The following is a 114087-nucleotide window of genomic DNA, read 5'->3' as shown; positions in this document are numbered from 1 at the left end:
GCCGGGGAGTTCGGAGAGCCGGAAGCAGCCGCGAAGCAGCAGACCGCCCTCCTGCCCGCGGCGGGAGAGCTGCGGAGCGTCGGCGAGTCCGACGAGGGCGCCGGCCGGGTCCCCGACGGTGAGCCGGCCGAAGAGGAGACCGACGCCGCCGACCTGCTGGTCGTCACCGAGCTCGACGACGAGGTGGTCGTCGTCGACGAGCACCCCCGCTACCACCTCACCGAGTGCGACTGGCTGGCCGACCGCGACATCATCCCGATCGCCGTGTCCGAGGCCAGGGAGCTCGGCTTCACCCCGTGTGCCCGCTGCGGCCCCGACGCCACGTTGGCCGCCGCGCACCGCCGCAAGGGCAAGTCCCGCGCCGACCGCTAGGCCACGAAGCACCGACCAGTGGCCCTGGGCTCCGGGGCGGGTGCGTTACGCGGTGGACGGGCGGGTTAACCTGATAGGCACAGGCGTCGATCCGGCCATCACCGGGGAGCCTCCGGAAGAACGGGACCCGGGGTCCTCAGTAGAACCGGACGGGACGGCCCGTCACAGCCGACCAACGAGAGGCCCGCGCCGCCGGCGCGGGCAAACGGGGTGGTACCGCGGAACGCTCGCCGGGCGGTGGGCGTGTCGTCCCCGTGTGGCCAGCCGGACCAGTGCCGGCGAACCGGACGAGAGACGACCCGCGAGGAGCGCACCGGATGTACCCCAAGGCCTCGGTCGGTGACCTTCCCCCCGCCCAGGTGCCCGCCCAGCCGTCCTTCCCGGAGCTGGAGGAGGCGGTGCTGGCGTACTGGGAGGCCGACCGCACCTTCACCGCGAGCGTGGAGGCGCGCGAGCCGGGGACCAACGGGGCCAACGAGTACGTCTTCTACGACGGCCCCCCGTTCGCCAACGGGCTGCCGCACTACGGCCACCTGCTCACCGGGTACGTCAAGGACGTCGTGCCGCGCTACCAGACCATGCGCGGTCGCCGGGTGGAGCGCCGGTTCGGCTGGGACACCCACGGCCTGCCCGCCGAGCTCGAGGCCATGCGCCAGCTCGGCATCACCGAGAAGGCCGAGATCGACGAGATGGGCGTGGCCACGTTCAACGCGGCCTGCCGCGAGTCGGTGCTGCGGTACACCAAGGAGTGGCAGGACTACGTCACCCGCCAGGCCCGCTGGGTGGACTTCGACAACGACTACAAGACGCTCGACGCCACCTACATGGAGTCGGTGATCTGGGCGTTCAAGCAGCTCTGGGACAAGGGTCTGGTCTACGAGGGCTACCGGGTGCTGCCGTACTGCTGGCGGGACGAGACGCCGCTGTCCAACCACGAGCTGCGGATGGACGACGACGTCTACCAGAGCCGGCAGGACCCGGCGGTGACCATCGGGTACCGCGTCGAGGGCAACGGCGGTGCCCTCGCCGAACTCGACGGCGCCTACCTGCTGATCTGGACCACGACGCCGTGGACGGTGCCGGCCAACCTCGCCGCCGCCGTCCACCCCGACGTCGACTACGTCATGGTGGAGGGGCCCGAGGGGCGCCGGTTCCTGCTCGCCGAGGCGCGGGTCGCCGCCTACGCCAGGGAGCTGGGCGAGAACCCGCGGGTACTGGCCCGCTACCAGGGCGCCGACCTGCTCGGCACCCGCTACGCCCCACCGTTCCCGTACTTCGCCGGGCACGACAACGCCCACCGCGTGCTGGCCGCCGACTACGTCACCACCGAGGACGGCACCGGCATCGTCCACATCGCACCGGCCTATGGCGAGGAGGACAAGGTGGTGACCGACGCCGCCGGCATCGAGCCGGTGACGCCGGTGGACTCGAAGGGCTGCTTCGACGCGCAGGTGCCCGACTACGCGGGCCAGCAGGTGTTCGAGGCCAACCCCAACATCATCCGCGACCTGAAGAACGGCACCGGGTCCGCGGCGAGCCAGGGCGCGGTGCTGCTCCGGCACGAGACCTACGAGCACCCCTACCCGCACTGCTGGCGTTGTCGCAGCCCGCTCATCTACCGGGCGGTGTCATCGTGGTTCGTCGCGGTCAGCCGGTTCAAGGACCGGATGGTCGAGCTGAACCAGCAGATCACCTGGTACCCGGAGCACGTGAAGGACGGCCAGTTCGGCAAGTGGCTGGAGAACGCCCGCGACTGGTCGATCTCCCGCAATCGGTACTGGGGCACGCCGATCCCGGTGTGGGTGTCGGACGACCCGGCGCACCCGCGGGTCGACGTGTACGGCTCGCTGGACGAGCTGGAGCGCGACTTCGGGGTGCGGCCGACCGACCTGCACCGGCCCTTCATCGACGAGCTGACCCGGCCGAACCCGGACGACCCGACCGGCCGGTCGACCATGCGTCGGGTGCCGGAGGTGCTCGACGTCTGGTTCGACTCCGGGTCGATGCCCTATGCCCAGGTGCACTACCCGTTCTCCAACGCCGACTGGTTCGAGCACCACTACCCCGGTGACTTCATCGTCGAGTACATCGGGCAGACCCGCGGCTGGTTCTACACACTGCACGTGCTGGCCACCGCGCTGTTCGACCGGCCGGCGTTCCGCACCTGCGTGTCGCACGGCATCGTGCTCGGCTCGGACGGGCAGAAGATGTCGAAGTCGCTGCGCAACTATCCGGACGTCAACGAGGTGTTCGCCCGGGACGGCTCCGACGCGATGCGCTGGTACCTGATGTCCAGCCCCATCCTGCGCGGCGGCAACCTGATCGTCACCGACAAGGGCATCCGGGACGCGGTGCGCCAGGCCGTGCTGCCGCTATGGAACTCGTACTACTTCCTCGCGCTCTACGCCAACGCCGAGGGGATCCAGGGGCGGTGGCGCACCGACTCGCGCCACGTGCTGGACCGGTACGTGCTGGCCAAGACGCACGAGCTGGTGACCGACGTGCGACACGCGCTGGACACCTACGACGTGGCCGCAAGCTGCGCGCTCGTCCGGGACTTTCTCGAGGTGCTCACCAACTGGTACGTGCGCCGGTCGCGGGACCGGTTCTGGGCCGGCGAACAGGACGCGATCGACACCCTGCACACCGTGCTGGAGGTGACCTGCCGGGTGCTGGCGCCGCTGCTGCCGCTGACCACGGAGGTGGTGTGGCGCGGGCTGACCGGTGGCCGCTCGGTGCACCTCACCGACTGGCCGGTGGCCGAGCGGCTGCCGGCCGACGCGGCGCTGGTCACCGCGATGGACCGGGTGCGGCAGGTGTGCTCCTCGGCGCTGTCCCTGCGCAAGGCGAACAAGCTGCGGGTGCGGCTGCCGCTGCCCCGACTCGTGGTCGCCGCCGGCGACGTGGACGTGCTGCGGGACTTCACCGACATCGTGCGCGACGAGGTGAACGTCAAGAGCGTCGAGCTGACCACCGACGTCGCCGCGCACGGCCGGTTCGAGGTCGGGGTGAACGCCCGCGTGGCCGGTCCCCGACTGGGCAAGGACGTGCAGCGGGTGATCAGGGCGGTGAAGGCGGGGGAGTGGTCCACCACCCCGGGGGGCGCCGTGGTCGCGGCCGGAATCGAGCTGGCCGAGGGCGAGTACGAGCGGCGGCTGGTGGCCGAGGACTCCGGGGCGGCGGCGGAGCTGCCCGGCGGGTCCGGGCTGGTGCTGCTGGACACCGAGGTGACCCCGGAGCTGGCCGAGGAGGGCGTGGCCAGGGACCTGGTGCGGGTGGTGCAGCAGGCCCGCAGGGAGGCCGACCTGGACGTGGCCGACCGGATCACGCTCACCGTCGACGCGCCGGACGGGGTGGTCACGGCGGCGCGGGCGCACGAGGAGTTCCTGGCCGCGGAGACCCTCGCCCGCTCCGTGCGGTACGACGAGCTGACCGACGGGTTCGCCGGCACCGTGGGTGACGGGGTGCCGGTGACCGTCGCGGTGGCCAGGGCCTGACCGGTGGGGCCGAGATGAAGGAATCTTCATCGTCGGCTCATCCCGCTTTCGCCGGCGCGGACGAGGCTGGGGGCATGGGTCGCGCTCCCCGGATCGCCGCGCTGGTCGCCGTGCTCGCGCTGCCGGTGTGCGCCGCGCTGGCGGCGGTGTTCCTGGTCGGCGACCCGGCGCCCCCGGCGGTGCCGGCCGTCGTACGGATCGGGGAGTCGCCCCCGGCGCCGCTGCCCACCACGTCGGGTCCGGCGCCGACCACGTCACCGAGCACCGCGACCAGCACGTCCGAGCCGACCCGGTTGCCGCCGCCGCCCCCGGTGGACGACGACGACGTGGACGACGGGCCGGACGATGACGACTGACCGGGAGCCTGGCCAGCGGGACACGGCCGCGCGACGACCGTCGAGCATCGACCGTGTCTCGGCGAGGGAGGAGTGCGGTCCAGCGGGCACGGCCGCGCGACGGCCGCCGAGCGTGGAGCGCCCTCCGGGGTGGGAGGAGTGCGGCCCAGACGACACCCTTTCGCTGCCGCGGCCGGGCCGGGGGCCGAGGGTGCCGGCGCGGGTGCAGATCATGGGCTGGCTCGTGCTGGTGATGGCCGCCGGGCTGGCGGCGGTGGTGCTGCTGGTGGCCCGGTTCGAGTACACCGCCCTCACCGACCGGGTGAACCGGGGGTTGGAGCAGGACGCCGCGGAGTTCCACCAGTTCGCCGCGGCGGGGGTCGACCCGGCGACGGGCGGTCGGATCACCGATCCGGACGCGCTGTTCCGCCGGCACCTCGCCGCCCAGTACACCGACCGGGCGGAGCTGCTGGTCGGTGTGGTCGACCACGGCGGCCGGCTGGGCACCGTGCGGCAGGTGGACGCGTCGGTGCAGGACTTCCCGCTGGACGACGCTATGCTCGGGGAGATCGTGCGGGCCCCGGCCAGCGAGGGGGTGCTGGCGACGCCGGCAGGGCAGCTGCGCTGGGTGCGGGTGGCGGTCGACTCCCAGCCGCGGTCGTGGTTCGTCGCCGGATTCGTCACCGGCCCGGTGCTGGCCGACGCCGACGCGACGGTGCGGACGCTGGTGCTGGTCGGCGCCGTGGCACTGCTGCTGGCCGCGGCCGTGTCGTGGGTGGTGGCCGGGCAGATCCTGGCGCCGGTGCGCACCGTGCGGCTGGCGGCCGCGTCGCTGACCGAGGCCGACCTCACCCGGCGGATCCCGGTGCGCGGGCGGGACGACATCGCGGCGCTGGCCGAGCAGTTCAACGCGATGCTGGACCGGTTGGCGAAGGCGTTCCGCACGCGGCGGGACTTCCTGGACGACGCGGGGCACGAGCTGCGCACGCCGATCACGATCGTCCGCGGGCACCTGGAGCTGCTGGGTGACGATCCGGCCGAGCGGGCCGAGGTGGTCCGGCTGTGCACCGACGAGCTGGACCGGATGGCGCGGATCGTCGACGACCTGCTGCTGCTGGCCAAGGCCGAGCAGCCGGACTTCGTCCGTCCGCAGTGGACGTCCATTCCGGAGTTGACCAGCGACATCGACGCGAAGGTGCGGGCGCTGGCGCCGCGGGCGTGGACGATGGAGGCGCTCGGTGAGGGCGAGGCGGAGGTGGACCCGCAGCGGGTGACGCAGGCGGTGCTGCAGTTGGCGCAGAACGCGGTGCAGCACACCGCGGAGGGCGACCTCGTGCGGATCGGTTCCGCGCTGACCGGCGGGATGGTGTCGTTCTGGGTGACCGACACCGGCCCCGGGGTCGACCCCGCGGAGGCACCGCGGATCTTCGAGCGGTTCGCCAGGGGCGCGGCCGGTGCCGGGCGCCGGGGCGGCGCCGGGCTGGGGTTGGCGATCGTGAAGGCGATCGCCGAGGCGCACGGTGGCCGGACGGTGGTGCTGTCGCGGCCGGGAGAGGGCGCGACGTTCGGGATCGAGTTGCCGGTGGGTGGCGCGGTCACGAGTCGGGGAGGTACCGAATGAGCCGGATTCTCATCGCCGAGGACGAGGATCGGATCGCCGCGTTCGTGGAGAAGGGGCTGCGCGCCAACGGTTTCGGTACCGAGGTGGTGGCCGACGGGGAGGCCGCGCTGGCGGCGGCGGTCACCGGGGACTTCGACCTCGTGGTGCTGGACCTGGGGTTGCCGCGCCGGGACGGGTTCGCCGTGCTGCGGGCGATGCGCGCGGCACGGGTGACGACGCCGGTGATCATCCTGACCGCGCGGGACTCGGTGCACGACACCGTGGCGGGGTTGGAGGGTGGCGCCGACGACTACATGACCAAGCCGTTCCGGTTCGAGGAGCTGCTGGCCAGGGTGCGGCTGCGGTTGCGACCGGCCGACCGGGCACCCGAGGTGACCGTCCTGCGGCACGACGGGTTGTCCCTGGACCTGCGCACCCGCAGGGCGAGCGTCGGTGAGGAGACGGTGGACCTGACCGCGCGGGAGTTCGCCTTGCTGGAGCTGTTCCTGCGGCACCCGGGGCAGGTGCTGTCGCGGGCGCAGATCCTCTCGCACGTCTGGGGGTACGACTTCGACCCGGGGTCCAATGTGGTCGATGTCTACGTGCGGACGCTGCGGCGGAAGCTGGGCGCCGACCGGATCGAGACGGTGCGCGGGATGGGCTACCGGCTGGGTTGACCTCGGCCCGAAGCGGCACTCGGAACCGGCGGGGCTCATCGCACCGCCGCGATCGAACGTGTCGCGCGACCGGTGCGCTACGGCTTCGCCCGGCGCCCGGATGAAGAGCCTCTCATCCGGCTTTCACGAACGGTTCAGCGGCGAGCGCGACGCTGTTCGATATGAGCGCGGTGGGGAACACGGTCGTGGAGCCGGTGGCGGAGCCTCGCCCCGATCGAGGCGGGGCGGGGCGGGGTGCGGCCGTGACGCGCCAACACGCGTCGCACGAGCACGTGTCGTACCGGCACACTCCGACCGGGCGCTCCACGCGCCGGGACCCGGCGGGCGACGTGCCCACCGTGCCGCTGCCGGTCGGCGCCGCTGCGCCCACTCGGAGGACCGCCCGCTGGGGATGGTGGCTCGCCGGGGCCGGTGTCGCCGCGGGGCTGCTCGCGGCGCTCGCCGTCGCGCTGCCAGGGCCGGACCAGGGTCTTCCGGCCGAAGGGCGCGTCGCGCTGGTGGTGTTCGCCGCCGCCGTGCTCGCCTGGACCCTCTCCCGGCTCGACGACACCTTCGTCGGGCTCGCCGCGGTCCTCGTGCTCGTCGCCGCGGGCGTGCTGGCCCCGGACACCCTCTTCTCCGCACTGGGCGGGGACATCGTCTGGCTGCTCATCGCCGCCTTCGTCCTCGCCGCCGGGCTCACCGCCACCGGACTGCCCGTCCGCCTCGCCGTGCTGCTCTGCGCCCGCGCTCGCTCGGTGCGCCAGCTCGCCCACCTGGTCACCGCCGCGCTCGTGCTCACCGCGCTCGCCGTGCCGTCCACCTCCGGCCGCGCGGCGGTGGCCCTGCCCGTCTTCCTGGCCCTGGCCGAGGCCCTGCGCGATCGGACCGCGGTGGTCCGCGCCCTCGCCCTGCTCTTCCCGACGGTGATCCTGCTGTCCGCGATCGCGACGCTGATCGGCGCCGGCGCCCACATGATCACCGTGCGACTGCTCACCGACATGACCGGCGCTGGCATCTCCTACGGCCACTGGCTCCTGCTGGGACTGCCGTTCGCGGTGCTGACCGCGCACCTGGCCACGGAGCTGGTGCTGCTGCTGATGACCCGCCGCCGCGACCGGGCCGGAACGCTCCGGCTCAGCGCCGACCGGCTGGCCGCGCACGCCGGCGTCCCCGTGCGCGGCCCGCTCGACGCCGCCCAGTGGCGGGCGCTCGCGATCATCGCGGTCGTGGTCACGCTGTGGAGCACCGAGCCGCTGCACGGCGCGCCGCCCGCGCTGGTCGCCCTGCTCGGCGCGGTGCTGATCACCGCGCCCGGGCTCGGCACCACCCGCATGGCGCCGGCGCTGGCCGGCGTGCCGTGGTCGCTGCTGCTGTTCATGGTGAGCACCGCCGTCCTCGGTGGCGCGCTCGCGACGTCCGGCGCGGCGAGCTGGCTCGGCACCGCGCTGCTGGGCGTGCCGGCCGGCCACGGCGTCGGGTTCCTGGTGCTGGTCGTCGGGATCAGCCTGACCGCGCACCTGGTGCTGCAGTCCCGGTCGGCCCGGTCGTCGGTGCTGGTGCCGCTGGTGATCCCGCTGGCCGCGGGGTTGGGGCTGAACCCCGCGGCGGTGGCGTTCGCGTCCACCGCGGCCGCCGGCTTCTGCCACACGCTGCCCGCGTCCGCCAAGCCGGTGGCGCTGTTCGGGGCGGTCACCGAGGCGCCCACCTACCGCCGGTCCGACCTGCTGCGGCTGGCGGTGCTGCTCGGCCCCCTGGTCGGGGCGATGGTCGTGGGGTTCGCGCTGGTCGGCTGGCCGGCACTGGGCCTGCCCCTGCGGTGAGCCGGAGAGGTCGCGGAGCCAGGCGGCCCGCAGAACACCGAGGAGGAACGGATGCGCGTCGTGGTGGCCCCGAGCGGGTTCAAGGAGTCCCTGCCGGCCGAGGCGGTCGCCGGCGCGATCGCCGCCGGCCTGCGGCGGGTGGTGCCGGGCGCGGCGGTGGACACCGTGCCGCTGGTGGACGGCGGGGAGGGCTCGGCGCGCACGCTCGCGGAGCTCACCGGCGGCCACCTCGTGCCGGTGACCGTCACCGGGCCGGTCGGGCGGCCCGTCGCGGCGCACGTCGCGGTCCTCGGCGGCGCCGGACCGCGGACCGCCGTGGTCGAGATGGCGGCCGCGGCCGGGTTGCGCCTGGTGCCGCCGGACGCCCGTGATCCCGGCCGCACGGTCACCGACGGGGTGGGGGAGCTGATCCGGGCGGCGGTGGACGCGGGATGCCGGCGGATCATCGTCGGCTGCGGCGACTCCGGCACCTGTGACGGCGGTGCCGGTGCGCTACGGGCCCTCGGGGCGCGGATCCTGGACGGGGCCGGAACCCCGCTGGACTCCGGTGGGTACACCCTGACCGAGGCCGCGCGGCTCGATCTGTCCTGTGTGGACGTTCGTCTGTCCGAAGTGGAGATGATCGTCGCGGGCAACCCGTGCAACGTGCTGACCGGCGAGCGCGGCGTGGCGGCGGTGTTCGGGCCGCAGAAGGGCGCGACACCGGAGCAGGTGGCCTCGCTGTCCGCGGCGATGGAGCAGTGGGCGAAGGTGCTGGAGCACGCCGGCGGTGGTGACCTCCGCCTGATGCCGGGCGGTGGGGCGTCGGGCGGGCTCGGTGCCGGGCTGGCCGGCGCGCTCGGGGCGCGGCTGGTGCCGCGGTTCGACGTGTTCCTCGAGTACGTGGAGCTGGACGCCCGGCTCGCCGCGGCTGACCTGGTGATCACCGCGGAGGGTGCGATCGACGGGCAGACACCGCACGGGAAGGTGCCCGCGGAGGTGGCTCGGCGGGCGAAGCGGTACGGCAAGCCGGTGGTCGCGCTCGCCGGGACCATCGGCGCCGGCGCCGCGGCGGTGCACGACGCCGGAATCGACGCCGTCACCGGGATCCTCACCGCGCCGATGGCCAGGGTCGAGGCGTTCGACCGGGCCGCCGAGCTGGTCGCCGACGCGACGGAGCGGGCCCTCCGGCTCGTGCTCGTCGGCCGCGACCTCGCCATGGCCGGAACCTCGGATCTCGGCCCGGCGGCGTAGGCCCGCCCGCGACGTTCCGGGGGGCCGGTCAGGCGGCCGCGGCCACCCGGGACAGCAGGGCGCGGCCGGCCCCGGTGAGGACCGCGGGGACCCGCTGCCCGACCAGCCCCGGCCGGGCGGGCCGGATGAGACCGTCGTGGGTGAGCGCGTGCGCGGCGAACTGGTCGCAGCACGGCACGCCGTCGACGAACAGGTCCGGCTCGCTGCTGTGGGACACCTGCCCGCGCCCCGCGGCGACGGCGCGGAGCATGGCCAGTGTCCGGTGGCTCGCGGTGTCCATGTCGGGCTCCTTCGGTTGGGCTCTGGAGGCTCTGCACCTACGTCGAACACCGCGGCCGGTTCTCGACACGCTCGGCCGACACGTGTCCGCCCGCGTCTCGCTGTCACGTTCCGGCGGGCTGTCCCGTCCACCCCTCGGAAGGCCGAGCGGGATCCGAAAGGTGGAGATCATGACGGCAGGACGGGAGTTCGTCACGGCGACGACCGGGGTGCTGGGGGCGGCGACGTTCGGCACGGGCGCATGGGCACTGTCCGCGCCCACCTCGTTCGCGGAGTTCGCGGGCTTCGACGTGCACGTGCACTTCCTGCGCGACGCCGGTGCCTTCCAGCTCGGCCTCGGCGCGGGGCTGCTGCTGGCGCTGCTGTGGGCCGACGCGCTCGCCACGGTGCTCGCCGGGTTCCTGCTGGCCACCACCGTGCACACGGTCAACCACGCCGTCGACCTCGATGTGGGCGGATCACCGTGGCAGGCGTGGTCGCTGGGCGCGGCGTCGGTGCTGGTCGCGGCCGCGCTCGCGGTGCGGCTGCGGGCGCTCGGCTTCGTCGTCGGCGCGGTGCCGGCCGCGACCGTGCCGGAGCTGGCACCGTTCGCGCGGCAGAAGACGGTCGCGCTCACCACCTACCGCCGCGACGGCACCCCGGGCCGCACCCCGGTCAGCATCGCCGTCGACGGCGACCGCGCCTACGTGCGCAGCTTCGAGCGGTCGCTCAAGACCAGGCGGCTGCGCCGCGACCCGAAGGCCGAGATCGCGCCGTGCACCGGGCGCGGCGGGCCGCTCCCCGGCCCCGCGGTGCCCGCCGGGGCGCGCCTCCTGGCGGGGGCGGAGGACCGGAACGCCGCGCGGATGCTGCGGCGGAAGTACCCGGTGCTGCACGGGGTGGTCGTTCCGCTGGGGCACCGCGTGCTGCGCTCGCGCACCGGTCGGACCGTCCACTTCGAACTCACCGTCACCGGCGGGCGGTGAGCTGGTCAGCGAGGCCCGGCGTGGCGAGGGGAGGGCTGGAGGTACCCGGGCGGCCAACGCGCCACCGGGTACCTCCAGTGAGCGACGAAGGTCACGACACGCGCACGCGGCGCCCGTTAACGGGGACCCCCGAGCCAGCGATGGTCAGACTGACGGGCACGCATAGTGAACCGGCTGTCGCCATCCGCGGACGGCCGCGTCCGAGCCAGGGGGTGTCGTGCGGGAGCGAACGCGGCGGTGGGTGCTGGCGACGGGCGCCGTCGCGGTCGTCGGGATCGTCACCGCCGCCGTGGTGACGTTGACCGCCGAGGGCGGCACGAGCACCCCGGCGAAGGACGCGCCGTCGGCCGCCGACACCGCCCGCCAGTTCCTCCTCGCCTTCGCCGGCGGCGACGCCGCCGCGGCCGCGGCGCACACCGACGACCCGGCCGCGGCGCGGCGCGTGCTCGCCGACGCCCACTCCGCGCTGCGCCCCGAGCGGCTCACCGCCCGGCTGACCACCGCCCCGACCGGCGACACCCCCGGCACGGCCACGCTGACCTGGACGTTCGGCCCGGACACGGCGTGGACCTACGACACCCGTCTCGAGCTCGCCGAGGGCGAGCGGGGCTGGCGGGTCCACTGGAGCCCCGCGCTGGTGCACCCGAGCCTGGGCGCCGGCCAGCGGCTCGCGCTGCGCACCGGCGGTGGTGGCCCCGCCGTGGTCGACCGCGCGGGCACCCCGCTGCTGACCTGGCAGGGCACCCGCGCCGTCCCGGCCGGCGGGGTGAGCGCGCCGGTGCTGCTGCCGGCCATGGCCAGGGTCGCCGGGGAGCGGGCCGCCACCAGCTGGTCGGTCGACCTCGTCGACACCGCCGGCACCGTCGTCGAGACCCTGCGCGGCCCGCCGCCGGAGGACGGCGCACCGCTCACCGCCACGATCGGCCTGCCGGTCCAGCGGGCCGCCCAGTCCGCGGTCGACGGCGCCGGCCGGCCCGCGCTGCTCGTCGCGCTCCAGCCCTCCACCGGCGACCTCCTCGCCGTCGCGCAGAGCCCCGAGGTCGGCGCCGATCCGAGGGCGCTGTCCGGGCTGTACCCGCCGGGCTCCACCTTCAAGATCGCCACCGCGACCGCGGTGCTGGCGCGCGGCGCCGCCACCGCCGACACCGTCCTCCCGTGCCCGAGCACGACCACCGTCGGCACCCGCACCATCCCCAACGACGACCGGTTCGACCTCGGCCCGGTCCCGCTGCACCGCGCCTTCGCCGCCTCCTGCAACACCACCTTCGGCCGGCTCGCCAGCGAGCTGCCCGCCGACGCGCTCGCCGGCGCCGCCGACCAGCTCGGCCTCAACGCCGACTTCGCCATCCCCGGCATCGACACCGAGGCCGGCACCGTGCGCCCGACCGGTGACCCGGTGCAGCGCCTCGAGGACGGGATCGGCCAGGGTGACGTCGTCGCCAGCCCGTTCGGCCTCGCGCTGATGGCCGCGACCGTCGCCGCCGGGGAGGCGGTGACCCCGCGGCTCTGGCGCGAGCTGGACACCACCGTGAACGAGGGCTACTCGGCGCCGCCGCAGCGGGTGCTGCGCCCGCTGCGCGGCATGATGCGCGAGGTGGTCACCGGCGGCACCGCGACCGAGCTGAGGAACCTCGGTCAGGTGTCCGGCAAGACCGGCACCGCCCAGTACGACACCGGCGTCCACGCGCACGGCTGGTTCGCCGGCTTCCGCGGCGACCTCGCGTTCGCCGTGCTGGTGCCGAACGCGAACACCTCCGACCCCGCCGTCGCCGTCACCGCGCGGTTCCTGCGCGACCTGCCGCGGTGACTCACCCCACCCGCTCGGCCGCCTCCCTCGCCCGCCGCAGGGCCTCCCCGTGCAGGGCGTCGCCGGCGGCGAGCAGCCGCGGCAGCGACTCCCGCTCGGTGGTCAGCGCGCGGAACACCAGCTCGACGGTCACGTCGTGGTCGGGCTGGTGCACGATCCGCACCGGGTCGCCCGCGGCGATCTCGCCGGGCACGATCACCCGCAGGTAGGCACCGGTGCGGCCACGCTCGGTGAACCGCCGTACCCAGCCCCGCTCGCCCAGGTGCCCGGCGAAGGTGCGGCACGGGGTGCGCGGCGCGGTCACCTCCAGCACCACCCGCTCACCCACCCGCCAGCGCTGCCCGATCGGCGTGCCGTTCAGGTCGAGCCCGGACGTGGTCAGGTTCTCCCCGAAGCACCCGTGCGGCAGCGGCCGGCCCAACTCGGCCGCCCAGCTGTCGAGGTCCTCCACCGCGTAGGCGTACACCGCCTGGTCGTCGCCGCCGTGGTGCCGGCGGTCGCCGATCTCATCGCCGACCAGCCCGCTGCCACCGGTGCCCTTCGCCCCGGGCGCGCGGACCGTGACCGGACCGGCCATCGGCCGCTTCCCGATCGCGGTCACCCCGGTGCTCGCGTGCTCGCTCGGCTCGGCCTTGCCGACGCTCACCGACAGGATGATCCCCATGCCGGAACGGTAGCGGTGCACCGCCCCGCGGGTCACCGGAATACCAAGGAGACCGAGGGTAGCGAGCCCGCGCCGAGCCCTTGACCTGCGGGGATCGGCCACGTCCGGGCGGATTGGTGTCCACCGGCGCGGTAGCGTGGCCGGCGTGGCAGGTGCGCTCCGGTTCGCGGTCCCGGTTTCGCGGTCCCGGTCAGGCCGGGCGCCCGGCGGGAGGCCGTCGGCGGCACGGGGGACGGCGCGCTCGGTCGCGCGCTGCTGGTGGCGGTGCGCGCCCGCGGTGGACGGCGGGGCCACCGCGGCGGTGCGGGCGGCGCTCGCCGCCGCGCTCGGCGTGCGCGCCGGGGGCGTCGAGGTGGTTCGGGGAGCGCGGGCGGGACGAGCTGGTCGAGGTGACCGATCCCCCACCGGGCACGGCCGAGCGGCTCGACGCTCTATTCTGGAACCGGTGACGGTCGCGCAGGGGGAGGGAAGATGGAGCAGCTTCCCACCCTGCTCGGTGTCGGCGCGGCCGTGCTGCTCGCCGCGGTGCTGGCCGTCCGGGTATCCATCCGGTTAGGACTGCCGTCGCTGCTGCTCTACCTGGGTATCGGTGTGCTGCTCGGGGAAAGCGGCCTCGGTATCGAGTGGGACGACGCCGTCCTGACCCAGTCGCTCGGCCTCGCCGCGCTCGTGCTGATCCTCACCGAGGGTGGGCTGACCACCCGGTGGACCAACGTCCGGCCCGCGCTCGGACCCGGGGTCGCACTGTCCACTGTGGCCGTCGGGATCAGCATCGCGGTGACCGGCACGGCGCTGCACTTCCTGCTCGGCCTCGACTGGCGGACCGCGCTGCTGTGGGGCGCGGTGCTCGCCTCCACCGACGCCGCGGCGGTGTTCTCGGTGCTGCGCGGCGTCGGGGTGAGCAAGCGGCTCGCCGGCGCGGTCGAGCTGGAGTCCGGGCTCAACGACGCCCCCGCCTACATCGCGGTGGTGGTGCTCGCCACCGGCGTCACCGTCGACTGGACCCTGCCCCTGTTGGTGGTCTACCAGCTGCTCGCCGGCCTCGCCGTCGGCCTGGCGTTCGGCTGGCTCGGCGCGTGGACCCTGCGCAGGGCCGCGCTGCCGGCCACCGGGCTGTACCCGCTGGCGACGGTCGCCGTGTGCGTGGTCGCCTACTCCTCCGGCCAGCTGCTCCAGGCCTCGGGCCTGCTCGCCACCTACGCCGCCGGCCTCGTGCTCGGCAACGCCCGGTTGCCGCACCGGTCGGACACCCTGTCGTTCGCCGAGGGGTTGGGCTGGCTCGCGCAGATCGGGCTGTTCGTCCTGCTCGGCCTGTTCGCCTCGCCCGGCCGGCTGCTCCACGCCGTGGTGCCCGGCCTCGTCGCCGGCGCGGTCGTGCTGCTGCTCGCCCGCCCGCTGTCGGTGCTGCTGGCCACCCTGCCGTTCCGCGTGCCGTGGCGGGAACAGGCGTTTCTGTCCTGGGCCGGCCTGCGCGGCGCGGTGCCGATCGTGCTCGCCATCATCCCGCTCAGCGAGGGCGTGCCGGGCGCGGGCCGGCTGGTGGACGCGGTGTTCGTGCTGGTCATCGTGCTCACCCTGCTGCAGGGCGCCACGCTCAGCCCGCTCGCCCGGCTGCTCGGCCTCGCCGCGCGCGCCGAGCCGAGGGAGATTCAGGTCGACTCGGCGCCGCTGGACGAGCTCGCCGCCGTGCTGCTCCAGGTGCGGATCCGGCCGGGCTCCCGGCTGCACGGCGTGTACCTGCCCGAGCTCCGGTTGCCCCGTGGCGCGTCGGTGAGCCTGGTGGTGCGCGAGGGCCGCGGCTTCACCCCGGACAACTCCACCCGGCTGCAGGAGGGCGACCAGATCCTCGTGGTGGCCACCGAGGAGTCGCGCGCGGCGGCCGAGCGCCGGCTGCGCGCGGTGGACCGGGCCGGCCGGCTGGCCCGCTGGCGCGGCGAGTCCGGCCGCTGACCTGGCCGGTTCGGGGCTCCTCCCACGTGGTGGACGCGGCTCGCCGTGGCCGCGCCGGGCCGCTACCGTTCTGCCGAGGTCATGAGTGCCAGCGCCAAGCCCCGGCTCGCTGGCCGGCAACCCTCCTTCCGCGGTGGGGTGCCCCGGGTGAGGACCTGGACCGGCACGCGGTGTGCCGGTCAAGCGCGGACCCCTCGCGGGTCCGACCGGACCACGTGGAGGATGCCCGATGACACTCGCGCTCGACACGGTCGACGCCGCCGTCCCCGCCCCGACCCCATCGCCCGCGCCGGCCGTTCCCGCCGTGGTCGGCGCGGATCTTCCGGTGCCGCTGGTCACCGGCGGCCGGATCGGCTACGCCAACCTCGATCACGCGGCCAGCGCGCCGTGCCTTGCCGCCGCGCGCGCCGCGGTCGACGAGTTCCTGCCCTGGTACGCCAGCGTCCACCGCGGCGCCGGGTTCGCCTCGCGGGTGAGTACCGCCGCGCACACCGAGGCGCGAGACGCCGTGCACCGGTTCGTCGGCGCCCGCCGCGGCGACACCGTGGTGTTCACCCGCAACACCACCGACGCGCTGAACCTGCTGGCCCGCGCGGTGCCCCGGCACACCGCGGTGGTGCTGTTCGACACCGACCACCACGCCGCGCTGCTGCCCTGGCGCGGCCCGCACGTCCACCGCGTCCCGACCCCGACCGACCCGCTCGCCGCGGTGGCCGCCGCGGACGCGGCGCTCGCCGCCTGCCCGACCGGGCCGCGACTGCTGGTGGTCACCGGAGCGTCCAACGTGACCGGTGAGCTGTTCCCGGTCGCCGCGCTCGCCGCGGTGGCCCGCCGGCACGGCGCCCGGGTCGCGCTGGACGCCGCCCAGCTCGCCCCACACCGCCCGGTCTCGCTGCGCGAGCTGGACGTCGACTACGTCGCGCTGTCCGGGCACAAGCTCTACGCCCCGTTCGGCGCGGGCGCGCTGGTCGGCAGGGCGGACTGGCTGCGCGCCGCGCCGCCCTACCTGGTCGGGGGCGGGGCGAGCGCGCTGGTCGAGCGCCGCGGGGACGGCCTCGGCGTGGCCTGGCACGCCGGCCCGGAGCGGCACGAGGCCGGCTCGCCGAACACCGTCGGAGTCCACGCGCTGGGCGTGGCCTGCGCCGAGCTGGCCGCGCACTGGCCGGCGGTCATCGCGCACGAGCGCCGGCTGCTGGACCGGTTGCGTCGCGGCCTCGCCGCGGTGCCCGGCCTCACCCAGCTGAGCCTGTTCGAGGGGAGCCAGGTCGACCGGGTGGGCACGGTGAGCTTCGTGCTCGACGGCGTGGACCCGGGATGGCTGGCCGCCGTGCTGTCGGCCGAGTACGGGATCGGGGTGCGCGACGGCGCGTTCTGCGCGCACGTCGCCACCCGGCGGCTGGTGGCCCGCGCCGGCCAGCCGGCGGGACCGGCCGTCCGGGCGAGCCTCGGCCTCGGCACCACCGCCGAGCACGTCGACCGGCTGGTGCGCGCGCTGCGGCGGGTCGTCGCGCGCGGCGCCGCGTGGACCTACGCCCGCGAGGACGGGCGCTGGGTGCCCAGCCCCGACCCGCGGCCGCTTCCGCCGTTCCTCGGTGACGGGCCGGGCCGGCCGGGCTGACCGGGCGGGGTGCGGCCGGTGCCCGGCGCCCGTGGAGAATGGCCCGGTGAGCAGCGAACACCCGGGCCGGCCCGAGGACACGGCTCGACCGGCGACACCGGCCCAGCCGGACGCGACCGCCCAACCGGAGCCCCCGGCCCGACCCGGATCCGACCAGCCCGCCGGTCCCGACCAGCCGGACTCCGCCGGCGGTGTCGATGACACCGACCGGCCGCCGCGTCGGATCGCGTTGATCGGGCTGGTGGCGCTGGTGGTGCTCGCCCTCGACGTCGCCACCAAGGTCCTCGCCACCGCGACCCTCGAGGGCCGCGCGCCGGTCGAGGTGCTCGGCGGCCTGGTCTACCTGCAACTGGTCCGCAACCCGGGTGCCGCGTTCTCGATGGCCACCGGGATGACCTGGCTGCTGACGATCGTCGCGATGGCCGTGGTGGTCGCGATCGTCTGGCTGGCCCGCCGGCTGCGCTCCACCGGCTGGGCGATCGGCCTCGGGTTGGTGCTCGCCGGCGCGCTGGGCAACCTCGTGGACCGGATCTTCCGCGCGCCCGGCCCGCTGCGCGGCCACGTGGTCGACTTCGTCTCGGTGTTCGCGCCCAACGGGGACGTGTGGCCGGTGTTCAACGTCGCCGACTCGGCGATCGTCGTCGGTGCCGCGCTGATCGTGCTGCTGTCCCTGCTCGGCCGGGACTACGACGGAACCTCCAGCCGGCGCCGCGCGCGCGGGAGTGGGCGGTGACCGGCCGGATGCTGCCCGTGCCGGACGGGTTGGACGGGATGCGGGTGGACGCCGGGTTGGCGAAGCTGCTCGGGCTGTCCCGCACCGCGGTCGCCGACCTGGCCGAGTCCGGCGACGTGCTGCTCGACGGCAGGCCGGCGGGCAAGTCCGACCGGCTCACCGCCGGCGGGTTGCTGGAGGTGACCCTGCCGGAGCCGGAGCGGCCGGTGGAGGTGGTGGCCGAGCCGGTGGAGGGGCTGCGGATCCTGCACTCCGACGACGACATCGTCGTGGTCGACAAGCCGGTCGGGGTGGCGGTGCACCCCAGCCCCGGCTGGACCGGGCCGACCGTCGTCGGCGGGCTGGCCGCCGCGGGGCTGCGGATCTCCACCTCCGGCGCCGCCGAGCGGCAGGGCGTGGTGCACCGGCTCGACGCCGGCACCACCGGGGTGATGGTGGTGGCCAAGAGCGAGCACGCCTACACGGTGCTCAAGCGGGCGTTCAAGGAACGCACCGTGGACAAGGGGTACGACGCGCTGGTGCAGGGGCACCCGGATCCGACCAGGGGCACCATCGACGCCCCCATCGACCGGCACCCCCGACACGACTACAAGTTCGCCGTGGTGGCCGGCGGCCGGCCGAGCGTGACCCACTACGAGGTGGTGGAGGCGTTCCGGGCCGCGTCGCTGGTGCGGATCAAGCTGGAGACCGGACGCACCCACCAGATCCGGGTGCACTTCGCCGCGCTGCGCCACCCGTGCGTCGGCGACCTGACCTACGGCGCCGACCCGGTGCTCGCCCGCCGGCTCGGCCTCACCCGGCAGTGGCTGCACGCCCGGGGCCTCGGGTTCGCCCACCCCGCCGACGGCCGCTGGGTGGAGTTCACCAGCGACTACCCGCCGGACCTGGCGCGCGCGCTCGACACCCTGCGCGCGGAGAGCTGAGCGCTACTCCCGCAGGTAGCTCACGGTGAGCAGCGTGATGGTGCGCGCGCTGATCGCCGCGGCGCCCACGTCCGGAAGCTCCGTGAGGGTGCGCTCGCCCGGCGCGCGGTAGCCGATCGGCGCCCGCAGGGTGATCTCCCGGTCGGCGACGTCCTCTCGCATCCGGCTGAAGGACAGCAGCGTGCCGGTCACGTAGGAGCCGTCGTCGAGCACCACGCCCACCAGTACCGTCGCGCCGGGGTGCTCGGTGAACAGCATCGTCCATGCCGAGATGTGTGCCTCGTGCTCGCGGTGGCCCACCATCCGGCGCACCCAGGGCAGCCGCGCGGCCACCCGGCGGGGCCACCGCGAGCAGGGTGGCCACGGCGAGCAGCCCGACACCGACCGAGCCGCCGCCCCGGACGGGACCGGGGAGCCGCCGTCGCCGTACTCACCACCCATGCCGCAGTCACCGGCGGGTGGTCAGTTCCGCGCCGGGTGTCGCCCGCACCGGGGCCGCGGTACGGGGGAGCGTGGCCTCCGGTGGTGCCGCCCGACGCCGGGTACGCGCGGCAGCCAGGGGGCGGCGGACAGGTCCGGACCGTCGCGGAGCCGCCGCCGACGCGGGACGGCGGCGGGCCGTGGTACCACGCGGACGGCCACGGTTCCGCCCACCAGCCTTACGGTCCGTACCACTCCCCGCCGGTCCGGCTCGAGTCGGAGGACGAGCCGTTGCCCTCCCCGGTGCGGTTCCACCGGGCGGCCCTGGCCCGGCGCGCACCGTTCCCCTGGTGAGTCCGGCTCAGTCGACGGACCAGGTCAGGGACCGGTGGTCGGGCTCGGGGCGGGGGCTCCAGCGCACCGCCACCACACGGGTGGCCTCGGGCAGCACGTACACGGTGTGCCCGCCGGCGGTCTCGCCCGGCCGCACGCCGATCTTGTGCGGCGGACGGGAGGTCAGCGACACCGGCGCCTTGGTGACCGTGCCGCCGTCGGCGGTGACCAGCTCCAGGTAGTTGTCCGGCAGCGAGACGAACGGGATCCCACCGCGGTTGCTGATCTCGGTGTGCACCACCACGGCCCGCTCGCCCTCGTCCAGCCGGTAGCCGGCCGCGCCGAACAGGTAGTCGGCCGGGTCCTGCACCTCCAGCAGCTGCACGGTGAGCCGCTCGCCCTCCAGCCCCTGCGTCTCCAACACGTCACCGATCCGGCCGGTGCGACTCGTCGGCGCCGCGGTGGCCGTGCCGGCGCCGGGAGCGTCGCCGCGGGCCCAGGACGCCGTCTGCGGCGGCCCCCACGTGCTCATCACCGGGTCCGGCGGTGGGGCGGGCGGGCGGTGCTCGGCCGGCGGGTAGGGACCGGACGGGGTGCCGGGCACCGCGTGCCCGGCGCTCGGACTGGGGTACGCCCCCGGGGCGGCAGCCGTCGGGTAGGCGCCGGACGGCGCGCCCTGCGCCGGGTACGTCCCCGACGGCGTGCCCTGCGCCGCGTACGGTCCGGACGGTGTGCCGTGCACGGGGTAGGGCCCGGACGGCACGCCCCGTGCCGCCGGCGCGCCGGGGCCGGTGGCCGGACCGGGACCGGCCGACCCGGAACCAACCGATCCGGGGCCGGGCGCCGCCGGGTAGGGCCCGGAGGGCGGGCTGGCCGGGGGAGCGGACCCGGCCAGTGCGGCCCACAGCCCCCGCGGGTCGCTCTCCACCCCGACCAGCAGGGGCAACCCGCTCCCGGAGAGCCCGACCAGCCGGTACGCCACCTCGCGCGGGTCCATCCCGACCTTCGCCGCCAGCTCGTGCACGGCGGTCTTGCCCACCTCGGCCAGCGCCGCGAGCAGGCGGGCGTCGACGGGATCGGTCACAGCCACGAGCCCAACATAGCCTGCGGTCCCGTTCGCCCCGCGGCCCCACACGACGGCGCCGGGGCCCCACCCCCGCCGAGTCCAAGACCAGGGAGACCGAGGGCAAGCGGACTGGTGCACCGTTCTGACCTGCCCGAACAGCGTGCTTTCGGTCGGATTGGTAGCTACCGGCACGGTAAGCTCGCGACGGTACCGCCGCCGACGACTGGGGACCCCGCATGACCGACGTAGTCTCGTTCGCCGACGAACTGGTCGAGCTGATGTTCGACGCCCAGCCGTTGTCGCCGGCCCTGCTGGGCCTGGAGTCCGACCGGACCGGCCTGGCCGACCTGTCCGAGGAGGCCGAGCGGACCCATCGCGGTCGCGTGCTCGACCTGCTCCGCCGGCTCGCCGACGTCGACCGCGCGGCGCTGCCCGAGGGGGACCGGGTCACCGCCAACGTCGTGCTCCACCAGGGACGGGCGCAGATCGACGTGATCGACACCAGGTCCGTCGAGTTCACCGTCAGCGACCTCTTCCACGCGCCCGCCGCCGGCCTGCTCACCCTGCTGCCGATGGTGCCGGTGGCCGGCGACCGGCAGGCGCGGGCCCAACTCGACCGGCTGGCCGCGATTCCCCGCTACCTGGAGCAGGCGCTGGACCGGCACCGGGCCGGTGCCGCGGCTGGGCGGGTGCCGGTGGCCCACCTGGTGCACGCGGCCGTCGCGCACCTCGACCGCTATCTCGCTGCGCCGGAGCGGGACCCGCTGCGGCGCCAGCCCGCGCCGAACGCCGAGTTCGACCGCGAGCGGGAGCGGCTGCTCGCCGACGTGGTCCGGCCCGCGTTCGCCGCCTACCGCGACGGCCTCGCCACCGACATCGCCCCGCACGGCCGACCCGCCGACCGCCCCGGCGTGTGCTGGCTGCCCGGCGGCGAGCGGATCTACGCCAGCCTGGCCAGGGTCCACACCACCGTCACCCACCGCACGCCCGACGAGCTGCACGAGACCGGGTTGGCGGTGATCGAGGGCCTCGCCGCGGAGTACCGGGAGATCGGGTCGCGGGTGTTCGGCAGCACCGACCTCGGGGAGATCTTCACCCGGCTGCGCACGGACCCGGCGCTGCGCTGGCGGGACGCCGACGAGCTGCTGGACACCGCGCGGGCGGCGATCACCAGGGCCGAGGCGGCGGCCCCGAACTGGTTCGGCCGTGTCCCGCCGCAGCCGTGCGTGGTCGAGCCGGTGCCCGCGGCCGAGGCGCCCGGCGCGCCGGCCGCCTACTACCTGCTGCCGGCGGCGGACGGCTCCCGGCCGGGCACCTACTTCGCCAACACCCACGAGGTCACCGAGCGGTTCCGGCACACCGCCGAGGCGACCGCGTTCCACGAGGCGGTGCCGGGACACCACTTCCAGCTGTCCACCGCGCTCGGCCTCGCCGAGCTGCCGCTGCTGCGCCGGATCGGCGACTTCACCGCCTATGTGGAGGGTTGGGGGCTGTACTCCGAGCGGCTGGCACACGAGATGGGGCTGTACTCCGGCGACGTCGCGCTGCTCGGGATGCTGAGCATGGACTCGCTGCGCGCCGGCCGGCTGGTCGTCGACACCGGTCTGCACGCCAAGGGCTGGAGCCGGGAGCGGGCCGTGGCGTTCCTGCGCGAGCACACCCCGATGCCCCCGGTCGAGATCGAGTCCGAAGTGGACCGCTACATCACGTATCCGGGGCAGGCGCTGGCGTACATGGTGGGCCGGCTGGAGCTGCAGGAGATGCGGGCGACCGCGGAGAAGGCACTGGGCGACCGGTTCGACATCCGCCGGTTCCACGACCTCGTGCTGGGCGGGGGCGCGCTCCCGCTTCCGGTGCTGCACACCGTGGTGACGAGCTGGGCGGAGGGGAACCGATGAGCGAGACGGTGAGCACGGCCGATCGGTTGGCCGACGAGTGCCTGGACCTGCTGTTCCGGGTGGACCCGCTGTGGCCGTCCCTGCTCGGCGTGCCGGGCGAGCACGACCGGCTGCTGCCCGACCACGCCGCCGCCACCGCCGCGCGGAACCGGGCCGCCTTCGCCGACCTCGCCGCGCGGGCCGAGGCGCTGGACGCCGAGACGCTGTCCGAGCGGGACGTGGTCACCCGGGACGTGGTGATCCAGCAGGCGCGGGTGGCCATCGACCTCGTCGACAGCCGGGGCGTGGAGATCGCGGTGAGCGACACGTTGGACGCGCCCGTGCAGCGCCTGGTGTCCGTGCTGCCGATGATCTCGCTCACCGACACGGCCAAGGCCGAAGGCTACCTGAACCGCCTGGCGGCAGTTGGGTCCTATGTGGACACCACGATCGAGCGGCAGCGGGTTGGCGCCGCGGACGGCCTGCTGCCGCCGGGATTCCTGGTGGAGGCCGGGATCGCGTGGGCCGACCGCTACCTGGCCGACCTCGCGGCGGACCCGTTGCGGCTCGCCGCCGAGGTCGACGTTCCCGGCTTCGCCGCCGAGCGTGACCGGCTGCTCACCGACGTGGTGCGGCCGGCGGTGCGCCGGTACCGCGAGTTCCTCGCCGGTGAGCTGCGGCCGAGGGCGTTGCCCGCCGACCGGCCGGGGCTGTGCTGGCTGCCCGGCGGCGAGGAAGCCTACGCGGCGTTGCTGCGGGTGCACACCAGCACCGACCGGGGCGCGCGGGAGTTGCACGACATCGGCCTGCGGCTGGTCGAGGAGCTGGCCGCGGAGTACCGGGAGGTCGGCTCGCGGGTGTTCGGCAGCACCGACCTCGGGGAGATCTTCACCCGACTGCGCACGGACCCGGCGCTGCGCTGGCGGGACGCCGACGAGCTGCTGGACGCGGCCAGGTCGGCCATCGCCAGGGCTGAAGCGGTGGCCTCGAAGTGGTTCGGTCGAATCCCGCCGCAGCGCTGCGCGGTGCTGCCGGTGCCGGAGTCCGAGGCCGAGGACGGCACGATCGCCTACTACGTCGAGCCCGCGCTCGACGGGTCGCGGCCCGGCCGGTACTACGCCAACACGCACCGCGCCGCCGAGCGCAGCCGACACACCAGCGAGGCGATCGCGTTCCACGAGGCGGTGCCGGGGCACCACTTCCAGCTGTCCACCGCGCTCGGGCTGACCGAGCTGCCGCTGCTGCGCCGGGTCGCCGACGTCAACGCCTACACCGAGGGCTGGGGGCTGTACTCGGAACGGCTCGCCGACGAGATGGGCCTCTACAGCGACGACGTGGCCCGGCTCGGGATGCTCACCCAGGACTCGATGCGGGCCGCCCGGTTGGTGGTGGACACCGGGCTGCACGCCCTCGGCTGGAGTCGGGAGCGGGCGGTGGAGTACTTCCGGGAGAACGTGCCGATGCCGCCGCTGGAGATCGAGGCGGAGATCGACCGCTACGCCGGCCTGCCAGCGCAGGCGGTGTCCTATATGGTCGGCCGGCTGGAGATCGAGCGGCTGCGCGGCATGGCGGAGCGCGAGCTCGGCCCGGTGTTCGACATCCGCCGGTTCCACGACGTCGTGCTGGGCGGCGGCAACCTGCCGCTGTCGGTGCTGGACACCGTGGTGCGGGACTGGGTGGCCAGCCAGCGCGGTTGACGTGTCGTCCCTTATGACGAACGCGCGATGACAGCGACTCTCACACTACTGGGCGCACTGGGCCGGCGAACTCCCGGCAGAGCAGGCCGACGACACCTTCCTGCTGACCACGGATCCCGAGGTCCTGGAGCGGGCTGCGGCTCGCGCATCATCCGCTGAACCGCGCGGCTGGGTGCGGGTCTGACCGGGAGAACAGGATTCGGGCCGCCGCGGAACGGGCATTCGAGGCGGCACCGTGTCAGTCGGCTACCGACCCAGCCGTCAGGTTCACGGCCGCGGCCGTCGGGCCGTCAGCGGTCGCCTGGTAGACAGCGGCACGCCCCGCCTCCGCGACCGAGGGCACCCGGCCGAGCATCGTGTCTGCCTCGACCGTCGCGAGGACCTCCTCCGCCGCGGCGTCCCCGGACCAGCTCGACCCGTAGTCCCGGTGACCCAGGATCGACTCGCGGAACCCGGCCGTCCTGAGCCAGCACACGCGGACCCCTGCCGGACCCAGGTCGACGGCCCACTGGCGCAGCATCGCCTCGACCAGCCCCCACTGGACCGTCGTCGTTCCCATGCCCGCGTACGGCGAACCGTGCCCGGTCACCGTCAGGATCACGCCGCTTTGTTGGGCCGCCATACGGCGAGCCGCGGCTTGGGTGACGGCGTACTGTGTCGCCACCGTCGTCCCGACCGCCCTGGCGAACGTCTGGTAGCTCATGTCCACCAGCGACTCGCCCTGCACATCCCCTATGTTACGGCGTTGAACACGATGTCGACCCGGCCGGCGATGGCGTGGATCCCGTCGACGTGCCGCGCGACCGCGTCCGGATCGGCCGCGTCCACGCGGTTCCAGCTGACCCGTCCGATCGCGTCGATGCCGTCCGCCAGAGTGGCCAGGCTGTCGCTCGTCCGGCCCGCGAGGAAGAGCCGGGCCCGGCATCGGCGAACGCGTGGCTCACTGCCTTCCCGACGGAGCCCGCCGCTCCACGGTCATGCCTCTCCCTCGGTCTCCGGATGCCACCCCAGGGAAACCTGTACGACTGTGATGGAACATCTGTACGGCAAGTGCCGGCAAGGGGAAGACCGGAGCGGAATCCCGGAGGCGCGGCGCCTATCTGCTCGATGCCGACGTCGATGTGGTCGCCGAGCACGGGATCGCCGCGTTGAGCATGCGCGCGGTGGCCATCGCGGCGGGTGTTTCGCTGGCCCAGGGTGCAGTACTAGTTCGTCACCAAGGAGCGGTTGAGTGGACGTGGATGCCGGGGTGACTCACACCCCGTGGGGGTCGATCAGGGTGGCCGAGGTCGGTGCGGTCGTCGGCGGCCAGTGGGGTGGCAGGGCGCGGGCGAGCACCCGAGCGGGGTGCAGGTCGAGGACGACGCACAGTCGGGTGAACTGGGTGAGTGTGGCGCCGCGGTGGCCGAGTTCGAAGCGGCTGAGCTGGCTGGGGTGCAGTCCGGCGGCGTTGGCCGCCGCGGCTTGGGCCTGTCCCCGGTCGCGGCGCAGGTCCGCGAATGCCTGGCCGATTCGCGCGACGGCCAGGTCGGCGTAGCGCCACTCGGGTGGTGGGTCGGGGTGGTCGGGTTTCATCGTGTCCAGGGGTGGGTTCACGGGTTTCGGGGGTGGGCGTTGCCGGTGTCGTCGTCGGTGTAGAGGTAGTGGCAGGTGATGCAGGTCGGCGGGGTGGGCATGCGCGCGTCGTGAGTGCCGGGCCAGATCAGCCAGCCGCATCCGGTGAGCAACGCGTCGCCTCGCCGTTCCACGATGACGTGTCGCATCTGCGCGGCAATGCGCCATCGTGGCTCGAGGTTCATCGCGGGCACGTGGCGCACACCGGGCAGGGGCGGCGGGCGGAGCGGGCGTCGTCGATCGAGGCGGTGTGCCCGATGCCGCACCAGGTGCGCAGCACCGCCCCGTCCCGGTTCTGGTGCGCCCACACCACCAGGTGCCGCCGCCCGCCGAACGCGTAGTACCCCACCCGCGCCGGCACCGCCCGGTCACCCACCTCCACCGACCGCTCCCGGTGATCAGGCAGCTCGAACTCGTTTCGACCGATCCAGCTCATGGCCCACAGAATCTGGCTCGCCGGTCCCGGAGAACAGGGCTTCGCAGCAGCCCTTCCGGGTCTCGAATACGCGGATCTAAGCCTGGGAGGCAGGGAAGCGGTGAGAAGGAGGGCGGACGGTAGCCTCAGTGTGTGGATCTCCTCCCGTTCGACGAGTACGTGCGCTCGCTCAACCGGAAGCGGATGTCGGCTGGTGTGCTGCTGCGGGACTCGGATGGCCGGGTGCTGCTGGTCGAGCCGTCGTACAAGCCGCACTGGGACATTCCCGGTGGTGCTGTGGACGCCAACGAGGCGCCGTGGGCAACTGCGGTACGGGAGGTGCGCGAGGAGTTGGGTATCGAGTGTCCGCTCGGTCGCCTCCTGGTGATCGACTACCTGTCCGCGGACGACCGGATGCCGGAAGGGCTCGCCTTCGTGTTCGACGGCGGACCGATCACCCAGCGCCGGGTCAGTGCCCTGAGCATCACCGATCCGGAGATCAACTCGGTTGGCTTGTTCGCCCTGAGGGAGGCCACAACGAAGGTGAAGCCGTCGCTTGCCACTCGCCTCACTGTGGCCCTGGAGATGGCTGAAACGGGGGAACTGGCACTCTGCGAGAACGGTAAACGCGTAGCGGGTTAGGCTGAGCACTCTGGGTAAACCCTCGGGGAGGGCCGGTGACCGCTGGAAACCACATCTCGGAGAATCTCGCACGCATCCGGAAAGCGCGAGACCTGTCGCAGGAGCAGCTCGCCGAGGCGGCATCCGTGGGTGTGGACACGGTTGCCCGTATCGAGCAGGGAATCCGAACCACCTGCCGACCAGCTACCTTGCGCCGGCTTGCCAGCGCTCTGGGCGTTACGGTTGACGCCCTCTTCGGACGCTCTCCGGTGGAATCGCTGGACGAACACAACGTGACAGGCCTCCGGGAGGCACTTACCGGGGGTGAGCACATCCCGGGTCTGGATGACTTCGCGGAGCCGTACGAGGTCATCACCCTGTCCCATCTCGCGTCGGCTGTCCGAGACTCCTGGCACGCTTACGTCGACGGTCGACACGCCGAGCTTCTGTGCGGCTTGCCGAGCTTCGTCGTCGACGCTCGGCGTCTGGTCCATGCTTCCATGGGAGATCAGCGCGCCGCCGCGCAGCGGATGTTGTCGACGGTATACCGACTAGGCGCGGGTCTGACCGGAAGGATAGGACTCGACGATCTTGCCTGGATCGCCGCCGAACGGGCGCTCGAAGCGGCACGACTTACGGATGCACCCGAGGTGGAGTCGGCCATATCCTTGCGTTTCCTGGCATGGACGCTGGTCCGTCAACAAAGGTTCGACGCGGCCGAGAGGATGGCCACCGAGGCTGCTGAACGTATCCAGCCGGCGATGCTCGACCGTGCGGCGGTCCGGACCGGCGTGTTCGGGAACCTGTTGTTCAACGCGGCCACGGCGGCGCTGTCCGCTGGGCGACTCGGGCGGGCCGAGGATCTGTTGACCGAGGCGCAATCGGCTGCCATCCGGGTGCGTGGAGACAGTGCCCGGGAACATGCGATCTTCGGGCCTCGCGTCGCCGCGATACAACGGGTGGAGTTCCTGGCTCGAGCCGGTGACCCAGGGCGGGCGCTCCACCTCGCGAAGTCTCTTCCACCACCGAGAGGTGACGTTCCCGCATTCTGGGAGGCGGGCCATCGGCTACGGCTCGCGGCAGCGTCATTACAGCTACGGCAGGAACGCGGGGTGCTCAGCCTTCTCGCCGAGGCCAAACACCGTGCTCCGGACTGGTCGCGAACCCAACCGCTCGGTCGATCAATCATGCGGCGTCTCGTCGAGCACGCTTCTCGACGCCGTGGCGCCGAGTTCGCCGACCTCGCCGCCCACTACGGCGTCGTGCCTGGCTAGCCGTTTCCTGCCTGGGTAACGGGTCAGCCACTGGTGCCGGTCAACCGAGCGCAGACCACCAGGTCGGGCTGGCCGGACGGGGTGGTGTCGTACACGGCGCCGCCGGTGAGCAGCCGCAGCTCGGGGGCGGCGACCGTGGCGTCGATAGCCGGGCCGGCGGAGGAGTCGGCGGCGTCGGTCCGCGGCCGCACCAAATACACGGTGAACTCGGCCGTCGTGCCGTCGGCGCGGGTGACGGCGATGGTGTCACCCGGCCGAATCCGGCCCAGCCCGTGGAGCGCGCCGCGCTCGTGCGCGAACTCGATGTGCCCCACGAGCACGGCCACCCCGCGCTCGCCGGGCGTGACGCTCTCGACGAACCACCCGACCGCCCGCGGCGCGGCGGGGATCTCCATCGCGCCGGCGGGGGTGCGGTTGAGCTCGACCAACCCGTCGACATGCAGGTCGAGCACGGGCATGGACAGGGCGACCGGTGCCGAGGCGGGCAGCGCGACCGCCGTGGCGACGACCTCGCTGGTGGCGGTCCGTTGCGTGGAGAGGGTCTGGCCGGCCGCACCGTCGTCACGGTGCGGTTCACCGGCTCCACGCGCGTCGGCCAGTACCAGGCCGGCCCCGGTGAGCGCCGCCGCGAGGGTGACCACGACCGCGGCCGCCACGGCCGCCAGCCGTCCGGCGTCACCCCGCCGCCCGTAGCCGGGCAGGTCGCTCACCTGGCGTCTCCGACGACCGTCGGAACCAGCCTCCACCGGACCATCAGGCGCCCCTCCTCGACGAGCCAGCACTGCACCGACGCGCTCCGCGCCACCGGACCCACCACGAGACCGCTGACCGTTCGGGACGTCGACGGCGTTGTCGGACGATTCGGACAAGTCTTCTGCTCAGTCATCGCCGAGGAGGGGACCGAGCGTTACCACGGGTTCTGCTATCTTGGGTAGGTTCACCCGTTTGGGTTATCGGAATGTTACCCGGTGGTGCGGTGTTCTCCTGGGTGCTCGGACCGCGCCAAGAAAGCGGGCCAGTCCTGGACAATGACGCGGTTCCCGGTTTGGAATCGCTTCGACGGGGAACTTTCCGGATCCGGCGAACAACGGTGCGAAAGGTGCGAGGAGCGTGCGGTCGGTGCAGGTGACGCGGGAACCGATGGTGGGGGTCCTGGACGTCGGCGCGTTCAGTGCCCGGCTCGTCGCCGTCCCGCACGGAGGGTCACCGCTGGAGCCCGCACTCACCCACAAGAGGCGCCTCCGGCTCGACCGGGCGCTCGACGCGGCGGGACGGCTCGGCGACGACGGCATCGCCGCCGTGGTGGCCGGCGTCCGCGCCGCCGACCGGATCGCCCGTGCCCACGGGGTCGACCCGATGTTCCCGCTGGCGACCTCGTCGATCCGGGACGCCACCAACGCCGCCGAGGTCGTCGCCACCGTGCGCGCGGCCACTGGTGTGCAGCTGTGCTTCCTCAGCGGCACCAGGGAGGCCGAGCTGTCCTACCTGGCCGCCCGCCGCTGGTACGGCGCCGCGGCGGGTCCGTTGCTGGTGCTCGACATCGGCGGCGGCACGGTCGAGCTCGCCGCCGGCACGGGGGAGCGGGCCGAGTTCGCCCGGTCACTGCCACTGGGCGCCAGGGAGATGACCAGGGCCTGGCTCGACGACGATCGGCCGTCGGAGCGGCGGATCGCGGCCCTGCGGCGGTACGCGCTCGACCGGGTACGGGAAGAGGTGGGCGAGGCCGACCTCCGCGACTTCGCCGGGTACCGGACGGTGGGCTCGTCGAAGGTGTTGCGGCAGCTCGCCCGGCTGGCCGGCGCCCGCCCGCAGCGGGAGGAGCCCGGCGTGCCCCGCGAGCTGCACCTGGCCGACCTGCGCACCGCGGTGGCGCTGCTGGCCCGGCTGCCGGCCGCCCGCAGGGCCGAGCTGCCCGGAATCTCCCGCTGCCGGGCCCGCCAGGCGCTGGCCGGCGCGGTGGTCGCCGAGGCGCTGCTCACCGTGTTCGCCGGGCCGGCCGCGATTTGCCCGTGGTCGACCACGCACGGCCTGCTGCTGACCCTGCTCGACGGTGCCCGCCCCGCCGACCTCGTGCGCGGCGCCGCCGCCTGACGGCGCGGCGGGTGTGAACGCCGCGGTGTGAGGTAGCCGGGGGTATGGACGACACCAAGCGGGATCCGTACTTCGAGGAGCCGCCCGACGAGGCCACGCCGCCGGTGCACGATGTCGGTGTGGACCGGGCCAGGGCCGACGATTCGGCGGAATCCGAGGAGGTGCTGCACCCCGGGGACCCGGACACCGACCCCAACCCCGAGCCACCCGACTAACCAACCGGCTCACCGGGTAGTAGGAGGGCATGACCGACGACGACTTCGCCGGCGTGCTGGTGTTCGCGCCCTCCCCACAGGTGACCGTGACCATCGAGGACCTCGGCGGCGAGCCGGACCTCCACGTGCACGCCGGTGGGCAGGGCGTCTGGCAGGCCAGGATGATCGCCTCGCTCGGAGTGCCGGTGGTGCTCTGCGCCGCGCTGGGCGGGGAGACCGGCGACGTGCTGCGGCACCTCATCGAGCGCGACGGGATCAGCCTGGTCGCCGTGCCGGTCTCCGCGCGCAACGGCGGCTACGTGCACGACCGGCGTGGGGACGGCAGGGTGCCGCTGGCCGAGGCCGCCGGTGACCCGCTGCCGCGGCACGATCTCGACTCGCTCTACGAGGCGGCGTTGCTGCACGGCCTGCGAGCCCGCACGGTGTTGCTCAGCGGGCCGTCGCTCGGCCGGACCGTGCCGACCGACGCCTACCGGCGGCTGGCGGCCGACCTGCGGGCCGACGGGCGTGCGGTGCTGGCCGACCTCGCCGGTGAGCGGCTGGACGCGGTGCTCGAGGCCGGGCTGGACTTCCTCAAGGTGAGTCACGAGGAGTTGCTCGCCGACGGCAGGGCGACCGCTGACGATCCGAAGTCGCTGGTGGCCGCCATGCGGGAGCTGGTAGCGCGGGGCGCGCGCTCCGTGCTGGTCTCCTGCGGCGGTGACCCCGCGCTGGCCCTGCTCGACGACGAGCTCTACGAGGTGCGGCCACCGGTGCTGCACCCGGTGGACACCCGCGGCGCGGGGGACTCCATGACCGCCGCGGTGGCCGCGACTCTCACCGAGGGCGGGTCACTGACCGACGCGGTGCGGCTGGGCGCCGCGGCCGGCGCGCTGAACGTCACCCGGCACGGCCTCGGCACCAGCGGGGGGCACGGCGCGAGGGAGCTCGCCTCGCGGGTGGAGCTGCGCCGGATCGACGCCGAATGACCACAGTGGACGAGACAGGACGGGCGAAAGGGGCGGCGATGGCACTGCGCGCGCTGATCACGAACGACGACGGCATCGCCTCCGACGGCCTCGCGGTGCTCGCGCACGCCGCCGTGGCCGCGGGGTTCGACACCGTGGTGGCCGCACCGCACGAGGAGTCCAGCGGTACCAGCGCCGGGCTGACCGTGCTCGCCGAGGAGGGCACCCCGGTGATCAGCAAGGTGGACCGGCCCGGACTGCCCGATGTGGACTGCTACTCGGTGGCGGCGCACCCGGCGTTCATCACCCTCGCCGCGACCGAGGGCGCCTTCGGTCCACCACCCGACGTCGTGCTGTCCGGGGTGAACCGTGGTGCCAACGTCGGCAGGGCTGTGGTGCACTCCGGCACCGTCGGCGCCGCGCTCACCGCGGTGGTCAACGAGCGGCGCGGGCTCGCCGTGTCGCTGCAGGTCGAGCAGGGTGGGCCGCCGCGGTGGGAGGCCGCCGCCGCGGTGCTGCGGGTGGCGCTGCCGATGTTGGAGCGGGTGCCGGCCGGAGTGGTGCTCAACGTCAACGTGCCGAACCTGCCACCGGAGCGGCTGGGCCCGCTGACCAGGGCTGGGCTGTCCAGCCGGGGTGTGGTGCAGACGCAGCTGGAGCACCGCGACCACACCTCGGACGTGGTCACCGCGGTGGTCGGTGGTGAGGACGGCGCGCGCCCGGGCACCGACGTCTACCTGCTGGAGCGGGGCGTGCCCACGATGACCGCGTTGCGCCCGGTGTCGGAGGCCGACGACGACCCGCTGCCCGAGGAGATCCCACTCTCCGCGCGCGGTTGACGGCTCGTCGGGCCGCCCGGCGGGTAGTCCCGCCGCAGAATGCACACTACACTGTGGACCCGGCACTGTGGACAGCGCGTCGCAACGAATTCATCGGTGCACAAAGACTTTGCCGCACCACTTCTGATTGTCGGTCCCCTCTAGGTAGCCCCCACCCGATCCCGGGGGCCGGCCCCGTTCCAGTCTACCCGGGGGTCGGTGGGGAGGAGTGGGTTCGCGCGAAGTTGTGGACAACTCGGGGGGTTTCGGGGGTGTGAACGGGTCGTTCATGTCCGAGTTCACTCGGATGGGCACCTTGTGTGGTCCTTGGTGGGAGCCGGTTGCGGCGGTCGACGGGGCCGACCGGCACAACCGGAGCACGGCAGGTGCGATCCGGGTCATCGCATCGCACTCGCCGCGGCTCGGCCATCGCGACCAGGACGTGGCCGATCCGGCTGTGGCGGTCCGAACGCGCGGCCCTGCTCGTGGCGGCCCCGGTCGTCGCAGCGCGGCCATGGCAGCCGGGCTACGGCGAACCGGCCGGCGGCGGCGTGGCCACGACATTCGGGCCAGCGGGGTGACGACGGCCGGCCAGCCGCGCACGGCAGCCGGCAGCCGCGCCACGACAGCCGGGCCAGCGGGGTGACGACAGCCGGCCAGCCGCACCACGACAGCCGGGCCAGCCGGGTGACGACAGCCAGCCGCGCACGACAGCCAGGCCAGCCGGGTGACGACAGCCGGGCCAAGACCTCCCGGTCACGACGACGGCCGGGTCAAGACCTCCCGGTCACGGGGCAGCCCGGCGACGGCGGCCGGGCCATGGGCGGTCGGGTCACCGCAACCCGCTCACAGGGCAGCCTGGCTGTGGCAGCCGGGGCAGGGCAGCCCGCTCACGCTGTCCGGACACGACGGCGCACCTCCATGGCACGCCGACGGGCGGGAGCCCGGCCTGGCGGCTGGGCGGGCCGCGGCAGCGCCGGCGGCGGGGGCACCGGCAGCGTCACCGGCTCGGCGCCGAGGGTGAACCGGCTGCCGTGGTGCGCGAGCTCCAGCGGCGGACCGGACAGCAGGGTGTAGCGGGCCTCGCCGGGCCGGACCTCCACCTCGAAGCTGGTGTCCCGGAAGCACATCCGGAACGCGATGCGGTCCAGTTCGGACGGTATCCGTGGCGCGAAGGTGAGCTTGCCGCCGTGGTCGCGCATCCCGCCGAACCCGGCGACCGTGGCGATCCAGGCCCCGGCCAACGACGCCATGTGCAGGCCGTTGCGCACGTTGCTGTGCAGGTCGTGCAGGTCGGTCAGCGCGGCCTCGGCGAGGTAGTCGTAGGCCAGGTCCAGATGGCCCACCTCGGCGGCCACCACGGCCTGCGTGCCCGCCGACAGCGACGAGTCCCGCACCGTCCTCGCCTCGTAGTAGGCGAAGTCGCGGGCCTTCTCCTCCGGGGTGAACGAGTCCCCGCACACGTGCAGCGCCAGCACCAGATCGGCCTGCTTGACCACCTGCCGCCGGTACAGATCGAAGTACGGGTAGTTCAGCAGCAGCGGGTAGTGGTGGGGCGGGGTGTTGGCGAAGTCCCACTCGGCGTGCCGGGTGAACGACTCCGCCTGCGGGTGCACCCGCAGCAGGGCGTCGTAGGGCACCGCCATCTTGTCGGCCGCCTCGCGCCAGCCGGCGATCTCGGTGTCGTCCACCCCGTACGCCTCGGCGACGTCCTGGTGCCGCTCGCACGCGTTGGCGGCCTCGCGCAGGTTCCGCCGGGCCATCAGGTTGGTGTAGACGTTGTTGTCCACCACCGCGCTGTACTCGTCCGGCCCGGTCACCCCGTCGATGCGGAATCCGCCGTGCTTGTCGTGGTGCCCGAGCGAGCACCACAGCCGCGCCGTCTCCAGCAGGATCTCGGTGCCGTAGCGCGCCTCGAACTCGGTGTCCCTCGTCGCGTTCACGTAGCGGACCACGGCGTCGGCGATCGCGGCGTTGACGTGGAACGCGGCCGTGCCCGCCGGCCAGTACGCCGAGCACTCCGCGCCGTTGATCGATCGCCAGGGGAACGCCGCGCCGCGCAGGCCGAGCTGCCGCGCCCTGTCCCGCGCCTTGTCCAGAGTGGAATGCCGCCAGCGGAGGGCGTCCCGCGCCGCCGGCGGCACCGTGTAGGTCAGCGGCGGCAACACGAACGCCTCGGTGTCCCAGAACGCGTGCCCGTCGTAGCCCGGCCCGGTGAGCCCCTTGCCGGGAATGGCCCTGCTCTCCCCGCGCACCCCGGCCTGCAGGACGTGGAACAGCGCGAACCGCACGGCCTGCTGCAGCTCCGGGTCGCCGTCGATCTCCACGTCCGCCGAGGCCCAGAACTGGTCGAGGAAGGCCCGCTGCTCGGCGAGCAGGCCGTGCCAGCCGGTCTGCTGGGCACCGGCGAGCGCGGCGTCGACCTGCGCCCGCAGCGCCGGCGCCGAGCGTTGCGCCGACCAGCCGTAGCCGAGGAACTTGGTGATGCACAACCGCTCGCCCAGTGGCACGTCCACGGCGACGGTGAGCCGGGCGAGGTCGTCCTCCGCGGTGATCCCGGTGCGCAGCCCGTCCGGCGCGACGATCTCGTGGTCCATGGCGGCGGCCATCCGCAGCCCGGACCTGGCCGTGTGGTGCACGAGCACCGCCCGCAGCTCCTCGGCCACCCCGTACTCGGCGACCAGCGGTGCCTCGAGCGCCGCGGCGACCCGCGGGTCACCGGTCTGGGTCTCGATCGGCTCGTTGGCCAGCAGGTCGGACTGCACCACCAGCTGGAGGTCGCCGTCGAGGGGCTCCACCTCGTAGCGGATCGCGGCGACGGCCCGCTGGGTGAACGACACCAGCCGCTCGGTGCGCACCCGGACCGTGCGCCCGGTGGGCGAGGTCCAGTCGGTGGTGCGGCGCAGGGTGCCGGCACGGAAGTCGAGCACCCGCTCGTGGTGGCCGGCCTCGCCGTAGCGCATGTCCAGCGGCTCGTCCTGGACCAGCAGCCGGATGATCTTGCCGTCGGTCACGTTCACGACGGTCTGCCCCGCCTCGGGATAGCCGTAGCCGGCCTCGGCGTAGGGCAGCCCGTGCGACTCGTAGAAGCCGTTGAGATAGGTGCCGGGAAGGCCACGGGGCTCCCCCTCCTCGAGCGTGCCGCGCATCCCGATGTGCCCGTTGGACAGGGCGAACGTCGACTCGGTGCGGTGCAGCTCCGACACGGCCAGCCCGCGCCAGCGCAGCTCCCACGGGGCGCACTCGTAGCCGCGCCTCCGGTTCTCCATCACCCCTCCTCCAGCAGCTCGGCCAGGTCGTTCACCACCACGTCGGCGCCACGGGCGCGCAGCGCCTCGGCCTGGTCGGCGCGGTTGACCCCGACGACGAATCCGAAGCCTCCCGCCCGGCCGGCCTCGACACCGGCCTGGGCGTCCTCGAACACCGCGGCGTGCTCCGGGGCGACGCCGAGGGCCCGCGCGCCCGCCAGGAACGAGTCCGGCGCCGGCTTGCCGCGCAACCCCTCGCGACGGATGACCAGCCCGTCGACGCGGGCCTGGACGAACCCGCTCAGCCCGGCGGCCTCGAGCACCGGTCCGCCGTTGGCCGACGACGTGACCACCCCGATGGCCAGCCCGGCGGCCCGTGCCGCCTCCAGGTACCGGACCGAGCCGGGGTAGGACTCGACCCCGCGCTCGGCGAGGATGCGTTGGACCAGGTCGTTCTTGCGGTTGCCGACACCGTTCACGGTGGCCGCGGTCGGCGGGTCGTCCGGCTCGCCCTCGGGCAGCGTGATGCCCCGGGAGAGGAGGAACTCGCGCACGCCGTCGGCGCGGGGCCGGCCGTCGACGTGCGCGGCGTAGTCGGCGTCGGTGAACGGGCGGAACCGAGGGTCCTCCCGGTCTGCCAGGAACGCGTCGAAGGTCTCCTTCCACGCCTCCCGGTGCAGCCTGGCCGTGGAGGTCAGGACGCCGTCCAGGTCGAACAGGCACGCGGAGATGTGGTCGGGCAAGCCGATCATGCGTGCAACCTAGCGGCGCGAGGGCGGTTTCGCCACGCGGTCCGCACGGTCGGTCAGTTCCCGGCCCTCGCCGCGACCACGAGGACGGCGACGTGTTCGGCCGCCCGGTGCAGCGGGTCGAGCGAGCGGCGGACCCTGGCCAGCAGCAGGGCACCCTCGAGGTTGGTGATGACGGCGACGGCGAGGTCGGTGGCCCGCTCCGGCGGGAAGCCGCGCTCCCGCAGCAGCGCCGCGGCCTGCTCCTGCCAGCTGGTGAAGGCGTGCTCGCACGCGGCGGTCAGCGCGGGTGAGGCGTGCGCCATCTCCAGCGCGATCGTGGCCAGCGGGCAGCCACTGCGGAAGTCGCCGACGGCGAGCACCTCGCCCGCCTTCCGGTACCACCAGCGCACGGCGTCGGCCGGGTCGTGGTGCCGCTCGAACGCCCTGCGCACGGTCCGGTTGACCAGCTGCGTGCCCAGCTCCACCGCGGCGACGCCGAGCTCCTCCTTGCCGCCGGGGAAGTGGTGGTACGCCGAGCCCCACGGGGTGCCCGCCTCCTCGACCAGCCGCCGCCAGGACGTGGCCGGGTAGCCCCGCTCCCGGAACAGGCGCAGCGCGGTGGAGACCATCCGGTCCCGGGTCGTGGGCTCGGTCACGCCGCGGATCGTACCCTTGACTAGGACGACCGTCCTAGCGATAGTGGCCCCACCAGGACGGCCGTCCTGGGGAAGGCGAGGTGCCGCATGACCACGGAACCCGCGGTGCGGACGAAGACGATCACCTGGCGCGAGCCGGTGCCCGAGAAGCTCGCGCGGATGTCCGGTCGCGAGTTCCTCGCCGCCATGGCGGAGGGCAGCGTGCCGCCCCCGCCCATCTCGGCGCACCTGGACATCAAGGCGGGGTCGCGGATGGCCTTCGCCGAGGGCGAGCTGCGCGGCCCCGACGGCACGCCGCTCGCCACCGCGTCGAGCACCCTGATCGTCCTCCGGCCGTGAGCGGCGACCTGCCCGCCGTGGCGCGGGAGCTGTGGGTGCTGCTGGAGCCGGTGCACGACGTCACCTACTTCACCCCGCAGGCGCGGGCCGCGCACGAGGTGGCTGGGCTGCGCGGGTTCTGGCGGGGCTACGTCGCGACCAGGGCGGCCCCGCTCGGACCGGTCGGGGTCGCGCCGGTGACCGCCGTGTTCCACAACTTCGCGCCGGCGTTCCTGGCCCGGTCGCTGCCCCAGGTGTGGGAGATGGCGAGCCCGGAGCGGGCGCTGGCGGCGCGGGCCGCGGGGGCGGAGGCGGCGCTGGACGCGCACCTGCCGGACGTGCTGGCGGAGCCGCGTTTGGCGGAGGCGACCGCGGTGCTGCGGCGAGCGGTCGAGGCGGTGGAGTGGGCGGGCCGGCCGCTCGGCGCGGCGAACGCGGTGCTGCCGTGGCCGGAGGAGCCGTTGCGGGCGCTCTGGCACGCCGCGACCGTGCTGCGCGAGCACCGCGGCGACGGGCACGTGGCGCTGCTCGTCGCCGAGGGGCTGGACGGGGTGGAGGCGCACGTGCTGCGCGACGCCGAGGACGCCAGCAGCACGGTCACCAAACCGAACCGCGGCTGGACCGACGAGGAATGGGCCGCCGCGGCGGAGCGGTTGGTCGGGCGCGGGTTGCTGGACCGGGCCGGTGGGCTGACCGAGCGCGGCCGGGCGTTGCGGGTGTCGTTGGAACGGCGGACCGACGAGCTGGCCGCCGCCCCGTACGCGGCCGCCACCCCGGGTGAGCTGGCGATGGTGGCGGAGTTCCTGCGCCCCATCGCGCGGCGGCTCATCCCCGGCGCGATCCCGTACCCGAACCCGGTGGGCGCGCCCCTGCCCTGACGCACTGCCCTGACGCGCTGCCCTGAGTCACTGCCCTGAGCCACCGGAACGGCCGCGGGTGCCCGGACGCGGCCGCTCCGGCCCCGCTGGGGCCGGGGCGGGGTGACGCGGATGGTCGGGCGCGGCTGTCACGCCCGGTCGACGGGAGTGTTGGCCCGCTGGCGGAGCCGAGCCTGACACAGCCACCCCGACAACCCCCGTTAGTCGGCGGCGGGACGGGGACCCGGGATGCGCAGCCCCTCGTCGGCCGAAAGGCCCAGCGCCTCGAGCAGCTCGGCGCACTCCTTGGCGTCCCGCGCGGCGGAGGCCGCCGCGCGGGCGGCGCGGTAGCGCTGCTCCGGGGTCGGCTCCTGGTCGGCCGGTGGCGCGACCGGGATGACGTGGTGGTCTCGGGTTCGCATCGCTTCCCTCCCCGGGGTCGTTGGGTGCCGAGCGTGGCCCGGTACTACCCCGAATCGCCGAGGGCTACACGGCCGTCCCCGAACCACGAGGGTGTGCGCGCCGCGCGGCACCAGCTCGCCGATCACCGGGGCGCCGGGTACCTCGCCGGTGAGCAGCAGCCCACCCGAGGTCTGCGTGTCGGCCAGCAACTCGGTTGCCATGGGCGAGCCGAGTGCTCATCGCCGCGGCCGCGGCACTGTCGGTGCTGCGCCGGCGTCGCCGCGCGCTGTCCGTGGCCGCCGGCGCGACCTGTGTGGCCGCCGGCGGCGCACCCGGTTCGGTGTCGACGCCACCGGGGGTGCGTTCCGCGCGGGACTCGAAGTACGTCGTGCACCCGCGGCGCGAGCGGCTGGCCGAGCGGGTCGCCGCCGGCGGGTAACGCGGTTTCCGTGCGCGCCGATTCGGGTACTCACCGTAGGAGCCGTGTGCTGGAACCGGAGAGGAGACCCCGGTGGACACCAACGCCTACGTGTCGTTCCTGATCATCGGCGCGCTGCTGGTGGTGATCGACGGCATGCTGATCTACCGCAGTGGCCGCAAGTACCTGGCCGAGTCCTACGGCGGCGACGACACCGCGAGCCAGTCCATGACCCGGCTGACCACCGTGCTGTTCCACCTGGTGGCGCTCGGCCTGCTGGCACTGCTCTCGCTCATCGACTTCGGCGAGGAGTCGCTGCGCGCCGTGATCGGCAAGCTCGGTGTGCTGTTGCTGGTGCTGGCCCTCGTGCACGGCGTGACGATCGCGGTGCTCACCCGGATGCGGGAGAGCCAGGTCGCCGAGACGGTCACCGCCCAGCGCCATTCGGCGGCGGGGGCCGCTCCGGGCGTGGCGCCCGCCGCGCTGCCCACCGACACCCAGTACCAGGAGCCGACGCGGCAGCAGATGGCCCACGGCCCGGTGGTGGCGCCGGTGCCCGGGCAGAAGGGTCGCGATCCGAAGGTGAGCCCCACCATCGAGAACCGCGAGATGTAGTCGCGACACCGGTCGCGGCACCCGAAGGCGACCACGAGGAACGCGTTCCTCGTGGTCGCCTTCGCGTGGCTCGGGGCCCGTTCAGGGCCGCTCAGCGCCGGTCGTCGGACTGCCAGTCCAGCGAGGCCAGCGCCCGTTCCACGGCGTCCACGACGTCGGGGTGGCCCATCGGCATCGGCGGCTCGACCCGGTCCCGGGTGCCGCCGGGGCTCTGCGCGACCGTCTCGACCACCACGCCCGCCCGGCGCAGTTCCTCGCGCCGCTCGGTGACCGGCGCGGGCTCGACGCCGCCGTCGGCGTTCGCGCCGGGGTCCACCAGCAGCAGCGCGCGGACGGCGCCGGGGTGGTGGCCGAGCAGATCGACCACCGCGGGCACGGCGGGTCCACTGGTCACCACGTCCACCGGCCGGCCGAGCACGTCGCGGTCGGCGAGCAGCCGTTCGGCCTGGGCCAGCGACCCGTCCGCGGGCAGCCGGCACCAGACCAGCCGCCGGCGCTCGGTCAACGGGCGCCACGTCGCGGGCACCTCCGCGTGCTTGGCCGCGCCGGAGGGGTCGAGTACCACCAGGCTCGGCGCGCCGGAGGGCCCCTCGACCACCATGACAGGGCCCTCCGCCCGCGCGGCGAGGTCGTCCGTACTCACGCCCTCGGCGGCGCTCGCGACGTCCTCGGCCCCCGCGACGGGGGCGAGCGGGTCACCGTGGGTCTGCTTCGCGGCGCCGAATCCGTCGGATGTCATGTCACTCCCTTCGCCGGCTACCGCGTACCCCTGGTCAGCGCGCACTACACCCGGGTGCCGCGATTGGTGCCGCCCCGCTCGGGGTAGCCCGGAAGTGGACTATCCGGAGGTGACTGATGACGCAGCAGGTGAGGACGACCTCGCCGGAGACGGGCGACCGTTCGGTCGCGGAGCTGGTCTCCGACCTGTCCGAGCAGATGAGCCGACTGGTCCGGGACGAGATGCGGCTGGCGACGGCGGAGCTGCAGCGCAAGGGCAAACGCGCCGGGCTGGGCGCGGGGCTGGCGGGCGCCGCCGGGGTCACCGCCTTCCTCGGCGGCGCGACGCTGGTCGCGTGCGTGGTCCTGGCGCTGGCGCTGGTGATGCCGGCCTGGCTGGCCGCGCTGATCGTCGGCGTCGCGCTGCTCGTGGTCGCCGGGCTGATGGCCGCGGTGGCCAGGGTGCAGCTCAAGCGCGCCACGCCGCCGTTGCCGCGCGAGGCGATGGACGGCGTCCAGCGGGACGTCCAGGTGATGAAGGAGAACGTGCGGTCATGACGAACCCGTCCGAGGACAGGAGCCGAACGGACTTCCCCCGCGACGAGGAGGAGGCCCGGCTGGATCTGGAGCTGACCCGGCAGGAGCTCGGTGAGACGGTCCAGGAGCTGGCGCACAAGGCGAACGTGCCGGCCCGCGCGCGGGAGCAGGCCGAGCACACCGTCACCGCGGTCAAGGAGAAGCTGCCGCCGCCGGTCGCGGAGAAGGCCGAGACCGTCGCCGGTGCCGCGCGGCGCAACCCGGTGCCCACGGTCGTCGGGGCGGTGGTGCTTCTGCTGCTGGTGCGCAGGCTGACCCGGCGCAGGAAGCGGTGAGGAGGCAGCGATGACCAAGGTGCTGTACAAGCCGTTGGGGCTGCTGGTCGGCGCGCTGGGCGGGATCCTCGCCACCGCGGCGTTCAAGCAGGTCTGGAAGCGGGCGACCGGGGAGGACGAGGCGCCGAGCCCCACCGACCGCAACTTCAACTGGCGGCAGGTGGTGATCGCGGCGGCCATCCAGGGCGCCATCTTCGGTGCGGTGAAGGCCGCCGTCGACCGCGCCGGCGCCGTCGGCTATCGCAAGGCCACCGGCGACTGGCCCGGAGACGAGTAACCCGACCCGCGCGCGGGACTCGATCCGCGTGCGCGGAACGCGATCACGCGTCCACACAACGCGGACACGGCGCCGCCCGGCGCCGTGTCCGCGTTCTGTGAGCGCGGGTCCGCGGTCCGGGGCCAGGTGTCCGCGTGGTGGCACCGTCGAATTCGGGCAGGGGCGCACCGACCTGCCCGTTCGCGCCACCGAGTTGTCCACATTTTCCCGCGCGCCCCGAAGTCCCCACTCGAAACCGATAGCCTGGACATCAGGGGGACCCCCTTGGCCGGGGACCCCTTTCCGTGGCGTTTCCGTGACGGGATTCCGGTGTGCCGTGTGCGCGGCGGTGCGGGGATGGGCTCAGCTGTCGGGCTCGGGGTCCATGCGGGCGAGCATGCGTGCCACCGCCCGTTCGAGTGTGGCGCGCATCCGCTCCGGCGCGTCCTGGCCGCCGGCGGCCACCTGCCCGCGGGCCCTGCGCACCGCCGGCGCGATCGTGATCCCCTCCTCCCACGCCCGCACCACCCGAGGATCCACATAGGACTTTCGGGCCACGGTGGGGGTGTTGCCCAACTCCTCGGCCACCTCGCGCATCACCGCCGTGACCGCCCTGGCCCTGCCGCGCTTGCTGGTGGGCCGCTCGGTCTCGGCGAACGCCGTGGCGGCCAGCACCGTCGCGTTCCAGGTGCGCAGGTCCTTGGCGGTGAACCGCTCGCCGGCCAGCTCCTTGAACCGCTCGTTGATGTCCTCGGCGTGCACCTCGTGCCACCGCCCGTTCTCCCGGTAGGCGAGCAGCCGGTCGGTCGGCGGCCGGGCCCTGCGCAGCGTGCTGATCACCGCCGCGAGGTCGGCGTCCCGGATCCGCACCGTGCGCTCGATCCCGCCCTTGGCGGTGTAGCAGAACACCAGCTCGTCACCCGACTTGCGGACGTGCTCCCGCAGCAGTGTGGCGGCCCCGTGCGTGCCGTTGTCCTCGGCGTACTCCTCGCCGCCGGTGCGGAACACCCCGACGTCGAGCATGCGCAGCGCCGCCGCCAGCACCCGGTTCCGCCCGGTGCCGCCGGCGTCGAGGTCGGCCTTCACCGCGGCGCGGAACCGGGGCAGCCGGCGAGCCAGGTCCAGCACCCGCTGGTGCTTCTCCACGTCCCGCTGCCGGCGCCACTGCTCGTGGTAGATGTACTGCCGCCGGCCGGCGTCGTCCACGCCGACCGCCTGGATGTGCCCGGCGGGGTGCGGGCAGATCCACACGTCCCGCCATGCCGGTGGGATCACCAGCCCGCGGATGCGCCGCAACAGCTCCGGGTCGGTCACCGGCGTGCCGTCGGCGGCGAGGTAGCGGAAGCCCCGGCCCCGGCGCTGCCGGCGGATGCCGGACGTGTTGGGATCACTGCGGCGCAGTCGCATGGCGGGGGAGTACCCCCTGGTGAGGCGGGTACTCCAGGGTGTGATGCGCGAACGGTTCCACGCCAGGTTGGGCGCGCTGGGCGCCCGGCTCGGGCGGATGTGTGCCATGGCCGGCCAGGAGCTCCGGCAGGCGACCGCCGGCCTGCTGGAGCAGGACCTGGCCGCGGCCGAGCGCGCCCTCTCGGCCGACGCGGAGCTCGACCGGGCCAGGGCGGAGTGCGAGCGGGCCGCCCAGTCACTGCTGGCGCTGCAGGCCCCGGTGGCTCGCGACCTGCGGACCGTGCTGGCCGCGGTGTACTGCGCAGACCGGATCGAGCGGATGGGCGACCTGGCCCGGCACCTGGCCGAGCTCGCCCGGCGGGAGCATCCGGCGCCGGTGGTACCGGCGGAGCTGGTGCCCGCGTGCGTCGAGCTCGGCGAGCTGACCGGAGCCATGGCGGAGGACCTGCGCCAGCTGCTCGCCGGCACGCCGGGAACGGCGTTCGCGCGGCTCAACGCCGCCGACGACCGCGTCGACCGATTGCACGAGGAGCTCCTCGGCGCGGTCACCGATCCCGGGTGGACACACGGGGTGCGGCCGGCGGTGAACGTGGCGCTGGCCGCGCGGTTCTACGAGAGGTTCGCCGACCAGGCCGTGTCCGTGGGCAAGCGGTGGGACTTCGTTCGCACCGGCGTGCTGCCCGCCGTTTCCGCGTCCGGCGCGGCGGGTAGCCGTCGGGCCGACCACCGGTGACACAGGAGGTGATGGCGTGGCTGAGGCACGTGTCGACGAGGAGTTGTGGGACGAGTTCCACCGCGTGGTGAACATGACCTCCCGGGAGCTCGCCGAATGGCTGCGCACCGACTCCGCCGAGCCGGACCAGGAGGAGCTGCCGGACCAGGCCGGCACGCCGACCGGGCAGCAGGTGCTGGCCATTCTCGGCAAGCGCAAGGTGGACCTGGACGACCAGGACGTGCGGGTGATGCGCAGGGTGGTCGACAGGGTGCAAGCCGAGCGGCGGGACGACCTGGAGCCCACGGCCGGGCAGGCGCACTGGCGGCACCGCCTGATGTCGCTGGGCCACGACCCGCTCAAGCCGGCCTGACCGGCACCACCATCGGACATCGCTGGACGCCACCAAGGCCCCATGGTGGCGCGCAACGCCCCCTACCGCGCGGCTTCGTCGTTGTCACGCAGCGGGGCCCACTGGGGGCCTTGGTGGCGCGCAACGTTTCCCTGGTACGCGGGCTTCGCCAGTAGCCCGCAGCGAGGGCCCCGGGTCCTTGGTGGCAGCCCCGGGTCCTTGGTGGCGGCGGGGGTCCACCGGGGTCCTTGGTGGCGATCGCCTGCTGCCCGGGTCAGCCGGCTCGCCAGTCGTTCGTGGACAGCGCCGAGCTGGCCTGCGGGCCCATCAGCAGCATCCCGCCGTCGACCACATAGGACGCGCCGGTGACGTAGCCGGCGGCCGGGGTGGCGAGGAAGGCCACCACCGCCGCGACCTCGCGGGCATGCCCCGGCCGCCCAAGGGGATAGCCGGGACGTTCCTGGGTTCGCGGGTTCACGTCGTCCTGGTCGGTCATCGGGGTCGAGATCTCGCCGGGCGCCACGGAGTTCACCGTGATCCGGTGCTCGGCCAGCTCCATCGCCAGCACCTTGGTCAGCGCGCCCACGCCCGCCTTGGCGGCGCAGTACGGCGCGGCCCCGACCCGCGGGGCGTGCTCGTGCACGCTGGTGATGTTGATGATCCGGCCGCCGCGGCCAGCGTCGATCATGTGCCGGGCCGCGCGCTGGGCGCAGGCGAAGGCGCCGTCCAGGTCGACCGTCAGCACGTGCCGCCACGTGTCGAAGTCCATGTCCATCACCCGCTGCGCGCTGCCGGTCCCGGCGCAGTTCACCAGCACGTCGACGCCGCCGAGCTCGTCGGCCAGCTCGTCGACCACCGCGGCCGAGGTGGGCAGGTCCCCCAGGTCCAGGTGTCGGACCGGGGCGCGCACACCGTGGTCGGTGGCCTCGGCGGCGGTCCGCCCGGCGCCGTCGGAGTCGGCGTGGTAGGTGATGCCCACGTCCAGCCCGCCGCCGGCCAGCGCCACGGCGGTCGCGCGGCCGATCCCGGAGTCGGAGCCGGTCACGATCGCGGTCCGGGGTCGGTCCATCTCCTGGGGAAGGGGCGCTGTCTCGGTCATGTCCGCCGGGTACCCCGGGCCGCGGGCGGCGACACGCGGCGTTTGCCCTGATCGACGTCGGGTATCCCGCGCGGGTGACCACGATGCAACCCGTGCGGGAGAAGGATCTGCTGCGCACCATCACGAGGGTGGTGAACACGCTGCGGCGGGCCGGTTTGCGGTTCGCCGTCGCCGGGGGCTGTGCGGCCTACGCGCGTGGTGGACCACCATCGGAGCACGACGTGGACGTGTTCCTCAAAAAGGACGACGTGCCGGCGGCGCGCGCCGCACTGGTGGCGGAGGGCATGACACCGGTCGACCCGCCGGAGGACTGGCTGACCAAGGTCTACGACGGCGACCTGTTGGTGGACCTGATCTTCTGCCCGCACGGGGAGCCGGTCACCGACGAGATGCTCGCTCGGACCGAGGAGATGCGGATCGGCGCGGCGACCGCGCCCGTGCTCACCGGCACCGACCTGATGGTGGACAAGCTGATGGTGCTCGGGCCGCACCGCTGCGACTTCACGCCGCTGTTGCGGATCGCCAGGGAGCTGCGGGAGCAGGTGAGCTGGTCCGAGGTCGCCGAGCGGACCAAGGAGTCGCCCTACGCCAAAGCGTTCCTGACCCTGGTGCGCGAGCTCGGCGTCGCCGAGCCGGGAGTCTGAGAGCACCGCGCGGGCACGGCACGGACCGAGAGTCCAAGGAGGACAGATGAACGACGAGGACGCGCCGCAGTACTCCGTCGCGCACGTCCGGCGAGCGCTGGCCGAGGACGAGCGGACCGCCGAGCTGGGCGTCCGGGTCAACATCCGGGGCAACGCCGTCCACCTCAGCGGCGAGGTGGCCACCGAGCAACGCAAGGCCGAGCTCGACCACGTGCTGGCCGAGGTGGCGCCCGAGCTGCGGGTGCACAACGACGTCCGCATCGTGGGCGCTGGCGAGCCGACCAGGAGGGAGGAGTTGCGGTGATCCGGATCGCGGCAGTGGGGGACGTGCACATGGGGGAGGACGCGCGCGGCCGGCTGCGCCCGGCGTTGGAGCACGTCGGCCAGCACGCGGACGTGCTGCTGCTCGCCGGCGACCTGACCCGGCACGGCACCATGGACGAGGCGGCGGTGGTGGCCGACGAGTTCGCCGGGCTGCCCGTGCCGGTGGTCGGGGTGCTGGGCAACCACGACCACCACAGCGACGCCGCGGACAAGATCACCGAGTTGCTCACCGCGCACGGCATCCGGATGCTCGAGGGCGACGGGGTGACGCTGGACGTCGGCGGGCGCCGGCTCGGCGTGGCCGGGGTGAAGGGCTTCGGCGGGGGGTTCGCCGGCAAGTGCGCGAGCGCCTTCGGCGAGCGGGAGATGAAGGAGTTCGTCGGGCACACCACCGAGGTGGCCGGGCAGCTGCACGCCACGCTCGACGCGCTGGACGCCGACGTGCGCGTGGCGCTCACCCACTACGCGCCGATCCCGGAGACCCTGCGCGGCGAGCCGCCGGAGATCTACCCGTTCCTGGGTTCCTATCTGCTGGGCGAGGCCATCGACGACGCGGAGGCCGACTTCGCCGTGCACGGGCACGCGCACTTCGGCACCGAGCAGGGCGTGACCCCCGGCGGGATCCGGGTGCGCAACGTGGCGCAGCCGATCATCCGTGCCGCCTACGCCGTCTACTGCCTGGAACCCGACCGGGTGTCCGCCTCGGCGTAGAGTCGTCCTGCCGCACGAGCGGCGACGCGGTCAGCGCGTCTCCGCCGCGATCCCAGTTCCGCTCGGGCGGCTGTTCACCGCGGGTTGGCGACGCAGCCGCTGCCCGTGGTCAGGCGGAGCTGGCGGCGGGTGGCGTCCAGGTATGCGCAGCCGTCTCGCTTGTTGGGCTCCACGAAACCGCCTTCGTGCCATTCGTTCCAGGCATACAGCATGACGAAATTGTCTACAACGGGCGGCCGGGACGACTCGGTGATGTCGGCCTTCACCGTGTCGAGCAGCCGTTCGTACTCAGCCAGGGTGGCGTCGTCGTACCAGCGGAAGCTGTCCCGCTGTTTCTGCTCGTCCGGCCCGGGGTCGGGAACGAGAATGCCGATTCGCGGCCGCTCGTCGAAGTTCGAGGTGGCGCACCGGATCAGCGGCATGGTGCCGTACCTCGCGAAGAAGTTTCGCTGAGTGTCGACGTAGGCCCGGTAGGAGCGGGACTCGTCGAACTGGCCGAGGCACTGACCGCCGTCGAAGCCGGCGCCGGCAGGCGGCCCGCCGTTCAGCACGATCATCACGTCTTCGCCCAGCTTCTGTCGGGCACGTTCCCGTACGGCATCGTTGAACCGCTTGGTCGCGGCCACGTCGATCGTCGTGTTCTCGCCCCCGATGCCCCGGGCGTCGCATACGCCGAGGATGGGCCGGCCGTCGTTGGCCCGCAGGTAGTTGGGCTGGGTCAGGTAGGTGTCGACGATGATGTTCGCCGCTCGGGTGATCTGCTCCTGTGGCAGCGAGAGGGACACGTCGCCGTCGCGCCACGGATGGAAGCACGGTAGCACGTTGAAATCGATGTCCATGCGGTTGTCGGCCTTCAGGAAGGACTTCAGACCCTCGATGTAGTTCTCCGACCCGCCGTTCGCGGGGTTCCAGTACCAGTAGAAGCTGAAGTACCGCAGCCCGGCGCCGGCCGCCTGGGTTATCTGCTTGCGCAGCGTCTCCGGGTCGGAATCGTCGTAGTAGCCGATTGCCGGCTGCAGATCGGAGAAGTCCTCGTTCGGCCAGTGCCAGGCATTGCGTTCCACCCCGGCGCCGGCGAAGTCGCGCAGCCCGCCCCACCAGTCGTTGCTCCGTCCGTACACTCGCTTGGTGCCGGCGATCAGCTGACGGTTGCCGCCGTCGTCGAAGGTCGCGAAGTAGATCGCGCCAGTGCGGTAGTAGGTGGGCCAGGCGTAGCCGAGCGGGCCATCGGTGCGGTAGCCGCGGCGCTCGAACTCGGCCTGGCGTGCCGCCGGGACGACGCGCCACTCCGCGCCGTTGGACATCCGATAGAGCATCTCGGTGCCGGGCAGCCGCTGCTCGGCGGCGTATCCCAGCACCCCCTCGTCGGCGAAGTCGCCGGAGTCGACCAGGGCGCGGCGCTCGGTCTCCGAGGCGGTGACCAGGTAGGTGCTCTTCTTCGTGGCTCGCAGCCGGTACACCGGATGGCTGTCGGTGAACTGCTGACGACGCAGGAACCCGAGGTTGCCGCGCAGCGGCGTCATGCCGTGCTCCTGCTGCGCCTTCGCCGCCTCGACCTGTGACAGCGTCCAGAACCAGCCGGTGTGGCCGGCCGTGCGTAGCTCCAGGAGCGGCACCGGGTCGGTGACCTTGGCCTCCGCGCTGGTGGCGACCGAGGTACCGGCCGCCGCGGGGCGAGCACCGGGCAGGCCGCCGAGCACTGCCGCAGCCACCGCGCCAGCCGCCGTGACGGCCAAGGACACGCGTAGCCCGCCGCGCATGGTAGAACGACATCCACGGCGCACCCGAGGCCACCTCCGCGCGGTTGACGATGCGATCGACGCGCGGTCGTGTCGATCAACCAGGGCAGCCTAACGACGTCGATCGCCCGGTCACAAGGCGAGGCTCCGGCCTCACTCGCTGAGCTTCTCGCGGAGGAACTGGAGGGTGCGGGACAGCAGCCGGGACACGTGCATCTGCGAGATGCCCACCCGCTCGGCGATCTGGGTCTGCGTGAGGTTGCCGAAGAACCGCAGCATCAGCACCGTCCGTTCCCGGTCGGGCAGCTCGCGCAGCAGCGGCTGCAGCGCCTCGTGGTTCTCCACGTTCTCCAGCTCGCCGTCGTAGTCCCCGATGGTGTCCACCAGCGACAGCCCGTCCTCCCGGTCGCCGGTCGCGCCGACCGTGCCGTCCATCGACACCGACTGGTAGGCGTTGCCGGCCAGCAGCCCGTCGGACACCTCCTCCGGGTCCAGGCCCAGCTCGGCGGCCAGCTCGCTCGGCGTGGGCGCCCGCCCGAGCCGCTGCGACAGCACCCCGCTGGCCTGACTGATCGCCAGGTGCAGCTCCTTCAGCCGGCGCGGCACCCGCACTGCCCAGCTCGAGTCCCGGAAGTAGCGGCGGACCTCGCCCATGATGGTCGGCACCGCGAACGAGATGAACTCCGTACCGCGCCCGACCTCGTACCGGTCGACGGCGTTGAGCAACCCCAACCGGGCCACCTGGACCAGGTCGTCCCTGGCCTCCCCGCGGCCACCGAACCGACGCGCGATGTGTTCGGCCAGCGGAAGACAGCGCCGCACGATCTGGTCGCGCAGCGCCTCACGGGCGGGGTCGTCCTCGGCGAGGCCGGTCATCTTCTCGAACAACGGCAGCACGTCGCTGTAGTCGGCCTGCTCCTCGCCGCCCTCCCGGTCGGTGCCCGTCACGCGCTCTTCCGTTTCGTGAACTCGATGGCGGTCGGGAAGCCTGCCCTCCCTCGTTCGGGCGGACCCTGCCGGGCGACTACCGAGTCGGTCAGCGAACGCAGCACATGCCAGCCGAAGTCACCCCGGCCCGGCACCCCCGGCACGCTGGCGACGCTGCTGACGCTGATGGTCAACACGTCGATGGAGAGGGTGAACCGGCAGGTGAGCATCCCGCCGAGCACCGACTTCGCCAGCAAGGCGCCGCACGCCTCGTCCACGGCCAGCTTGACGTCCGCCACCGCGTCGAGGTCGAAGTCGCTGCGCGCCGCGACCATCTCCGCGACGGCCCGCGGGATCACCAGCTGGTCCGCCTCGGCGCGCACGCTCAGCTCGACCACGCTGTCGAACAGGGTGCCGAGGTCCTCCGCCACGCCAACTCGGGTCACGGCCGCCTCCAGTCGGTTCGGATTGCCGGGAGCACGTAACGCCTCCCCGCTGGGAATACCCGGATCTCGCGGTGCCACACCGGTTGTGTGGCGCCCGTCATCCTTCGCCGGCGCTCGGCTCGGTCGATGCTCGACGGTCGTCGCACGGCGGTGTGGGGTTGGCCGTGCTCCTCCCGCTTCCGCTCCTCCCTCGCTGGTGCTCGGTCGATGCTCAGCGGTCGTCGCACGGCGGTGTGGGGTTGGCCGTGCTCCTCCCGCTTCCGCTCCTCCCTCGCAGGCGCTCGGTCGATGCTCAGCGGTCGTCGCACGGCGGTCACGGCCGCGCTCCCACGCCGGTGCGCAGCAGCTCGTGCAGCCGGCCTCCCTCGACCCGCGGCGCCAGCGGCGGCGTCGGCAGGCCGGCGCCCTCGCGCAGCCCGGCGAGGAACTCGGCCAGCGCGTCCCGCGCCGAGTGCCGCGGTGCCCAGCCCAGCTCGTCGCGCGCCCTGGCGCAGTCCATCACCGGGAGCCGGGGCACCGCGTCGAACAGCCCGGGCGCGGCGGGCACGGCGTGCACCTTCCAGGCCGCCGCCAGCGCCGCCCGCACCGGCGGCAGCGACACGGGCACCGCCCGCGCGTCCAGCAGCTCGGCCAGTACCTCGACGTCGACCACCGGCTCGGCGGCGAGGTTGACCGCCCCGCGCACGTCACCCAGCACGGCCCGGCGGAACCCGTCGGCCGCGTCGGACGTGTGCAGCGCCTGGAACCGCAGGCCGGGCAGGTCGGGCAGCAGCGGGACCAGCCACGGCCGGACCAGCATGCCGGGCAGCAGCGGCCCGGCGAACAGCCGCCGCTGCTCGGAGGCCGACTCCCGCTTGAACATGAACCCCGGCCGCATTCGCACCACCCGTACCTGGGGATGCGCGAGCTCGAACGCGTCGAGCACCCGCTCCAGGTACGCCTTCTCCCTGGTGTAGGCGGCCCCTGGCCAGCCGTGCGTCGGCCAGTCCTCGGCCACCGGCGGGTGCTTCGGCCCCGGAGAGTAGGCGCCCACCGAGGAGGCGTACACCAGCGCCGGCACCCCGGCCGCGGCGACCGCGTCGAACACCCGCAGGCTGCCGATGACGTTGTTCTCCCAGGTCGTGGCCGGGTCCCTGGTCGGCTGGAACAGCCACGCCAGGTGCACCACCACGTCGGCGCCGGCGAGCACCGGCTCCAGGTCGTCCCTCGAGACGTCCACAGTGGACAGCTCGACGCCGGGGTGGCCCCACTCCGCGCGCCGCCGGGCCAGCCCGACGACCGTTCCCACGCGCTCGTCGTCGGCGAGGGCGCTCACCAGGCTGGTGCCCACGTTGCCGGTGGCGCCGGTCACCACCACCCGAATCCCGGTCATGCCCTCCGAGATACCCCGCCGCGGGATCGGTTACACCGGTCGGGCGCGGGGTACCCGGCGATCGACGCCTGCTCCGCTCTGTCGTCCGCAGCAGGACGTGCCAGCACGAGGAGGGACGATGCCCGAGCCGACCGACCGACCCCCGCAGCCGCCGCAGCGCCAGGAGCCGCCCGGCGAGACCGACGAGATGCGGCCGGAGCCGCGCGACGAGATGGCCGACTACGTCGGTCGCGACCTGCTGGCCGGGCGGGTCGCGCTGATCACCGGTGGTGACTCCGGGATCGGCAGGGCGGTGGCGGTCGCGTTCGCCAAGGAGGGCGCCGACGTCGCGATCGCCTACCTGGAGGAGCACGAGGACGCCGAGCACACCGCGCGCCTGGTCCGCGACCAGGGCCGGCGCTGCGAGCTGCTGCCCGGCGACCTCGCCGATCGCGAGCGGTGCCGCACGGTGGTGGAGCGGACGGTCGAGGCGCTGGGCGGGCTGAACATCCTGGTCAACAACGTCGCGACGCAGTGGCCGGTGAAGTCGCCGGACGAGCTGACCGAGGACCAGTGGATGCGCACGTTCGACGTGAACATCCATTCCTACTTCCGGGTGACCGCCGCGGCGCTGCCGCACCTCGGCGAGGGCGACTGCATCATCAACACCGGCTCGGTCAACGGGCTGCGCGGCAACAAGACGCTGATCGACTACTCGGCCACGAAGGGCGCCGTGCACGCGTGGACCTACGCGATGGCGCAGGCGCTGACCGAGCGCGGCATCCGGGTGAACTGCGTGGCGCCGGGTCCGGTGTGGACTCCGCTGATCCCGTCGACCTTCCCGGAGAAGCGGGTGGAGCACTTCGGTGAGCAGGTGCCCTACCAGCGGCCGGCGGACCCGGACGAGATCGCCCCGTCGTACGTCTTCCTGGCCAGCAACCGGCTCTCGTCGTACTACACCGGCGAGGTCCTCGCCGCGCTCGGCGGCCAGACCGTGCCCGGTGGCTGAGCCCCGGCCGGCGCTCCCACCGCACGAGCGTGAACCCGGCGGCGTCCAGCGGCGCCGGGTCGAGCGGGTCGCCAGCGTTTACCACCGGCCGCGCCGCCCCAGTCGGGGCCGGGTGCCAGGTGGTCGCGGCCGATCCGCCGGTCGAGCCCACCGCGGGGCCACCTGGATGAGGTCGGCGCTGAAGCGCTCGCACGGCTCGGCGAGCTCGTGGGCCGAGGACGTCGTGCTCGCGAGGAACGCGTCACCGGCGTGCTTCGCCAGCTCCTCGCTGGCCGGGTCGGTGCGCAGCAAGGGGGCGCGTCGACGCCCGCGTACAGCGCGGCACCCCGCTCACCCGCGACCGGGTCGTCCGCGCCGACGACGATCCGGTCCGGGCGCGGGAAGTCCGCCACCGTGTGGCCCTCGCGGAGGAACTCGGGGTTGCTCACCACCCGCACGTCGGGCCGTGCCAGCCGCTCGGCCGCCCGCCGTGCGGCGCCCACCGGCGCGGTGGACTCGAGGGCGAGCACGCCGCCGGCGGCGACCGTGCCCGCCACGTCGGCCCGCACCTGGTCCAGGGTGGTTCCAGGGTGGTGAGGTCGGCCGCACCGTGCTCGCCCATGGGGGGCAGGCGCAGCAGCACCACGCCGCCGGGGGCCAGGTGGGCCAGCCGGGTGGCCAGCGCGGACCGTGGAGACCGTGGGTGTCGTCGGCGCCGGCTACGTGGGGGCGGCCAGCGCGGCGTGCCTCGCCCACCTCGGCCACCCGGTCGTGTGCGTGGACGTGGACACGGCGAAGGTGGCCGCGTTCTCGATCGCGGCGCGGTCCGGGGACGCGGTGCCGGTCCACGAGCCCGAGCTCGCCGAGCTGGTGGCGCGCGGGGTGGCCGCCCGCCCGCTGCGGTTCACCGTCATTCCCTTCCGTCCCTGCGGGCCAGCAGGCCCTCCTCGGCCAGCTGGCGCACGGCGGCGAGCACGTCGTCCTCGGTCAGCCGGAGCAGCCCGGGTGCCGGCGCGTCGGCGAACGGGTCCGCCGGCTCGCCCGCCCACAGCGCGACGTGCCGCCGCTCGCCCTCCGGCGGCCCCCACTGTCGGGGTGACACCGGGCCGAACAGCAGCACCGACGGCGTGCGCATCGCCGTGGCGAGGTGGCCGACCCCGGTGTCGGCGGCCACCAGCAGCGTCGCCCGCGCCAGCAGCGCGACCAGCTCGGCGAGCCCGAGCCGGCCGGCGAGCACCACGTCCTCGGGCAGGCCGGCCCGCCGCGCCACGTCCCGGGCCAGGTCGGCCTCGGCGGCGTTGCCGGTGACCACCACCCGGTGCCCTGCCGCGGCGAGCGCGCGGGCCACCCCGGCGAAGCGCTCGGCCGGCCAGCGCCGTGCCGGCTGTGCCGCGCCGGGGTGCACGACCACCGCGCCCGGCGCCGGGCTCGGCCCCGGTGGCGCCGGCAGGTGGAGGTCGGCCGGGTCGGCGGCGATGCCGAAGTGCTCCAGCAGCCGGCACCACCGCCGCACCTCGTGCTGGTCCTCGACCCACTCCGGGCCGGGCAGGTCGGGGAAGTCCGGATGCCGGTGGGTGAGCAGCGTGCCGGGGCGGGTGGCACGCAGGTCCCGGATGCTCTCCGGGCCGCGGCCGTGCAGGTTGACCGCGACCTCCGGCGGCTCGCCCGGCCAGTGCAGGGCGCCGAGGCCTGGCGTGGGCAGCAGCTCGTCCACCGCGTCGATCAGCTCGACCACCTCGGTGAGCTGGTGCGGCGCGGCCAGCACGGTCCGGGCGTCCGGGTGGGCTCGGCGGAGCCCGCGCAGCGCCGGCACCGCGACCAGCAGATCGCCCAGCCCCAGCGCGCGCAGCACCAGGACCGCGTCACTCACGGGTAGGAGCCCTCCTCCGACGCGCACACCACCAGCTCGCGCACCTCGCAGCCGGGCGGCTGGCGCAGCGCGAACAGCACGGTCCGCGCCACGTCCTCGGGGTGGTTCAGCTTCGCGTCGGCCGGCGGCTTGTACTGCTCGGGCCGGTCGTTGAAGAAGTTCGTGTGCATCCCGCCGGGGACCAGCAGCGTCACCCCGACCCGGCCGGCGGTCTCCGCGGCCAGCGCCTTGGTGAAGCCGACCACCCCGTACTTCGAGGCGCAGTAGGCCGTGGCGTCGCTCACCGCCTTGATCCCGAGGGTGGAGGCCACGGTGACCACCGTGCCGTGCGTTCGCTCCAGGTGCGGCAGCGCGGCCCGGACCACGGCGGCGGTGCCCAGCAGGTTGACGTGCACCACGCGTTCCCAGTCCTTCGCCGGCACCTCGGTCAGCGGGCCGCACGCGTCGATGCCGGCCGCGGTGAACACGCCGTCGAGCCGGCCGCCGGCGCGGTCGACCAGCTCGGTCACCGCGCGCTCGGTGGTGTCGGTGTCGGCGAGGTCGACCAGCACGTGCTCGACCCCCTCCGCCGGCGCGACCCGGTCGAGGACCAGTGGCCGGCCACCGGCCTCGCGCACCGCCGCCACGGTCGCCGCGCCCAGCCCGGACGCGCCACCGGTGATCAGGACATTGCCCAGTGGTTTCATCGCGCTCCTCACGTCTGCCGTTCGTCGGTCGGGTTCGAAGCTGACTCAGTGCCGCCCGTTGCTGGCCGCGGCGACCAGCCGGGTGGTGGAGTAGCCGTCCGTCAGCGGGACGAGCACCACCTCGCCGCCGTGCCGCCGGACCACGCGCGCCTCGGGCAGCTCGGTGCCGGCGTAGTCGCCGCCCTTGACCCACACGTCCGGGCGGAGCCGGTCCAGCACCGCCTTCGGCGAGGGCTCGTCGAACACCACGACGGCGTCCACGGACTCCAGCTCGGCGAGCAACCGGGCCCGGTCGGGCGCGGACACGATCGGCCGGGTCGGGCCCTTGAGCCGGCGCACCGAGGCGTCGGAGTTCAGGCACACCACCAGCGCGTCGCCGAGGGCGCGGGCCTGGCGCAGCAGGCTGACGTGGCCGGGGTGCAGCAGGTCGAAGCAACCGCCGGTGGCGACCAGCCGGCCACCGGACCGGCGCACCCGCGCCGCCAGCTCGAACGCGTCCGTCCCGGCCGGTGCGGGTCCGTCCGGGCGGGCCGGGGCGGTGCCGGGCGCGTCGCAGACGGACAGCGCCGCGGCGCCACCGGCGGCGACGAACCGGGCGGCGGCGTCCACCGCCTCGGCCACCGCGTCGGCCAGCCCGGCGCCGCCGAGCAGGGCCGCCGCGGCGGCGCTGGCGAACCGGTCGCCGGCGCCGCACGTGTCGGGCCTGCTCGGCCCGGTGACCGTCGCGGTGCCGGGCACCGGCACGGTGCGGGTCGGGCCGTCGCCGGCGAGCACGGCGCCGCGCGCACCGACGGTCACCGCGGTGCCCGTGCACTCCCACGCCTCGCGCAGCCGCTCGGCCAGCGCCGCGGCGTCACCGGGGGAGTCGCCGGCGAAGCCGGCGGCCTCGGCCTCGTTGGGCGTGGCCAGCCGGACTCCCGGTACGGGGGCCGGCCCGCGCGGGTGCGGATCCCACACCACCGGCACGGTCCTGGCCAGCTCGGCCAGCAGCCGCCGCAGGCCGCGGTGGGCGGCCAGCCCGCGCCCGTAGTCGGCGACCAGGATCGCCCCGGCGCCGCGCAGGACCCGCTCGGCCCGGCGGGGCAGCGGGTCGCCAGCGGCCCTTCCGTCGCCGGAATCCAGCCGCAGCAGCGACTGGCCGCCCGCACGCACCCGGGTCTTGCACACCGTGCCGCCGGCCAGTGGCAGCGGCACCACCTCGGCCTCCCTGCGGAGCAGGTCGCGCAGGGTGCGGCCGGGCCCGTCGTCGGCGAACGCGCTCACCAGCACGACCTCCGACGTGGACCGCGCGGCCAGCAGGGTGGCCAGCCCGGCGCCGCCGGGCCGCAGCCACTCCCGGCCGATGTCCACCACGGGCACCGGCGCCTCCGGACACAGCCGGTCGGCGCTGCCCTCGATGTCGATGTCGAGCAGCGCGTCACCGACCACCACCAGCGGCCTCATGCCGCGACACCCAGCGACTCGTCCAGCACCGCGCACAGCGCGTGCACCACGGCCAGGTGGACCTCCTGCACGGTGGCCACGGTCGGCGCGTCCACCGCGACGGCGTCGTCGCACAGTGCGGCCAGCCGGTTGGGGGCCGGCCCGGTGAGCGCCCAGGTGGTGAGGCCCAGTTCCTGGGCCGTCTTGGCGGCGGCCACGACGTTCTGGCTGCGCCCGCTGGTGGACAGGGCGACGAGGACGTCGCCGGGCCGGCCGTGCGCGCGCACCTGCCGGGCGAACAGCTCGTGCTCGCCGTAGTCGTTGAGGATGGCCGTGCCGGCGGAGGTGTCGGCGTGCAGCGCGATCGCCGACAGCGGCGCCCGCTCGTCCCGGAACCGGCCGACGAGCTCTCCGGTCAGGTGTTGGGCCTCGGCCGCGCTGCCGCCGTTGCCGCAGGCCAGCAGCCGCCCACCGGAGCCGAGCACCTCGGCGAGGTGGTGCCCCCACCGCTGGATCCGCGGGGCGGCCGCGCAGGCCCGGTCCAGGGCCGTGCGCAACGCGCTGAAGTGTTCTTCGATCACGACACACCTCCTGTTCGGCGGGCCCGCTGCCCGCCGGTCGTGAAGCGAGGGAGCGGAGCGGCCCCGCGTTGGTTGACGCGAGGGAGCGGAGCGGTCGCGCCGTGATTCAGCTCCGCGACGGCCGCCACCACCCGCTCGGGGGAGATCGACTCGAGGCAGGGGTGACCCGGCACCGGACATTCCCTGGCCCGGGTCCCGCGGCACGGAGCCGACTGGTCGCCGAGCAGCGCGACGGGAACGCCGTAGGGCGCCCACCGCGCGGCCGGCACCACCGGCGCGAACAGGGAGACCACCGGGGTGTCCACGGCCGCCGCGAGGTGCGCGGGCCCGGTGTTCGGGGCGACCACCACGGCGGCCCGCTCCAGCACGGCGGCCAGTCCGGGCAGGTCCGTGGCGCCCCCGAGGTCGGTCGCGGCGTCGCCGGCCACCTCGGCGGTCAACGCCCGCTCGGCCGGGCTCCCGGTGACCAGTACGCGGTGCCCGGCCTCGGCCAGTGCCCGTACGTGGGCCGCCCAGCGCCCGGCGGGCACCGTGCGCGCCGGCACCGAGGCGGCCGGGTGCACCACGACGTAGCCGGGGTCGCCGGTCAGCGCGGTCACGTCGGGCAGCGGCCGGCGCACCGCGAGCCGCCCGTCGTCCCCGGGCGGGAGGCGGAACCCGGCGGCCTCGGCCAGCGACAGCGCCCGCTCGGCCTCCGGCGGGTCGCCGTCCACCCGGTGTCGCAGGTCGAGCAGCGAGCCCGGGTAGTCCTCGCAGATCGCGCCGATCCACGGCACCCCCGCCATCCGCAGCACCAGCGCCAGTGGCAGCGGGGACTGGTGGAACGAGGTGACGATCAGCGCCGCGTCGGGCGCGACGTCGCGCACCTGCTTGACCAGCGCCTCCACGTCCTCGGCGGTCAGCTCCGGCGGCTCGGGGTCGATCCACGGCGCGCACCACTCGATCACGTCGGCGACGCCGGGCAGCAGCTCCGCCCCGGCCCGGCCGCGTGGCCCGGCCAACATGGTCACCTCGGCCGACGCCGCCACCGCTCGCACGCACGGCCCGGCGAGCAGCACGTCGCCGACGTTGTCCAGCCGGGCCACCAGCACTCGCCGGGTCATCGCACACCTGCCAGCGCGAGGTCGACCGCCGCGGGAAGGGTGTCGGCGACGGTGGCGGAGGCGCGGGCGTCGGCGACCTCGCCGGGCAGCGTGCGCCCGGTGGGCACCAGGACACCGCGGGCGCCGGCGGCGAGCGCGGCGGCGACGTCGGCGCCGGTGTCGCCGATCATCACGCAGCGGCGCACGTCCACCCCGAGCGCCGCGGCGGCCCGCAGCACCAGCCCTGGCGCCGGCTTGCGGCACGCGCAGCCGTCGGCCTCGCCGTGCACGCAGACCTGCCAGGTGTCGAACGGGCCGAGCAGCTCCTCCACCCTGGCGTTGACCGCGGCGAGTTGGTCGGGGCGGATCAGCCCGCGCGCCACCCCGGACTGGTTGCTGACCACGCCGAGCGGGATGCCCGCGGCGCGCAGCCGGCGCAGCGTGGTCACCGCGCCCGGCACCGGTCGCACCAGCGCGGGGTCGGCCAGGTAGGGCACGTCCACGATGAGCGTGTCGTCCCGGTCGAACAGCAGTGCGGCCGGCGCACCGGAGGTGTCCGGGCCGGCGGCCGCGCCGGTCCGGGCGCCCTCGACGTCCACTCCGTGCATCGGTACGCCAACCACCTCTCGGATCGTGCGTTCGGGCCGCCGGCGCGGCCCGTCCTCCTGTCGTAAGCGCTACCCAGCGAAACCACTACTAAACGGCTCGCCCGAAAAGCCCCAGGAAACGACTACTGTCCGAAACCACTTCTCGGCGAAACCCCTGCTCGGCGCCCACTGTGGACCGAGCGGGAAAGTTACGGTCCGAGGTCGGTGTTTCACGTCATGGCGGAAGGAGTCCGCTCCCTCGGGTGGCCGCTCGTGCGGTCGGTCGGGTCAGCCGAACGAGTCGCGCCACTCCACGGCGGCCGGCAGCCGGTCACCGAGTTCAGGAACTCGGTGCCGGCCTTCCGACGTGCGCGGCCGTTCATCGCCTGCGAGAGCTCGCGGGCTATCGGGTCGTGGTGAATGCGCTGCGGGGCGGTTCGTTCCGCCGTGTCCAGATGTCGGATCGCGTCCCAGCCGCGCGACCCACCTTCCTGCGTCAACGCCCGAGCCAGACCGAAGTGCCAGGCCGTCGTTCGGTTCGCCGAGTCGAAGACTTCCGGGTTGAGCGGGCGCCGGTGAGCACGGGTCAGCAACGCGGCGGTGGCCCCGGCGTGGGCGGGGCCACCGCGGAAAGGGGTCACCCTGGCGGGGGTTGCAGGTGGACCACCTTGGTGGTGGTGAGCTCGTCGAGCAGCTCCGGGCCGAAGCCGAACCCGTGGCCGCTGGCGCCGCGCGGCTCGGCCGCCCCGCCGGGTGCGCCGCCGAACACCGCGTTGACCTTCACGGTGCCCACCGGCAGCTCGCGCCAGGCCCGCTGGGCGTGCGCCATGGAACCGGTGAGCACGGTGGCGGCCAGGCCGTACCGGCCGGTGGCGGCCTCCGCCAGGCCCTCGGCGAAGTCGTGGACCACCCGGACCGGGGCGACCGGGCCGAACGTCTCCTCGGTCAGCACCCGCATGTCCTGGGCGCAGTCGGCCAGCACGGTCGCCGGGTAGTGCGCGCCCGGCCCCTCGGGGACCTCGCCACCGGCGAGCAGTCGCGCGCCGCGGTCGACGGCGTCGACCACGTGCGCGTGGACCTGCGACCGGTGCCGCTCGTCCACCAGCGGCGCCAGGACCGACTCCCGCGCGCGCCGCGCCAGCGCCGCGAGGAACGGCTCGGCGACCGCGCGGTGCACGTAGATCCGCTCCACGGAGACGCAGATCTGCCCCGAGTTGGCGAACGCGCCGATCGCGGCCTGCTCGGCCGCCCACTCCGGGTCGACATCGCCGTCGACCAGCAACGGGTCGTTGCCGCCGTTCTCCAGCAGCGTCTTCGCGCCGGTGCGGGCGGCCGCGGCGGCGATCGCCCTGCCGGTGGCGGTGCTGCCGACGTGCGCGAGCACCGCGACCCGGTCGTCGGCGGCCAGCCGCGCCCCGACCGTGCCGTCGCCGGTCACCGTCGACAGCACGTGCTCGGGATGCGCCGCGGCGACCAGCTCACCGAGTCGTGCCCCGGTGTGCGGGGCCCGCTCGCTGGGCTTGTGCACCACCGCGTTGCCGGTGACCAGCGCGGCGCCGAGCAGCCCGCAGGCCACGGCCACCGGGTCGTTCCACGGGGTCAGCGCGACCACCACGCCACGCGGCTCGGGCACCATGAGGTCGGTCGCGTCGTGCTCGCCGAGCAGGCTGCGGCCCCGGTGCACCGGCCCCAACTCGGCGTACTGCTCCAGGGTGCCCGCCCCGGCGAGCACGCCGTCGGCGGCCTCTGCGCGGGGCCGCCCGGTCTCCGCCTCGTTCAGCGCCGCCAGCTCGTCGGCGTGCTCCCGCACCGCCGCCGCGGCGGCGCGCAGCGCGGCGCCCCTGGCCGCTGGCGCGGTGCGGGCCCAGGCCACCTGGGCGGCGTGTGCCCTGCCGACCGCCGCGTCGACCTCCTCGGGCGTGGCCATCGGCACCGTGCCGACCAGCCGGCCGTCGGCAGGGTCGTGCACCTCGATCACCGGGGTCCGGGTCTCCAGCGTCGTCACCGGGCGACCCTCCCCACCCGGGTGGCCCCGGCGCCGACCTCGGTGTGCACCGCCCGGTCGTAGACCCGCAGCGTGTCCGCGGCGATGCGGTCCCAGGAGTAGCGAGACCGGGCGCGGTCGCAGCCGGCGATGCCGTAGGCGTCTCGCACCGCGCGATCGGTCAGCAGCCGGCGCAGCGCGGTCGCCAGCTCGTCCGGCTTGCGCGGCGGCACCAGCGTTCCGGTGACGCCGTCGACCACGGTGTCGGTCAGCCCGCCCACGGCGGAGGCCACCACCGGCACACCGCAGGCCATGGCCTCGAGTGGCACAATGCCGAACGGCTCGTACCAGGGCGCGCACACCACCGCGTCGGCCGACCGCAACAGCGCCGGCATGTCCTCGCGGGAGATCTGCCCCGGCATGTGCACCCGGTCCCGCACGCCCAGCCGCTCGGCGATGCCGAGCAGCCGTTGCGCCTCCGGGTCGGCGTCGAGCCGGCCCTGCTCGGGGCCGCCGGCGATGACCAGCTCGGTCTCCGGCAGCAGCCGCAGCGCCTCGATCACCGTGTCGAAGCCCTTGCGCGGCACCAGCCGACCGACGGTGACCAGGCGGTGCCGCTCGTACTTCGGCGCCCGCGGCCCGTCCGGCCGGAACCGTTCCAGGTCCACGCCGCACGGCACCACCGACATCCTCGTCCTCGGCAGCCCCATCCTGGCCAGCTCGAACACCTCGTCCGAGCAGGTCGCCGCGATCCGGGTGACGCTGCGCCCGATCAGCCGCTCCAGTCGCATCCGCTCCGGCGGGCTGGTGTCCTTCGAGCCCTGGTAGCGCCGCTTGACCACGCCGAGCGCGTGGAAGGTCTGCACCACCGGCAGGTCGAGGTCGCGGGCGGCGAGCACGGTCGCCAGTCCGGACATCCAGAAGTGCGCGTGCGCGATGTCCGGCCGGTCGGCCGCCCAGCGCGCGTGCAGGAACCGGGCGAACTCGCCCATGTGCGGCAGCAGCTCGTCCTTCGGCAGCATCCGGGGCGGCCCGGCGGGCACGTGCACCACGCGGTAGCCGGCCGGGGCGCGGACCTCGTCGGGGGTGTCCGGGTCGTCCCGACGGGTGAAGACGGTCACCTCGTGTCCCTGCCGGACCAGCGCTGCCGACAACTCGGCGACGTGCAGGTTCTGCCCGCCCGCGTCGACCCCGCCCAGCGCGGCGAGCGGGCTGGCGTGTTCGGAGACCATCGAGATACGCATGGGTTCCCTCCCGGAGCCGCTCTTCGGTGTTGTCGGTGTTGTCATCGCACGACCTCCGAGAGGAGGACGTCCCAGTGGCGCAGGAACGCGTCCAGCCCGAAGTGGGTGAGCGCGTACTCCCGCGCCGCCTTGCCGGTGACCGCGGCCAGGTCCGGCTCGTGCACGAACCGCCGCACCGCCGAGGTGAGCTCGGTGACGTCGGTGGACAGGACGCCGGCCTCGGCGGGCACGGCCGCGCCCGCCTCGGTGGCCGCCACCGCGACCACCGGCATCCCCAGGTGCATGGCCTCGAGCAGGGAGAGCCCCAGCGAGGTCCACCGCGCGGTGTGCACGTAGACCCGGCGCCGGGCCACCTCGTCGTGCAGGGTCCGCTGGTCGAGGTCGGCGATCCCGCGGACGGGATGGGCCGCCGGGGGCAGCTCGCCGGCCAGCCGGTCCACCCCGATGCCGTACACGTCGACCGGCGCGATCTCGGCGAACGACGGCAGCAAATCGGTGCCGGTGATCCGCCACCGGCGCACCGGCTCGTTGATCATCGCCACCACGTGCGGCAGCTCGCCCGTGTAGCGCGCGCCGGGGTCCACGATGCCGTGCGGGATCACCGTGGTGGGGCAACGGCCGCAGTCCCACATCAGATCGTTGAAGTGGGTCACGTGCGCGACCGGGATGGCGGTCTGCTCGGCGAGGGGGTGACGGCTGGTGGCCGCGTGACCCCGTGGGGTGTTGTGCTCGACGTACACCGCGGGCACGTCCCGCCCGGGGCGCCGGCCGAGCCAGCGCTCGGCCACGTCGATCTCCTCGGGGCGCTGCAGCACCACCACGTCGACGTCGAGGTCACCGAGCTGCTCGGCCGGCACCTCCCGGGCCCGGTCGGGCCACGGCCGGCCGGCGCGGCCGAGGCCCCACGGCCCGCCCTCCGGCAGGGTCGGCAGCAGGTAGTGGTGGCGGCCCCGCACGAACGCGGACGTCCACGACCCGTGGACGTGCCACACCAGCACCCGCAGCTGTCGGTTCGTCTCTGCCATGCAGGAGTAGTTGCCGCTGCGCGGATGGGTAAACCTCCGGTAGCGACTACTACTCGACGTGATCGCTACGTCGTTTCCGCTGGCCGTCGGGCTCGCCGTTCGGCGAGCAGGCCGATCACCAGTCCGAGCAGGGCGGTGATGGCGTGCAGCACGGTGTCGGCCCAGTTGACGTTGATCCCGTCACCCGGGCTGTTCGTGGCGGAGGCGAACAGCCCGTACACGGTGAGTCCGGTCAGCGCGACGAGCGAGAACCAGCCGAACAGCTGGGTGCGCGTGACCGAGGTGACCGCCGCGATGCCGAGCACGCCGACCGTGAGGTGGGTGAGGTTGAGCAGGATGCTCGTGCTGAAGATCCACACCGCGTTGCTCGGTTCGTTGCCCACGTGGGTCGGGTCCGCCAGCACGAAGCCGAGGATGCCCAGCGTCAGGTACACGAGCCCGACCAGCAGCGCGAGCACGCGGGCGACGCGGTGGCGGGCGGGGGTGGCCATGACGTCCTCCCGGGGAGAGAAGTCCGCGAGCAGATGATCGAGGGGTACCCCGACGCGGTCGGACAAACCGTGCGACCCGGCTGGACGGCACGTGGTGACGCGGTCGTCCCCGGCGCATAGGCCGCGCCGATCCTGGGTACTCCCGCTCCGCCTGGTGCGCCGAGCTGGAGGGAGCTGAGGAGTGGTCGACTCGATGCCGCAGCGGGACGCGCTGATCCGGCCGACGCCGATCCCGCACCGACCGGCCAGGCGGGGCAAGCGCGGATCGGTGTTCCTCGATCTGCTGCGCACCACCGACCACAAGACCATCGGGGTGCTCTACCTGGCCACGTCGTTCGGCTTCTTCCTCGCCGGCGGCGCCATGGCGCTGCTGATGCGCAGCGAGTTGGCCGTACCCGGGCTGCAGTTCCTGTCCAACGAGCAGTACAACCAGCTGTTCACCATGCACGGCACGATCATGATGTTGCTCTACGCGACGCCGAACGTGTTCGGCTTCGCCAACGTCCTGGTGCCGTTGCAGATCGGCTCGCCGGACGTCGCGTTCCCCCGGCTGAACGCGTTCTCGTACTGGCTGTTCCTGTTCGGCGGGCTGACCGTGATGGCCGGCTTCCTTACCCCGGGCGGCGCCGCCGACTTCGGCTGGTTCGCCTACACCCCGTTGTCCACCGCCACCTACTCACCCGGCATCGGCGGGGACCTGTGGATCACCGGGCTGCTCGTCAGCGGGCTCGGCACGATCCTCGGGGCGGTCAACATGATCACCACGATCCTCTGCCTGCGCGGCCCGGGCATGACGATGTGGCGGATGCCGATCTTCACCTGGAACATCCTGTTCACCAGCGTGCTCGTGCTGGCGGCGTTCCCGATCCTCACCGCCGCGCTGTTCGGGCTGCTGGCGGACCGGCACATCGGCGCGCACGTGTTCGACCCGGCCAGCGGCGGCGCGATCCTGTGGCAGCACCTGTTCTGGTTCTTCGGCCACCCCGAGGTCTACATCGTCGCGCTGCCCTACTTCGGCATCATCAGCGAGATCATCCCGGTCTTCAGCCGGAAGCCGCTGTTCGGTTACAAGCTGATGGTGTGGGCGACGGTCGGCATCACCGCCCTGTCGTTCTCGGTGTGGGCGCACCACATGTTCGCCACCGGCGCCGTGCTGCTGCCGTTCTTCTCGTTCCTGTCGTTCCTCATCGCGGTGCCCACCGGGATCAAGTTCTTCAACTGGATCGGCACGATGTGGAGGGGACAGCTGACCTTCGAGTCCCCGATGCTGTGGGCGATCGGGTTCATGGTCACCTTCCTGTTCGGCGGGCTGTCCGGGGTGATCCTGGCCGCGCCGGCGCTGGACTTCCACGTCACCGACACCTACTTCGTGGTGGGTCACTTCCACTACGTGCTGTTCGGCACGATCGTGTTCGCCACGTTCGCCGGGCTCTACTTCTGGTTCCCGAAGATCACCGGCCGGATGATGGACGAGTCGCTGGCGAAGCTGCACTTCTGGCTCACGTTCGTCGGTTTCCACACGACGTTCCTGGTGCACCACTGGCTGGGCAACGAGGGCATGCCCCGCCGCTACGCCGACTACCTGGCCAGCGACGGCTTCACGGTGTTGAACAGCATCTCGACGGTCGGGGCCTACGTCCTCGGCCTGTCGATGCTGCCGTTCCTGTGGAACGTGGTGAAGAGCTATCGCTACGGCGAGCCGGTGGACGTGGACGACCCGTGGGGCTACGGCAACTCCCTCGAGTGGGCCACCTCGTGCCCGCCGCCGCGGCACAACTTCACCGAGCTGCCCCGGGTCCGCTCGGAGCGGCCGGCGTTCGAACTGCACTACCCGCACATGGTGGAGCGGTTCCGCGCGGAGAGCTACGGCACCTCGGTCCGCGGGGAGCGCAAGCACGCCACGCCGTCGGAGGAGCTCGCGGACGCGGTCGAGCACCCGGAGCGGAACTGACGGCCTGGCACACCCGCCATGAAGGCCACCTTCATGTCATAAAGGCCACCTTCATGTCATAAAGGCCACCTTCATGGCCTTCATGGCGCTGAACGCTCCCCTACCGCGCGGGCTTCGCCCATTGCCCGCCCCTTGCCGGCGCGGCCGGGCCCCCACCGGTGGCCTTCATGGCGGTTCAGTCCCCGAGTGGTGGGATGCTCCGCCGGGAGGTGCCGCCGGGATCGGCGACGCCCGGCTCGCGCACCTCGGCCCGCTGCACCGGTCGGCGCACCTCGCCGCGCCACGCGCCGGTGGCGCGGCCGCGCTGCTCCACGAAGTCCTTGAACCGGGCCAGCTCGCCGCGGACCAGGTGACCCAGCGGTGCCAGCGCCACGGCCTTACCGGCCACGGTCTCCGGCTGGTAGTCGACGTGCAGCTCCAGCCGGGTGGTGGTGTCATCGAGGCAGAGGAACAGGGCGAGCCCGCGGTGCCGCGGACCCCGGACGCACTGCCACACCACCCGCTCGTCGGGGCGTTGCTCGACGATCTCCACGTCGAGCTCGACGCGGGCCCCCGCGGCGCGCAGCACCCAGTGGAGGTGCGTGTCGGTGCGTTGCTCCACCGCGTCCACGTGTTGCAGGAAGGACGGGAACGTCTCGAACTGGGTCCACTGGTCGTAGACCGTCGTGATCGGGGCGCGGATGTCGACGAACTCCTGGATCGTGCGCACTGCGGCTCCTCTCGGGCCAGGTCCGTACCGCGACGGTGCTCTCGGAGGTTCCCGAACGGGGTACCCCTGCATGGCGTGGTCAACCGGGCCGGCGGTTTCGCTGCTCCTCCTGCGTGGTACCCGCTGCGTCGTGTTGATGTTGCGACTTCCCGGGGTGTACCGGCCGCAGGCCGACACCTGGCTGCTCTCCAAGGCCGTGCGCGAGGCCGGGCTGCGGCCCGGTGCCCAGGTGCTCGACCTGTGCACCGGGACCGGCGCGGTGGCCTTCGCGGCGGCGCGGGCCGGCGCCGGGGCGATCACCGCGGTGGACACCGCCCGGCGCGCCGTGCTCGCGGCGTGGCTGAACACCCGGCTCCGCCGGCTGCCGGTGCGGGTCCGCAGGGCCGACGTGAGGCACCTGCCCCAGCTGCCGCGGTTCGACCTGGTGGTGGCGAACCCGCCGTACGTGCCGGGGGACCCGGCCCGCGGGCCGACGCGCCGGGCCGAGCGGGCGTGGGACGCGGGGCCGGACGGCCGCCGGTTCGTCGACCGGCTGTGCGCGGCGGCCCCGGAGCTGCTCGCCGAGGGCGGAGCGCTGCTGCTGGTCCACTCGTCGCTGTGCGGGGAGCAGGCCACGCTCGACCGGTTGCGGGCCGAGCGGTTGAAGGCGTCGGTGGTGGCCCGCCGGGTCGAGCCGTTCGGCCCGGTGCTGCGCGGGAGGGTCGGGTACCTGGAGCGCGCGGGCCTGATCGAGCCCGGCCAATGCCACGAGGAGCTGGTGGTCATCCGCGCCGACCGCCTCCCCCTCCCGCCGGAACACGAGCGTGGCTAGCGGAGGTGGGCGTGAGCGGCGCCGGGTGACGGTGGTGCCCGGCGGGCCGATCCTCGTCGAGGGGCCGGTGGAGCTGGTCACCCCGGACGGCGACACGGTTCACTCCGACCGGTTCGTGGTGGCCGTGTGCGCGTGCCGGCGCAGCAGGCGCTACCCGCTGTGCGACACCAGCCACCGCCGCCGCGTTCGCCAGTCCCCCTCGGACTCCCCGGGTACGGAGGGCCCCGCGGGCTCCTCGAACCCTCCGGACTCCTCGAGCCCGGAGGGTCCCGCCGGTGCCGCTGACTCCGCGGTGGGCTGACCCTACGACTCGGGCAGCGGGCGGCGCAGCGAGGTCCGGCCGGCCCGCCAGTGGCCCAGCAGGTGCTCAGCGAGGTGCTCCTCGAGCAGCTCGGTGGCCTGCACGCCGAACACCACGTCCGGGGCCAGCTCGGGCTCGGTGGCCAGCAACCCGCCGACGACGTCCCGGCGCAGCACCTGCTCGTGCACGGCGTCGGCCTCGATGTGCTCCGTGTAGAAGAACCGGCACGGCTCGGGCGCGCCGAGCCGCCGCAGTGCCTGGTCCAGCCGCTGGGCGCTGGGCGCGGTGGTGATCTCGGCGGCGGCGAAGTGGCCGACGAGCGCGCCGCGCAGCCGGCGGTGCAGGCCGAACAGCGACATCATGTTGACCACGGCGATCGAGCACGCCGGCACGTCGTCCTGGTAGTGGAGGTAGTCGGGGGAGAGGCCGGCCGCCGCGAGCAGGTCGGCGAACAGCCGCTGGTGCACCCGCTCGGCCCTGCCGCCGCCGAACTCGTCGAACTCCACGGCCACCAGCGCCGCCTTGGCTCGGTCGCGCAACCGGGGGATCACCCACGCGTGCGGGTCGGCCTCCTTCAGGTGGTAGATCGACCGGTGCGCGAACAGCTCGCGCAGCTGCCACCACTCACCCTCGTCCCGCAGGTGGTGGCTCACCCCGGTGCCGTCCACCGGCTCGACCAGCAGCGCGTCGAGAGTGCCGGTCACGTCGTCCCCGCCGGGCACCGCCGCCCGCAGCGCGGCGAGGAACACCCGTTCCAGCGCGGCACGCAGCCGCAGCAGCGCGGGGTCCCACTCCCAGTCCGGGTCCACCCCGGTGAAGCCCTGGTAGTGCAGCTCGTAGCAGACGTGCAGGGCCAGCTGGAGGTCGTCGCCGAACGGGTCGGCGTGCTCGACCTCGGTGCTGGTGGCCGGGTCGAGCACCGCGCCCCCGGCGTCCCGGGACAGCGCGTCGAGCACCGCCGCGGAGAGCGGCCCGCGCGGCGCGGGCAGTGTGGCGCCCGACGGGCGGGTGACGGTCGGCTGGTCGAGCATCGATCACCTCCGGAACGCGAGTGCTCCTCATCTACCCCCGAACACCCCTGGCTACGCCTGCGTGGCGCGGGCCAGCGCGTGGACGGCACGCACCCAGCCGGCACCAGCGGCCGCGCGCTGCCGTTCGGCGCCGGTGCCGTGCCGGCGCACCCGGTCGAGCAGTTCCGCCACCAGCGCCAGGTCCCCGGTTTCCGCCAGCGCCGGCCGGACGTGCTCGACCAGCGCGGCCACCAGCCGCTCCGCCGGCACCCGCCGGGCCCGCCGGCAGTCCACCCCCGGCCCGGCCAGCCCGTGCCGCGCGGCCGACCACACCGCGGCCGCCGCCACCTGCGGGTCGACGAAGGGCGCCGGCCGGTCATCGCCCAGCTCGGCCAGCGCGGCGCGTACCAACCCGCGGGCCAGCAGCGCGAACAGCACGGCCTCGTCCACCGTGGTGGCCGCGTCGGCCACCCGGAACTCGACGGTCGGCAACGTCGGGGACGGGCGGGCCAGCCAGAACGTCATCCGCTCGTCGACCAGCACGCCGCAGTCGACCATTCGCGCCACCGCGGCGTCGTGGCCGGCCCGGTCGCCCAGGGCGGGCGGCACCCCGGAGCCGGGGAACCGGGACTGCTGCACCATCCGCCAGCTGCCGTAGCCGGTGTCCCGGCCCCGGGCGAACGGTGAGTTCACCGACAGCGCCAGCAGGGTCGGCAGCCACGGCCGGAGCCGGTCCACCACCGCCACCGCGGTGTCCCGGTCGGGCACGCCGACGTGCACGTGGCAGCCGCACGCCTCGTAGTCGGCGACCATCCCCGCGTAGCGCTCGTCGATCTCGGCGAACCGTTCCAGCCGGTCGCCCCGCCGGGCCGGCCCGCCGAGCACCGGGGTTCCGGCCGACACCAGCAGCACGCCCTCGGCCTCGGCGGCCGCGGCCAGGTGCCGCCGCCCGGCGCGCAGCTGCGCCCGCAGCCCGCCGGCGTCCCCGCACACGCCGGTGGCGAACTCGACCTGGGTGGCGCGCAGCTCGGCGTGCGCGGCGGCGCCGGCGGGCAGCGGACCGGCCACCCGGCCGAGCACCTCCGGCGCGCTCGGCACGGTCGCCGCGGAGATCGGGTCCACCAGGAGGAACTCCTCCTCCACACCCATGGTCGTCCCGGGGGTCACGCCGACTCTGGTGCCCCGTGGGCGCCCCGGTGAAACCGGTAGGGCGTTTAGCGACCGCGAGGTGGGGGATCTTCACAGGGACACGGAATGTGAGGAGCGACAGGTGAGCCAGATCGACGTCTTCGTGGTGGGGCTCGACGAGCCGAATCTGCGGACGCTGCACGACGTGCCCGACGCCATCCAGTACCGGTTCCACGGGCTGCTGGACATCGACGAGGTGCAGCACGGCGAGATCGACGTGGCCGACCTGATCCGCAAGGCGGAACGGCGGCTCGACGAGTTCGATGGCGAGATCGGCGCCATTGTCGGCTACTGGGACTTCCCGGTCAGCACCATCGTGCCGATCCTGTGTCGCCGCTACGGCCTGCCCAGCGCCGACCTCGAGGCTGTGATCAGGTGCGAGCACAAGTACTGGAGCAGGCTCGAGCAGTCGAAGGTGATCGACGAGCACCCGAAGTTCGCGGTCGTGGACCCGGAACGGCCGGAGAAGCCCGCCGAGCTGAGCTACCCGATGTGGCTCAAGCCGGTGAAGTCCTTCTCCTCCGAGCTGGCCTTCCACGTGGGCGACGACGCCGAGCTCGCCGACGCGGTGCGGCAGATCGCCGACGGCATCGACAGGGTCGGCAATGCGTTCGACTACCTCGTGCGGCAGCTCGACCTGCCGCCGGAGATCGCCGAGGTGGGCGGGAAGGCCATCCTCGCCGAGGAGGCGATGTCCGGTCAGCAGGCGGCCAGCGAGGGCTACGTCCACGACGGCGAGGTCGTCGTGTACGGGGTGCTCGACTCGCTCAACTACCCGGGCACGTCGAGCTTCCTGCGCCACCAGTACCCCTCCCAGCTGCCGGAGCCGATGGTCGAGCGGATCCGGGAGGTGTCCCGCAGGGTCATCGAGCGGATCGGGCTGAACAACTGCACGTTCAGCATCGAGTTCTTCTGCCAGCCGGAATCGGGGGACATCGGCCTGCTGGAGGTCAACCCGCGGCACTCGCAGTCGCACGCCGAGCTGTTCGAGTACGTCGACGGGGTGCCCAACCACTACTTCATGCTCAGCCTGGGGCTCGGCCGGGACCCGAATGTGCCGCACCGGAAGGGCCCGTACGAGCTGGCCGCGAAGTGGTACCACCGCCGGTTCGGCGACGCGCTGGTCACCAGGGTCCCCACCGACGACGAGATCAAGGACATCCAGGAGGACGTGCCCGGGGTCGTGATCGACGTCAAGGCGCCCGAGGGCGAGCGGCTGTCCAGCATGACGGGCCAGGACAGCTACAGCTACGAGCTGTCGCACATCTACATCGGCGCCGACGACGAGGACGAGCTGAAGCGGAAGTACGAGCGCGTGGTGGACAGCCTGCGCTTCGAGTTCGTCGACGCGGAGGAGGCCCGGTAGATGCGGACGGTCAGCTCGCTGCCCTATCAGCTGAAGGAGGACGAACACGTCTGGGTGCCGATGTCCGACGGGACGCGGCTCGCCGCGCGGGTCTGGCGCCCGGTGCCCTCGGACGACGAGCCGGTGCCGGCGGTCCTGGAGTACATCCCGTACCGCAAGCATGACCTCACGGCGTGGCGGGACTCCATCCACCACCCCTACATCGCGGGGCACGGCTACGCGTGCGTGCGGGTGGACCTGCGCGGCAGCGGTGACTCCGAGGGAGTCCTCGTCGACGAGTACCTCGAGCAGGAGCAGCTCGACGCGGAGGACGTGCTGGACTGGATCGCCGAGCAGCCGTGGTGTGACGGGCGGGTCGGCATGATGGGCATCTCCTGGGGTGGCTTCAACTCGCTGCAGGTGGCCGCGCGCAAGCCGCCGCAGCTGCGGGCGATCGTCATCTGCTCGTTCACCGACGACCGCTACGGCGACGACATGCACTACATGGGCGGCTGCCTGCTGTCCGACAACCTCGCCGAGGCGGGCACGATGTTCGCGCACAGCACGTTGCCGCCCGATCCCGCCCTGGTCGGTGACCGGTGGCGGAAGATGTGGCGGGAGCGGCTGAGCGGCGTGGGGCCGTGGGTGGACGAGTGGCTGCGGCACCAGTACCGCGACGAGTACTGGCGGCACGCGTCGGTGTGCGAGTCCTATGCGGACGTCCAGGTGCCGGTGCTGGCGGTGAGCGGCTGGGCCGACGGGTACTCCAACGCCGTCACCCGGTTGCTGGGCAATCTGGACGTTCCCCGCAAAGGGCTGATCGGCCCGTGGTCGCACAAGTATCCGCACCTCGGAGAGCCGGGTCCGGCGATCGGCTTCCTGCAGGAGGTGGTCCGCTGGTGGGACCACTGGCTCAAGGACGAGGACAACGGCGTCATGGACGGCCCGATGCTGCGGACCTGGATGCAGGACAGCGTTCCGCCGTCGACGTCCTACGAGGAGCGTCCGGGGCGCTGGGTCGGCGAGCCGACCTGGCCGTCGCCGCACATCACGCCGATCGAGTACCCGCTGGCCCGCAACCGGATCGTCCGGCCGGACGAGGAGCGGGAACCGGCGACGGTGACCGTCGAGTCGCCGCTGTCGGTCGGGCAGTTCGCCGGGAAGTGGGCGTCCTACAACGCGCCGCCGGACCTGCCCTACGACCAGCGGGAGGAGGACGGCGGCTCGCTGGTGTTCGACAGCGAGGTGCTCACCGAGCCGTGCGAGATCCTCGGCGCGCCGACGGTCACCCTGGAGCTGTCGGTGGACCGGCCGGTGGCGATGGTCGCGGCCAGGTTGTCGGACGTGTTCCCGGACGGCAGGGCCACCCGGGTGACCTACGGGTTGCGGAACCTGACCCACCGGGACGGGCACGAGCGACCCGAGCCGCTGGAGCCGGGCCGCCGCTACCGGGTGAGCTTCTCGCTCAACGGGGTGGCGCAGAGCTTCTCGCCGGGGCACCGGATCCGCCTCTCGCTGTCCACATCGTACTGGCCGCTGGCGTGGCCGCCGCCGGAGCCGGTGCTGCTGTCGGTGCACACCGAGGGCAGCAGCCTCACCCTGCCGGTGCGGTCGGTGACCGAGTCGGACGAGGTGTCCCAGTGGCCGTTCGACGAGCCGGAGGGCGCCGAGCCGATCCCGATGACCCAGGTGCGGCCGTCGGACCACCGGTGGACGGTGTGCCGCGAGCTGACCGACTACTCGTCGGCGCTGGAGATCGTGAAGGACAACGGCACCGTCCGGTTCGACGACATCGACCTGAACGTCGCCAAGCGGGCCTACGAGAGGTACAGCTGGGTGGCCGACGACTTCACCTCGCCCCGCGGCGAGACGAACTGGTCGGTGACCTTCACCCGCGGCGACTGGACGGCGCGTACCGACACCCGCACGGTGTTGACCTGCACCGAGCGGGAGTTCATCGTGCACGCGCAGCTCGACGCCTACGAGGACACGCGGCGGGTGTACTCGCGGAACTGGACGTACACGATGCCCCGGCACCTGGTGTGAGGAGTCCGAGAGCGCCCCCTTGGCCGCACTGCTCCCTCGCTGGTGCTCGGCGGTCGCCGTGCGGCGAGTCCGGCGAGGTGGCCACGCCCTCACTAGGCTTGGCGGGCGTGGACGTGCGAAGCGCGCTGTACGAGCGGTGGCCGCGCCGGTGGCCGGTGCGGCCGTTGCCGGCCGAGCGGTGGGCCGCGCAGGAGCCGACCTACCGGGACGCGAGCCCGGCGCTGATCGAGGCGGCGACGAAGCGGGCGCAGGCGAGGCCGGCGGGTAACTGGTTCGTGTTCGCCGCCAGTCGGGAGGTGCGCGCCGATCGGCCGTTCGGGGCGCGGGTCGGTGGGATCGAGCTGGTGGCGTGGCGGGATCGGGACGGGCGGCTGTTGGTCGGGCCGGGCGCGTGCCCGCACCTCGGCGCCCCGCTGGCCCAGGCCAGGGTGGAGTGCGGGCGGTTGGTGTGCCGGTGGCACGGGTTGCCGCTCGGCGCGGAGGGGCGATTCGGCTGGTCGCCGCTGCCCAGTCACGACGACGGGGTGCTGGCGTGGGTGCGGCTGGACCGGCTGGGCGGCGAGCCGCCGCTGGACCGCCCGGTGGTGCCGCGCCGGCCGGCGGCCGCGACGGCCGTGGACGCCGTGGCGACGATGGTCGGCAGCTGCGAGCCGGTGGACGTGGTGGCCAACCGGCTCGACCCGTGGCACGGGGCGTGGTTCCACCCGTACTCGTTCTCCCGGCTGCGGGTGGTGTCGGCGCCGGGGGAGGGCGACGTGCCGGAGGAGGAGGACCGGTTCCTGGTCGACGTGACGTTCCGGGTCGGCCGGCGGCTCGGGGTGCCGGTGCGGGCGGAGTTCACCTGCCCGGAGCCGCGGACCGTGCTGATGCGGATCGTCGAGGGCGAGGGGGCCGGCAGCGTGGTGGAGACGCACGCGACGCCGCTCGGTCCCGGCCCGGACGGGCGCCCTCGCACCGCGGTCGTCGAGGCGACGGTGGCCAGCTCGCCGCGGCCCGGCTTCGCGGTGGCGCGGGCCGCGGCGCCGGCGCTGCGTCCGGTGATGCGCTGGGCCGCGGCCCGGCTCTGGAAGGACGACCTCGCCTACGCCGAGCGCCGCTACCACCTCCGCACCGCGCCCTGATCCCGCGGCGGAACGGGTCAGTCACCCGGTCGGCGGTCACGTGCGTCACCGGCAACGCCCACGATCGAACACGGTCGCAAGGGGGCGTCGGTGTCGGTCGAGGAGCTCGCGGGGCGGTCGACGGCGTGCTCGGCCTGGTGCGGCGCTGCCGCGTCGCGCTCCGCGAGGCCACCGGCGCGCTGGAGGAGATGGCGGAGATCCTCGCGGGGCTGGTGGCCGGCAGCGGTGACCCGGAGGCCGCTCGGCTCCCCGCCGCGACCGGGCAGGCCGCCGAGGAGCTCACCCGGCTCACCACGCTGCTCGAGCCCGTCGGGCGGGACCTCCGCGCCTACCTCGACAGCCTTGGTGCCATACGGCCGGCGCCAACCGCACCGCCGGCTCCACCGGCGCCGGACACTGGGTCGGTGCCGACCGCTGCGGCGGAGCTCCCGTCGGAGCTGGTACCACCGGGGGCTCGCTTGCGGGTCGTGCAGGGAGACGGAACGATTCGTGTGTACGAAGGAGGAGGCTCGCCAGGATGACCGACACCGCGACCTATCGGGCCGGCGTTCCGACCTGTCGCGATGGCATGTCCGGTGGTGAGAACTTCCCGGTGAGTACTCCGGAGGACGTGGACCGACTGGTGGAGCTGCTCGCGGAGCCCGAGGTCTACACCGCGTCCCTCCAAGCCGCCGAAGGCATGGCGGTGATGGATGCCCACGTGCAGGACGGCTACGGCTACCTGGAGTACTACGGCCTGGACCGCTCCGCCGTCAGCGTCGGTGATCCGGACTCGCCGGCCGTGGAGTCGGAGACCGAGTTCCCCGCCGGCGCCGGGGTGCCGCTGGAGCGGTTCCGGAAGGCCCTTGTCGAGTTCGTGACCACGGGTGGGGAGCTACCGACCGCCGTGGAGTGGCGGCTGGGTTGAGCCCGGCCGCCGTCTCGAGGTGGCCGAGCGGGTCAGCAGGCGGTGCAGGGGTTCCAGCAAACCGCGGGTCGGGACGGTGTGCAGGGTGTGGCCGGCCAGCCCCCAGCGGGCGAGCAGGCAGTTCGCCGCGTGCCAGCCGGTCGTGGCGGCACGCTCCATGAGCGCCACCGGCAGGTCGACGCGCACCCCGTCACCGGCGAGCACCACCCCGTCCACCGGCGTGCGCACCCGCGGTCGCCGGGCGAAGTCGCCGAGCCCGAACAGCGGGCAGTCCGCCCGCCACTCGCTCAGCTCCCCGACCACCCGCGCCCCGGCCGTCTCCGGGTACACCTCGTGGAGCCGCCGCAGCATCCCGCCGGCCACCTCCTCCGGCGACCCCTGCGCCGCATACGCGTGCAGCTCCACCACCGAGCCCCCGGTCCGCCGTGCCCACCGCGCCGCGGACGCCTCGAACCGGTCCAGCACGCTGACGTTGTCCAGCGGCGGCCGGCCACCGGTGCCGAGGAACGCCGGCCGCCCGGCCGCCACCGGGTCGGCCAGCCACAGCCGACGCACCAGGAACGGCGGCGCGGTCCGCAGGTCGGCCACCGCCGCGCGCCACTCGGGCGTCCCCAGGCCCGGCGAGCCGGCGACGATCCGGCGCAGCCCGGCCACGTCCGCCGCCAGCACCACGCCGTCCACATCGGACGACCCGGAGCGGGTGTGCAAGCGGAACCCGGCCGGCAGCGGCTCCACGCCGGTCACCGTGACCCCGGTGCGGATTCGCACCCCGCGCGCGTCCAGGTAACCGGCCAGCGGGTCCCACAGCGCCACCGGGAACGTGTCGGCCGGCACGTCGAACACCAGCCCCTCGGCCGAGCCCAGGAAGTACAGGTGGAACATCACCGCCAGCTCCGCCGCCGACATCTCCCGCGGCGGCGCGAAGAAGCTGCGGGAGAACACCTCGAACGCCAGGTGCCGCGCCGCCGGCGGGAAGTTGATCCGGCGCAGGAACGTCTCGGCGTCCACCTCGTCGAGCAACGCGTAGGTCTCCGGCACCCGCACCGCCGCCAGCGGCAGCGCCGCCCGCGCGTCCAGCCGCAGCAGGTCCCGCCAGCCGAACGTGGGGCTGCGCAGGGCGAACGCCAGCGCGTTCCACGGTGGCGTGCGCGGCAGCCCGCGGAACCCGTCCCACCGCCCCTCGGCGTCCACCAGCGGGTAGTCGTCCACCGGCACCAGCCGGCGCAGCTCCGGGTCGGTCCGCCGGAGCAGCATCCGCAGGTTGTAGTACTGCCGGAAGAACGCGTGGAACCCGCGGCTCATCGCCACCGCCGTCCCGTCCGGCAGCCACGCCGGCCAACCGGCCACTCGCCCGCCGAGCCGGTCGTCCCGCTCGACCAGCTCCACCGCCACGCCCCGCTCGGCCAGCCCGGTGGCCGCCGCCAGCCCGGCGATGCCGCCGCCCACCACCGTCACCCTGGGCCGCCGGCCGAGCGCCCCGGCGTCGGCGAGCCCCGGCGGCGCCGGGTGCCGGACCCGCCGCCGGTCCCTCACCGCCGCGCTCCCGGCGCCGTGGCCAGGAAGGTGTGCACCACGCCGCGCTGCCACCCGGTCATCGTCTCGGTGTGCACCCCGGTGAACCCGGCCCGCCGCAGCCGCTCCTCGAACGCCCGCACACCGTCGAAAGTGGACACGCTGCGCCACAGGTGTCGGTAGAGCGTGGCGTCCCCGGTGAGCAGCCGCCCCGCCGGGATGATCACGGCCCAGCACACCGCGTGCCACACCGCGCGGGTCGGCATCGAGTCGCGCACCGAGTACTCGTGCACGGCCAGCGACGCGCCCGGGGCGAGCAGCCCGCGCAGCGCCCGGAGCTGCCCGTCCGGATCGGCCAGGTTGCGCACCAGGTAGGCGGCGAGGACGCCGTCGAACGGCCCGCGCACCCCCGCCTCGGCGAGGTCCTCGACCCGGCTGTGCACGAACCGCACCGACTCCGGCCACGCCTTGCGCCGCGCCAGTGCGAGCATCTCCGCCGACGCGTCCACGGCGGTGATCCGCGCCCGCGGCGCCGCCGCGAGCAGCGCCGCGGTGGACGCCCCCGTGCCGCAGCCGGCGTCCAGCAGGTGCAGCCCTTCGCCGCCGCCGGGCAGCCGCAGCCGCCGGGCGGACAGCCGCAGGTGGGCGTGATAGCCGGGGTTGGCCCCGACCAGCTGGTCGTACGCCGCGGCCGCGGCGTCGAACGCGGCCGGAACCTCGCCGCGGGGCAACCCGGTCAACCTCATATGTGCTCCTTTCCCGACGGTCCCGAACCGGCCAGCCGGCGCCGACCACGGGCCACCACGGCCCGGGACAGCGCCGTCCCCGCCACGGCGAGCCGGCGGCCGGTGCCGACCGCGACCCGCCGGGCGAACACGTCGTGGTCCTGCGCCTCGATCCGCTCCAGGATGCCCCCGTAGAGGCGGAACGCGGTGGCCACGCACGGCCGGGACACCGGGTCGAGCATGGCGATCCCCGGCCAGGCCCGCCGGTAGATCGCGCGTGTGGTGGCGATCTGGTCGGCCAGCGCCCTGCGCACCCTCGGCTCGGCGCGCCCACGGTCCCGGCACCACCGCAGCAACGCGCGGTCCACCCCGAACGCCGCCAGCTCGTCGGCCGGCAGGTACACCCGGCCGCGATCGAGGTCCTCGGCCACATCGCGGAGGAAGTTGGTCAGCTGGAACGCCGTCCCCAGCGCCGCCGCGGGCCCGCGCGCCTCCGTGAGGCTGGTCACCGTGCCCAGCACCGGCAGCACCTGCAGCCCGATCACCTCGGCCGAGCCGTGCACGTACTCGGCGAGCGCCGCCCGGTCCGGGTAGTCGGTGGTGGTCAGATCCATCCGCATCGACCGGAGGAACGCGGTGAACAGCTCCGGCGCGATTCGGTAGCGGCGCGCGGTGTCCACCACCGCGGCGAGCACCGGGTCGTCGCTGTGCCCGCGGGCCAGCCCCGCGGCCAGCGCGACCGCGAGCTCGTCGAGCCGGGCGGCGACCGTCGCCGGTGCCGTGCCCGGTGTCGCCTCGTCCACCAGGTCGTCGGTCCACCGCGCGAACCCGTAGAGGGCGTGCACGGGCGGCCGTTGCGCCGGCGCCAGCAAGCGCGTCGCCAGGTAGTAGGTGCGGCCGTGCCGGGCGTTGAGCTCCCGGCAGCGCAGGTACGCCCGCCGCAGCCGGGGCTCCCGGATGCCGGCCGCGTCCAGCTCGCGTCCGGTCACCCCGCACTCCAGGTGTAGCCGGCGCCGACCGAGGTACCCCCAGTACACGAACGCGACGCGGGCGGGCCACTCCGGCCGCCCCGGAAGGAGGCACCGTGAGCACCATCACCGAGTCGGTGGATGTCGAGGTCCCGATCCCGACCGCCTACAACCAGTGGACGCAGTTCGAGTCCTTCCCGGAGTTCATGGAGGGTGTCGAGCAGGTCCGGCAGCTCGACGACACCCACACGCACTGGGTGACCGAGGTCGGCGGGGTGACCAGGGAGTTCGACGCCACGATCACCGAGCAGCACCCGGACGAGCGGGTGGCGTGGAAGTCCGACAGCGGTCCGCGTCATGCCGGTGTCATCACCTTCCATCGTCTGGACGACAACACGACCAGGGTGACCGCGCAACTCGAGATCGACCCCGAGGGCTTCGTGGAGAACGTCGCCGACAAGACCGGCACGCTGAAGCTGCGGGTCAAGGGTGACATGAAGCGGTTCAAGGAGTTCATCGAGCGGCGCGGCGCGGAGACCGGGGCCTGGCGCGGCGACGTGCCCCGCCCCGGCAGCTGACCCCGAGCGGCCGTCCCCGGTCCCGCACCGGGGACGGCCGTGTCGTATCGAAGGCGTACGGAAGCGGTACGGGAGTCGTCTGGGCACCAGCGGCACCAGCGGGCCGAGGCCCGTAGCGGTCCCGCCGGCCCGGCAGCGTGACGGCGCCGGCAGCGTGACGGCGCCGGATCCGGCCCCAGCCACTCGACCACGCCGAGCATTCGGGGCCGGCGCTTGATGATCCCGCCGGCGAGCGGCGGCAGGAACACCCGGCCGCCGCCCCGCGGCGTGTCGAGCACCGTCGCGGTACCCGGCACGTCAGCCGGCGGCTACCGCGGCTCTTTCCGCTCCTCGTCGAACGGCGGCACCTCGGGGTCGTCGTCGGCGGGCGGCTCGGGGTCCCGCCACTCCTCGGCCCTGGTCGGCCGGTTGCCCTGCAGCATGCCACTCAGCTCGGCCTTCAGGTCGTCGTCCTCGCGGGGGCTGTGTTGGTCGCTCTCGCGTCGCATCGCCACCTCCTCGGTCCGGCTCGGTCCGGTTCGGTCCCGAGCGCATACCCGGTCGCGTTCGGGGGAAAACGGGTTGTCACCCGCCCCGAACGGGTACCCGAAGCTCCATCCGACGGTGAAAGGGGCACGATGAAAGCGGTCACCTGGCACGGCAAGCGGGACGTCCGGGTCGAGACGGTCCCCGACCCCCGGCTGGTGGAACCCACCGACGCGATCATCCGCGTGACCTCCACCGCGATCTGCGGCTCCGACCTGCACCTGTACGAGGTGCTCGGGTCGTTCCTCGACGAGGGTGACGTCCTCGGCCACGAGCCGATGGGCGTGGTGGAGGAGGTCGGCGCCGCCGCCGGCGACCTGAAGCCCGGCGACCGGGTGGTCGTGCCGTTCAACATCGCCTGCGGGCGGTGCTTCATGTGCGAGCGCGGCCTGCAGTCGCAGTGCGAGACCACCCAGGTGCGGGACAAGGGCAAGGGCGGTGCGCTGTTCGGCTACACCAAGCTCTACGGCCAGGTGCCCGGCGGGCAGGCCGAGTACCTGCGCGTTCCGCAGGCGCACTACGGGCCGATCACGGTGCCCGAGGGGCCGCCGGACGAGCGGTTCGTGTACCTGTCCGACGTGGTGCCGACGGCGTGGCAGGCGGTCGAGTACGCCGACATCCCCGAGGGCGGCAGCGTCGCGGTGTTCGGGCTCGGCCCGATCGGCCAGATGTGCTGCCGGATCGCCCGGCACCGTGGCGCCGGCACGGTGATCGGCGTCGATTTGGTCACCGAGCGCCTCGCCATGGCCGGCCGGCACGGCGTGGACACCCTCGACGTCCGCGCGGAGCGCGACGTCGCCGGCGCCATCCGGGAGCGCACCGACGGCCGCGGGCCCGACTCGGTGATCGACGCGGTCGGGATGGAGGCGCACGGCGCACCACTGTCCAAACTGGCCCAGGAGATGGTGACCCTGCTGCCGGGGCCGATCGCCGCGAGGTTGACCGAGAAGGCCGGCATCGACCGGTTGAGCGTGCTGCACCTGGCGATCGACACCGTGCGCAGGGGCGGCACCATCTCGCTGAGCGGCGTCTACGGTGGCATGGTCGACCCGATGCCGATGATGGACCTGTTCGACAAGCAGATCCAGCTGCGGATGGGCCAAGCCAACGTGCGGAACTGGCTGGACGACGTGCTGCCGCTGGTGACCGACGAGGACGACCCGCTCGGCGTGGAGGACCTCACCACCCACCGGCTGCCGCTGGAGGAGGCGCCGTACGGCTACGAGATCTTCCAGCAGAAGCGGGACGGCGCGATCAAGGTCCTGCTACAGCCGACCGGCTGAGCGGTGTCACGGATTTGTTGGGATCTCGTAGGTTCACCTGAACGTCGACCACCGGCCGCGCTGGTCTGGTAGTCCTGACCACATGAGAAGAATGTCGGTGAAGGCCCTGCTCGCGGCGCTGGTGGCCGTGGTCGCGGCCACCCTCCCGTCCCCGGCGGCCGCGGACGACGGCAGCCGCCTCGTCGCGATCACGGACCAGCGCTACGACAACCACGCCGCGGCGCGGATTCGGCTGCTCGACCCCGACGTCGCCGACTGGGGTTCGGCGGCCGCGCAGAGGTGGACCTGGCATCCCACCTCGAACAACGGGTTCGGCGGGCTGACCGGGGCGTGGGGCCTGCCGACCGACGTCAAGCTGCGCAAGGACCGGGCCGGCGCCTACGTCGCGGTGGTCTCCGACTCGCGCGGGCTGGCGGCGCTGGTGACCTACCCGGGCGGCCGGCGCGTCTGGGGGGTGAACGCTGGCGCGCCGAGCAACCCGCACAGCGTGGAGTTGCTCCCGGACGGCAACGTCGCGGTGGCGGCCAGCCACGGCAACTTCGTCCGCGTCTACACCGCGTCCCAGGGCGCGAGCTCGGCCCGCTACACCCAGTACACGCTGGCCGACGCGCACGGTGTGCACTGGGACCCGGCTCGGCGGGTGCTGTGGGCGCTCGGCAAGACGGAGCTGGTGGCGCTGACGGTGGGCGGAACGGCCGCGGCACCGACCCTCACCCGGTCCCACGCCTGGGCGCTGCCCACCAGCGGCGGCCACGACCTCGCGCCCGCGCTGGAGGACGACGACGTGCTGTGGATCAGCACGTCGAGCCACGTGTACCGGTACAGCAAGTCGCGCGACGCCGCGGTCGCGACGTACCCGCTGGCGACCGTGAAGAGCGTCAGCAGCATGCCCAACGGCCAGCAGGTGCGCACCGCACCGAAGGCCGGCTGCCGGACGGGCTGGTGCACCGACACCGTGACGTTCCGTGGCCCGGACTTCACCCGCACCCGCCCCGGTGCGCAGATCTACAAGGCCAGGGTGTGGAGCTCGCGCTACCGCTGAGCTCGCACCGTTTCTGACCATCGACGCGCGATTCCCTACTTCCGGCCGGCGCTGGTCGGTGGTACCCGGCGGGAGCCGGCCGGCCTAACGTCGAGCCATGGATCTGGAGCTGCGGCACCTGAAGGTGGTCTGCGCGATCGCGGACACCGGCAGCGTGACGAAGGCCGCCGCACGGCTGGGGCTCGCCCAGCCGGCGCTGTCGGCACAGCTCCACCGGATCGAGCGGACGCTGGGCGGTGCCCTGTTCGAGCGGGACCGCCGCGGCGCCCGCCCGACCGCGCTCGGCGAGCTCGTGCTGGCCCGCGCCAGGGTGTTGCTGCCGGCGGTGCGCGGCCTGCAGGAGGACGCCACCCGGCTGGCCGGCGCCGCGGCGAACCCGCACCACTGCCGGATCGGTGCGATCAACACCCCGGTGCTGCGCGGGCTGGTGCACCGATTCGCCGCGGACTTCCCGCACGCCCACGTCGCCACGCACACCTCGTGGTCGGTGGGCGAGCTGGTCGGGATGCTGGTCGCCGGCCGGCTCGACTTCGCCCTGATCGGGCTGTGCGGCACCGCGTCGCCGCCGACCGAGCCGGGGCTGGTCTGGCGGGAGGTGGGGCTGGACGCGGTGGGTGTGCTGCTGCCGGAGACGCACCCGCTGGCCGCCGGCGACGAGGTCCGGCTGGCCGACCTGGCGCTGGCCCGCTGGGCGGCCACCCGCGGCGAGGGCTGCTTCGGCGACTGCTTCGCCGCCGCGTGCACCCGCGCCGGGTTCACCCCGCTGCCGACCTACGAGACGGACGTGGTCAGTTGCATCGAGCTGGCCCAGGCCGGCGACGCGGTGGTGCTGTGCAAGCCGAGCTTGCCGCCGCTGGCCCGGCTGCGGGCCCTGCCGCTGGCCGGCGCCCCGCTGCGCTGGCGGCACTACCTCGGGTGGCACGAGGAGGCGCCGGCGACCGTGCTCGGCGAGCGGATGGCGCGGTACGCGGAGGAGGCGTTCGCGGCGGCGGTGCGGCGCAACCCCGCGTACGCGCGGTGGTGGCGGCGCAATGCCGACGAATTGAGGTAACGCCAACGATATGAGGTAACTAGTATTGGCGCCGCCGCGGCGCACCGACCTAGCGTTTTGACCGAAAGATTCGCCTCGTCCCTGCCTCGGCTCGGCCCGCCCGACCAAACCCGGGCGGGCCGTGCCGGTCACCCTGCGAAGGAGAAGCGGCATGTCCCGCAGACTGCTCCGACTACTGTCAGTGGCGGTGCCGACCGCGGCGCTGGTCGCCGCCATGGCCATTCCCGCCACCGCGGGTTCCGTCACCCCGGAGACCCCCGGCACCGACATGTTCACCGCGTACCAGCGCGACCTCGGCCTGACCGCCGAGCAGGCGCGCGCCCGGCTCGCCGGCGAGCAGCGCGCGATCGCCGCCGACCAGCGGCTGCGCGCGGAGCTCGGGAACCGGTTCGTCGGCTCGTGGTTGACCGACGACGGCAGCCGCCTGGTCGTCGCGGTCGCCGACGAGGCCGACGCGGACGCCGTGCGTGCCGCCGGGGCCGTGCCCACGGTCGTCGCACACGACAAGGCCACCCTCGACGCGGCCAAGGCCGCGCTCGACCGCAACGCGGAGACCGCGCCGGAGTCGGTGGTGTCGTGGTACGTCGACGAGCAGGCCAACGCCCTGGTGGTGCTCGCGCACGGCTACGCGGTGGGTGCCGCGGAGCGGTTCGCTGCCGACAGCGGGGCACCGGCCGGCACCGTCCGGATCGAGGCCACCGCGGAGCGGCCCCGACCGCTGTACGACGTGCGGGGCGGCGACGCCTACTACATCGACAACCGGACCCGCTGCTCCATCGGGTTCTCGGTGCAGGGCGGCTTCGTGACCGCCGGCCACTGCGGCCGGGTCGGCTCCACCACCGCCGGGTACAACCGGGCCACCCAGGGCACGTTCCAGGGTTCGTCCTTCCCAGGCAACGACTACGGCTGGGTGCGGGTGAACTCGAACTGGACCCCGCAGCCGGTGGTGAACGGTTACCGCTCGGGTGGGAACGTGCAGGTGCGCGGGGCCACGGAGGCGCCGGTGAACGCGTCGGTGTGCCGGTCGGGCTCGACCACCGGGTGGCACTGCGGCCGGATCACCGCGCGCAACGCCACCGTGACCTACCCCCAGGGCCGGGTGAGCGGGCTCATCCGCACCACCGTCTGTGCCGAGCCGGGTGACTCCGGCGGGTCGCTGGTGACCGCCGACCGGAACAACGCGCACGCACAGGGCGTGACCTCCGGTGGCTCCGGCAACTGCCGTTCCGGTGGCACCACCTACTTCCAGCCGGTGGGGGAAATCCTCAGCCGCTACAACCTGCGCCTGCTCACCGCCGGCTGACCTCGCGGCACCCCCTTCGGTCCGCCGCCAGCCTGCCCCGGCCCGTCCCGCGGCCGGGGCAGGCCCGTGCCCGCGCCGATCCCGCGCAGCCGGTCTCCGACCGGATCCGACGGGTGGGCCGGTGGGTCCGCTAGCGTGGCGGGGAGGACGCCACCGCCGGTCGGTGGCGTCCGCGCCGTCGAACGGGGGTGGGCATGCCGAACGAGCTGGTGTTCCGGGGCCGCAGGGTGGTCCGCGACCGCGCGCTCGTGATGGCGATCGTCAACCGCACCCCGGACTCGTTCTACGACCGTGGCGCCACCTACGCCCGAGACGCCGCGCTGGCCGCGGTGGACCGGGCGGTCGAGGAGGGTGCCGACATCGTCGACGTCGGCGGGGTGAAGGCAGGGCCCGGCGCCGAGGTGGACGCCGCCGAGGAGATTCGCAGGGTCGTGCCGCTGGTCGAGGAGGTCCGGCGGCGTCACCCGGACCTGGTGATCAGCGTCGACACCTGGCGCCACGAGGTGGGCCGGCGGGCCTGCGCCGCGGGGGCGGACCTGCTCAACGACACCTGGGCCGGCGCCGACCCCCGGCTGGCCGACGTCGCCGCCGAGTTCGGCGCCGGTTACGTCTGCTCGCACACCGGTGGAATCCCGCCGCGCACCCGGCCGTTCCGGATGCGCTACGCCGACGTGGTGCGATCCGTGGTCGAGGAGACCACGCGGCTGGCCGAGGCCGTGGTGGCCCGCGGCGTGCCCCGCGAGGGGGTGCTGCTCGACCCGACCCACGACTTCGGCAAGAACACCTGGCACGGGCTGGAGCTGCTGCGGCACGCCGACGCGCTGGTGGCGACCGGGTGGCCGGTCCTCATGGCCCTGTCCAACAAGGACTTCGTGGGGGAGACGCTCGGCGTGGAGGTGACCGAGCGGGTCGACGGCACCCTCGCCGCCACCGCGCTGGCCGCCGCCGCGGGTGCCAGGGTGTTCCGGGTGCACGAGGTGCGCCGGACCCGGCACGTGCTGGAGATGGTGGCCGCCGTCCAGGGGGACCGCCCACCCGCGCGCGTCGTGCGCGGGCTCGCCTGAGTCGCCCTCGCACCCCAAGCTGAACCTCGACGTCGTGGTGCCATCACGGCGCCAGAACGTCCTGCCGAGGTACGGCTCGTACTCCAGCAGCACGTGGTGATCGTGGTCGGTGTCAGAGCCATGTCAGAGCCGTGTCAGTCGTATGGCTGGTCCGTCGGTGAGGGTGGCCGCGACAACCGCCACGAAAGGAAGTCCGATGAGTCACCCGGTTCCGATCCCGCACGGTCTCCCCATGGAGCGCGATGCAGGTCCCTTCGACCCGCCCCGCGAGATCACCCGGCTGCGCGAGGCCCGCCCGGTCAGTCCCATGGTCTTCCCCGACGGTCACGAGGGCTGGCTCGTCACCGGCTACGACGCGGTCCGCCAGCTCATGGCCGACACCAGGTTCAGCTCCCGCCAGGACATCGGCGTTCTCCACGTGCCGTACGAGACCCCCGGCATGCCCGCCGCTACCGAACCGTCCCCGCAGGTGCCGGGCTTGTTCATCGCCATGGACCCGCCGGACCACACCCGGCTACGGAGAAGGCTCACCGGCACCTTCACCGTCAAACGCATGAAGCAGCTCGAAGAGAACATCGTCGACATCGCCGAGCGGCAACTGGACGAGCTGGCGCGCCTGACCCCGCCGGTCGACCTGGTCGCGGAGTTCGCGCTGCCGGTGCCCTCGCTGGTGATCTGCGCACTGCTCGGCGTCCCCTACGCCGACCGGGAGACCTTCCAGGTCAACTCCGCCAAGTTCCTGGAAAAGGACGTGACGCTCGAGGAGAAGATGGCCGCGTACGGCGCGATCACCACGTACCTGTCCGAACTGGCCACGCGCAAACGCGCCGAACCTGGCGAGGACATCCTGTCCGACCTGGCCCGCCATGACGACCTCACCATCGAGGAGCTGACCGGCATCGCCTTCCTGCTGCTGCTCGCGGGCCACGAGACCACCGCCAACATGCTGGCGCTGGGCACCTTCGCGCTCCTGGAACACCCCGAGCAGCTGGCCGAACTGCGCGCCAACCCGGACCTGTTGCCCGGTGCCGTCGAGGAGCTCCTGCGCTACCTGTCCATTGCCGACATCTTCTATCGCTACGCCACGGAGGACATCGAGCTCGGCGGCGAGACGATCGGCACGGGATCGACCGTCGTCGTCTCGCTGCTGGCCGCCAACCGCGACCCCCGGCGCTTCGACGACCCCGACACCCTGGACATCCACCGCACGGCCCGCGGTCACCTGTCCTTCGGCCACGGCGTCCACCAGTGCCTCGGCCAGCAACTGGCCCGCATCGAGATGCGCGCCGGTTTCGCCGGCCTGCTGCGTCGCTTCCCGACCCTCGAGCTCGCCATCCCCGCCAGCGACGTGAAACTCAAGACCGACATGAACATCTACGGCGTCCACGAACTGCCGGTCACCTGGACGGACACTGCCAGGTGACGCGATCGGGATCTAGGCCCTCGACTCGTCGGGCTCGGTTTCGGGCTCGGGCTCGCGGGGCCGCGGGCTGGGCCGCTCCCGCACGCGCCGGTCCTCGGGGCCCGGGCGGCGCAGGGTGGTGACGGTCATCAGCACGATCGTCACCACCATCAGCCCGCCCACCGCGCCGGCCGCCACGAACAGCGGCACCGATGGCGACGCCGGCGCGGTGGGCGCCGTGCCCGGCTGCACGGTGGCCACCACGATCCGTGGATTGTCCGCGGAGTCGGTGCCGAACTCCGTGCGGACGGCGTCGGCGTAGCTCGCGGCCACCGCGTCGGCCAGCCGGGTGGCCCGCGTCGGGTCGCGGTCGGTCACCGTGATCCGCAGCAGCAGCGTCGAGTCCGGCGTCACCGCGGTGACCTTCTTCCGCAGTTCCTGCGCCCCACCGGGGTAGCCGAACCGGTCGGCGACCGGGTCCAGCACCGCCGCCGTCGTGGTGAGCGCGGCGAACGTCGGCATCCGCTGCAGCAGGTCCTGGCTACCGCCGGTGACCTCGGCCGCGCCCTGCCGGTTGAACAGCAGGTTCACCTCCGACTCGTAGCTGGGCGGCAGCAGCGCCGCGCCCGCGAGGCCGGCCAGCCCGCCGGCCACCACCGCGGCCAGCACGACGAGCCACCGCCGGCCGAGCAGCCGGACCACGTCGCCGAACTCCACCCGTCCTCCTGCCCACCGTCCGCGATCGTCGCTGGTTATCCTAGGTCGTCGCGACCGGCCGCCCCGGTAGGAGGGCCGGCGTGGTCGGAGGCCGGGCGGAGCGGGAGCCGGATGGGACAGCACACCAGCGTGGCGCCCCGCGCGGCGGGGTCCGCCGGCCGGCTGCTGCCCCAGCTGGTCGTGCTCGTGTGGTTGCCGGTGTGCTTCTTCTTCGGCCTGGTCAACCGGAGATTCCTGCCGGAGAAGTACTTCCTCGACGACCGGCACCTGCAGGCGGTGATGCCGACCGCCACCCCGGACTCGGCGGACTCGTTCGTGGTGATGGCGTGGATCTACCGCGCCCTGGGCGCGATGGGCCACCCGACGGCCGTGCAGGCGGTCACCATGCTGCTGTTCTTCGCGCTGCTGTTCACCTGCGCGCCGTGGTCGGCGCTGACCCGATTCACCGTGTACGAGACCGGGATCTTCTGCTTCTGCGCCGCGGCCTGCGCCGTCTACCTCGCGCAGTACTCGAAGGAGAGCCTGGTGCTGCTGCTGGTGCTCGGCCTGGTGCTGCTGCCCCGCTCGGTGCTCGGCGACGTCGTGTTCGTCGCGGCCGCCTGCCTCTACGCCGCCACCCTGCGCGAGTACTGGTTCCTCGTGGCCGGCGTGTACGTGCTGCTGCGGTTGGTGCTGCGCAGGGCCCGCACCCCGGTCTGGGTGCCGCTGGTCATGGCCGGCGCGCTGCTGGCCTTCGCGGTCGGCGTGGAGGTCCTGCTCGGCCAGGACCTGAACACGTTCCGGGAGATCGTGGCCCAGTACCGGGTCAACTCGCCGAACGCGCAGTCGGCGATCCAGGACTACCTGCCGGCGGACACCCCGCCGCTGGCCGCCGCCAACGCGGCGCTGACCGTGCTGTTGCTGGTGGTGCCGATTCCGCTGCTGCTCGACGGCTCGGTGGTCTACCTCGGCTTCTCCGTCGTGATCGCCGCGCTCTGGCTGGGCACCGTGGCCCGCGGCGTCGCGTGGGGCACCCGGCGCGGCTGGTTCGCCCGTGACGTGCCGATGGCCAGGGCGGTGTCCCTGCTGCTGGCCATGCTCACCGTGCAGGCGGTGTTCGAACCGGACTACGGCTCCTACCTCAAGCACCTCACCCCGCTGCTGCCGCTGTTCCCGCTGCTGTTCGTCCGGTTCCGCGCCCAGCGGGAGCGGGACGCGCGGGCGCGGGGCGGGTCACCGGCCGTCACGGCGTGAGGTTGTCCCGCACCACCAGCTCGCGCGCGGCGTCGACGTTGACGATCTTCTCCGGCCCGGGTACCCGCACCACGTTGCCGCTCACCATCGACCGCTCGGTGCCCCAGCAGTCGATGCCCCGGGTCGCGGCCTCGACCGTGTTGCCGGTGATCAGCGTGCCGGAGCCGTTCGCCCGGAGGATGCCGGTGGCCGTGCCGCGCACCGTGTTGCCGCAGATCGACATGTCGTCGCCGGAGTCCTCGGCGCAGTGGACGCCCACGCTGTCCCCGGTCGCCGCCGGCGCCGCCTCGAACAGGTTGTCCCGGATCTCCGCCCGCTCGGCGCCGAAGCCCCAGAACCCGCGCTCGGTGAAGCCGCGCACCGTGTTGCCGCGCACCCGCAACCGGGTCGTCCGCACGTCCGAGGTGACGCCGAACCGCACGTCGGCTCCGTCGTCGGCGGCGAAGCCGTTGTCCGCCACGAGCACGTCGGTGGGGGTCGGCGGGTCCAGCTGGTCGGCCGCGGTCGCGGTGAAGTAGCTGAACAGCGCCGAGCCGGCGGCGGCCCGCACGACGTTGCCGGTGAACACGCTGTTGCGCACCCCGCCGAGGCAGTGCAGCGCGCACCGGCGTGGCGCGAAGGTCTCGCCCTGCAGGTCGGCGGCGGTGCGGGTCCACACGACGGTGTTGCCGGTCACCGCGCAGTCGGCGGAGGCGATCAGCGCGATGCCCCACCAGGTGGGGTCGGCGACCACGTTGCCGGTGATCGTCACGGCTCGCATCTCCTCGCAGACGATGCCGCGGCGGAACCGCCCGCGCACCACGTTCCCGCTGACGGTGACCAGCGCGTCGGTGTGCGCGGGGAACGTGCGGTTGCGCCCGGCGGAGAGCGCCTCGCAGTGGATGCCGATCCGGGCGTCGGTGCCCTCGGCCGCGGAGACCACGTTGCCCACGACGCTGACCCGCGCGCCCCAGACGGTGATCCCGTCGCCACGGTCCTCCCCGGCGTCCGATGTGGATGAACCCGAGCCGAGGACGTCGGCGACCCGGTTCTGGCTGATCACGATGTCGGTGAACTCGCCGCCGGTGCTCTGCACGGCGATGCCGTACTGGAACAGCTCGAGGTGGCACCCGGTGACCACCACGTCGTTGGCGGCGACCAGGATGCCGGTGTTGGCCTCGCCGTCCACGGCGCGCAGCAGGTTCGGGTTGCGCAGCCGCAGCCCGTCGACCCGGCAGCCATCGGCGGCCAGCCGCAGTGCCGGCCCGTGCTCGATCCCGGCGACGAACGACAGCACCCCGCCGCCGGTGAGCACCAGCCGCCGGCCGACCGCCAGGCCGCCGGACAACGCGAAGGTCCGGCCTCCGGGGAACACCACCGTGGTCCCCTCCGCGGCGCCGGCCAGCGCCCGCTGAATCGCCGCGGTGTCGTCGGTGCGGCCGTCGCCAACGGCGCCGACGTCGACCACGTTCAGCGCGGTGGCGCCGGCGCCGAGCCGCGGCGACGCCGGGGTGGCCCCGGGCAGCTGTCCCATCAGACCTCCCGTCAGCGCGACCGCGCCCGCCCTGAGCGCGTCCCGCCGGTCCACTACGGACCCGGCCGCGCGAGTCGCTCGGTGAGCTCGGCCAACCGGTCCAGGGTCTCCCGCAGGTCGAACCGCCTGGCGTGGACCAGCGCGGCGGCCCGCGCGGCGCGGGTGCCGGGCAGGTCGGCCAGCCGGTCGGCCAGCGCGGCCGCGAGCGCCGACGGGTCCTCCGGAGGCACGCCGGTGGCGCAGCCGGCGGTGAGCACCTCGGCCAGCCCCGGCACATCACTGCCGACCACCGGGCGGCCACTGGCGAACGCTTCGAGCGCGGTCAGCGACAACCCCTCCCAGCGGGACGGCAGCACCACGACGTCGGCGGCGGCGTACCACGGCCGCACGTCGGCGACCGCGGGCACGAGGTCCACCCCCTCCGGGCGGGCCGCGCGCAGCGCCGGGCCGAGCTCGCCGTCGCCGACCAGCACCAGCCGCGCGTCCGGGCAGCGGGCCCGCACCGCCGGCCACGCGGCGAGCAGCACGTCCTGCCCCTTCTGCCGGGTCAGCCGGCCAGGGCAGACGGCGACCGGAACCTCCGGCGCGATCCCGATCCGGGCCCTGGTGGTGCCGTCGTCCGTGGGCGCGAACTCGGCCAGGTCGACGCCGTTGCGTACCACCGTCACCGCGCCCACCCCGGCCGCGCGGCCCTGCGCGGCCTCGCCGTCGCCGACGCACACCAGCGCGCCGGTCCACCGGGTGGCGACCCGCTCCCAGCGCCGGGCGGCCTCCGCCACCGCGCCGGTGGCCGCGAGCCACGACCAGCCGTGCGGCTGGAACGCGGTGGGCCGGCGGTCGCGCACCGCCAGCCGGCCGGCCAGGCCGGCCTTCGCCGAATGCAGGTGCACCACGTCCGGCCGGGTCGCGGCGACGATCCGCCGCACCCTGGCGATCTCCGCCACGGTGCCCGGCCCGGGGGAGCGGGCGGCCGGCCACGGCAGCCGGGGCACACCCCAGTGGCGCAGCGTGCCCGGGAGGGTGCCGCCGTCCGGGCAGGCCACCACGGCGTCCCACCCGCGGCGGCGCTGATCGGCCGCGGCCGTGGCGACGTACCGGGCGACACCGCCGGTGGTCGGCTGCGCCACGTGCAGTACCCGGAGACTCATGCCGCCGCCCTCGCCCCGGTGACGAGCTCGGAGTGGAGCGCGTCGATCGCGGCCGCGGCGCGGGCGATGTCGTAGTGCCGGGCCGCGGGCGGCACCTCCCGTGCCGGGTCGCCGCGCAGCGCGGTGAGCGCGGCGGCGAACGCCTCCGGTGTGGGGTCGGCTCGCCGGGCCCTCGGCGCGGCGCCGGCCGGCAGGCCGTCCAGCGCCGGGCAGCACGCGTACGCCGTCGGCAGCCCGGCGGCCAGCGCCTCCAGGATCGCCAGGCCGAAGGTCTCCTCGGTGGACGGCGAGCCGAGCACGTCCACGGCGGACAGCATGCCGCGCATGTCGTCCACCTCGCCGGCGAGCAGCACCCGCTCCCGCACCCCCAACCGGGCCGCCAGCTCCGCCAGGGTAGTCCGAAGTGGACCTTCACCGGCGATCAGCAGCACGGCGCCGGGCATCGCGGGCAGCGCCCGGACCAGCACGTCGAACCGCTTGGTCGGCACCAGCCGCCCCACCGCGCCCACCACGAACGCCTCGGGGGCGAGGCCCAGCCGCGCCCGCGCCTCCGCCCGTGCGGCACCGTCGAAGGCGAACGCGTCCAGGTCGATCCCGTTGGGCACCACGCGGATTCGCTCCGCCGGCACCCCCCACTCCACCATCGCGCCGGCGACCCGCTCGGACACCGCGACGGTGAGTCGGCCGAGCCGCTCGGCCGCCAGGTACAGCGCGCGCACCCCGGCCCGGTCACGCGGCCGGCCCTCGATGGTGGTCGCCGCGAGCGAGTGCTCGGTGGCCACCACGTGCCGCACCCCGGCCAGCCGCGCGGCGAGCCGGCCGAACAGCATCGCCCGGTACAGGTGGGTGTGCACCACGTCGAACCGGCCGGCGCGGATCCGGCCCACCAGCCGGGGCAGCGCGGTGAGATCCCGGTTGCCGCGCATGTCCACACAGGACACCGGGACGCCGTCGGCCCGCAGGGCGTCGGCCACCGCGCCCGGGTTGGTCAGCGCGATCACCTCGGCGTCGGCGGCGCTGTGCCGCAGCAGGTGCCGCAGCTGGGTCTCGGCGCCGCCGGCGGCCAGCCCGGTGATGACGTGCAGCACCCTCACGGCGCCCTCCGTGTCATGCGGGACACCCGCACCCGGTCGGCCTCCATGATCGTTGCTCCGCACGCTCCGCCAGTGTCGCTCATGAAGGCCTCCGTTCCCGCAGGGCGTGCCGCCACCGCTTGGCGTGCAGCCGCGGCCCGGTGTCCCGGTCGCCGACGAACATTCGGGGCAGCGCGAGGTCGTCGGGGCGCGGGGGATGGCCGACGGCGCAGGCGTAGCGGTAGCCGGCCGCCTTGACCGCGCGCCGAGTGCTCTCGTCGAACCGCCCGTACGGGTAGGCGAACCCGGCCGGCGGCGTCCCGGTCAGCGACGCCACCGCGGCCCTGCTTCCGGTGACCTCCTCGGCCAGCTCGGCGGCGCTCAGCTCCGGCATCGGGCGGTGCCGCAGGCCGTGCGAGGCCACCTCCATCCCGGCCGCGGCGACCGCGCGGATCTGCGCCGCGGTCATCAGCGGCTTGCGCGGGCCGTCCGCGTCCCACTCGTTGCTGCCGGCCAACCGGCCCGGCAGCACGAACACCGTGGCGGTGCAGCCGTGCGCGGCCAGGATCGGCACCGCGACCTCGGCGAAGTCGGCGTAGCCGTCGTCGAAGGTCAGGCCGACGGCGTCCCGCGGGTCCTCGACCAGCTCGCGCATCGACACCCCGCGCAGGCCGCGCCGGCGCAGCCAGGTCAGCTGGGCGGCGAACCGGTCCGGGCGCACGGTGACCTGGTAGGGATCCTCGGTGTAATCGTTGATCGAGTGGTACATCCACACCATCGGGTAGCGGCCGGACGGTGTCCGGAAGGTCATGCGACTCCTCTCCGTGCCCTGGTCAGCCACCAGCCGGCGGCGACCACCCCGGCGAAGATCGCGACCGAGGCCACCCCGCCCACCGCGACCGCGACCGGCGGCGGCCACCCGGCCAGCGGTTCCCGCAGCAACGCCCCGGCGGCCACGGTCGCCGCGGTCGGCACCAGAAGCAGGGCCAGCCGCGCGTAGACCGCCCGGCCCGGCGCCGACGGCAGCCGGCCGCGGGCGGACCCGGCGAGCAGCACCCCGGTGAGGGTGATCCCGGCCGCGTTGGCGAGCGCGATGCCGGCCGCGCCCCACGGCCGGACCAGCCACGCCGCCAGCACGGCCGTGGCGAGCAGTCCGGCGGTCATCGCCGCGGCCGGCAGCCAGCTCGGCCGCTCCCGGGTGAAGTAGCTGCGGCAGAGCAGGTCCACCATCGCCTGACCGAGCAGGCCGAGCACGTACACCCGCATGATCGCGGCGGTGGCGGCCGTGTCCTCGGGGCCGAACTCGCCGCGCTGGAACAGCAGCGCGACCACCGCCGGGGCGAACGTCGCGAGGAAGGCGGTGGCCAGCAGCGCCACCGCGCCGATCACCAGCAGGTCGGTCTCCATCCGCCGGCGGGCCTCGTCCCGCCGGCCGGCGGCGACGCTGCGGGCCAGGATCGGGAACGTCACCGCGGCCGCCATCGCCGACAGCGTCAGCGGGACCTGGGCCACCTTCTGCGCGTAGTTGAGGTGGGAGATCGTCCCCGGTTCGAGTGGCGCGGCCAGGTACCGTTCCACGAACACCTGCGCCTGTCGGAGCAGGGTGTAGCCGCCGACCGGCACGAACGCGCCGAGCGCGACCAGCCCGCTGCGTCGCCATGCCAGCGGTGGCAGGCCCACGTGCCGCAGGTAGGGGCCGAGCTGGACGAGCACCATGAACGCCGCGCCGACGGACAGCCCGGCCGCGGCGCCGCGCACCCCGAAGGCGGAGTGCCCGAGGCCGATGCTGCCGATGATGCCGACGTTGTAGGCGAGGTAGATCGCGGCCGGCGGGCCGAAATGTCCGTGCGAGCGCAGCGCCGCGGACATGTACCCGGCGACGCCGATCAGCGGCACGGTCACCGACACCAGCCGCATGCAGTCGACCGCCACGTCGCGGTGGGCGAGGCCGGGGGCGAGCGCGTCCACCAGCCACGGTGCGAACGCGACGACCAGGCCGCCGACCACGATCAGCACCGCGACGATGCGGGCGAAGGTGGCGGCCACGACGTCGTCGACCGCGGGGTGGTGCCGGCGGGCGTCCCCGGCGGCGGCGAGCGCGCGGCCGAACGCCGGGACCATCACCAGCGCCATCGTGCCCTCGACGAGCAGCGGGGACACCGTCTCCGGCACGGTCCACGCGACGAGGAAGGCGTCGGTGTCGCCGCTGGCGCCGAACAGCGCGGCGACCAGCAGGTCGCGGACGAGGCCGAGCAGCGAGCCGAGCGCGACCAGGCCAGCGGACAGCGCGCCGGCGCGCACGAGGAACCGGTTCGTCGCGGTGCCGGGTGCCGCGGGAGTGGTTCCGGTGGTCAGCGGGGCCACAGCACCTGCCGGGCGGTGCGGAGCACGATCTTGACGTCCAGCCACAGCGACCAGGACTCGGCGTACAGGTTGTCGAACAGCGCCCGGTGCTCGATCGAGGTGTCGCCGCGCAGCCCGTGCGTCACGGCGTAGCCGGTGAGCCCGACCGGGACACGGTGGCGGTGCGCGTAGCCGGGCACCGTCCTGCTGAACTCGTCCACGAAGTACGGCCGCTCCGGCCGGGGCCCGACGACGCTCATGTCGCCCTTGACGATGTTCCACAGCTGCGGCAGCTCGTCCAGGCTGGTCCGGCGGATGAACCGGCCAACGGGGCCGAGCCGGCTGTCGTGGTCGATGTTCCACCGGGTGTCGGCTTCGTCGCCCACCGGTCTGAGCGAGCGGAACTTGTACAGCGTGAACGGCACCCCGTTCATCCCGACACGCTGCTGCTTGAAGATCACTCCGGGGCCGGACTCGAGGCGGACCGCGAGGGCGACCACGGCGAGCACCGGGCTGAGCAGGACCAGTGCCAGCGCGGCCAGCGTGGTGTCCACGACGCGCTTGACCATCAGCGTGCGCCGGCGGAAGGCGGCCCGGCGCAGCCGCACCAGCGCGATGCCGTCCACCAGCTCGGCCCTGCGGACGTCGTACATCTCGAACAGCCGGGGCAGGATGTGGATCCTGCAGCGCAGTCGGCCCAGGGCGCGCAGCGGCTCGACCAGCTCCGCGGACCCGCGCCGGCCGAAGGCCACCAGCACCAGGTCGACGCCGTGCCGGCGGACCAGGTCGGGCAGGTCGTCGAGCGGGCCGAGCAGGGGCGGCGCGCCCGTGCCGGCGGGGGCGGGGCCGTCGTCGACGAAGCCGACCACCCTGGCGCCGTAGTCGGGGTTCGCGCGCAGGGCGCGGCCCAGCCGCAGGCCCTCCTCGCCGCAGCCGATGACGATCGCGCTCGCCAGGCCGATGCCGCGCCGGCGGAGCCGGCCGAGGACCGTGTAGGCGCAGACCCTGCCAGCGAGCGTCAGCGCCGCGATGGCGGCCGCGGCCAGCAGCACGCCCTTCGCCTCGTCCGGGGCGTCGGCGAGCACGAGCGCGGCGACGGCGGCGAGCGCGGCGACGCAGCCGCGACCGATGAGGCCGGGGGCGTCGTCGAGCACCGAGGGGGCCGACCGCCAGTGGTAGCCGTCGAGGCCGGCGGGCGCGGTGACGAGCACCAGCGCGGCGGCGCCGGCCGCCACCGGCCAGCCCACCGCCGGTCCGACCAGGACGACCGCGAGCGCCGCGCAGACCACGTCGGACAGTCCGGTGACCAGCGACTGGCCCAGCCGGCGCTGTGCCCCCGTGGGTGCCGAGGTCGCCGTGGCCGCCGTGGTCGCCGTGGTCGCCGTGGTCACCGCCGGGCGCGGGGCGCCGACGACGTCCTCGGCGGGTGCCGCGTCCTTCCCGCAGAGAGCTTGGGACACCGATTTCTCCCGTTGTCAGGGCACGGGCGGGGGAGCCCGTCCGGGGTGGAGCGGTGGTGGTGCGGGCGGCTCGGGGCGCGCAGCGGTGCGCGGCGCCAAAGCCACCGATGGGGTAGCCCGAACGAGGTCGCCGAGCCAGTGTGAGCCGGTGTCCGTGACCACCGACGCGCAGAGGCTAACCCGGCATCCCCTCGATCAGGCAATCCGCATATCGCTCAATCGAGCTATTTGTTACTTAGTGCATACGGGTGATCGCGCCGCTCGAGAATTCCGTAGCGCTGGCGCCGGCACCTGCTCTGAGTAGAGAAATGCCGGATTCCGGAAAAAACACCGACACCTCGGGGGTGAAAAGCGAACCGGCGGCTAACACCCGGTCAACCGCGCGCGATGGAATTGGCTCGAGCAACCGGACGAACCGGAGGGACACGTGACGAGCGACACCGCCGGTGCCGGCCCTTTCCGAGGAACGGCGCCGGCCCGTCGGCCGGCCGTGCGGGCCGGAGCGGCACCGGCGGGCCCGGCACCCGACGCCGGGGGCGAGCGGGCCGACCGGCTCGGATCGGCGCGGGGGCTCACCGGTGCGGCCGGCGCGCGCGACGGCCGGCTCGACCGGCTGCGGATCGCGGCGGCGGTGGTCGTGGTCGGTGGGCACGCGGGGTCGCACATCGTCAACCACGCGGCCGCGTGTTCGGCCGCGTGGTGGCCGGCGTCGGCGGCCGTGATGACCCCGCGCTGAGCGGTCCCGGTGTTCGTCATGATCAGCGGGGCGCTGCTGCTGCGCGACCGGGAGCGGCCGCGGTCGCCCGCGCCGCCGGCCGGCCCGCCCGCGGTCGCGCCGACCTCATCGGCGCGGGACCGAGTCGTGCCGCCGGCCGGTGCGGGGGGCGCCGCGCCGGCCTCGGAGCCGGTCGCCCCGCTCGGGCCAAAGCGGATCGGCGCGGTCACCGCCCGCCGACTGGGCAGGATCGGCTGGCCACTGCTGTTCTGGAGCGTCGCCTACCTCGGCCTGCAGCGGTGGTTCGGCGCCGGCGACCCGCGGATCACCGAGGGTGGTCCGGCGGGGATGCTCGACGCCGTGCTGCTCGGCCGCCCGATGTACCACCTCTACTACCTCTTCATCGCGGCCGGCCTGTACCTGCTCGCGCCCTTCCTCCGCCTGGTCGTGCACGGCCTGACCCCCGAGGGCAACCGGCTGCTCGCGGTGGGTGCGCTGGCACTGGCCGTGGTGTCCGGCCTGCTCGACTGGCGGTTGGGTACGGGTGGCGCGAACGCGGTGTCGCTGTTCGTCCCGTTCGTGGGCTACTTCCTGCTCGGCCACCACCTCGCGAACCTGCGGCCGGCCCGCCGCCGGTGGCCCTGGCTGACCGTGGGCGTGCTCGCCGCGGCGGCGTGCTGGGGCGCCTACCTGCTCGCGGTCCGCTCGGGCGCGCCGGCCGCGGTGGACTACACCGAGTCGTTCCTGCACCCCGCGGCCGTGCTGGCGGCGGTGGCGCTGTTCGCCGGGGTCACCGCCCGGTCCGCCACCGGCTCGGTCGGCTCGGCGCGGACCGAGCGACCGTCCGGCCGCACGTTCGGGGTGTACCTGGCGCATCCCGTGTTCATCGCCGGGCTGGGTGCGATGCTGCCCCAGGCCGAGGGACTCGGCGGTGGTCTGGCCCAACTGGCCGCGCTGTGGACCGCCGGGCTGGCCGGTTCGCTGGCCCTGGTGATGGTCTGGGAACGGTTACCGTTGTTACGGAAAGTGGTCTGACCGCCGCCCGCGGGTGGAATGGTGGCTCACGGTGTCCTGCGTCACGAATTGCTCGCGCGACGGCCGGTCGGCACATTTCTCACCCGGGTCGACGTGGCGAAGGTTCGCTCGCGGTTTCCCGAGTCGTGACATTCTCCGGTGCCGTTGGAAACGTCGCGCGGGCCGGCCTCGCCGGAGCTCGCCCGATCACCGGTCGGACCCGTTGCGGCTGGTCAGCGGGGTGACCACGATGGTTCAGGAGTGTCGCCGCGCGACGATTCCGCGTACCGTCAGTACCCGACGGCAGCCGGACGAATGTCGGAGGTGGACGGCGATGCGCGCGATGTGGAAGGGCTCGGTGTCGTTCGGCCTGGTGACCATCCCGATCCAGCTGTACGCCGCCACCGAGAACAAGAGCGTGTCGCTGCGCCAGGTGCACGAGGCCGACGGCGGGCGGATCCAGTACCGGAGGTTCTGCTCGGTCGAGGACAAGGAGGTGCCCTACGCCGAGATCGCCAAGGGGTACGAGCTCTCCGACGGTGAGATGGTCATCCTCACCGACGACGACCTCGCCGAGCTGCCGCTGTCCACCTCCCGGGCGATCGACGTGCTGGAGTTCGTGCCGCTGGAGTCGATCGACCCGATCTACTACGACAAGACGTACTACCTCGAGCCGCAGAAGTCCGCCGCCAAGCCCTACGTCCTGCTCCGCGACGCGCTGCACAAGTCCGGGCACGTCGCGATCGCCAAGGTGGCCATCCGGCAGCGCGAGTCGCTCGCCGTGCTGCGGGTGGTCAGCGACGTGCTGGTGATGACCACCATGCTGTGGCCGGACGAGGTGCGCGCACCCGACTTCGCGTTCCTGCGCGAGGACTCGCCGCAGGTCCGGCCGCAGGAGCTCACCATGGCCGGCTCGCTCATCGACTCGCTGTCCGAGCCCGTGTTCGAGCCGGACAAGTACCACGACAGCTACCGCGAGGCGCTCGAGTCGCTGATCGAGGCGAAGGTGGCCGGCAAGGAGACCACCAAGCCGCGCACGGCCGGTGTGAAGGCGGAGGTGGTCGACCTGATGGCCGCGCTGGAGGCCAGCGTCAGCGAGGCCAAGAAGTCGCGCACGCCCTCGGCCCCCCGCAAGACCCCGGCGAAGCGCGCCACGAAGAGCACCACGAAGAGCACCACGACCAAGGCCGCCGACAAGCCGGCGAAGAAGCCCACCCGCGGCCGCCGGACCGACAGGAGCGCCTGACCGCCCCTCGCGCCATGAGCCGGCTGGGCCGGAGCGCCGAGCGACCGGAGCATCGTGCGCGGCGGGCACGCCTCGAACGGTGCGGTGCCGGAACGAACGGAGCCGACACGCCGGGATGGGCGTCCCACACCCTGTCGGCCGCCGGTGGTAGGAAGTAGCCGCGACTCAGGTCGAGCTCGAGAACCGCTCGAGAACGGCTCGCGGAAGGGTGGAACGGTCATGGAGTGCCCGCGCTGCACCGGCGGCATCGACCACTGCCACGGCACCCTCGTGCTGCACGCCGACGGGTTCGTCGAGTGCACCGACCCCGCGTGCCCCGACGCGGACGAGCCTCGACACTTCCTCACCATCGACTGCGCCGAGATCGACGGCGGCTGCGCCTGCGTCGCGCTCCCTGAGCGCGAGCTCCTCCGCGCCTCCTAGGCCGCGTCCCGTGGGTCTCGGCGTGGTCTTCGACACGTCGTCTGGATCCCGAACGCTACGAGCAGCGCAACACACACCAGCACCGCAGCGCGCACGCTGGCCACGCTCGCCAGGGGATCGCGGAACGTCGGATTGACCGTGCTGACCAGGAATCCGGTACCGACCGCCGCAGCCGTGCCGAGGACAGCGGCGCGCTCGCCTCGTAGAGGTTGCCAAAGCCCCACCAGGCCGCACGGGGACGACTCATCCTCCACCAGCCCAACCTGATCCACCGGACGCTACCTGCCGGCGTCCCGTTCGACACCGCCACCACGCCGGCCGGCCGAAAACCGGATGCGGGCCGTCGACGCGATGGTGTGGGATCGGGGCTGTGGCGATCACGATGGGCACCCCGGGAGCCGACGGGTTGAGCGAGGCCGTGGGCGTGCTGCGGGAATGGCAGTACGACGGGGCGCCGATGCAGCTGCATCCCGGGGACCTGGGCTGGTTCTGGCGCTTCAGTGCGGAGGCGACGGCCGCGGCGGTCCGGACCTGGAGCCGGGACGGGCGGATCCTCGCCATCGGGCTGCTGGACGGTCCCGAGCTGCTGCGGCTGACGACCGCACCCGATGCTCGGCGGGACGAGGAGCTGGCTCGGCAGCTGGCCGACGACGTGACCGAGCCCGAGCGCGGCGTACTGGGCGCGGGGACGGCGTCAGTCGAAGTGCCGCGGAGCGCGTTGGTCCACGACCTGCTGGTCGAGGGCGGCTGGGACGCCGGCGAGCCGTGGACGCCGCTGCGCCGCGACCTCACGGAGCCGGTGCAGGACCCGGGCGTGCGGATCGAGGTGATCGGGCCGGAGCGGGCGCACGTGCGGACCGCCGTCCAGCGGGCCTCGTTCGACGGGTCGACCTTCACCGACGAGCACTGGCACGCCATGGCGGCCGGCCTGCCGTACGCCGACGCCCGGTGCCTGGTCGCCCACGACGACCTGGGCAACGCGGTGGCGGCGGTGACGGTGTGGTCGGCCGGTCCGGGCAAGCCCGGGTTGGTCGAGCCGATGGGCGTGCACCGGAACCATCGCGGTCACGGCTACGGCAGGGCGATCACCGTCGCCGCGGCGGCCGCGCTCCAGGAGCTGGGCTCGTCGAGCGCGGTCGTCTACACGCCGAGCGCCAACGTCGGCGCCGTCGCCACCTACCGGTCGGCCGGCTTCCAGCGACGGCAGGAGATGCGGGACCTGTGCCGGGCCGCCTGACCACGAGTCCGAGGTCCGCCGACCGGGGGCCGCTCAGTCCTCGGCGAGGGTGCGCAGGATCTGCTCCCCGTACTTGGCGAGTTTGCTCTCCCCGACGCCGTTCACCGCGCCGAGCTCGGCGAGCGTGCCGGGCGCGTCCAGCGCGATCTGTCGCAACGTGGCGTCGTGGAAGATGACGTAGGCCGGCACGCCCTGCTCCCTGGCGGTGGCGGCCCGCCACGCCCGTAGCCGTTCGAACACCGGCACCGCCGCCGCGGGCAGCTCCACGGCCGCCCGCCGGGCCTTGGGCGCCGCCGCGGTCCGCGCGGGGCGCTTCGGCTCCCGCCGCAGCCGCACCGTCCGCCCCTGGAACAGCACCTCGGCGCTGGCGTCGGTGAGCACCACCGTGCCGTAGTCGCCCTCCACGGCGAGCAGCCCCCGCGCCAGCAGCTGGCGCACCACGCCGCGCCACTCGCCCTCGTCCAGCTCCGCGCCCACCCCGAACACCGACAGTGTGTCGTGGCCGTGCTGGGTGACCTTCGCGGTGCGCCGGCCGAGCAGGATGTCGATGATCTGCCCGGCCCCGAACTTCTGCCCCCGCTCCCGCTTCAGCCGCACGACCGTGGACAGCAGCTTCTGCGCGGCCACCGTGCCGTCCCACGACTCCGGTGGGGTCAGGCACGTGTCGCAGTTGCCGCACGGCTCGGCCCGCTCCCCGAAGTAGGCCAGCAGCTGGACCCGGCGGCACTCGACCGTCTCGCAGAGCGCGAGCATGGCGTCCAGGTGCCGGCCGAGCTGCCGGCGGTGCGCGTCGTCGCCCTCGGAGGTCTCGATCAGCTTGCGCTGCTGCACCACGTCCTGCAGCCCGTACGCCAGCCACGCCGTCGACGGCAGCCCGTCCCGGCCGGCCCGCCCCGTCTCCTGGTAGTAGCCCTCCACCGACTTCGGCAGGTCCAGGTGCGCCACGAACCGCACGTCGGGCTTGTCGATGCCCATGCCGAACGCGATGGTCGCGACCATGACCAGCCCGTCCTCGCGCAGGAACCGCGCCTGGTTGGTCGCGCGGGTGCGGGCGTCCAGCCCGGCGTGGTAGGGCAGCGCGGTGATCCCGTTCTCCACCAGCCACGCCGCGTGCTTCTCCACCGACGCCCTGGACAGGCAGTACACGATCCCGGCGTCGCCGACGTGCTCGGTGCGCAGCAGCTCCAGCAGCTGCCGCTTGGGCTCGCTCTTCGGCACGATCCGGTACTGGATGTTCGGCCGGTCGAAGCTGGCCACGAAGTGCCGCGCGCCGGTGAGGCCCAACCGGGTGGCGATCTCCGCGCGGGTCGCCTCGGTCGCCGTGGCGGTCAACGCGATCCTGGGCACGTCCGGCCAGCGTTCCCGCAGCGCGGACAGCTCGAGGTAGTCCGGCCGGAAGTCGTGGCCCCACTGGGACACGCAGTGCGCCTCGTCAATGGCGAACAGCGCGAGCTTGGCCCGGTCCAGCAGCCGCGGCGTCGACTCGGCCCGCAGCCGCTCCGGCGCCAGGTAGAGCAGGTCCAGCTCGCCGTCGAGCAGGGACTTCTCCACCGCGCGGCGCTGCTCGACGTCCTGCGTCGAGTTGAGGAAGCCGGCCCGCACGCCCAGGTCGCGCAGCGCGTCCACCTGGTCCTGCATGAGCGCGATGAGCGGGGAGATCACCACCCCGGTGCCCGGCCGGGCCAGCGCCGGCACCTGGTAGCACAGCGACTTGCCGCCGCCGGTGGGCATGAGCACCAGCGCGTCCCCGCCGCCGACCACGTGCTCGACGACCGCCTCCTGCTGCCCGCGGAAGGCGTCGTAGCCGAACACGCGCCGCAGCACGCGCAGCGCCTCGCTGTCGTCGGTGGTCCCGGTCGTCGCCGTGTCGGGTGCGGCCATCCGGCGATTCTACGAACGGGCGGGGACACTGGCGGGAGACGCCTACCGCGATGCCGATGGGGAGGACCGATGGCCGACGAGGACTTCATGGCGACGATCGACCGGCTGGTCGCCGAGGAGCGGGAGCTGCGCGCCAGGGCCACCGGCGAGGGGCTCGACGCCGAGGGGCGGGAGCGGCTGCGCGATCTGGAGCGGCGGCTCGACCAGTGCTGGGACCTGCTCCGGCAGCGGCGGGCCCGCGCCGAGTTCGGCGAGGATCCCGACCAGGCGAAGGCACGCCCCACCGACGAGGTCGGATCCTACCTCCAGTGACCCGGTGAGCTCTGGCCACGACTTCCCCACAGGTGGGAAACTTCCCGGGTCTGGGCCATCGGGGTGACCCGGTGGCGAGCCACGGCAGGGAGGCCAGGGCATGCGGTCGTGGAGCGTGGCATTCCTCGGGGTGGTCCTCGTGGTCGGGCTGGCGCCGCCTCCGGTGTGGGCCGGCACCGGAGGATGGGCAGTCCGCTCGGTGTCCGGGACGCTGGCCGCCGAGGTGCACCGGGACGCCCGCGCCGGCACGCTGCGGCTGGCCGTGCGGACCCGGCACGGTGAGGTGCTGTCGGCCGACCTGGGGGTGCGCACCGAGCGGGCCGACCTCACCCGCGACCTGCGCCCGGAAGGGGCGCGCCTGGCCTGGGTGCACGAGCGGTACGAGACGGCGGTGGGCAAGCGCCGGCGGCACCGGGACACCGCGCGGGAGCTGAGCATCGCCTTCCGTCACCCGAGCGGGCAGCGCCTCGAGGTTGAGGTGCGCGTGTTCGACGACGGCGTCGGCTACCGCTACCGGCTACCCGGTGCCGGCCCGGTGCGGGTGCTGGCGGAGGCCAGCTCGTTCCGGTTCCCGGCGGCGACGACGATGTGGGCGGCCGAGCACCGGGCCAACTACGAGAACCTCTACGACCGACTCGACGTGCGGGCCGTCGAGGACGTGCCGTACCAGTTCCCCGCGCTGTTCCGGGTGCCGGGAGGAGCATGGGCGCTGGTCAGTGAGTCCGATGTGGATGGGCGATATGCCGCCGCGCACCTGCGACCCACCGGTGCGGCCGGGCACTTCCGGGTGGCGTTCCCGGACGGCGGGGTGCGCTCGGCGCTGCCGCTGGCCACGCCGTGGCGGGTGGCCGTGGTCGGCGGGCTGGCCGACATCGTGCGCACCGACCTGGTCACCGACCTCGCCCAGGACGCGCGCTTCCCGATCCCGGACTGGGTGCGGCCCGGCAGGGTGGCGTGGTCGTGGTGGTCGGAGGGGAGCAGCCCGCGCGACGAGCGGCGGCAGCGGGACTACGTCGACCACGCCGCCGAGGAGGGCTGGGAGTACGTGCTGGTCGACGAGGGCTGGAGTCCGGAGTGGATGCCCGGTTTCGTCGACTACGCCGCGCGCCGGGGCGTGGGGGTGCTGCTGTGGGCGCGGTGGACCGACCTCGACACCCCGGCCGAGCGGGACACCCTGCTCGCCCGGTGGAAGTCCTGGGGCGTGGCCGGCGTGAAGATCGACTTCATGGACTCCGACAGCCAGGACCGGATGCGCTGGTACGACGACGTCCTGGCGGCCACCGCCGAGCACCGGCTCGCGGTGAACTTCCACGGCTCCACCGTCCCGCGCGGCGTCGAGCGCACCTGGCCGCACGTGCTGACCATGGAGGGGGTCCGCGGCGCCGAGGACTACCACTTCGGCTACCTCACCCCGCGGCACAACGTGATGTTGCCGTTCACCCGCAACGTCGTGGGCCCCATGGACTACACCCCGGTCACCTTCTCGGCACAGCGGGAGACCAGCGCCGGGCACGAGCTCGCGCTCGCCGTGGTCTACGAGTCGGGCTGGCAGCACCCGGCCGACGGCGTCGAGAGCTACGACAGCAGGGGCGTCGTCGAGGCGGTGCTACGCCGGCTGCCCACCGCCTGGGACGAGACCCGCCTCGTCGACGGCATGCCCGGCGAGTCGGCCACCGTCGCCCGCCGTGCCGGCCGGGACTGGTTCGTCGGCGCGATCCGCGCCGGACAACCCGCCGACCTGCGGATCCCGCTCGACTTCCTCGAACCGGGCCGGCGCTACGTCGCCGACATCGTCCGCGACACTCCCGGTACTGGCCTCGACGACCTCGAGGTGGAGCGCAGGACGGTCGAGGCCGGCACCCGGCTCACCGTGCCGGCCGCCGAGCACGGCGGCGCCGTGGTGCTGCTGTGCCCGGCCGAGCGGGGCGGCTGCCTCGACGACACGCTGCTGTCCCGGCTGACCGTGCGACCCGAGCGCGGGTTCCTCGACCCCGGGAGCACCGCCACCGTCGAGGTCGCCGTCGAGAACGACACCGTGGATGTCACCACGGTGGACGGTGCCGCCGGCCGGCCGCTGGAGCGGGTGGCCGTGGACCTGACCGTGCCACCCGGGTGGGAGGTGCGGCCGGTCGCGCCCGTGCCGGCCACCGTCCCGCCGGGTGGCACGGTCACCGGGCGGTGGATCGTCGCCGTGCCGGCCGACGCCGAGCTGGGCAGCGCGCACGAGCTGCGCGCCGAGCTCGGCTACCGCGCCGGCCCGAGCGAGGTCCGGCGCACCGCGGTCGAGCCCGTGCACGTCACGCCGGCGGAGCCGCCCCCGGCGAGTGGCTACCTCAGCGACGGCACGCCGCTGCGGTCGTTCAACTGGGTCGGCCCGGTGGAGCGGGACCGGAGCAACGGCGGACCCGAGCCGGGTGACGGTGGCCCGATCACCCTCGGCGGCCGGGTGTACGCGAAGGGCCTCGGCGGGCACGCGCACTCCGAGCAGGTCTACCACCTCGGCGGCCGGTGCGACCGGTTCCGCGCGGTCGTCGGCCTCGACGACGTCGCCGGGCCACGGGGGAGCGTGGTGTTCCAGGTGTGGACCGACGGCCGGCTGCGCCACGACAGCGGTCCGCGCGTGCCGGGCGCGCCGCCGGTGCCGGTGGACGTGCCGCTGCGGGGAGCCGAGACGCTGCGGCTGGTGCTCGCCGACGGCGGCGACTTCGTGCCCGACGACCTCGGCGACTGGGCCGATGCCCGGGTGAGCTGCTGACCGACGACCGTCGCGGGCCGGCCGGCGCACCAGGTGGTCGCGGCCGGCGGAACCGGCACCACCGGAAGGCCGGAGTCCGATCTCGGTTCGACGCATTGGTCTAGACCTTCTCGCTTCCGGGTGGCAGCATCGCGCCGTGGCGTGATCCGGGCCACCCGAGCGCGAGGAGGCGGCGGTGACGGGACGGGCAGGACGAACGGCGCGGCGTGGATGGGCCTGTCCGAGGCGGGCGCTCGTCGCGCTGACCGCCACGGCCGGCCTGCTGGCCGGCGGCACCGCGGCGGCGGGGACGTCTCCGACATGGGCGGCACCCGCCCCGGTCGCCTCCACCTCGACGGCGCAGGCGCTGGCCGACCTCGTGCCGGCCCCGGTGTCGGTCCAGCCCACGGCCGGGGTCACCCACGTGCTGACCGCCGACACCACGATCCACGTCCAGCCCGGCTCACCGGCCGCGCGCGGCGTCGCCGACCGGCTGGCCGAGATGCTGCGTCCGCCGACCGGGTTCGCCCTGCCGATCGCCGACGCCCCGGCGACACCGCCGCGGGCAGGGATCACCCTGCTGCTGTCCGGCGCCGACTCCCGGGTGGGCGACCAGGGCTACCAGCTCGACGTCACGGCCGACACCGTCGTGCTGCGCGCCCGCCAGCCGGCCGGCCTGTTCGCCGGCGTGCAGACCCTGCGCCAGCTCCTGCCGCCGAAGGTCGAGAGCGCGACCGCGCAGCCGGGCCCGTGGGAGCTGCCCGGTGCGCGCATCGTGGACCACCCGCGGTTCGCCCATCGCGGTGCCATGCTCGACGTGGCCCGGCACTTCCACCCGGTGGCCACGGTCAAGCGGTACGTCGACCAGCTCGCCCGCTACAAGGTCAACTACCTGCACCTGCACCTCACCGACGACCAGGGCTGGCGGCTGATGATCGACAGCTGGCCGCGGCTGGCCACCTACGGCGGCAGCACGCAGGTCGGCGGCGGGCCCGGCGGCTACTACACGAAGGACCAGTACCGGGAGATCGTGGCCTACGCCGCGGCGCGGCACATCACCGTCATCCCCGAGGTCGACATGCCCGGCCACACCAACGCCGCGCTGGCCTCCTACGCCGAGCTGAACTGCTCGGGCGAGGCGCCGCCGCTGCGCACCGACATCGCGGTGGGCTACAGCTCGCTGTGCGTCGGCAAGGAGATCACCTACCGGTTCGTCGACGACGTGCTGCGCGAGCTGGCCGAGCTCACCCCGGGGCCGTACCTCCACATCGGCGGGGACGAGGCACAGGTCACCTCGCCCGCCGACTACCAGACGTTCATGGACCGGGTGCTGCCGATCGTGGAGAAGCACGGCAAGCGGCCGATGGGGTGGCACGAGTTCGTCAGGACCACCACGGACACCGCGGCCGTGCCGCAGTACTGGGGCACCACGACCTCGAACTCGGAGGTGGCGGACGCGGCGCGGCGCGGCCACCAGGTGCTGATGTCCCCGGCGAACAAGGCCTACCTGGACATGAAGTACAACCCGAGCACCCCGATCGGGCTGAGCTGGGCCGGCTACATCGAGGTCAGGGACTCCTACGAGTGGAACCCGGGCAGCCACGTCAGCGGCGTTCCGGAGTCGGCCGTGCGCGGTGTGGAGGCTCCACTGTGGACCGAGACGGTGGAGACTCCGGCGCACCTCGACTACCTGGCGTTCCCTCGGCTGGTGGTGATCGCGGAGCTGGGCTGGTCGCCGTGGTCCACGCACGACTGGACGTCGTTCCGGGAGCGGCTCGGCGCGCAGGCGCCGCGCTGGCAGCGGCTCGGGCTGGAGTTCTACCGCTCGCCGCAGGTGCCGTGGCGGACCGGGACCGGCGAGCCCGGCCGGTGCACCGCACCGGCCTGGGACGGGGCGGCCGTGTACGTCGGCGGTGACCGGGTCGCGCACGGCGGGCACCACTGGACGGCGAAGTGGTGGACCCGCGGCGAGGAGCCCGGGACCACCGGTGAGTGGGGCGTCTGGCGCGACGAGGGGTTCTGCTGAGCGCGGCGGCCGGGATCGGGCCGCTGCCGGCACTGGGTAATCCGGCACTGGGTAGTCCGGCACTGGGTAGTCCGGCACTGGGTAGTCCGACACTGTGTAATACCGGGCCGGCGGTGGCGGATGAACCAGCTGGTGGCGTGTCGCGCCGCCCGGCGGGAGCGGGACGGCCCCGCCGACCACGAGGACGAGGTGGCCGACGATGGCGGACGCTCCACAGTCGGACGGCGGGTCTCCGGCCGCGCAGCCTCCCGCCGCACGGTTTCCCGCCGCCGAGTCGGCGGTGGTCGCGTGCCGGCGGTGGGGCACGCTGGCCGCGCGGACCGGGGTGGCCGTGCTCGCCGTGGCCGTACTGGCCGGCGTGGGCTACCTGTGGCACCTGCGGGAGACCGCCGCCGGCGGCCTGCACACCCTGCCCGACGACGCGTTCGCCGGGTTGCCGGACCGGCCCGCGCCGGCGTCGCCGGCCGCGGACGGCTCGACGCCGGTCACCCTGCTGCTGCTCGGTTCCGACCGCAGGGTCGGCGAGGACGCCGGCAGGGAGGACGTCACCGGTGAGCGCGCCGACGCGATCATGCTCGTGCACCTCAGTGCGGCCCGCGACCGGGTGGACGTGCTCTCGCTGCCCCGCGACTCCTGGGTGGACATCCCCGGTCGGGGCACCGCCAAGATCAACGCCTCGCTGGCCTTCGGCGGCGTCCCGCTGGCGGTGCGGACCGTCGAGTCGGTCACCGGCGTCCGGGTCGACCACGCCATGGCCATCGACTTCACCGGCGTGCGGAACCTGACCACGGCGCTCGGCGGGGTGACCGTCGACAACGACCGGGCCAGCACGGATCCGCTGACCGGCGAGCACTTCGCCGCCGGGCCGATCCCGCTCGCCGGCGAGCGGGCGCTGGTGTTCCTGCGCCAGCGCTACGGCCTCCCGGAGGGCGACCTCGACCGGATCGTCCGGCAGCAGATGCTGCTCGGCGCGATCGGGTCGACGCTGGCCGACGCCCGGCTGACGACCGACCCGGCCCGGCTGCGCGAGGTGGTGCGGATCGTCGCCGGCAACCTCACGGTCGACGCCGGCCTGTCCGTCGACCGGCTGAGCACGCTGCTGGTGGAGGTGCTGGGCGTGCCGGAGGAGAACATCCGCTTCCACACCGCGCCGGTCGCCGGGTTCGGCCGCTCCGCCGACGGCCAGTCCTCCGTGCTGCTGGACATCGCCGGACTCGCCGAGGCCGCGGCCGCGATCCGGGCCGACCGGCCGCTGCCGCTCACCGCCGCTCCCGTTCGGTTCTGATCCCGCTCCGGCCCCGCTCCGACCGCTTCGACCTCGCGCGCCGGGGAACCCACCCGGTCGAGTCGCTGCTCGGCTCCATGGCCGAGCTGCCGGCGCGCGGCTCGCCGCCGTCGAGCTCCAGGTGGCGCTCGACGCGCTGCTCGACCGGTTCCCCGGGCTGCGTCTCGCCGTGCCCGAGAGCCGGTTGACCTGGCGCACCGGCACCCTGGTCCGCGGCCTGGCGGCGCTGCCGGTCACCGGGGACCGGCATGGCTCGTGAGACGCACCCCACCCGCGGTCGGGGTATCGTCCCGGCCACACCGCCGGCGCCGTCGCCCGAGGTGACGGGCCTGGTTTGGCGACATCCCACAAACGCGGCCACGACACGTGGTGACCGGCGACAGTTCCCCGACCCACCGGTAACCGACAGTGTTGCGGTGTGGGCGACGACCGTGACCTGGGGAGTTCCGTGTCGCCCCGCATCTCCCGGCCGGCGACGAGCGTGCTGATTCCGAGCACCTGGGAGCCGTGCCGGTTTGTCGTGCGTTCGTCGGACTTGTGAGGCGTGAAGTCGTTGTTCAGTCGTGTCGCCATCGTGAATCGGGGAGAAGCCGCGATGCGGTTGATCCACGCCGTCCGGGAGCTCAACGCCGAGCGGACGGAGCGGATCGAGCCCGTCGAGACGATTGCCCTGTACACCGACGCCGACCGCGCCGCCACCTTCGTGCGCGAGGCGGACCTCGCCTACTGCCTCGGCCCGGCGTCGGCGCGGCCCTATCTCGACCTGGCCGTGCTGGAACGTGCCCTGCGCGAGACCGGGGCCGACGCCGCATGGGTCGGGTGGGGATTCGTCGCCGAGGACCCGGCGTTCGCCGAGTTGTGCGAGCGGCTGGGCGTGACGTTCGTCGGGCCGAGCCCCGACGCGATGCGCAAGCTCGGTGACAAGATCGGCGCGAAGCTGATCGCCGAGGAGGTCGGCGTCCCGGTGGCGCCGTGGAGCCGGGGTGCCGTCGAGGACGTCGACGCGGCGCTGCGCGCGGCCAAGGAGATCGGCTACCCGCTGATGCTCAAGGCCACCGCGGGCGGCGGCGGCCGGGGCATCCGGGTGGTCGCGGGCGACGACGACCTGCGCGAGGCGTTCGAGCGCACCAGCATGGAGGCCGCGCGGGCCTTCGGCAGCGGCGTGGTGTTCCTGGAGCGGCTGGTCACCGGCGCCCGGCACGTCGAGGTGCAGGTGATCGCCGACGGCCAGGGCACCGCCTGGGCGCTCGGCGTACGGGACTGCTCGGTGCAGCGGCGCAACCAGAAGATCATCGAGGAGTCCGCCTCGCCGGTGCTGTCCGCCGAGCAGGCCGCCGAGCTCAAGGCCGCCGCCGAGCGGTTGGCGCTGGCCGTCGGCTACCGCGGCGCGGGCACCGTCGAGTTCCTCTACCACCCTGGCGAGCGGCTGTTCGCCTTCCTCGAGGTCAACACCCGGCTGCAGGTCGAGCACCCGATCACCGAGGCCACCACCGGTGCCGACCTGGTCAAGGCGCAGCTGCACGTGGCGGCCGGCGGTCGGCTGGAGGGCGCGCCTCCCGCGGAGATCGGGCACGCGGTGGAGGCCCGGCTCAACGCCGAGGACCCCGACCGCGACTTCGCCCCCGCGCCGGGGCGGATCAGCCGGCTCGTCCTGCCGGCCGGACCCGGCATCCGGGTCGACACCGGGGTGAGCGAGGGCGACACCATCCCGGCCGACTTCGACTCGATGATCGCCAAGATCATCGCCTACGGCCGCACCCGCGACGAGGCGCTGGCCCGGCTGCGCCGCGCGGTCGCCGAGACCACGGTGCTGATCGACGGCGGCACCACCAACAAGAGTTTCCTGCTGGACCTGCTGGACCAGCGGGAGGTCGTCGCCGGAACGGCCGACACCGGCTGGATCGACCGGGTGCGGAGCGAGGGGCGACGACTGGTGTCGTCGCGGCACTCGGGGATCGCGCTGGCCGCCGCCGCCATCGAGGCCTACGAGGAGGAGGAGCGCGGCGAGCGGCAGCGCCTGTTCTCCACCGCCTACGGTGGCCGGCCGCAGGTGCAGCACGAGAGCGGCCGACCCATCGACCTCAAGCTGCGCGGCGCGACCTACCGGGTGACCGTCGCCCGCACCGGGCCGCGTCGGTTCCGGGTGGGCATCGTCGACCACGGCCAGGTGCGCCCGATGGACGTGGAGGTCGAGCGGTTCGACGCCAGCTCCGGCCAGCTGCTCGCGCACGGCCGGCGCTTCCGGCTGGTCACCGGCACCTCCGGCCCGATCCACGTGGTCGAGGTCGACGGCGTCACCCACCGGATCTCCCGGGACGAGGGCGGCGTGGTCCGCTCCCCGGCGCCGGCGCTCGTGGTGGCCACGCCGGTGGAGGTCGGCGCCGAGGTCGAGTCCGGCGCGCCCGTACTGGTGCTGGAGAGCATGAAGATGGAGACCGTGCTCCGCGCGCCGTTCCGGGCGGTGCTGCGGGAGCGGCCGGTGTCGGTGGGCAGCCAGGTGGAGACCGGCGCCCCACTGCTGCGCCTCGAGCCGCTCGAGGACGACGCCGCCGAGTCGGGCCCCGCCGCCGAGGCGGCGGACCTGGAGCTGCCGCCCGAGCCCGACGGCATGTCGGCCGAGGACCGGGCCGGCCGCGCGCTGGCCGACCTGCGCGGCCGGCTGCTGGGCTTCGACGTCGACCCGCACGACGAGAGCAGGGCGCTCACCGCCTACCTCGCCGCCCGCGCCGAACTGACCGCCGCCGGCCGCCGACCGGTGGAGGGCGAGGTGGAGCTGCTGCGGGTGTTCGCCGACCTGTCCGAGCTGAGCCGCAACCGGCCGGCAGGGGAGGAGACCCAGGCTGACATCCGGGTGCACAGCCCGCGCGAGTACTTCCACACCTACCTGCAGAGCCTCGACGTGGAGCGGGCCGGGCTGTCCGAGACGTTCCAGCAGCGGCTGGGGCGGGCGCTGGGCCACTACGGCGTCACCGACCTCGACCGCAGCCCCGAGCTCGAGGAGGCCGTGTTCCGGATCTTCCTCGCCCAGCAGCGCGCCGCCACCGACGTCGCGGTGATCACCGCGCTGCTGCAGCAGTGGCTCACCGAGCCGCCGCCGGGCAACGGCCACGCCGAGACCGCGGGCCACGCGCTGGAGCACCTCGTCACCGCGACCCAGCTGCGCTTCCCCACGGTCGGCGACCTCGCCCGCAGCGTGGTGTTCCGCTGGTTCGCCCAGCCGCTGCTGCGGCGCAACCGCGCGGAGATCTACGCGAACGTGCGCCGGCACCTGCGTTACCTGGACGAGCACCCGGACGCGCCGGACCGCGCCGAGCGGATCGCCGAGATGGTGGCCAGCCCGGAGCCGCTGGTGCGGGTGCTCGGCCAGCGGATCGGCCGGCCCGGCGCCGACCTCGGCCCGCTGCTGGAGGTGATGAGCCGCCGCTACTACCGCGACCGGGTGCTGGAGGACGTCCGGGTCCGCCGGGTCGCCGGCCGGGCCTGCGTCACTGCCGAGTACGACCTCGAGGGGAGGCGGCTGCGGCTGGTCTCCATCGCCGCGGACTTCGCCGGGCTGGCCGACGCGCTGCGGGCCGTGGGCGAGGCGGCCGGCGAGATGAATGGCGAGGCCGCTGAGGTCTCGGCGCCGGCGGACCTCGTCGCCGACGTCTACCTGACCTGGGCCGACCAGCCCGAGGATGAGGACGCGATGGCCGCGCGGCTGCGCGCGGTGCTCGCCGAGGTGCCGCTGCCCGGCCAGGTGCGGCGGGTGACCGCCACCGTCGCCGGCCGCAGCGGGGCCGCGATGCACCACCACTTCACCTTCCGGCCCTCGTCCACCGGACTGGCCGAGGAACGGCTGATCCGCGGCCTGCACCCGCTCATCGCGCAGCGGCTGCAGCTGCGCCGGCTGGCCGACTTCGACCTCACCCGGCTGCCGTCGGCCGACGAGGACGTGTACCTGTTCCGCTGCGTGGCACCGCGGAATCCGGCGGACGAGCGCTTGGTGGCGATGGCGCAGGTGCGGGACCTGACACCGCTGCGCGACTCGGAGGGGCGGCTGCTCGCGCTGCCGGCGGTGGAGGGCACGCTCGATGCCTGCCTCGACGCGATCCGCACGGTGCAGGCCCGCCGGCCGGCGAAGAAGCGGTTCGACACCAACCGGATCGTCATCTACGTGTGGCCGCCGAGCGAGCTGTCGATGGCCGAGCTCAACGCCGTCGCCCAGCGCGTGGTGCCGACCACCGCGGGGGCCGGCCTCGAGGAGGTGCAGTTCCTCGGCCGGCAGCGCGACCACGCCACCGGCGAGTTGCGCGACGTGGCGGTGCGCATCTCCTACGACGTCGGCGCCGGCGTCCGGCTGTCGGTGACGACGCCGTCGACCGAGCTGATCCAGCCGCTCGACGACTACGGGCAGAAGGTGTTGCGCGCGCGGCGCCGGGACACCGTCTACCCCTACCATCTGGTCGGGATGCTCACCGGGCCGGAGGGGTCGTTCGTCGAGCACGACCTGGACGGCACCGGCGCGCTGGTGCCGGTGGACCGGCCGAAGGGGCGGAACACCGCCGGCATCGTCGCCGGGGTGATCCGCACGCCTACCGCGCGGTACCCGGAGGGCGTCACCAGGGTGGTGCTGTTCGGCGACCCCACCAAGGCGCTGGGCGCGCTGGCCGAGCCCGAGTGCGCGCGGGTGATCGCCGCGCTGGACCTCGCCGAGCGAATGCGGGTGCCGGTGGAGTGGTTCGCGCTGTCCGCCGGTGCGCGGATCTCGATGGACTCCGGCACGGAGAACATGGACTGGGTGGCCGCGGCGCTGAAGCGGATCGTGCGGTTCACCCAGGACGGCGGCGAGATCAACATCGTGGTGGCCGGCATCAACGTCGGCGCCCAGCCGTACTGGAACGCCGAGGCCACGATGCTCATGCACACTAGGGGCATCCTGGTGATGACGCCGGACTCGGCGATGGTGCTGACCGGCAAGCAGTCGCTGGACTTCTCCGGCGGGGTCTCGGCCGAGGACAACTTCGGCATCGGCGGATACGACCGGGTGATGGGACCGAACGGGCAGGCGCAGTACTGGGCGCCCGACCTCGTCGGTGCCCGTGACGTGCTGATGGCGCACTACGACCACACCTACGTGGTGCCGGGGGAGCCGGGCCCGCGCAGGGCGGAGACCACCGACCCGCGGGACCGGGACGTCTCGGACCACCCGCACGCCGTGGTCGGCAGCGACTTCGGCACGGTCGGCGAGATCTTCTCGAAGGAGGCGAACCCGGACCGCAAGAAGGCGTTCGACATCCGGACGCTGATGCGGGCGGTCGCCGACGCCGACCACCCGGTGCTGGAGCGCTGGGCCGGGATGGCCGACGCCGAGACGGCCGTGGTGCAGGACGTGCACCTCGGCGGGTATCCGGTGTGCCTGGTGGGGATCGAGTCGCGGTCGGTGCCCCGTCGCGGGTTCCCGCCCACCGACGGACCGGACACCTACACCGCGGGGACGCTGTTCCCCCGGTCGTCGAAGAAGGTGGCGCGGGCGATCAACGCGGCCAGCGGGAACCGGCCGCTGGTGGTGCTGGCCAACCTGTCCGGGTTCGACGGGTCGCCGGAGTCGATGCGCAAGCTGCAGCTGGAGTACGGCGCCGAGATCGGCAGGGCGATCGTGAACTTCCGCGGTCCGATCGTGTTCTGCGTGGTGTCCCGGTACCACGGCGGGGCGTTCGTGGTGTTCTCCAAGGCGCTGAACCCGAACATGACGGTGCTGGCCGTGGAGGGGTCGTTCGCGTCGGTGATCGGCGGCGCGCCGGCGGCGGCGGTGGTGTTCGCCGGTGAGGTGAACACCCGCACCGCCGAGGACCCGCGGGTGCGCGAGCTGCAGGACCGGGTCGCCGCGGCGACCGGCGCGGAGCGGGTGGAGCTGACCACCCGGCTGGCCGACGTGCGGGCCGCGGTGCGGGCGGAGAAGGTGGGTGAGGTGGCCGCCGCGTTCGACGCGGTGCACAGCATCCAGCGCGCCGTCGAGGTCGGTTCGGTCGACGCGATCATCCGCCCCGCCGAGCTGCGCCCCCGCCTCATCACCGCCGTCGAGGAGGGCCTCGCCCGCCAGCGGTAACCCGGCGCCCGACCCGGCATACTCACCGGTCAGGCACCGTGTTGCCCAGCCGCCCGCAGGCTGCGCCGCCGTGTTCGCTGGCCGCGTCGCCGTGTTCGCCGGTGGTGTCGTCGTGTTGGCTGCCGGTGGCGGTGTGTTGGCCGGTGGCGTCGCCGTGTTGGCCGGTGGTGTCGTCGTGTTGGCTGCCGGTGG

The 114087-nt window shown here is 74.0% G+C and carries 105 protein-coding genes, 4 pseudogenes and 1 riboswitch (1 of these 110 only partly in view); of the genes and pseudogenes, 62 read left to right on the top strand and 47 right to left on the bottom strand.

Annotated elements, in window-relative coordinates:
• From BM051_RS18170 to BM051_RS18140, 7 genes are all read left to right on the top strand, one after another.
• On the top strand, positions 1–372 hold the 3' portion of the coding sequence (locus tag BM051_RS18170; protein WP_092531510.1) for a hypothetical protein. The gene continues 285 nt to the left of window position 1, outside the view; only the last 372 of its 657 coding nucleotides appear in the window; its start codon lies off the left edge, out of view; the stop codon is at positions 370–372.
• Between the two features lie 317 nt (positions 373–689).
• Positions 690–3869 (top strand): isoleucine--tRNA ligase, encoded by a 3180-nt coding sequence (gene ileS / locus BM051_RS18165; RefSeq protein ID WP_092531508.1) that lies wholly within the window; start codon positions 690–692, stop codon positions 3867–3869.
• 74 nt (positions 3870–3943) lie between these two features.
• Positions 3944–4225, top strand: coding sequence for a hypothetical protein (locus BM051_RS18160; RefSeq protein ID WP_092531506.1), 282 nt, complete (start codon positions 3944–3946; stop codon positions 4223–4225).
• Positions 4226–4436: 211 nt separating this feature from the next.
• On the top strand, positions 4437–5825 hold the full coding sequence (locus tag BM051_RS18155; RefSeq protein ID WP_092532107.1) for a sensor histidine kinase: 1389 nt from the start codon (positions 4437–4439) through the stop codon (positions 5823–5825).
• The gene (locus BM051_RS18150; protein ID WP_092531504.1) at positions 5822–6481 is read left to right on the top strand and encodes a response regulator transcription factor; all 660 of its coding nucleotides are present in this window, start codon (positions 5822–5824) and stop codon (positions 6479–6481) included. Before BM051_RS18155 ends, BM051_RS18150 begins: the two co-directional genes overlap by 4 nt.
• A gap of 242 nt (positions 6482–6723) precedes the next feature.
• On the top strand, positions 6724–8283 hold the full coding sequence (locus BM051_RS18145) for an SLC13 family permease (protein ID WP_243859307.1): 1560 nt from the start codon (positions 6724–6726) through the stop codon (positions 8281–8283).
• 51 nt (positions 8284–8334) lie between these two features.
• Positions 8335–9516, top strand: a complete 1182-nt coding sequence (locus BM051_RS18140; RefSeq protein WP_092531500.1) for a glycerate kinase family protein — start codon at positions 8335–8337, stop codon at positions 9514–9516.
• Between the two features lie 28 nt (positions 9517–9544).
• Here the strand turns inward: BM051_RS18140 and BM051_RS18135 are convergent, their stop codons facing one another.
• Positions 9545–9796: a hypothetical protein gene (locus BM051_RS18135; protein WP_166677623.1), complete on the bottom strand. Its 252-nt coding sequence runs from the start codon at positions 9794–9796 to the stop codon at positions 9545–9547.
• Between the two features lie 169 nt (positions 9797–9965).
• Here BM051_RS18135 and BM051_RS18130 point away from each other — a divergent pair, with 169 nt between their 5' ends.
• Both BM051_RS18130 and BM051_RS18125 read left to right on the top strand, forming a co-directional pair.
• Complete coding sequence (locus BM051_RS18130) at positions 9966–10760, top strand: PPOX class F420-dependent oxidoreductase (RefSeq protein WP_092531498.1); 795 nt, start codon at positions 9966–9968, stop codon at positions 10758–10760.
• Between the two features lie 217 nt (positions 10761–10977).
• Positions 10978–12567 carry a penicillin-binding transpeptidase domain-containing protein gene (locus BM051_RS18125; RefSeq protein WP_243859308.1) on the top strand — a complete coding sequence of 530 codons (1590 nt, stop codon included), beginning with the start codon at positions 10978–10980 and terminating at the stop codon, positions 12565–12567.
• 1 nt (position 12568) lies between these two features.
• On the opposite strand, the gene BM051_RS18120 is transcribed toward BM051_RS18125, so the two are convergent.
• The gene (locus BM051_RS18120; RefSeq protein WP_092532099.1) at positions 12569–13231 is read right to left on the bottom strand and encodes an MOSC domain-containing protein; all 663 of its coding nucleotides are present in this window, start codon (positions 13229–13231) and stop codon (positions 12569–12571) included.
• Between the two features lie 471 nt (positions 13232–13702).
• On the opposite strand from BM051_RS18120, the gene BM051_RS18110 reads away from it, so the two are divergent.
• From BM051_RS18110 to BM051_RS18095, 4 genes are all read left to right on the top strand, one after another.
• Positions 13703–15181, top strand: a complete 1479-nt coding sequence (locus BM051_RS18110) for a potassium/proton antiporter (RefSeq protein ID WP_092531496.1) — start codon at positions 13703–13705, stop codon at positions 15179–15181.
• A gap of 77 nt (positions 15182–15258) precedes the next feature.
• A riboswitch (SAM riboswitch) is annotated at positions 15259–15373 on the top strand.
• A gap of 37 nt (positions 15374–15410) precedes the next feature.
• On the top strand, positions 15411–16799 hold the full coding sequence (locus BM051_RS18105) for an aminotransferase class V-fold PLP-dependent enzyme (protein ID WP_092531494.1): 1389 nt from the start codon (positions 15411–15413) through the stop codon (positions 16797–16799).
• Positions 16800–16845: 46 nt separating this feature from the next.
• Entirely contained in the window at positions 16846–17532 is a 687-nt protein-coding gene (gene lspA, locus BM051_RS18100; RefSeq protein WP_424923257.1) for a signal peptidase II, read from the top strand.
• A complete protein-coding gene (locus tag BM051_RS18095; RefSeq protein ID WP_092531490.1) occupies positions 17529–18455 on the top strand; it encodes an RluA family pseudouridine synthase in 927 nt (308 codons plus the stop codon). The genes lspA and BM051_RS18095 overlap by 4 nt, the downstream gene beginning before the upstream one ends.
• 3 nt (positions 18456–18458) lie before the next feature.
• Here the strand turns inward: BM051_RS18095 and BM051_RS18090 are convergent, their stop codons facing one another.
• Together BM051_RS18090 and BM051_RS18080 are read right to left on the bottom strand one after the other, a co-directional pair.
• Positions 18459–18896, bottom strand: a complete 438-nt coding sequence (locus BM051_RS18090) for a DUF6338 family protein (protein WP_092531488.1) — start codon at positions 18894–18896, stop codon at positions 18459–18461.
• 340 nt (positions 18897–19236) lie between these two features.
• Positions 19237–20298: an AsnC family protein gene (locus BM051_RS18080; RefSeq protein WP_092531484.1), complete on the bottom strand. Its 1062-nt coding sequence runs from the start codon at positions 20296–20298 to the stop codon at positions 19237–19239.
• 212 nt (positions 20299–20510) lie between these two features.
• On the opposite strand from BM051_RS18080, the gene BM051_RS18075 reads away from it, so the two are divergent.
• The gene (locus tag BM051_RS18075; protein WP_092531482.1) at positions 20511–22172 is read left to right on the top strand and encodes a DUF885 domain-containing protein; all 1662 of its coding nucleotides are present in this window, start codon (positions 20511–20513) and stop codon (positions 22170–22172) included.
• Positions 22169–23848 carry a DUF885 domain-containing protein gene (locus BM051_RS18070; protein ID WP_243859309.1) on the top strand — a complete coding sequence of 560 codons (1680 nt, stop codon included), beginning with the start codon at positions 22169–22171 and terminating at the stop codon, positions 23846–23848. Before BM051_RS18075 ends, BM051_RS18070 begins: the two co-directional genes overlap by 4 nt.
• Before the next feature lie 238 nt (positions 23849–24086).
• On the opposite strand, the gene BM051_RS18065 is transcribed toward BM051_RS18070, so the two are convergent.
• From BM051_RS18065 to BM051_RS18050, 4 genes are all read right to left on the bottom strand, one after another.
• Positions 24087–24575: an SDR family oxidoreductase gene (locus BM051_RS18065; RefSeq protein ID WP_208325863.1), complete on the bottom strand. Its 489-nt coding sequence runs from the start codon at positions 24573–24575 to the stop codon at positions 24087–24089.
• A gap of 527 nt (positions 24576–25102) precedes the next feature.
• On the bottom strand, positions 25103–25444 hold the full coding sequence (locus BM051_RS29105) for a helix-turn-helix domain-containing protein (RefSeq protein WP_092531480.1): 342 nt from the start codon (positions 25442–25444) through the stop codon (positions 25103–25105).
• Entirely contained in the window at positions 25441–25611 is a 171-nt protein-coding gene (locus BM051_RS29100; RefSeq protein WP_166677624.1) for a hypothetical protein, read from the bottom strand. Before BM051_RS29100 ends, BM051_RS29105 begins: the two co-directional genes overlap by 4 nt.
• Positions 25612–25643: 32 nt before the next feature.
• Positions 25644–25898, bottom strand: a complete 255-nt coding sequence (locus BM051_RS18050) for a hypothetical protein (protein ID WP_092531476.1) — start codon at positions 25896–25898, stop codon at positions 25644–25646.
• A 132-nt stretch (positions 25899–26030) separates the two neighbouring features.
• On the opposite strand from BM051_RS18050, the gene BM051_RS18045 reads away from it, so the two are divergent.
• Entirely contained in the window at positions 26031–26519 is a 489-nt protein-coding gene (locus BM051_RS18045; protein ID WP_092531474.1) for an NUDIX domain-containing protein, read from the top strand.
• A gap of 35 nt (positions 26520–26554) precedes the next feature.
• Complete coding sequence (locus tag BM051_RS18040; RefSeq protein ID WP_092531472.1) at positions 26555–27772, top strand: helix-turn-helix domain-containing protein; 1218 nt, start codon at positions 26555–26557, stop codon at positions 27770–27772.
• Positions 27773–27795: 23 nt separating this feature from the next.
• On the opposite strand, the gene BM051_RS18035 is transcribed toward BM051_RS18040, so the two are convergent.
• Positions 27796–28482 (bottom strand): sortase domain-containing protein, encoded by a 687-nt coding sequence (locus tag BM051_RS18035; protein ID WP_092531470.1) that lies wholly within the window; start codon positions 28480–28482, stop codon positions 27796–27798.
• A gap of 430 nt (positions 28483–28912) precedes the next feature.
• Here BM051_RS18035 and BM051_RS18030 point away from each other — a divergent pair, with 430 nt between their 5' ends.
• From BM051_RS18030 to surE, 4 genes are read left to right on the top strand one after another with little or no spacing between them, the layout of a single operon-like run.
• Entirely contained in the window at positions 28913–29863 is a 951-nt protein-coding gene (locus BM051_RS18030; protein ID WP_166677654.1) for a Ppx/GppA phosphatase family protein, read from the top strand.
• Between the two features lie 44 nt (positions 29864–29907).
• Positions 29908–30078, top strand: coding sequence for a hypothetical protein (locus BM051_RS29095; protein ID WP_166677625.1), 171 nt, complete (start codon positions 29908–29910; stop codon positions 30076–30078).
• A gap of 29 nt (positions 30079–30107) precedes the next feature.
• Positions 30108–31046 carry a 1-phosphofructokinase family hexose kinase gene (locus BM051_RS18025; protein WP_092531468.1) on the top strand — a complete coding sequence of 313 codons (939 nt, stop codon included), beginning with the start codon at positions 30108–30110 and terminating at the stop codon, positions 31044–31046.
• Complete coding sequence (gene surE / locus BM051_RS18020) at positions 31043–31864, top strand: 5'/3'-nucleotidase SurE (protein ID WP_243859310.1); 822 nt, start codon at positions 31043–31045, stop codon at positions 31862–31864. Before BM051_RS18025 ends, surE begins: the two co-directional genes overlap by 4 nt.
• Before the next feature lie 869 nt (positions 31865–32733).
• Here the strand turns inward: surE and BM051_RS18015 are convergent.
• From BM051_RS18015 to BM051_RS18005, 3 genes are read right to left on the bottom strand one after another with little or no spacing between them, the layout of a single operon-like run.
• Positions 32734–35112, bottom strand: coding sequence for a glycoside hydrolase family 65 protein (locus BM051_RS18015; RefSeq protein ID WP_092531466.1), 2379 nt, complete (start codon positions 35110–35112; stop codon positions 32734–32736).
• Positions 35112–35843 carry an HAD family hydrolase gene (locus BM051_RS18010; protein WP_092531464.1) on the bottom strand — a complete coding sequence of 244 codons (732 nt, stop codon included), beginning with the start codon at positions 35841–35843 and terminating at the stop codon, positions 35112–35114. The genes BM051_RS18015 and BM051_RS18010 overlap by 1 nt, the downstream gene beginning before the upstream one ends.
• A gap of 53 nt (positions 35844–35896) precedes the next feature.
• Positions 35897–36478, bottom strand: coding sequence for a TetR/AcrR family transcriptional regulator (locus tag BM051_RS18005; RefSeq protein ID WP_243859311.1), 582 nt, complete (start codon positions 36476–36478; stop codon positions 35897–35899).
• A gap of 87 nt (positions 36479–36565) precedes the next feature.
• On the opposite strand from BM051_RS18005, the gene BM051_RS18000 reads away from it, so the two are divergent.
• Positions 36566–36817: a hotdog family protein gene (locus tag BM051_RS18000; RefSeq protein WP_092531462.1), complete on the top strand. Its 252-nt coding sequence runs from the start codon at positions 36566–36568 to the stop codon at positions 36815–36817.
• Positions 36814–37674 carry an SCO6745 family protein gene (locus BM051_RS17995; protein WP_092531460.1) on the top strand — a complete coding sequence of 287 codons (861 nt, stop codon included), beginning with the start codon at positions 36814–36816 and terminating at the stop codon, positions 37672–37674. The genes BM051_RS18000 and BM051_RS17995 overlap by 4 nt, the downstream gene beginning before the upstream one ends.
• 200 nt (positions 37675–37874) lie before the next feature.
• Here BM051_RS17995 and BM051_RS17990 read toward each other — a convergent pair whose 3' ends face one another.
• Positions 37875–38075, bottom strand: coding sequence for a hypothetical protein (locus BM051_RS17990; RefSeq protein WP_092532083.1), 201 nt, complete (start codon positions 38073–38075; stop codon positions 37875–37877).
• Between the two features lie 78 nt (positions 38076–38153).
• Positions 38154–38264 (bottom strand): annotated as a pseudogene (locus BM051_RS29975) (selenide, water dikinase SelD); the annotation flags it as partial.
• Positions 38265–38287: 23 nt separating this feature from the next.
• On the opposite strand from BM051_RS29975, the gene BM051_RS17985 reads away from it, so the two are divergent.
• Positions 38288–38494, top strand: coding sequence for a hypothetical protein (locus BM051_RS17985; RefSeq protein ID WP_092531458.1), 207 nt, complete (start codon positions 38288–38290; stop codon positions 38492–38494).
• A gap of 72 nt (positions 38495–38566) precedes the next feature.
• Positions 38567–39088 (top strand): hypothetical protein, encoded by a 522-nt coding sequence (locus tag BM051_RS17980; protein WP_092531456.1) that lies wholly within the window; start codon positions 38567–38569, stop codon positions 39086–39088.
• A gap of 91 nt (positions 39089–39179) precedes the next feature.
• Here BM051_RS17980 and BM051_RS17975 read toward each other — a convergent pair whose 3' ends face one another.
• Complete coding sequence (locus BM051_RS17975; RefSeq protein ID WP_243859312.1) at positions 39180–39827, bottom strand: hypothetical protein; 648 nt, start codon at positions 39825–39827, stop codon at positions 39180–39182.
• Between the two features lie 116 nt (positions 39828–39943).
• On the opposite strand from BM051_RS17975, the gene BM051_RS17970 reads away from it, so the two are divergent.
• From BM051_RS17970 to BM051_RS17960, 3 genes are read left to right on the top strand one after another with little or no spacing between them, the layout of a single operon-like run.
• Positions 39944–40363, top strand: coding sequence for a phage holin family protein (locus BM051_RS17970; RefSeq protein WP_092531454.1), 420 nt, complete (start codon positions 39944–39946; stop codon positions 40361–40363).
• Entirely contained in the window at positions 40360–40677 is a 318-nt protein-coding gene (locus BM051_RS17965) for a DUF3618 domain-containing protein (RefSeq protein WP_092531452.1), read from the top strand. The genes BM051_RS17970 and BM051_RS17965 overlap by 4 nt, the downstream gene beginning before the upstream one ends.
• A gap of 10 nt (positions 40678–40687) precedes the next feature.
• A complete protein-coding gene (locus tag BM051_RS17960; RefSeq protein WP_092531450.1) occupies positions 40688–40954 on the top strand; it encodes a DUF4235 domain-containing protein in 267 nt (88 codons plus the stop codon).
• A gap of 342 nt (positions 40955–41296) precedes the next feature.
• Here the strand turns inward: BM051_RS17960 and BM051_RS17955 are convergent, their stop codons facing one another.
• Complete coding sequence (locus tag BM051_RS17955) at positions 41297–42340, bottom strand: DNA topoisomerase IB (protein ID WP_092531448.1); 1044 nt, start codon at positions 42338–42340, stop codon at positions 41297–41299.
• 43 nt (positions 42341–42383) lie between these two features.
• On the opposite strand from BM051_RS17955, the gene BM051_RS17950 reads away from it, so the two are divergent.
• Positions 42384–43073, top strand: coding sequence for a phosphate signaling complex PhoU family protein (locus tag BM051_RS17950; protein ID WP_092532077.1), 690 nt, complete (start codon positions 42384–42386; stop codon positions 43071–43073).
• Positions 43074–43089: 16 nt separating this feature from the next.
• Entirely contained in the window at positions 43090–43425 is a 336-nt protein-coding gene (locus BM051_RS17945) for a DUF3140 domain-containing protein (RefSeq protein ID WP_092531446.1), read from the top strand.
• A 253-nt stretch (positions 43426–43678) separates the two neighbouring features.
• On the opposite strand, the gene BM051_RS17940 is transcribed toward BM051_RS17945, so the two are convergent.
• On the bottom strand, positions 43679–44503 hold the full coding sequence (locus BM051_RS17940) for an SDR family oxidoreductase (RefSeq protein ID WP_092531444.1): 825 nt from the start codon (positions 44501–44503) through the stop codon (positions 43679–43681).
• Positions 44504–44586: 83 nt separating this feature from the next.
• Between BM051_RS17940 and BM051_RS29430 the strand changes: the two genes are divergently transcribed.
• From BM051_RS29430 to BM051_RS17925, 3 genes are read left to right on the top strand one after another with little or no spacing between them, the layout of a single operon-like run.
• A complete protein-coding gene (locus BM051_RS29430) occupies positions 44587–45147 on the top strand; it encodes a nucleotidyltransferase family protein (RefSeq protein WP_092532074.1) in 561 nt (186 codons plus the stop codon).
• Positions 45148–45193: 46 nt separating this feature from the next.
• A complete protein-coding gene (locus BM051_RS29425) occupies positions 45194–45451 on the top strand; it encodes a BON domain-containing protein (RefSeq protein WP_092531442.1) in 258 nt (85 codons plus the stop codon).
• The gene (locus BM051_RS17925; RefSeq protein WP_208325864.1) at positions 45448–46182 is read left to right on the top strand and encodes a metallophosphoesterase family protein; all 735 of its coding nucleotides are present in this window, start codon (positions 45448–45450) and stop codon (positions 46180–46182) included. The genes BM051_RS29425 and BM051_RS17925 overlap by 4 nt, the downstream gene beginning before the upstream one ends.
• A gap of 74 nt (positions 46183–46256) precedes the next feature.
• Here the strand turns inward: BM051_RS17925 and BM051_RS17920 are convergent, their stop codons facing one another.
• The 4 genes from BM051_RS17920 to BM051_RS17905 form a co-directional block, all read right to left on the bottom strand.
• Positions 46257–47894 (bottom strand): glycoside hydrolase family 99-like domain-containing protein, encoded by a 1638-nt coding sequence (locus BM051_RS17920; RefSeq protein ID WP_166677626.1) that lies wholly within the window; start codon positions 47892–47894, stop codon positions 46257–46259.
• Positions 47895–48074: 180 nt separating this feature from the next.
• The gene (locus BM051_RS17915; protein WP_092531438.1) at positions 48075–48869 is read right to left on the bottom strand and encodes a SigB/SigF/SigG family RNA polymerase sigma factor; all 795 of its coding nucleotides are present in this window, start codon (positions 48867–48869) and stop codon (positions 48075–48077) included.
• Positions 48866–49294, bottom strand: a complete 429-nt coding sequence (locus tag BM051_RS17910) for an ATP-binding protein (protein WP_134045984.1) — start codon at positions 49292–49294, stop codon at positions 48866–48868. The genes BM051_RS17915 and BM051_RS17910 overlap by 4 nt, the downstream gene beginning before the upstream one ends.
• A 313-nt stretch (positions 49295–49607) precedes the next feature.
• Positions 49608–50666, bottom strand: coding sequence for an NAD-dependent epimerase/dehydratase family protein (locus BM051_RS17905; RefSeq protein ID WP_177216963.1), 1059 nt, complete (start codon positions 50664–50666; stop codon positions 49608–49610).
• 118 nt (positions 50667–50784) lie between these two features.
• On the opposite strand from BM051_RS17905, the gene BM051_RS17900 reads away from it, so the two are divergent.
• On the top strand, positions 50785–51654 hold the full coding sequence (locus tag BM051_RS17900; protein ID WP_092531434.1) for an SDR family oxidoreductase: 870 nt from the start codon (positions 50785–50787) through the stop codon (positions 51652–51654).
• On the opposite strand, the gene BM051_RS30675 is transcribed toward BM051_RS17900, so the two are convergent.
• Complete coding sequence (locus BM051_RS30675) at positions 51600–52202, bottom strand: hypothetical protein (RefSeq protein WP_166677627.1); 603 nt, start codon at positions 52200–52202, stop codon at positions 51600–51602. The two genes, BM051_RS17900 and BM051_RS30675, sit on opposite strands and share 55 nt — an antisense overlap.
• 121 nt (positions 52203–52323) lie before the next feature.
• Here BM051_RS30675 and BM051_RS29965 point away from each other — a divergent pair.
• Positions 52324–52482, top strand: a pseudogene (locus tag BM051_RS29965) (3-hydroxyacyl-CoA dehydrogenase NAD-binding domain-containing protein); the annotation flags it as partial.
• Between the two features lie 61 nt (positions 52483–52543).
• On the opposite strand, the gene BM051_RS17885 reads toward BM051_RS29965, so the two are convergent.
• From BM051_RS17885 to BM051_RS17835, 10 genes and pseudogenes are all read right to left on the bottom strand, one after another.
• Complete coding sequence (locus BM051_RS17885) at positions 52544–53503, bottom strand: glycosyltransferase family 9 protein (protein ID WP_092531430.1); 960 nt, start codon at positions 53501–53503, stop codon at positions 52544–52546.
• Positions 53500–54189, bottom strand: a complete 690-nt coding sequence (locus BM051_RS17880; RefSeq protein WP_092531428.1) for an SDR family oxidoreductase — start codon at positions 54187–54189, stop codon at positions 53500–53502. Before BM051_RS17880 ends, BM051_RS17885 begins: the two co-directional genes overlap by 4 nt.
• Positions 54190–54234: 45 nt before the next feature.
• Positions 54235–55632 (bottom strand): D-glycero-beta-D-manno-heptose 1-phosphate adenylyltransferase, encoded by a 1398-nt coding sequence (gene rfaE2, locus BM051_RS17875; protein ID WP_092531426.1) that lies wholly within the window; start codon positions 55630–55632, stop codon positions 54235–54237.
• On the bottom strand, positions 55629–56192 hold the full coding sequence (locus tag BM051_RS17870) for a D-sedoheptulose-7-phosphate isomerase (protein ID WP_092531424.1): 564 nt from the start codon (positions 56190–56192) through the stop codon (positions 55629–55631). The genes rfaE2 and BM051_RS17870 overlap by 4 nt, the downstream gene beginning before the upstream one ends.
• Positions 56189–57295: a glycosyltransferase family 9 protein gene (locus tag BM051_RS17865; protein WP_092531422.1), complete on the bottom strand. Its 1107-nt coding sequence runs from the start codon at positions 57293–57295 to the stop codon at positions 56189–56191. Before BM051_RS17865 ends, BM051_RS17870 begins: the two co-directional genes overlap by 4 nt.
• Positions 57292–57810, bottom strand: a pseudogene (locus BM051_RS17860) (D-glycero-alpha-D-manno-heptose-1,7-bisphosphate 7-phosphatase); the annotation flags it as partial. The gene BM051_RS17865 and the pseudogene BM051_RS17860, both read right to left, overlap by 4 nt.
• A 688-nt stretch (positions 57811–58498) precedes the next feature.
• On the bottom strand, positions 58499–59866 hold the full coding sequence (locus tag BM051_RS17850; protein ID WP_092531416.1) for an aldehyde dehydrogenase family protein: 1368 nt from the start codon (positions 59864–59866) through the stop codon (positions 58499–58501).
• Positions 59863–61089: a glycosyltransferase gene (locus tag BM051_RS17845; protein ID WP_092531414.1), complete on the bottom strand. Its 1227-nt coding sequence runs from the start codon at positions 61087–61089 to the stop codon at positions 59863–59865. Before BM051_RS17845 ends, BM051_RS17850 begins: the two co-directional genes overlap by 4 nt.
• A gap of 41 nt (positions 61090–61130) precedes the next feature.
• Positions 61131–62114, bottom strand: coding sequence for a glycosyltransferase (locus BM051_RS17840; protein WP_092531412.1), 984 nt, complete (start codon positions 62112–62114; stop codon positions 61131–61133).
• 65 nt (positions 62115–62179) lie between these two features.
• Positions 62180–62605 (bottom strand): DUF4383 domain-containing protein, encoded by a 426-nt coding sequence (locus BM051_RS17835; protein ID WP_092531410.1) that lies wholly within the window; start codon positions 62603–62605, stop codon positions 62180–62182.
• A 193-nt stretch (positions 62606–62798) separates the two neighbouring features.
• Between BM051_RS17835 and ctaD the strand changes: the two genes are divergently transcribed.
• Complete coding sequence (gene ctaD, locus BM051_RS17830) at positions 62799–64556, top strand: aa3-type cytochrome oxidase subunit I (protein WP_092532065.1); 1758 nt, start codon at positions 62799–62801, stop codon at positions 64554–64556.
• A gap of 175 nt (positions 64557–64731) precedes the next feature.
• Here ctaD and BM051_RS17825 read toward each other — a convergent pair whose 3' ends face one another.
• Entirely contained in the window at positions 64732–65265 is a 534-nt protein-coding gene (locus BM051_RS17825; protein WP_092531408.1) for an SRPBCC family protein, read from the bottom strand.
• 130 nt (positions 65266–65395) lie between these two features.
• Between BM051_RS17825 and BM051_RS17820 the strand changes: the two genes are divergently transcribed.
• Together BM051_RS17820 and BM051_RS29960 are read left to right on the top strand one after the other, a co-directional pair.
• On the top strand, positions 65396–66076 hold the full coding sequence (locus BM051_RS17820) for a HemK2/MTQ2 family protein methyltransferase (RefSeq protein WP_092531406.1): 681 nt from the start codon (positions 65396–65398) through the stop codon (positions 66074–66076).
• Positions 66069–66266 (top strand): annotated as a pseudogene (locus BM051_RS29960) (CDGSH iron-sulfur domain-containing protein); the annotation flags it as partial. The gene BM051_RS17820 and the pseudogene BM051_RS29960, both read left to right, overlap by 8 nt.
• Before the next feature lie 113 nt (positions 66267–66379).
• Here BM051_RS29960 and BM051_RS17810 read toward each other — a convergent pair.
• A complete protein-coding gene (locus BM051_RS17810; protein ID WP_092531402.1) occupies positions 66380–67408 on the bottom strand; it encodes an iron-containing redox enzyme family protein in 1029 nt (342 codons plus the stop codon).
• A 51-nt stretch (positions 67409–67459) separates the two neighbouring features.
• Positions 67460–68536, bottom strand: a complete 1077-nt coding sequence (locus tag BM051_RS17805) for a carboxylate-amine ligase (protein ID WP_092531400.1) — start codon at positions 68534–68536, stop codon at positions 67460–67462.
• A gap of 121 nt (positions 68537–68657) precedes the next feature.
• Between BM051_RS17805 and BM051_RS17800 the strand changes: the two genes are divergently transcribed.
• From BM051_RS17800 to BM051_RS17780, 5 genes are all read left to right on the top strand, one after another.
• Positions 68658–69941 (top strand): ATP-grasp domain-containing protein, encoded by a 1284-nt coding sequence (locus BM051_RS17800; protein WP_243859313.1) that lies wholly within the window; start codon positions 68658–68660, stop codon positions 69939–69941.
• Entirely contained in the window at positions 69942–71966 is a 2025-nt protein-coding gene (locus BM051_RS17795) for a CocE/NonD family hydrolase (protein ID WP_092531396.1), read from the top strand.
• A gap of 107 nt (positions 71967–72073) precedes the next feature.
• Positions 72074–73087: a Rieske (2Fe-2S) protein gene (locus BM051_RS17790; RefSeq protein WP_092531394.1), complete on the top strand. Its 1014-nt coding sequence runs from the start codon at positions 72074–72076 to the stop codon at positions 73085–73087.
• 125 nt (positions 73088–73212) lie between these two features.
• Positions 73213–73608, top strand: coding sequence for a hypothetical protein (locus BM051_RS17785; protein WP_092531392.1), 396 nt, complete (start codon positions 73213–73215; stop codon positions 73606–73608).
• On the top strand, positions 73605–73994 hold the full coding sequence (locus tag BM051_RS17780; protein ID WP_092531390.1) for an Imm1 family immunity protein: 390 nt from the start codon (positions 73605–73607) through the stop codon (positions 73992–73994). The genes BM051_RS17785 and BM051_RS17780 overlap by 4 nt, the downstream gene beginning before the upstream one ends.
• On the opposite strand, the gene BM051_RS17775 is transcribed toward BM051_RS17780, so the two are convergent.
• From BM051_RS17775 to BM051_RS17765, 3 genes are read right to left on the bottom strand one after another with little or no spacing between them, the layout of a single operon-like run.
• Positions 73962–75527, bottom strand: coding sequence for an FAD-dependent oxidoreductase (locus BM051_RS17775; RefSeq protein WP_092531388.1), 1566 nt, complete (start codon positions 75525–75527; stop codon positions 73962–73964). The genes BM051_RS17780 and BM051_RS17775 overlap by 33 nt on opposite strands.
• A complete protein-coding gene (locus tag BM051_RS17770) occupies positions 75524–76252 on the bottom strand; it encodes a class I SAM-dependent methyltransferase (protein ID WP_092531386.1) in 729 nt (242 codons plus the stop codon). The genes BM051_RS17775 and BM051_RS17770 overlap by 4 nt, the downstream gene beginning before the upstream one ends.
• Positions 76249–77220 carry a phytoene/squalene synthase family protein gene (locus tag BM051_RS17765; RefSeq protein ID WP_092531384.1) on the bottom strand — a complete coding sequence of 324 codons (972 nt, stop codon included), beginning with the start codon at positions 77218–77220 and terminating at the stop codon, positions 76249–76251. Before BM051_RS17765 ends, BM051_RS17770 begins: the two co-directional genes overlap by 4 nt.
• Before the next feature lie 95 nt (positions 77221–77315).
• Here BM051_RS17765 and BM051_RS17760 point away from each other — a divergent pair, with 95 nt between their 5' ends.
• Positions 77316–77777, top strand: a complete 462-nt coding sequence (locus BM051_RS17760; RefSeq protein ID WP_092531382.1) for an SRPBCC family protein — start codon at positions 77316–77318, stop codon at positions 77775–77777.
• Positions 77778–78085: 308 nt separating this feature from the next.
• Here the strand turns inward: BM051_RS17760 and BM051_RS17755 are convergent, their stop codons facing one another.
• The gene (locus BM051_RS17755) at positions 78086–78265 is read right to left on the bottom strand and encodes a hypothetical protein (RefSeq protein WP_092531380.1); all 180 of its coding nucleotides are present in this window, start codon (positions 78263–78265) and stop codon (positions 78086–78088) included.
• Positions 78266–78394: 129 nt separating this feature from the next.
• On the opposite strand from BM051_RS17755, the gene BM051_RS17750 reads away from it, so the two are divergent.
• From BM051_RS17750 to BM051_RS17725, 6 genes are all read left to right on the top strand, one after another.
• Positions 78395–79585: a zinc-dependent alcohol dehydrogenase gene (locus BM051_RS17750; protein WP_092531378.1), complete on the top strand. Its 1191-nt coding sequence runs from the start codon at positions 78395–78397 to the stop codon at positions 79583–79585.
• Between the two features lie 82 nt (positions 79586–79667).
• Positions 79668–80627, top strand: a complete 960-nt coding sequence (locus BM051_RS17745) for a DUF6528 family protein (RefSeq protein ID WP_134045986.1) — start codon at positions 79668–79670, stop codon at positions 80625–80627.
• A gap of 97 nt (positions 80628–80724) precedes the next feature.
• A complete protein-coding gene (locus BM051_RS17740) occupies positions 80725–81678 on the top strand; it encodes a LysR family transcriptional regulator (protein ID WP_092531374.1) in 954 nt (317 codons plus the stop codon).
• Positions 81679–81829: 151 nt separating this feature from the next.
• Positions 81830–82981, top strand: coding sequence for a S1 family peptidase (locus BM051_RS17735; protein ID WP_208325865.1), 1152 nt, complete (start codon positions 81830–81832; stop codon positions 82979–82981).
• A 194-nt stretch (positions 82982–83175) separates the two neighbouring features.
• The gene (gene folP, locus BM051_RS17730; protein ID WP_092532059.1) at positions 83176–84045 is read left to right on the top strand and encodes a dihydropteroate synthase; all 870 of its coding nucleotides are present in this window, start codon (positions 83176–83178) and stop codon (positions 84043–84045) included.
• A gap of 196 nt (positions 84046–84241) precedes the next feature.
• Positions 84242–85468, top strand: a complete 1227-nt coding sequence (locus BM051_RS17725) for a cytochrome P450 (RefSeq protein WP_092531372.1) — start codon at positions 84242–84244, stop codon at positions 85466–85468.
• Between the two features lie 12 nt (positions 85469–85480).
• Here BM051_RS17725 and BM051_RS29085 read toward each other — a convergent pair whose 3' ends face one another.
• Positions 85481–86164, bottom strand: coding sequence for a YveK family protein (locus tag BM051_RS29085; protein ID WP_166677628.1), 684 nt, complete (start codon positions 86162–86164; stop codon positions 85481–85483).
• A gap of 111 nt (positions 86165–86275) precedes the next feature.
• On the opposite strand from BM051_RS29085, the gene BM051_RS29080 reads away from it, so the two are divergent.
• Positions 86276–87397 (top strand): hypothetical protein, encoded by a 1122-nt coding sequence (locus tag BM051_RS29080; RefSeq protein ID WP_166677629.1) that lies wholly within the window; start codon positions 86276–86278, stop codon positions 87395–87397.
• On the opposite strand, the gene BM051_RS17715 is transcribed toward BM051_RS29080, so the two are convergent.
• From BM051_RS17715 to BM051_RS17690, 6 genes are all read right to left on the bottom strand, one after another.
• On the bottom strand, positions 87387–88910 hold the full coding sequence (locus BM051_RS17715; protein WP_134045988.1) for a NosD domain-containing protein: 1524 nt from the start codon (positions 88908–88910) through the stop codon (positions 87387–87389). The genes BM051_RS29080 and BM051_RS17715 overlap by 11 nt on opposite strands.
• Before the next feature lie 53 nt (positions 88911–88963).
• Complete coding sequence (locus BM051_RS17710; protein WP_092531368.1) at positions 88964–90058, bottom strand: glycosyltransferase family 4 protein; 1095 nt, start codon at positions 90056–90058, stop codon at positions 88964–88966.
• Complete coding sequence (locus tag BM051_RS17705; protein ID WP_092531366.1) at positions 90055–91152, bottom strand: glycosyltransferase; 1098 nt, start codon at positions 91150–91152, stop codon at positions 90055–90057. Before BM051_RS17705 ends, BM051_RS17710 begins: the two co-directional genes overlap by 4 nt.
• A 79-nt stretch (positions 91153–91231) precedes the next feature.
• Positions 91232–91942: a polysaccharide deacetylase family protein gene (locus tag BM051_RS17700; RefSeq protein ID WP_092531364.1), complete on the bottom strand. Its 711-nt coding sequence runs from the start codon at positions 91940–91942 to the stop codon at positions 91232–91234.
• Complete coding sequence (gene murJ / locus BM051_RS17695) at positions 91939–93495, bottom strand: murein biosynthesis integral membrane protein MurJ (protein ID WP_166677630.1); 1557 nt, start codon at positions 93493–93495, stop codon at positions 91939–91941. The genes BM051_RS17700 and murJ overlap by 4 nt, the downstream gene beginning before the upstream one ends.
• A complete protein-coding gene (locus BM051_RS17690; RefSeq protein ID WP_092531360.1) occupies positions 93483–94934 on the bottom strand; it encodes a sugar transferase in 1452 nt (483 codons plus the stop codon). Before BM051_RS17690 ends, murJ begins: the two co-directional genes overlap by 13 nt.
• A 427-nt stretch (positions 94935–95361) precedes the next feature.
• On the opposite strand from BM051_RS17690, the gene BM051_RS17685 reads away from it, so the two are divergent.
• The 5 genes from BM051_RS17685 (at position 95362) to BM051_RS17665 (ending at position 99569) form a co-directional block, all read left to right on the top strand.
• Entirely contained in the window at positions 95362–95670 is a 309-nt protein-coding gene (locus BM051_RS17685; RefSeq protein WP_134045990.1) for a hypothetical protein, read from the top strand.
• A gap of 9 nt (positions 95671–95679) precedes the next feature.
• Positions 95680–96684: an acyltransferase gene (locus tag BM051_RS17680; RefSeq protein WP_092531356.1), complete on the top strand. Its 1005-nt coding sequence runs from the start codon at positions 95680–95682 to the stop codon at positions 96682–96684.
• 313 nt (positions 96685–96997) lie between these two features.
• Positions 96998–97909: a non-homologous end joining protein Ku gene (ku, locus tag BM051_RS17675; protein WP_092531354.1), complete on the top strand. Its 912-nt coding sequence runs from the start codon at positions 96998–97000 to the stop codon at positions 97907–97909.
• A 219-nt stretch (positions 97910–98128) separates the two neighbouring features.
• The gene (locus BM051_RS17670) at positions 98129–98332 is read left to right on the top strand and encodes a hypothetical protein (protein WP_092531352.1); all 204 of its coding nucleotides are present in this window, start codon (positions 98129–98131) and stop codon (positions 98330–98332) included.
• Positions 98333–98702: 370 nt separating this feature from the next.
• Entirely contained in the window at positions 98703–99569 is an 867-nt protein-coding gene (locus BM051_RS17665) for a GNAT family N-acetyltransferase (protein WP_092531350.1), read from the top strand.
• Between the two features lie 33 nt (positions 99570–99602).
• Here the strand turns inward: BM051_RS17665 and recQ are convergent, their stop codons facing one another.
• A complete protein-coding gene (gene recQ / locus BM051_RS17660) occupies positions 99603–101450 on the bottom strand; it encodes a DNA helicase RecQ (protein ID WP_092531348.1) in 1848 nt (615 codons plus the stop codon).
• A gap of 69 nt (positions 101451–101519) precedes the next feature.
• Here recQ and BM051_RS17655 point away from each other — a divergent pair, with 69 nt between their 5' ends.
• The 6 genes from BM051_RS17655 (at position 101520) to BM051_RS17635 (ending at position 113895) form a co-directional block, all read left to right on the top strand.
• A complete protein-coding gene (locus BM051_RS17655; protein WP_092531346.1) occupies positions 101520–101762 on the top strand; it encodes a DUF2630 family protein in 243 nt (80 codons plus the stop codon).
• A gap of 100 nt (positions 101763–101862) precedes the next feature.
• Positions 101863–104517 (top strand): NPCBM/NEW2 domain-containing protein, encoded by a 2655-nt coding sequence (locus BM051_RS17650; protein ID WP_092531344.1) that lies wholly within the window; start codon positions 101863–101865, stop codon positions 104515–104517.
• A gap of 241 nt (positions 104518–104758) precedes the next feature.
• The gene (locus tag BM051_RS17645) at positions 104759–106522 is read left to right on the top strand and encodes a family 20 glycosylhydrolase (RefSeq protein ID WP_092532053.1); all 1764 of its coding nucleotides are present in this window, start codon (positions 104759–104761) and stop codon (positions 106520–106522) included.
• Positions 106523–106721: 199 nt separating this feature from the next.
• A complete protein-coding gene (locus BM051_RS17640) occupies positions 106722–107807 on the top strand; it encodes an LCP family protein (RefSeq protein ID WP_092531342.1) in 1086 nt (361 codons plus the stop codon).
• A 121-nt stretch (positions 107808–107928) separates the two neighbouring features.
• Complete coding sequence (locus BM051_RS28540) at positions 107929–108066, top strand: hypothetical protein (protein ID WP_177216961.1); 138 nt, start codon at positions 107929–107931, stop codon at positions 108064–108066.
• Between the two features lie 294 nt (positions 108067–108360).
• Positions 108361–113895, top strand: a complete 5535-nt coding sequence (locus BM051_RS17635) for an ATP-binding protein (protein WP_092532050.1) — start codon at positions 108361–108363, stop codon at positions 113893–113895.
• Positions 113896–114087 lie beyond the last annotated feature (192 nt).

Source organism: Amycolatopsis arida (assembly GCF_900115565.1).
Lineage (GTDB): Bacteria > Actinomycetota > Actinomycetes > Mycobacteriales > Pseudonocardiaceae > Yuhushiella > Yuhushiella arida.
Note: the sequence above shows the minus strand (reverse complement) of the source record. Positions and strands in the feature narration are given on the sequence as shown.

Excerpts from the sequence above, each read along its gene's own strand:
- ileS (WP_092531508.1), top strand. The coding sequence starts at position 690 with ATGTACCCCAAGGCCTCGGTCGGTGACCTTCCCCCCGCCCAGGTGCCC.
- BM051_RS18160 (WP_092531506.1), top strand. The coding sequence starts at position 3,944 with ATGGGTCGCGCTCCCCGGATCGCCGCGCTGGTCGCCGTGCTCGCGCTG.
- BM051_RS18155 (WP_092532107.1), top strand. The coding sequence starts at position 4,437 with ATGGGCTGGCTCGTGCTGGTGATGGCCGCCGGGCTGGCGGCGGTGGTG.
- BM051_RS18150 (WP_092531504.1), top strand. The coding sequence starts at position 5,822 with ATGAGCCGGATTCTCATCGCCGAGGACGAGGATCGGATCGCCGCGTTC.
- BM051_RS18140 (WP_092531500.1), top strand. The coding sequence starts at position 8,335 with ATGCGCGTCGTGGTGGCCCCGAGCGGGTTCAAGGAGTCCCTGCCGGCC.
- BM051_RS18135 (WP_166677623.1), bottom strand. The coding sequence starts at position 9,796 with ATGGACACCGCGAGCCACCGGACACTGGCCATGCTCCGCGCCGTCGCC.
- BM051_RS18130 (WP_092531498.1), top strand. The coding sequence starts at position 9,966 with ATGACGGCAGGACGGGAGTTCGTCACGGCGACGACCGGGGTGCTGGGG.
- BM051_RS18120 (WP_092532099.1), bottom strand. The coding sequence starts at position 13,231 with ATGGGGATCATCCTGTCGGTGAGCGTCGGCAAGGCCGAGCCGAGCGAG.
- BM051_RS18110 (WP_092531496.1), top strand. The coding sequence starts at position 13,703 with ATGGAGCAGCTTCCCACCCTGCTCGGTGTCGGCGCGGCCGTGCTGCTC.
- BM051_RS18105 (WP_092531494.1), top strand. The coding sequence starts at position 15,411 with ATGACACTCGCGCTCGACACGGTCGACGCCGCCGTCCCCGCCCCGACC.
- BM051_RS18090 (WP_092531488.1), bottom strand. The coding sequence starts at position 18,896 with ATGGGTGGTGAGTACGGCGACGGCGGCTCCCCGGTCCCGTCCGGGGCG.
- BM051_RS18075 (WP_092531482.1), top strand. The coding sequence starts at position 20,511 with ATGACCGACGTAGTCTCGTTCGCCGACGAACTGGTCGAGCTGATGTTC.
- BM051_RS18070 (WP_243859309.1), top strand. The coding sequence starts at position 22,169 with ATGAGCGAGACGGTGAGCACGGCCGATCGGTTGGCCGACGAGTGCCTG.
- BM051_RS29100 (WP_166677624.1), bottom strand. The coding sequence starts at position 25,611 with ATGCGACACGTCATCGTGGAACGGCGAGGCGACGCGTTGCTCACCGGA.
- BM051_RS18050 (WP_092531476.1), bottom strand. The coding sequence starts at position 25,898 with ATGAGCTGGATCGGTCGAAACGAGTTCGAGCTGCCTGATCACCGGGAG.
- BM051_RS18030 (WP_166677654.1), top strand. The coding sequence starts at position 28,913 with ATGGTGGGGGTCCTGGACGTCGGCGCGTTCAGTGCCCGGCTCGTCGCC.
- BM051_RS29095 (WP_166677625.1), top strand. The coding sequence starts at position 29,908 with ATGGACGACACCAAGCGGGATCCGTACTTCGAGGAGCCGCCCGACGAG.
- BM051_RS18025 (WP_092531468.1), top strand. The coding sequence starts at position 30,108 with ATGACCGACGACGACTTCGCCGGCGTGCTGGTGTTCGCGCCCTCCCCA.
- surE (WP_243859310.1), top strand. The coding sequence starts at position 31,043 with ATGACCACAGTGGACGAGACAGGACGGGCGAAAGGGGCGGCGATGGCA.
- BM051_RS18015 (WP_092531466.1), bottom strand. The coding sequence starts at position 35,112 with ATGGAGAACCGGAGGCGCGGCTACGAGTGCGCCCCGTGGGAGCTGCGC.
- BM051_RS18010 (WP_092531464.1), bottom strand. The coding sequence starts at position 35,843 with ATGATCGGCTTGCCCGACCACATCTCCGCGTGCCTGTTCGACCTGGAC.
- BM051_RS18000 (WP_092531462.1), top strand. The coding sequence starts at position 36,566 with ATGACCACGGAACCCGCGGTGCGGACGAAGACGATCACCTGGCGCGAG.
- BM051_RS17990 (WP_092532083.1), bottom strand. The coding sequence starts at position 38,075 with ATGCGAACCCGAGACCACCACGTCATCCCGGTCGCGCCACCGGCCGAC.
- BM051_RS17975 (WP_243859312.1), bottom strand. The coding sequence starts at position 39,827 with ATGACATCCGACGGATTCGGCGCCGCGAAGCAGACCCACGGTGACCCG.
- BM051_RS17970 (WP_092531454.1), top strand. The coding sequence starts at position 39,944 with ATGACGCAGCAGGTGAGGACGACCTCGCCGGAGACGGGCGACCGTTCG.
- BM051_RS17965 (WP_092531452.1), top strand. The coding sequence starts at position 40,360 with ATGACGAACCCGTCCGAGGACAGGAGCCGAACGGACTTCCCCCGCGAC.
- BM051_RS17960 (WP_092531450.1), top strand. The coding sequence starts at position 40,688 with ATGACCAAGGTGCTGTACAAGCCGTTGGGGCTGCTGGTCGGCGCGCTG.
- BM051_RS17955 (WP_092531448.1), bottom strand. The coding sequence starts at position 42,340 with ATGCGACTGCGCCGCAGTGATCCCAACACGTCCGGCATCCGCCGGCAG.
- BM051_RS17950 (WP_092532077.1), top strand. The coding sequence starts at position 42,384 with ATGCGCGAACGGTTCCACGCCAGGTTGGGCGCGCTGGGCGCCCGGCTC.
- BM051_RS17940 (WP_092531444.1), bottom strand. The coding sequence starts at position 44,503 with ATGACCGAGACAGCGCCCCTTCCCCAGGAGATGGACCGACCCCGGACC.
- BM051_RS29430 (WP_092532074.1), top strand. The coding sequence starts at position 44,587 with ATGCAACCCGTGCGGGAGAAGGATCTGCTGCGCACCATCACGAGGGTG.
- BM051_RS29425 (WP_092531442.1), top strand. The coding sequence starts at position 45,194 with ATGAACGACGAGGACGCGCCGCAGTACTCCGTCGCGCACGTCCGGCGA.
- BM051_RS17905 (WP_177216963.1), bottom strand. The coding sequence starts at position 50,666 with ATGACCGGGATTCGGGTGGTGGTGACCGGCGCCACCGGCAACGTGGGC.
- BM051_RS17900 (WP_092531434.1), top strand. The coding sequence starts at position 50,785 with ATGCCCGAGCCGACCGACCGACCCCCGCAGCCGCCGCAGCGCCAGGAG.
- BM051_RS17880 (WP_092531428.1), bottom strand. The coding sequence starts at position 54,189 with ATGAAACCACTGGGCAATGTCCTGATCACCGGTGGCGCGTCCGGGCTG.
- rfaE2 (WP_092531426.1), bottom strand. The coding sequence starts at position 55,632 with ATGAGGCCGCTGGTGGTGGTCGGTGACGCGCTGCTCGACATCGACATC.
- BM051_RS17865 (WP_092531422.1), bottom strand. The coding sequence starts at position 57,295 with ATGACCCGGCGAGTGCTGGTGGCCCGGCTGGACAACGTCGGCGACGTG.
- BM051_RS17845 (WP_092531414.1), bottom strand. The coding sequence starts at position 61,089 with ATGCGTATCTCGATGGTCTCCGAACACGCCAGCCCGCTCGCCGCGCTG.
- BM051_RS17840 (WP_092531412.1), bottom strand. The coding sequence starts at position 62,114 with ATGGCAGAGACGAACCGACAGCTGCGGGTGCTGGTGTGGCACGTCCAC.
- BM051_RS17835 (WP_092531410.1), bottom strand. The coding sequence starts at position 62,605 with ATGGCCACCCCCGCCCGCCACCGCGTCGCCCGCGTGCTCGCGCTGCTG.
- ctaD (WP_092532065.1), top strand. The coding sequence starts at position 62,799 with ATGCCGCAGCGGGACGCGCTGATCCGGCCGACGCCGATCCCGCACCGA.
- BM051_RS17810 (WP_092531402.1), bottom strand. The coding sequence starts at position 67,408 with ATGCTCGACCAGCCGACCGTCACCCGCCCGTCGGGCGCCACACTGCCC.
- BM051_RS17805 (WP_092531400.1), bottom strand. The coding sequence starts at position 68,536 with ATGGGTGTGGAGGAGGAGTTCCTCCTGGTGGACCCGATCTCCGCGGCG.
- BM051_RS17795 (WP_092531396.1), top strand. The coding sequence starts at position 69,942 with ATGCGGACGGTCAGCTCGCTGCCCTATCAGCTGAAGGAGGACGAACAC.
- BM051_RS17780 (WP_092531390.1), top strand. The coding sequence starts at position 73,605 with ATGACCGACACCGCGACCTATCGGGCCGGCGTTCCGACCTGTCGCGAT.
- BM051_RS17770 (WP_092531386.1), bottom strand. The coding sequence starts at position 76,252 with ATGAGGTTGACCGGGTTGCCCCGCGGCGAGGTTCCGGCCGCGTTCGAC.
- BM051_RS17755 (WP_092531380.1), bottom strand. The coding sequence starts at position 78,265 with ATGCGACGCGAGAGCGACCAACACAGCCCCCGCGAGGACGACGACCTG.
- BM051_RS17750 (WP_092531378.1), top strand. The coding sequence starts at position 78,395 with ATGAAAGCGGTCACCTGGCACGGCAAGCGGGACGTCCGGGTCGAGACG.
- BM051_RS17745 (WP_134045986.1), top strand. The coding sequence starts at position 79,668 with ATGAGAAGAATGTCGGTGAAGGCCCTGCTCGCGGCGCTGGTGGCCGTG.
- BM051_RS17740 (WP_092531374.1), top strand. The coding sequence starts at position 80,725 with ATGGATCTGGAGCTGCGGCACCTGAAGGTGGTCTGCGCGATCGCGGAC.
- BM051_RS17735 (WP_208325865.1), top strand. The coding sequence starts at position 81,830 with ATGTCCCGCAGACTGCTCCGACTACTGTCAGTGGCGGTGCCGACCGCG.
- folP (WP_092532059.1), top strand. The coding sequence starts at position 83,176 with ATGCCGAACGAGCTGGTGTTCCGGGGCCGCAGGGTGGTCCGCGACCGC.
- BM051_RS17725 (WP_092531372.1), top strand. The coding sequence starts at position 84,242 with ATGAGTCACCCGGTTCCGATCCCGCACGGTCTCCCCATGGAGCGCGAT.
- BM051_RS29080 (WP_166677629.1), top strand. The coding sequence starts at position 86,276 with ATGGGACAGCACACCAGCGTGGCGCCCCGCGCGGCGGGGTCCGCCGGC.
- BM051_RS17715 (WP_134045988.1), bottom strand. The coding sequence starts at position 88,910 with ATGGGACAGCTGCCCGGGGCCACCCCGGCGTCGCCGCGGCTCGGCGCC.
- BM051_RS17710 (WP_092531368.1), bottom strand. The coding sequence starts at position 90,058 with ATGAGTCTCCGGGTACTGCACGTGGCGCAGCCGACCACCGGCGGTGTC.
- BM051_RS17700 (WP_092531364.1), bottom strand. The coding sequence starts at position 91,942 with ATGACCTTCCGGACACCGTCCGGCCGCTACCCGATGGTGTGGATGTAC.
- ku (WP_092531354.1), top strand. The coding sequence starts at position 96,998 with ATGCGCGCGATGTGGAAGGGCTCGGTGTCGTTCGGCCTGGTGACCATC.
- BM051_RS17670 (WP_092531352.1), top strand. The coding sequence starts at position 98,129 with ATGGAGTGCCCGCGCTGCACCGGCGGCATCGACCACTGCCACGGCACC.
- recQ (WP_092531348.1), bottom strand. The coding sequence starts at position 101,450 with ATGGCCGCACCCGACACGGCGACGACCGGGACCACCGACGACAGCGAG.
- BM051_RS17655 (WP_092531346.1), top strand. The coding sequence starts at position 101,520 with ATGGCCGACGAGGACTTCATGGCGACGATCGACCGGCTGGTCGCCGAG.
- BM051_RS17650 (WP_092531344.1), top strand. The coding sequence starts at position 101,863 with ATGCGGTCGTGGAGCGTGGCATTCCTCGGGGTGGTCCTCGTGGTCGGG.
- BM051_RS17640 (WP_092531342.1), top strand. The coding sequence starts at position 106,722 with ATGGCGGACGCTCCACAGTCGGACGGCGGGTCTCCGGCCGCGCAGCCT.